The following is a 112,087-nucleotide window of genomic DNA, read 5'->3' on the forward strand; positions in this document are numbered from 1 at the left end:
GAGATAATCTTAAAGTCGTGCTGCTTTCTACCTTGTGTCGTGGTAATAGTGAAATCCTGTTGTAAAAAATCTGAGTAAATCCTGATGCCTGAACACCGCGCTGAACCGGCGCTAAGCGGATTGCGCCTCAATCTGCGGATTTTGTCCGTCGTGATTTTTAACTTCGCCAGCTATCTCACCATTGGTCTCCCGCTGGCGGTGTTGCCCGGGTTTGTCCATGACGTGATGGGCTACAGCGCCTTCTGGGCGGGGCTGGTGATAAGTCTTCAGTACTTCGCCACGCTGCTCAGCCGCCCGCACGCCGGGCGCTATGCCGATCTGCTGGGGCCAAAAAAAGTGGTGATTTTCGGCCTCTGCGGCGCGTTTCTCAGCGGGCTGTGCTATCTGCTGGCGGAAATGCAGTCTGGCGTGATGAGCCTGGTGCTGCTCTGCCTTGGGCGGGTGATTTTAGGCATCGGTCAGAGCTTTGCCGGCACCGGCGCGACGCTGTGGGGCGTTGGCGTGGTCGGTAATGTTCATATTGGACGCGTGATCTCGTGGAATGGTATTGCTACTTACGGGGCGATGGCGCTTGGCGCACCGCTCGGCGTGCTCTGCTATCACTATGGCGGCCTGCACGGGCTGGCGCTGACGATTATGGCCGTCGCGCTGTTGGCGGTGCTGCTTGCGCTACCGCGCGCGGCGGTGAAAGCCAGCAAAGGCAAACCGCTGCCGTTTCGCGCCGTGCTCGGACGTGTCTGGCTCTACGGGATGGCGCTGGCGCTCGGTTCGGCCGGTTTTGGCGTCATCGCCACCTTTATTACCCTCTATTACGATGCCAGAGGCTGGGATGGGGCGGCGTTCGCTCTGACGCTCTTTAGCGTGGCGTTTGTTGGCGCACGGCTGCTGTTTCCCAATGGTATCAACCGCTTTGGCGGGCTTAACGTGGCGCTAATCTGCTTTGCGGTGGAGACCTGCGGGCTGCTGCTGGTGGGCCTGGCGGTCGATCCGTGGATGGTGAAACTGGGCGTTTTCCTGACCGGGGCCGGTTTCTCGCTGGTCTTCCCGGCGCTGGGCGTGGTGGCGGTAAAAGCGGTGCCGCAGCACAATCAGGGCTCGGCGCTGGCGACCTATACGGTGTTTATGGATCTCTCGTTAGGCGTGACTGGCCCGCTGGCAGGGCTGCTGATGGCCTGGGCGGGCGTCTCATCTATTTATCTTGCTGCCGCCGGGCTGGTGGCGGTTGCGCTACTGTTGGCGTGGCGGTTAAAGCAGAGAGTGCCCGATAGCGCGTAAACGCTTATCCGACCGGGCATAAAAAAAGGGAACCCGCAGGTTCCCTTTCTCTTTTCGATTGTTGCGGCGTTATTTCACCACGATGGTGTTGATAATGTTCTCGGCAGCGGTCTGCGCCTGCTGCTGATTTTCCGCCGGCAGCGTCACCTGAAGGGTAACCAGGTGGTTATCAATTTTCCCCAGCACCACGGAGGACCATGCGGTCTGGCCTTTGGCGGAGATCACGCTGTCGAGCTGTTGCAGGGTCTGCCCTTTCAGCTCAATCGAACGGTTGGTCACAACCTGCAACTGCGGGTCGCGGCTGCGCTGCTGATCTTCCAGACGTTTCGCCAGCACGCTCAGATCTTCCTGCGTGTTGTCGCCAACGATCACGATCACCGCTTTCTGGCCGGTGGCGTCAGAGTAGACGTGCATGTTGTTGGATTGCGTGCCCAGCTTGCCGCTCTGATCGGTCATATCCGCAGGCAGCGAGAAGCTGAGTTTACCGTCGAGCAGGGTCACCGGCTGGCCGGAGGCGTTACTCTCTGCGGCGGCACCCTGTGCGGGCTTCTTGCTGTCGCTGTTATCACAGGCAGCCAGCCCCATCACCAGCAGGCCAATACCGACATATTTCACCAGATTGCGCATTGACTTCATCCTTTCAATAAACAGCCATAATGGCTTGTTGTTCCATATTATCACAACTGATAAGTCGTACCTTTAACCCGCCTGTAATGCCGAGATTTCAGATTTGTCTGCCAGTCTTTTCAGCAACATATTCAACAGCACACCATACATCGGCAGGAAGAAGGCGATGCTGATAAGCACCTTGAAGCTGTAATCCACCAGCGCGATTTCGGTCCAGTGCTGTGCCATAAAGGGATCCGGGCTGCGCCAGAAGGCGATAAAGAAGAAGGCCACCGTATCGCTGGCGTTACCAAAAATGGTCGAGGCCGTTGGCGCAAGCCACCAGCGGCGGCTCTGGCGCAGGCGGTTAAAGACGTGCACATCAAGGATCTGCCCCAGCGCATAGGCCATAAAGCTGGCGGCGGCGATACGCGCGACAAACAGGTTAAAGTGGGCGAGCGCGCCGAAACCTTGCCAACTGCCCATATAAAACAGCGACGAGATAACGTAAGAGGCAAGCAGGGCGGGCACCATCACGGCAAAAATAATCCGTCGTGCCAGAGGCGCGCCGAAAATGCGTACGGTGAGATCCGTTGCCAGGAAGATAAACGGAAAACTGAATGCGCCCCAGGTGGTGTGGAAGCCGAAAATGGCGACCGGGAGCTGCACCAGGTAGTTACTGGAGATAATCACCAGCAGGTGGAAAAGCGATAGCCAGACCAGCGCCTTCATGCGCTGTGCGTTGGAAAAGTGCGTCATATTGTGACCTTTTTGGTAAATGGGGTGAGGGAACCCAGTTCAATTTATGCTCTGCCAGGCAGAAGCCGCCGCATGATACTGCAATCATCGCGCGATGCAACGGCTAATTTTAACGCAATCGTTAACCTCCCTTGCGCCCTGAAAATGGCAGCGTAAACTAGGGCGGTTTTTTCACTTGTGAGATGAAGATGAGCGATCCGTTTTCTACCGCCGACCACACTCTTGATGCCCTTGGCCTGCGCTGCCCGGAGCCTGTAATGATGGTGCGCAAAACCGTGCGTAACATGCAGGTTGGCGAAACTGTACTGATTATCGCCGACGATCCGGCAACCACCCGCGATATTCCCGGCTTCTGCCGTTTTATGGAACATGAGCTGGTTGCCGACCAGACCGAAACGCTGCCCTACCGCTATTTAGTGCGTAAAAGCCACTAATCTTTGCGACGTAACAGGCGCAGCGCGTTGGCTGTCACCAGCACCGTTGCGCCGGTATCCGCCAGCACCGCCAGCCATAATCCGGTGATCCCCAAAAGCGTGGTGACCAGGAAGATCCCCTTCAGCCCGAGCGCAATGGCGATGTTCTGACGAATATTGCGATGCGTGGCGCGCGCCAGACGGATCATCTGCCCAAGGCCGGAGAGCCGGTTATGGGTTAACGCCGCATCGGCGCTCTCCAGCGCGACATCGGTGCCGCTGCCCATCGCAATGCCGAGGGTTGCCGCTTTCATCGCCGGAGCATCGTTGATGCCGTCGCCGACCATCGCCAGCGGGGCCTCTTCATTCAGCGCGCGCACGGCGCTGACTTTATCCTCCGGCAGCAGCCCGGCGCGAAACTCCAGCCCTAACTCACCGGCAATCGCTGCCGCTGCCCGTGGATTGTCGCCGGTGAGGATCACCCCCGTGATGCCAAGGGCATGCAGCTCCGCCACCGCGGCTTTTGCATCGTCGCGCAGGGTGTCCTGTAGCGCCAGCGTGCCGATAATGGTGTTATCGCGCAGAACCACTACTACCGTTTGCCCCCGCGCTTCCTGCTGCTCAATCTGCTTGCGCTCTGCGTTGTTTAGCAGGCCCGCTGGCACCTTTTCCGGTGCGCAGATGTGAATGTTATGCGCGCCGATGCGCGCTTCAATGCCTTTCCCGGCCAGCGCCCGTTGCCCGTCGGCCTGCGGAATAGCGATGCCACGACGCTGCGCCTCCTGCACAATCGCCAGCGCCAGCGGGTGCGTCGAGCCCTGCTCCACCCCGGCGCTGAGCGCCAGCAGCTCCTGCTCCTCTGTAGCCGAAAATGCCTGAATGGCGACCAGTTGCGGTTTGCCGAGAGTCAGGGTGCCGGTCTTATCAAACGCTACCTGACGCAGGGTGCCGAGCTGCTCCAGCGCCGCGCCGCCTTTGATCAGCGCCCCGCGACGTGCGGCGGCTGCCAGCCCGGAGGTAATGGCCGCAGGCGTGGAGATCACCAGCGCGCAGGGGCAGCCAATCAGCAGCAGCGCCAGCCCTTTATAGACCCACTCCAGCCACGGAGCGGAAAAGAGCAGGGGGGGAACCACCGCTACCAGCAGCGCCACGGCCATAATTGTCGGCGTATAAATACGGCTGAAGCGATCGATAAAGCGCTCAATGGGCGCGCGGCGCTCTTCCGCCTCCTCAATCAGTTTCAGGATGCGGTCGATGGCGCTTTCGCCCGCTTTTGACACGACTTCGAGGGTAATCAGCCGATCGACGCTGGTAGCACCTGCGGGCACGCTTTCGCCCGCGCTGCGCTCGACGGGCAGTGACTCGCCGGTTAAGGCACTCTCATCAAAACTGGCGAAGGGGGAGATAAGGTGGCCATCTGCCGGTAAACGCCCGCCCGCCGGGACTTCAATAGTATCGCCGGGTTGCAGCTGGCTGGCTGGGATGGTTTCACGCACGCCGTTACGCACGCGAATGGCGCTGTCGGGTTTTAACGCCATCAGTGCGCTTACGCCTCTGCGCGCGCGGCTGGCGGCCCAGCCTTCAAGCCGTTCGCCAATTAAAAACAGCAGCAGTACCATCGCCGCTTCGGCGGTCGCGCCGATAAACAGCGCGCCAATCGCCGCCACGCTCATTAAGGTTTCGATGGCGAACCAACTGCCGCTTCTTATCAGGCGCAAGGCCTGACGGGCAATTGGCCATAAGCCGACCAGCGTGGTAAGCACAAAGGCCGCCTGGCCGAAGGGGTGATTGAACTGCTCCAGCCCCCAGCTTAGAGCCATCATCACGATGAGCAGGAGCAGCGGCAGGTTTTCGCGCAGAGGTGAAGATGCAGGCGCGGGAGCACTGTTTTCGCTGCGAAGCTGGTAGCCCGCGTTTTGAACGGCTTTTTCGACGCGCTCGCGCACATCACTCTGTGCAATGACAATCAGCTTTTCGGTGGCAAAAGCGACCTGCACCTGGGTGATGCCCTCGACCTGGCGCACCGCATTTTCCACCTTACGGGCGCAGGCGGCACAATCCATGCCGCTCACCTGCCAGCTAAAGCGATCGCCTGCGGCGGTTATTTCCGGCGCGGAACGGCTTTCACAGCTTGTATCGCCGCAGCAGGGGGCATTGCTTTCAGCAACGGGGCGCAGTTTGAGCGCGGCAAAGTGAGGCGTTTTCTTGAGTTCGGGAGCAGCCATCGCATCCTCCGGTGAATGATAATTTTCTCATTAACCGGAGGATACACTCTGGAGTCGACTCCAGAGTCAAGCGCTTTAGATATAGAGCGAACGGACGATCAGGAAGTGACCGGCAAAATAGCAGGCGGAGGAGATGGCGTTATCCGCGCTAAAGCGTTTACGGTAGTGGCTGCCGAGCCAGACAATATTGCCGATAAGCAGCAGCGATGCGCCGATAAACGCCGACAGCGCCTGGCTGGTCGGACGGAAGAACCACAGCTCACCGGCCAGCCATACCATTACCAGCGTCATGGCGACAAAAGTGGATACGGCCATGCGCAACTCTTCGAGACGCGTCCAGATCACCGCCAGCAGCAGGGCACCAATCACCAGCAGCACCAGCGGCAGCGGCCAGAAGAAGGTCAGCGTCATCTGGCTGGCGAAGTAGATGGTATAGAGCAGATGGGCCAGGAAGAAAGCGCCGATGGCGTAAAGTAACTTTTGGCGCGGCAGCAGCGTCAGAGCATCGCCCACCAGCGAGGCGCACAGACCCGCCAGCACCAGATAGCTGATGGCATCGAACATGGGCGCTTGCCAGGCGAGCAGAAGTAACAGCAGAAGGGTTACGGGTTTGAACACCCAGCGTTGCCACACCGGGCCACGATAGGAAGCGTCGACGTACAACCAGCCGGAAAAGCAGACAGCAATAAATGACCACAGCATAATTAAGTCCCTGTAACTGTTATTGTTGCGTAAAACTCTCCCCTCAAGTGTAGTGGCGTAAAAAGGGGGATGACAATGCGAACTTCCCCCAATGTCCTGCAATTCCGCTTAATCTGACAGAGTTATCTCTTTGCTTTCAGCTTCTTCTGCCAGACCAGCAGTTCAAAGACGCCGAAAAGAAAAATGCGCAGCTGCTCCAGTTTGGTCATCTGCGGCCCCTCTTTCGGCAGCGCGGTCTTCATCATCGTCGCCTGCAAAGCATGCATAAAGAAAGTAAAAACTAGCGCGACGTTGACGAAAATATTCAACGGGCGCGGAAAGGGGTGGATCAGGTTGAAAATCAGAAAGGCCCAGATGCAGAGCATCATCAGACGGCCCAGATTAATCAGCAACGGCATGCTTCTCTCCTTGTGCTTCGCGGTGATACAAACGGTAAGCCACCTGGCCCGCGACTTTTTCCCGGTGTAAATGCCAGTGCGCAGGCACTGACGGTAAGCCATTTTCCACTTCGCTCTCGATATAAATGAGTGCGTCATCCGCCAGCCAGCCGTTGTTCTCCAGCAAACGCACGGTGTCATCCAGCATCCCTTTGCGGAACGGTGGATCGATAAACACTATGGTGTGCGGTGTGCCCGCTGCGGCTAAAAAGTTCAGCGTGTTGCTGTTAACGACTTTCGCGTTAGTGGCTTTAAGCGTAGCGAGATTTTGCTGGAGCTGCTGGGCGACGCTGCCCTCCATCTCGACCAGCGTCGCGCTGGCGGCGTAGCGGGAGAGCGCTTCCAGCCCGAGCGCACCGCTGCCGGCGAAGCAGTCGAGACAGCGGGCGTCAACCATTGACGGTGCCAGCCAGTTAAAAAGGGTTTCGCGCACGCGATCGGTGGTCGGGCGCAGGCCTGGGCTGTCGGGAACCGGTAATTTACGGCCCCGCCACTGCCCGCCAATAATACGAATTTGTCCGCTGGCGGCACGGTTGGGTTTCTTCATGGTCTTCGCTTTGCTCATCATTTCGGCCTGCTATTCTAGCGGGCGGATGAATTGCGTTAAACCCTAATCCTCAGGCCGTGATGAGAGATAAGGAAAGTGTTAGACTATCCGACTAATTCACCAATGATTTCAGTCCTGGTCGAGCAGACAGGCTGCGCTATAGAATCAACAGCGAGGAGTGTAGTCGCCAATGGCAAATGAAAAGAAACGTGGCTTTTTTTCCTGGCTGGGCTTTGGGCAGAAAGAGCGTGCCGATGAGGCGCAAGCAGAAGAGCAGAAAACAGCGGAACAACCGGTAGAAGAGACACCGGTTGCCGAGCCTGCCGCCGACAGTGAAAAGTTCGCCGAAGAGGTTGTCGAAGTTAGCGAGCAGCTTGCGCATGAAGAGGCACCGCAGCCGGTTGCTGAAGAGCGCGTTGTAGCAGAACCGGTTGCCGAAGAACAGGTTATAGAAGAAGCGGCTGTTGAAGAGCCTGTCGAAGAGATTATCGAAGCCGCACCTGTTGCCGCCGTTGAGCATGAAGCGCTGCCGCTGCCGGAAGAGCTTAGCGAACAGAGCATTGACGCTGAAGAGTGGCAGGCCGAAGCCGAGCCGCTGGTTACGGCGGACGTTGAAGTTGACGAGCCAGAAGTTGAAGAGATAGAAGACGAGACGCTGCCGAGCGACGAAGAGCTGGACGCGCTGGCGGCTGAAGCGGCGGAAGAAGCGGTGGTGGTCGTGCCGGTCGACGAGCAGGTTCAGGAGCAGGAGAAGCCAACCAAAGAGGGTTTCTTCGCGCGATTGAAGCGCAGCCTTCTGAAAACAAAAGAGAATCTCGGTTCCGGATTTATCAGTCTGTTCCGCGGCAAAAAAATCGATGATGATCTCTTCGAAGAGCTGGAAGAGCAGCTGTTGATTGCCGATGTTGGCGTTGAGACCACGCGGAAAATCATCACCAACCTGACGGAAGGGGCCAGCCGCAAGCAGTTACGCGACGCGGAAGCGCTGTATGGCCTGCTGAAAGAGGAGATGAGCGAGATCCTCGCGAAGGTGGACGAGCCGCTGAATGTCGAAGGCAAAACGCCGTTCGTTATTCTGATGGTCGGCGTTAACGGCGTCGGTAAAACCACCACCATCGGCAAGCTGGCGCGCCAGTTTGAGCAGCAGGGTAAATCGGTGATGCTGGCGGCGGGCGATACCTTCCGCGCAGCGGCCGTTGAGCAGTTGCAGGTGTGGGGCCAGCGCAACGATATTCCGGTGATTGCCCAGCATACCGGCGCAGATTCCGCTTCGGTTATCTTTGATGCTATTCAGGCTGCGAAGGCGCGTAATGTCGATGTGCTGATTGCGGATACCGCCGGCCGTCTGCAGAATAAATCGCACCTGATGGAAGAGCTGAAAAAGATTGTGCGCGTGATGAAGAAGCTTGATGAAAACGCGCCGCACGAAGTGATGCTCACGATTGATGCCAGCACCGGGCAGAATGCGGTAAGCCAGGCCAAACTGTTCCACGAAGCGGTCGGTTTAACCGGCATCACACTGACCAAGCTTGACGGCACCGCGAAAGGCGGGGTGATCTTCTCGGTTGCGGATCAGTTCGGTATCCCAATCCGCTATATCGGTGTTGGCGAACGTATTGAAGATTTGCGTCCGTTTAATGCGGGCGATTTTATTGAGGCGCTTTTTGCCCGAGAGGATTAACAATGATTCGCTTTGAACATGTCAGCAAAGCCTATCTCGGTGGGAGACAAGCGCTGCAGGGGGTAACTTTTCACCTGCAGCAGGGCGAGATGGCGTTTCTGACCGGGCACTCCGGCGCGGGGAAAAGTACCCTGCTGAAGCTGATCTGTGGGATTGAACGGCCAAGCGCCGGGAAAATCTTTTTCAGCGGTCACGATATTTCCCGGCTGAAAAGCCGCGAAGTGCCGTTTTTGCGCCGCCAGATCGGCATGATTTTCCAGGATCACCATCTGCTGATGGATCGCACGGTGTTTGATAACGTCGCGATCCCGCTGATTATCGCCGGTGCCAGCGGGGATGATATTCGCCGTCGCGTATCGGCGGCGCTGGATAAAGTCGGGCTGCTCGACAAAGCGAAAAGCTTCCCGATCCAGCTCTCCGGCGGTGAACAGCAGCGTGTGGGCATCGCCCGCGCGGTGGTGAATAAACCTGCCGTCTTGCTGGCGGATGAACCGACCGGGAACCTGGATGAAGCCCTGTCTGAAGGGATTTTACGTCTGTTTGAAGAGTTTAACCGCGTTGGGGTGACGGTACTGATGGCGACGCACGACATGGGGCTAATTTCCCGGCGTTCGTACCGCATGCTGAGCCTGAGCGACGGCCATTTGCATGGAGGCCTGGCGGGTGAATAAGCGCGACGCAATCAATCATATTCGGCAATTCGGCAGCAAGCTCGACCGTTTTCGCAAATCCTCCTCAGCGGCGGGCGAAGGGAGCCGCAGCGCACCGAGGCGCAGCAAACCGGCCTCCCGGCCGCCTTCGCGTAAAACCAATGTCTTCAACGAGCAGATGCGCTACGCCTGGCACGGTGCGCTGCAGGATCTGAAGAGTAAACCGCTGGCAACGTTCCTGACGGTGATGGTGATTGCCATCTCGCTGACGCTGCCGAGCGTCTGCTATATGGTCTACAAAAACGTCAGCCATGCGGCGTCGCAGTACTACCCTTCGCCGCAGATCACCGTCTACTTCGATAAATCGCTGGATGATAACGCCGCGCAGCAGGTGGTCGGGCAGCTTCAGTCCGAACCGGGCGTTGAAAAGGTGAACTATCTCTCCCGCGAAGATGCGCTCGGCGAGTTTCGTAACTGGTCCGGTTTTGGCGGCGCATTAGATATGCTGGAAGAGAACCCGCTGCCGGCAGTGGCGGTAGTGGTGCCGAAAATTGATTTCCAGAGCACCGAGGCGCTGAACACGCTGCGCGATCGCATTACGCGCGTGCAGGGCATCGACGAAGTGCGCATGGACGATAGCTGGTTTGCACGTCTGTCGGCGCTGACCGGGCTGGTTGGGCGCGTTTCGGCGATGATTGGCGTGTTGATGATCGCCGCTGTCTTCCTGGTGATCGGCAACAGCGTGCGTCTTAGCATCTTTGCCCGTCGCGACACTATTAATGTGCAAAAGTTGATTGGCGCAACCGATGGATTTATTCTGCGTCCGTTCCTTTATGGCGGCGCGCTTCTTGGCTTCTCCGGCGCGTTTTTATCGCTCATTTTGTCTGAAATTTTGGTGATGCGACTCTCGTCGGCGGTGACGGATGTGGCGAAGGTCTTCGGCACGCAGTTTGAGTTAAGTGGCTTATCTTTCGATGAATGTTTGCTGCTATTGCTGGTCTGTTCGATGATTGGCTGGATTGCCGCCTGGCTGGCGACGGTGCAACATTTACGTCACTTTACTCCGGACTAACGATTCTCTGGTATACTCCTCCCCTGCAATGACGAATACCGTTGCAGGGAGAGCGTATCCAACTGTCTTGCTGTTCCCCGCTTCGGCTGTTCATCCGGATGTCACAATTTGTGCGTAATTTATTCACACGCCTACAAGGAACTTGTGGATAAAATCACTGTCTGATAAAAAAGTGAATGCTATTCTCGTTGCTCAAAAATGCTGGCATGTTTGTTGCCTGATGGGGACAGACCGCCGCCAGTTGATAGTGAATTGAGAGGATTTGAATGACCAAAGAAATGCAAACTTTAGCTTTAGCCCCTGTTGGCAACCTGGAATCTTACGTCCGGGCCGCTAACGCATGGCCGATGTTGACGGCCGATGAAGAGCGGGCGCTGGCTGAAAAGCTGCATTACCAGGGCGATCTGGAAGCAGCGAAAAAGCTGATCCTGTCTCACCTGCGCTTTGTTGTTCATATTGCTCGTAATTACTCGGGCTATGGTCTGCCGCAGGCGGATCTGATCCAGGAAGGAAATATCGGCCTGATGAAAGCGGTACGCCGCTTCAACCCTGAAGTCGGTGTGCGTCTGGTCTCTTTCGCCGTGCACTGGATCAAAGCTGAGATCCACGAGTATGTGCTGCGCAACTGGCGTATCGTGAAAGTCGCGACCACCAAAGCACAGCGTAAGCTGTTCTTTAACCTGCGCAAGGCCAAACAGCGTCTCGGCTGGTTTAACCAGGACGAAGTCGAAATGGTCGCCCGCGAACTGGGTGTGACCAGCAAAGACGTGCGTGAAATGGAGTCGCGTATGGCGGCCCAGGACATGACGTTTGATATGTCTTCCGATGACGATGCGCAGGACGGCCAGCCGATGGCACCGGTGCTCTACTTACAGGACAAAACATCTAACTTTGCTGATGGCATTGAAGATGATAACTGGGAAGAGCAGGCAGCCAACAAGCTGACCGATGCGATGCAGGGTCTCGACGAACGTAGTCAGCAGATCATCCGCGCCCGCTGGCTGGACGAAGATAACAAGTCCACGCTGCAGGAGCTGGCCGACCGTTACGGGGTTTCCGCCGAACGCGTTCGACAGCTTGAAAAGAACGCGATGAAAAAACTGCGCGCCGCTATCGAAGCGTAAGCGCCAGCCGCAAACAGACCGGGTCAGCGAAAGCTCACCCGGTTTTTTATTATCTGAATTTCCTCTCACTCCCGGTGCTGGTTAAAACGTCGTCTTAACGAAGGCGCTATATACTTACTCTGTGGGTTGGCACAGAGAGGGGTAAAAGGTGAAGAATAGTGAATTACATCAGCGGCGTGTAGACGCGACGCCGCGCGGGGTTGGCGTGATGTGCGGCTTCTACGCCGAGAAAGCAGAAAACGCCACGCTGTGGGATGTGGAAGGCAACGAGGTGATTGATTTTGCCGCCGGGATCGCGGTGTTAAACACCGGTCATCGACATCCGAAAGTAATGGCGGCAGTCGAAAAACAGCTCCAGGCCTTCACGCACACCGCGTATCAAATTGTTCCTTACGAAAGCTATATCGCGCTTGCCGAGCGCATCAACGCGCGCGTCCCCATTGATGGCCCGGCGAAAACCGCCTTCTTCTCTACCGGTGCCGAAGCGGTTGAAAACGCGGTGAAAATCGCCCGCGCTTACACTAAACGTCCGGGCATTATCGCCTTTGGCGGCGGCTTCCACGGACGCACCTTTATGACCATGGCGCTGACGGGAAAAGTTGCGCCTTACAAAATCGGCTTCGGGCCGTTTCCCGGTTCGGTTTATCACGCCCACTATCCAAATGAGCTGCACGGCATCAGCACTGAACAGGCGCTGCAAAGCCTGACGCATCTCTTCAAAGCCGATATCGCCCCCGATCAGGTTGCCGCGATCCTGTTAGAGCCGGTGCAGGGCGAAGGGGGCTTTAATATCGCTCCGCCAGAGTTTATGCAGGCGCTGCGTACGCTGTGCGACAGCCACGGCATTCTGCTGATCATTGACGAGGTGCAGAGCGGTTTTGCCCGTACCGGCAAACTCTTTGCCAGCGAGCATTACGCCATCAAACCCGATCTCATCACTATGGCGAAAAGCCTGGCGGGTGGTTTACCGCTCTCGGCGGTCGCCGGGCGTGCCGAGGTAATGGATGCCCCTGCGCCTGGCGGCCTGGGCGGAACCTATGCCGGTAATCCGCTGGCGGTGGCGGCAGCGCATGCGGTGCTTGATGTGATTGAAGAGGAGAAGCTGTGTGAACGCGCGAACCAGCTGGGCAAAGATCTGGTCGAAGTGCTGACCCATGCGAAAGCGCGCTGCCCGCATATTGCCGATATCCGTGCACAGGGCTCGATGGTGGCGGTCGAATTTCAGAACCCGCAAACCGGTGCGCCATCACCGGAATTTACTAAACAGGTGCAGGATAAAGCGCTTCAGGCCGGGTTGCTGCTGCTGAGCTGCGGCGTCTATGGCAACGTTATCCGCTTCCTCTATCCGCTGACCATTCCTGATGAGCAGTTCCGAAAAGCGCTGGATATTATCCAGCGGTCGCTGACGCGTTAATTATTCAGCCGCCTTATGGGCGGCTTTGTCACGTTCTCGCATCGCTCTGCCGCATAACCTGCAAAATTGCTATTCCTTATTCCATAAAATGGGGTATGTTTTAGCAGAGTATGCTGCTTACAGGGCACTATTCTGCACAATAACAAATATCATATTCTTTGCTTAGGGTAATAAGCGAAGCAATATTCCAGATAACAACATCACAACAATTGCAAAAACCATAACAATGGGGAAACTCAGGATGAAAATGAAGGGCAAAGCGTTACTGGCAGGATGTATTGCGTTAGCAATGAGCAACGTGGCATTCGCCAAAGATATCAAAGTTGCCGTTGTCGGTGCGATGTCCGGTCCGGTTGCGCAGTATGGCGATCAGGAATTTACCGGTGCTGAGCAGGCTGTTGCCGATATCAACGCAAAAGGTGGCGTCAAAGGCGACAAACTGGTCGTGGTGAAATATGACGATGCCTGCGACCCGAAACAAGCGGTAGCGGTAGCCAACAAAGTGGTTAACGACGGCATCAAATATGTTATCGGCCACCTCTGCTCCTCTTCCACTCAGCCCGCGTCCGACATTTATGAAGACGAAGGCATCCTGATGATCACGCCTGCGGCCACTGCCCCTGAGCTGACCGCGCGCGGTTACAAACTGACGCTGCGTACTACCGGCCTCGACTCTGACCAGGGCCCGACCGCGGCGAAATACATTCTCGATAAGGTGAAGCCGAAGCGCATCGCCATCATTCATGATAAGCAGCAGTATGGCGAAGGTCTGGCGCGCGCCGTGCAGGATGGCCTGAAAAAAGGCAATGCCAACGTGGTCTTCTTTGACGGCATCACCGCCGGTGAAAAAGATTTCTCCACGCTGGTTGCGCGTCTGAAGAAAGAGAATATCGACTTTGTTTACTACGGCGGTTATCACCCGGAGATGGGCCAGATCCTGCGCCAGGCGCGTGCGGCCGGTCTGAAAACCCAGTTTATGGGACCGGAAGGCGTGGCGAACGTGTCACTCTCTAACATTGCCGGTGAGTCTGCCGAAGGGATGTTAGTCACCAAGCCGAAGAACTACGATCAGGTACCGGCGAACAAACCGATTGTGGATGCCATCAAAGGCAAGAAACAGGATCCGAGCGGCGCGTTTGTCTGGACCACCTACGCCGCGCTGCAGTCGCTGGCTGCGGGCCTGAACCAGTCTGACGATCCGGCTGAAATCGCCACCTACCTGAAAGGTCACTCCGTTGAAACCGTGATGGGGCCGCTGACGTGGGATGAGAAGGGCGATCTGAAGGGCTTTGAGTTCGGCGTCTTTACCTGGCATGCGAACGGTACCGCGACCGACGCGAAGTGATGAATACCTGATAGTCGCCTTTCGCGCCGCAGGTGCGTTGGCTGCATTCGCCCCGGTCGCTTACGCCTGTAAGCTTCCGGGGATTAACGACTTCCTGCGATGCGAAACTCCGCTCAGGCATGGCTCACGCTGCCCGCTATTTTTAGTGCTTTTCCCAGCCATCTGGCTGCGCGGTAAAGCCGAGCGCTTGTGCAAAAGCGGCCATCACGGCGCGATCTTCAACGCCGATATCTGCGATCCACCAACTGCTCATCGCCGGGTTATCGCGGATCACCTCTTCCACCAGGTATTGCCCGACGCCGCGACGGCGAGTGACATCCCGTACACGCAGCGAATCCAGCACGCCTTCGGTGCCGCGCAACGTCACCCGCACGGCGGCCAGCAGGCGGTCATTAAACCGCGCGGCGTAAATGCGGTGCGTATCGTCAATATCCAGAGAGGCGGGGGCGTATTCCGGCCAGATTTTCGCTAAATCAATATGATCCTGCTCGCTGAAACTGGTCAGCCGGATAATGGTTAATTTCATCTACCGTTTGTCCAAAACGTGAAACAGGGAGTGAGTGTAAACAATTTCACCCGCCGGGGCTGGAGACTTTTTTATATTTAATACAACAGGTGAATAGTTTTAGCGCAGCGACTGGCATAGCCGGAAACGTCAGAGATCGAAAAAGAGACAGGATTTTAACCTGAGTGATGGCGCTTTTTGCCGCGTATGCTGCCGTTATTTTATGCTGGAAGCCGGGTTTTTAGATGTTTATCTCGCGCTGAATACAGAATATTATCTCTGCTTAATCGCCTGAAAAATAGAGTATTTAGTATGGTTTATGCCAGAAAACCACGCTAAGCCATTAAAGGCGCTGGTAAAAATAGCATTGTGCATTAAAAGTACAGAATGCTTTTTAACCACATAAAAACAAAATTTTCACACAACATCACGAACGGGGTAGCAGGCATGAAATGGCACGCGAAAACATTTGTCGCGGGAATGATTGAAAGCCGGTCATGGCAACGCGGTCTTGTTTAAAGGTATTACCGTCAGGGAAGTAGTTTTTTCTGCGCTTAACGCTCATCTAAAAAAAGAAAATATCGTCTTTGTCTACTACGGTGGTTATTAACCGGATAGTGGAGAGATGCTGCGCCGGGCGCGCTGAAACAAGCCGCTGACCTGATTAACGCGTTAAAAGCCAACGGGGCTAAAACCGAAACAGGGCCGCCGAACTGGGATGAAAAAGGCGATCTGAAGGGATTTGAGTTGAGTGTCTTCTAACGACACGCCGATGGTTCGTCCTGTGTGGCGAAGTCACAGTCATCCCTCTCTTTGGACGAAAATCTTGAGAGATTTAAGAAGGTTAAGTTATGTCTGAGCAGTTTCTCTATTTCTTGCAGCAGATGTTCAACGGCGTCACGCTGGGCAGCACTTACGCCCTGATCGCCATTGGCTACACCATGGTGTACGGCATTATCGGCATGATTAACTTCGCCCATGGCGAGGTCTACATGATCGGCAGCTACGTCTCCTTTATGATTATCGCCGCGCTGATGATGATGGGCATCGACTCAAGCTGGCTGCTGGTCGGGGCCGGTTTCGTCGGCGCGATTATTATCGCCAGTGCCTACGGCTGGAGCATCGAGCGCGTCGCTTACCGCCCGGTGCGCAGCTCCAAGCGTCTGATTGCGCTTATCTCCGCCATCGGCATGTCCATCTTCCTGCAAAACTACGTCAGCCTGACGGAAGGCTCACGCGACGTAGCGTTGCCAAGCCTGTTCAACGGCCAGTGGACTATCGGCAGCAGTGAAAACTTTGCCGCCTCCATCACTACAATGCAGCTGGTTATCTGGATCGTCACCTTTGTCGCCATGCTTGCGCTGACGCTCTTTATCCGCTATTCGCGCATGGGACGCGCCTGCCGCGCCTGTGCTGAAGACCTGAAAATGGCGAGCCTGCTCGGCATCAACACCGATCGGGTTATCGCGCTGACCTTTGTGATTGGCGCGGCGATGGCGGCGGTGGCTGGCGTGCTGCTCGGCCAGTTCTATGGCGTGATCAACCCCTATATCGGCTTTATGGCGGGTATGAAGGCATTTACCGCTGCGGTGCTGGGCGGTATCGGCAGTATTCCTGGCGCGATGATTGGGGGGCTGATCCTCGGTGTGGCGGAAGCGCTCTCTTCAGCCTACCTGAGCACAGAGTATAAAGATGTGGTCTCCTTCGCGCTGCTGATTGGCGTCCTGCTGGTGATGCCGACCGGTATCCTCGGTCGCCCGGAGGTAGAGAAAGTATGAAACCGATGCATTTTGCGATGGCGCTGCTCTCTGCCGCCATGTTCTTCATTCTTGCAGGCGTCTTTATGGGCGTACAGCTGGAGCTGAATGGCACCAAACTGGTGGTCGATAACGCGGCGGATATCCGCTGGCAGTGGATCTTTATCGGCACCGCGGTGGTCTTTTTCTTCCAGTTACTGCGCCCTGTTTTCCAGAAGAGCCTGAAAGGCGTTTCCGGGCCGAAATTTGTTCTGCCCGCTATCGATGGATCTACCGCTAAGCAGAAGCTGTTCCTGCTGGCGCTGTTGGTGATTGCCGTGGTGTGGCCGTTTATGGTGTCGCGCGGCACCATCGATATCGCCACCATGACGATGATCTACATCATCCTTGGTCTTGGGCTGAACGTGGTGGTTGGCCTTTCCGGCCTGCTGGTGCTGGGTTATGGCGGTTTTTATGCTATCGGTGCCTACACCTTTGCGCTGCTGAACCACTATTACGGGCTTGGCTTCTGGACCTGCCTGCCGCTGGCGGGGCTGGTCTCTGCCGCTGCCGGTTTCCTGCTCGGCTTCCCGGTGCTGCGCCTGCGCGGCGACTACCTGGCGATTGTGACGCTGGGCTTCGGTGAGATTGTGCGCATTCTGCTGCTTAATAACACCGAAGTGACCGGCGGGCCAAACGGCATCAGCCAGATCCCGAAACCGACGCTGTTTGGCCTTGAGTTCAGCCGCACAGCGCGCGAAGGGGGCTGGGATACCTTCAGCAACTTCTTCAATGTGAAATACGATCCGAGCGACCGCGTGGTGTTCCTCTATCTGGTGGCGCTGCTGCTGGTGGTGCTGACGCTGTTCGTTATCAACCGCCTGCTGCGGATGCCGCTGGGCCGTGCCTGGGAAGCACTGCGTGAAGATGAGATTGCCTGCCGCTCGCTGGGACTCAACCCGACGCGCATCAAGCTGACGGCATTTACCATCAGCGCCGCGTTCGCCGGTTTTGCTGGCACGCTGTTTGCCGCGCGCCAGGGCTTTGTCAGCCCGGAGTCATTCACCTTTGCCGAATCGGCCTTTGTACTGGCGATTGTCGTACTGGGCGGGATGGGCTCGCAGTTCGCGGTGATCCTCGCCGCTATTCTACTGGTGGTCTCGCGCGAACTGATGCGTGATTTCAATGAGTACAGCATGTTAATGCTGGGTGGTTTGATGGTGCTGATGATGATCTGGCGTCCACAGGGCTTGCTGCCGATGACGCGGCCGCAGCTGAAACTGAAAAACGGCCAGGCAAAAGGAGAGCAGGCATGAGTCAGCCACTGTTATCGGTAAATGGCCTGATGATGCGCTTCGGCGGTTTGCTGGCGGTCAACAACGTCTCGCTGGAGCTGCGACCGCAGGAGATTGTCTCGCTGATTGGCCCGAACGGTGCGGGGAAAACCACCGTCTTCAACTGCCTGACCGGGTTTTATAAACCCACCGGCGGCACCATCATGCTGCGGGACCAGCATCTCGAAGGGCTGCCGGGCCAGCAAATCGCGCGTATGGGCGTGGTGCGTACCTTCCAGCATGTGCGTCTGTTCCGTGAGATGACGGTGATTGAGAACTTACTGGTGGCGCAGCATCAGCAGTTAAAAACCGGGCTCTTCTCTGGCCTGTTGAAGACGCCCGCATTTCGCCGCACGCAGAGCGAAGCGCTCGATCGCGCCGCGACCTGGCTTGAGAGGATCGGTTTGTTAGCCCACGCCAACCGGCAGGCCAGCAACCTGGCCTACGGCGATCAGCGCCGTCTGGAGATTATCCGCTGCATGGTGACGCAGCCGGAGATCCTGATGCTGGATGAACCAGCGGCAGGGTTAAACCCGAAAGAGACCAAAGAGCTGGATGAGCTGATCGTCGAGCTGCGTAACCATCACAACACCACAATCCTGCTGATTGAGCATGATATGAAGCTGGTGATGGGCATTTCCGACCGGATTTATGTCGTCAACCAGGGAACACCGCTGGCCAACGGAACGCCGGAAGAGATTCGTAATAACCCGGACGTGATCCGCGCTTATCTGGGTGAGGCATAAGATGGAAAACGCAATGTTATCTTTCGACAAAGTTAGCGCTCACTACGGCAAAATCCAGGCGCTGCACGAGGTCAGTCTGCATATTAATCAGGGGGAAATTGTGACCCTGATTGGTGCCAACGGCGCGGGGAAAACCACTTTGCTCGGCACGCTGTGCGGCGATCCGCGCGCTACCAGTGGCCGCGTGGTATTCGACGGCAAAGATATTACCGACTGGCAAACGGCGAAGATTATGCGCGAAGCGGTGGCGATCGTGCCGGAAGGCCGCCGCGTGTTTTCGCGTATGACCGTGGAAGAGAACCTGGCAATGGGCGGCTTTTTCGCCCACCGCGATCAATACCAGACGCGTATTAAATGGGTGTATGAACTCTTCCCGCGCCTGCATGAACGCCGCATACAGCGCGCCGGTACCATGTCCGGTGGTGAACAGCAGATGCTGGCGATAGGCCGCGCGCTGATGAGCCAGCCGCGCCTGCTACTGCTGGATGAGCCGTCCCTCGGGCTGGCACCGATTATCATCCAACAGATCTTCGACACCATTGAGCAGTTGCGTAAAGAGGGAATGACTATCTTCCTCGTGGAGCAAAACGCTAACCAGGCGCTGAAGCTCGCCGATCGCGGCTATGTGCTGGAGAACGGGCATGTGGTGCTCGAAGATACCGGCGATGCGCTACTGGCGAATGAAGCGGTGAGAAGTGCTTACCTTGGCGGCTAACACGTTGAAATAAAAACATAAAAACCGGCCTCGCAAGGGCCGGTTTTTTTCTGAAAAATGCACTTTAGCCATACGCAGCGAGAGGGTTCGCAACAGGATGCGGGCGGCGCTTGAGGCTTTTTGCCTCATGGCTGTGCTTCAGGAAGTTATGCAGAAATGGTGTGAGGCAGAAAGATGAAAGCCCCGAGTCAATTTTTCAATTAACCCGAGGCTACACCGACGCCCAAACAACGTCAGCGTAGCCTCTTACCTGCTGAAAGGCAAGGAAGTGAAGCTGCGCAAATAAGGGGCTTCCTGGTTCGCCGGGAAGCCCTTTTTTATTAGCGAAAACAGTAACATCAGCGATCGGGTTTAAATCTGAAAAATATATTTCAGCCATGAAGTATGGCGTGTGGCCGGGATATTATGCGGGCGGCGCTTGAGGCTTTTTGCCTCATGGCTGTGCTTTAAGACGTTATGCAGAAATGATGTGAGGCAGAAAGATGAAAGCCCCGAGTCAATTTTTCAATTAACCCGAGGCTACACCGACGCCTAAGCAACGTCAGCGTAGCCTCTTACCTGCTGAAAGGCAAGGAGTTATAGGCGATGAAAATCCCGCAAACTTTTATCTGCTGCGTGTTTATTCTCTGCTTCACGCTGCTGATATTCACCTATCTGACCCGCAAATCCCTGTGCGAGCTTCGCTACCGGGATAAGGAGAGAGAGGTGGCGGCTTTGATGGCTTACGAATCCGGTAAGTAGCGACCTGGGGCAGGGAGCAATCCCTGCCTTTCAGGTGCGATGATGTTGTTGCAGCGTTGCCTTCGAGCGCCGCTTAAAGGGCTTCCTGGTTCGCCGGGAAGCCCTTTGTCTGAACCGCCATTTTTCCTTCATCTTTCTATCACTTGCGTGACATCTCCCTGACGCCTGGTTGTCATTTTTTTGTAATTAAAAAGTTATTTTTCTGTCATTCGAGCGTGTCATGTTACCTCGCGAGCACAAAACGCGTGATATCGCGCATCCCGTATAACAAGAGAGAGCACAATGACGACGTTACGACATACAGCTTTGGGTCTGGCGCTGGGATTTGTTTTTGCTGGCAATGCCATGGCCGTAACCACTATCCCGTTCTGGCACTCCATGGAGGGCGAGTTAGGCAAAGAGGTCGACTCCCTGGCGCAACGTTTTAATGATACCCATCCCGACTACAAAATCGTGCCGGTCTATAAAGGCAACTACGAGCAGAACCTGAGCGCGGGCATTGCCGCCTTCCGCACCGGTAATGCGCCAGCGCTATTGCAGGTTTACGAAGTGGGCACCGCGACGATGATGGCCTCCAAAGCGATCAAGCCGGTTTACGAGGTCTTTAAAGATGCGGGCATCACCTTTGACGAAAGCCAGTTTGTGCCGACCGTTGCGGGTTACTACACCGATTCAAAAACCGGGCATCTGCTCTCTCAACCCTTTAACAGCTCCACACCGGTGCTTTATTACAATAAAGATGCCTTCAAAAAAGCGGGCCTGAACCCGGATCAGCCACCGAAAACCTGGCAGGATCTGGCGGCCTACACCGCGAAGCTAAAAGCGGCGGGCATGAAGTGCGGTTACGCCAGCGGCTGGCAGGGTTGGATCCAGATTGAGAACTTTAGCGCCTGGCACGGTCTGCCGGTCGCTACTAAAAACAACGGTTTTGACGGTACCGATGCGGTGCTGGAGTTCAATAAGCCGGAGCAGGTGAAACATATCGCCATGCTGGAAGAGCTGAACAAGAAAGGCGAATTCAGCTACTTTGGCCGTAAAGATGAATCCACCGAGAAGTTCTACAACGGCGATTGCGCCATCACCACCGCCTCATCCGGTTCGCTGGCGGATATTCGTCACTATGCGAAATTTAACTACGGTGTCGGCATGATGCCTTACGACGCCGATGTGAAAGGCGCGCCGCAAAACGCCATTATCGGCGGTGCCAGCCTGTGGGTAATGAAGGGCAAAGATGACGCGACCTACAAAGGCGTGGCGCAGTTCCTCGACTTCCTGACTAAGCCGGAAATCGCTGCCGAGTGGCATCAGAAAACCGGTTATCTGCCTGTCACCAAGGCCGCGTACGATCTGACGCGCCAGCAGGGTTTCTATGACAAAAACCCGGGGGCGGATATCGCCACGCGCCAGATGCTGAACAAGCCGCCGTTGGCCTTCACCAAAGGGCTGCGTCTGGGCAATATGCCGCAGATCCGTACCGTGCTTGATGAAGAGCTGGAGAGCGTGTGGACCGGTAAGAAGACCCCGCAACAGGCGCTGGACTCAGCGGTTGAGCGCGGTAACCAGTTGCTGCGCCGCTTCCAGCAGTCGACCAAGTCTTAATGAGTTAAAGGCCGGATAAGCGCAGCGCTTGTCCGGCCTGTAAATCGGTCCATGTATCGCGTCGCCGCCCTCCGGCATATTTAAAAAGAGCCTTGCTATGTCCTCATCCCGTCCGGTGTTTCGTTCACGCTGGCTACCCTATCTGCTCGTCGCGCCGCAGTTGGCGATCACGGTGATTTTCTTTCTCTGGCCTGCGGGCGAAGCGCTGTGGTACTCCGTGCAGAGCGTCGATCCCTTTGGTCTCTCCAGCCAGTTTGTCGGGCTGGATAACTTTACCGCGCTGTTTCATGACAGCTACTACCTCGACGCCTTCTGGACGACGATCCGCTTTAGCGCGATGGTCACCTTTAGCGGTCTGCTGGTTTCGCTGTTCTTTGCCGCGCTGGTGGATAACGTGGTGCGCGGTAGCCGTATCTACCAGACGTTGATGCTGCTGCCCTATGCCGTGGCACCAGCCGTTGCCGCCGTATTGTGGATCTTTCTTTTCAATCCCGGACGCGGATTGATTACGCACTTCCTTGAGCAGTTCGGGTATCACTGGAACCATGCGCAGAACAGCGGTCAGGCGATGTTTTTAGTGGTGTTCGCCTCGGTGTGGAAGCAGATTAGCTACAACTTCCTCTTCTTCTTCGCCGCGTTGCAGTCTATTCCCCGCTCGCTGGTGGAAGCCGCCGCCATTGATGGCGCGGGACCCATTCGCCGTTTCTTCAAACTTTCGCTGCCGTTGATAGCACCAGTCAGCTTCTTCCTGTTGGTGGTCAACCTGGTCTATGCCTTCTTCGATACGTTCCCGGTTATCGATGCGGCGACTGCCGGCGGCCCGGTACAGGCGACCACTACGCTGATTTATAAGATCTATCGCGAAGGGTTTGTCGGCCTGGATCTCTCTTCCTCTGCGGCGCAGTCGGTGATCCTGATGGTGCTGGTGATTGTGCTGACGGTGGTGCAGTTCCGCTATGTCGAAAGTAAGGTGCGCTACCAATGATTGAGAATCGCCCAGGGCTGACACTGTTCAGCCATATCATGCTTATCGCAGGCGTTGCGGTGGTGCTCTTCCCGCTCTACGTCGCGTTTGTCACCGCCACGCTTGATATCAACGCGGTGTACGACACACCGATGACGCTTATTCCCGGCGGCCATCTTTGGGAGAACCTGCGCGCGATTTGGGTTAACGGCGTCGGCTCCAATAGCGCGCCATTCTGGCTGATGCTGACCAACAGCTTCATCATGGCACTGGTGATAACCGTAGGGAAAATTGCCGTTTCTATCCTTTCGGCCTTCGCTATCGTCTGGTTCCGTTTTCCGCTGCGAAATCTCTTCTTCTGGATGATTTTCAGTACCTTGATGCTGCCGGTAGAGGTACGCATCTTCCCGACGGTGGAAGTGATCGCCAACCTCAAGATGCTCGACAGCTACACCGGCCTGACCTTGCCACTGATGGCCTCTGCCACTGCGACTTTTCTCTTCCGCCAGTTCTTTATGACGTTGCCGGATGAACTCATAGAAGCCGCGCGCATTGATGGCGCTTCGCCGATGCGCTTTTTCCGCGACATTGTGCTGCCGCTGTCGCGCACCAATCTTGCGGCGCTGTTCGTCATCACCTTTATCTACGGCTGGAATCAGTACTTATGGCCGTTGTTGATTATCAACGACGTCAACCTTGGCACCGCCGTGGCGGGCGTTAAAGGGATGATGTCGAGCGGCGAGGGCACGACGCAGTGGAACCAGGTGATGGCCGCGATGCTGCTGACGCTGATCCCCCCGGTTGTTATCGTTTTAACCATGCAGCGCGCCTTTGTGCGCGGTCTGGTCGACAGTGAGAAATAAGATGTCATCTCTAAAATTACAGGCAGTGACAAAAAGTTGGGACGGCGGCAAAACTCAGGTGATTGAGCCGCTGACGCTGGATGTGGCCGACGGTGAATTTATTGTCATGGTTGGCCCGTCGGGCTGCGGAAAGTCGACGCTGCTGCGCATGGTTGCCGGGCTGGAGCGCGTCTCCGGCGGCGATATCTGGATTGACCGCCAGCGCGTCACGGAGAAAGAGCCAAAAGATCGCGGTATCGCGATGGTGTTCCAGAACTATGCCCTCTATCCGCACATGAGCGTGGAAGAGAACATGGCCTGGGGGCTGAAAATCCGCGGCATGGGCAAGGCGCATATTGCCGGACGCGTGTCGGAAGCGGCGCGTATTCTGGAGCTTGAAGGCCTGCTGAAACGCCGCCCGCGCGAGCTTTCAGGCGGTCAGCGCCAGCGCGTGGCGATGGGCCGCGCCATTGTGCGCGATCCGGCGGTTTTTCTGTTTGATGAACCGCTCTCCAACCTTGATGCCAAGCTGCGCGTGCAGATGCGCCTTGAGTTGCAGCAGTTGCATCGCCGCCTCAACACCACTTCGCTCTATGTGACTCACGATCAGGTGGAAGCGATGACGCTGGCGCAGCGTGTGATGGTGATGAACAAAGGCGTTGCTGAGCAGATCGGTACGCCGGTTGAGGTGTATGAAAAGCCCGCCAGCCGCTTTGTCGCGAGCTTCATTGGCAGCCCGGCAATGAATTTACTCGATGGGCACATCAGCCAGACCGGCACTCACTTTGAGCTGGCTAGCGGCATGGCATTGCCGATTAACTGGAACTATCGCGGTTATGCCGGACGGAAAATGACGCTGGGTATCCGCCCGGAACATATTGCGCTAAGCTCACAAGCCGCAGGCGGCGTACCGCTGGTGATGGATACGCTGGAGATGCTCGGCGCGGATAATCTGGCCCATGGCCGCTGGGGTGAGCAGAAACTGGTGGCGCGTCTGTCGCATCAGGAGCGCCCGGCACCCGGCAGCACGCTGTGGCTGCATCTGGCGGAACATCACCTGCACTTATTCGATGGTGAAACAGGACAACGCGTATGAATAACTGGCCCTATCCCCGCATCGTCGCCCATCGCGGCGGTGGAAAACTGGCTCCGGAAAACACCCTGGCAGCGATCGATGTCGGCGCCAGATATGGCCATACAATGATCGAATTTGACGCCAAATTATCAAAAGATGGGCAGATCTTTCTGCTGCATGATGACAACCTGGAGCGTACCAGCAATGGCTGGGGCGTGGCGGGCGAGCTGGCGTGGAGCGATCTGCTGAAAGTCGATGCCGGGAGCTGGTACAGCGGCGAATTTAAAGGCGAGCCGCTGCCGCTGTTGTCGGAGGTGGCGCAGCGCTGCCAGCAGCATGGCATGATGGCGAATATTGAAATCAAACCGACGACCGGAACCGGCCCGCTGACGGGCAAAATCATCGCACTTGCTGCCCGCGAGCTGTGGTCAGAGATGACTCCGCCGCTGCTCTCCTCGTTTGAGATCGATGCGCTGGAAGCGGCGCAACAGGCTGCGCCGGAACTGCCGCGCGGTCTGCTGCTGGATGCCTGGCGCGATGACTGGCAGGAAGTGACCGATCGCCTGGCCTGCACCTCTATTCATCTCAATCATAAACTGCTTGATGAAGCGCGCGTTCGCATGCTGCGCGACGCCGGGCTGCGTATTCTGGTTTACACGGTGAATCAGCCGGCGCGCGCGGCGGAGTTGCTGGCGTGGGGCGTCGATTGCATCTGTACGGACAATATCGAAACTATCGGGCCCCACTTTGGCGCTTAAGGCGTAGTGGTTTGCGGCGTGCTGTGCAGCATGCCGCCACTTTGCGTTTGGGTCTGCGGCAGCATATGCGGCTGCTGTAGGGTCGAATCGCTGGCGCTGTTTTGCGGATGAAGCATCCCGCCGCCGTTGCCGCTTTCCTGGCTTAGCATTTCGCCCCCGTTACTGCTGCTCTGGTTCAACGCTCCTGCGTTGTTACTACTCTGTTGGCTGAGCATCCCGCCACCGCTACTGCTGCCCTGGCTTAACATCCCGCCGTTGCTGTTGGGGAGCACTTGCTGGTGGGCGGGGTCGAGCTCCCCCGGCTGAGCCTGCCTTATTCGCTGTGAATTATCGTTCATCTGCATTTGCAGGTTCTGCTGCTGCTGGCGGCTCTGCGTCTGCTGCTGCTGTTTCAGTAACCCTTGCTGCTGCTGTTGCTGGTTGAGCATTTGCGTCTGCATACGCTGCTGGCTTGGCACGACATACCCCGGTTGATTCGGGTTATTTGTCGGGTTAAGTGGCTGTGCGAAAGCGGTAAAAGGCAGCAGGGCTGCCACAATCACAAGGCGTTTCATTCTCATCTCCTCCCGTTGAGGCCTGCCCCTAAGTTTAGTCGCATTCCTGCATGACCATGATTTTTTGCGCATTGTGAACCAGACTTAAGCGGGAACTGTAGCCCTTCTTTGTGGAGAACGACGATGATCAAACAGCAGTTTGCGCGTTGGGCGGCAATCGCCGCGCTGACGGCGGGAGCATGTTTCAGTGTCGGCGCTGCGCCGCCGCCTGCTCAGGCACCCGCGCCAGCCCCCGTTTCGTATGGGGTAGAAGCCGATGTCTTTCATCCGGTTGTGGCCCATCAGGGGATGGTGGCCTCGGTGGATGAGGCCGCGACCCGTGTGGGTGTGGAGATCCTCAAAGAGGGCGGTAATGCGGTCGATGCGGCGGTCGCGGTCGGTTATGCGCTGGCGGTAACCCATCCGCAGGCGGGCAACCTCGGCGGTGGCGGGTTTATGATGATCCGCACCAAAGAGGGCAAGGTCACGGCGATCGATTTCCGCGAAATGGCACCCGCAGCCGCCACGCGCGATATGTTTCTTGATGAGCAGGGCAACCCGGACAGTAAAAAATCCCTGACCTCCCATCTCGCTTCCGGCACGCCCGGCACGGTCGCTGGTTTCTCGCTGGCGCTGGAGAAGTACGGCTCGCTGCCGCTGAAAAAGGTGGTTCAGCCTGCCATCAAACTGGCGAAGCAGGGCTTCACGGTTAACGATGCGCTGGCGGACGATCTCAAAACCTACGGCAGTGAAGTGCTGCCGAACCACGACACCAGCAAGGCGATCTTCTGGAAAGAGGGCCAGCCGCTGAAGAAGGGCGACAAGCTGGTTCAAACGAATCTCGCGAAGAGTCTTGAGCTGATTGCTGAAAAGGGGCCGGATGGTTTCTATAAAGGCACAACGGCAGAGCAGATCGCCCAGGAGATGAGCAAAAACGGCGGGCTGATCACCAAAGAGGATCTGGCGAACTATAAAGCCGTTGAGCGTACGCCGGTGAGCGGCGACTACCGCGGTTATCAGGTCTACTCCATGCCGCCGCCTTCCTCTGGCGGGATCCATATCATTCAGATCCTCAACATTCTGGAAAATTTCGATCTGGCAAAATTTGGCTTTGGCAGCGCCGATGCCATGCAGGTGATGGCGGAAGCGGAAAAATATGCCTATGCCGACCGCTCTGAATATCTCGGTGACCCCGATTTTGTGAAAGTGCCGTGGCAGGCGCTGACCAGCAAAGCGTACGCCAAATCGATTGCTGAACAGATTGATGTCAATAAAGCGCGCCCCTCCAGCCAGATCCGCCCTGGCAAGCTGGAACCTTACGAGAGCAACCAGACCACACACTTCTCAGTGGTGGATAAAGAGGGGAATGCCGTTGCGGTAACCTACACGCTGAACACCGTGTTTGGCAGCGGTATTGTTGCCGGTAATACCGGCATTCTGATGAACAACCAGATGGATGATTTCTCAGCCAAACCGGGCGTACCAAATGTTTATGGCCTGGTAGGCGGCGATGCGAATGCTATCGGGCCGGGCAAGCGTCCGCTCTCCTCCATGTCGCCGACCATTGTGTTGAAAGATGGCAAAACCTGGCTGGTCACCGGTAGCCCGGGCGGTAGCCGGATTATTACTACCGTGCTGCAAATGGTAGTGAACACCATCGATTATGGAATGAACGTTGCCGAAGCGACCAATGCGCCGCGCTTCCATCATCAATGGTTGCCGGACGAACTGCGCGTGGAGAAGGGCTTCAGCCCTGACACCCTGAAACTGCTGGAGCAGAAGGGGCAGAAAGTTGCCGTGAAAGCGTCGATGGGCAGTACGCAGAGCATTATGGTTGGGCCGGATGGCACGCTGTATGGTGCGTCCGATCCGCGTTCGGTAGATGATTTAACCGCAGGATATTAAAGCAATTTCCCTCTCCCGCCCGGGAGAGGGATCGTTTTAGCCCTTCATGCGCGCCATATAGTACGAATCGACATACTCGCCGTTACGCAGCGCGTGGCGTTTCGCCGTGCCTTCCACTTCAAAACCAAACTTACGGTAGACCGCCAGCGCGGGTGCGTTATCGGCATACACCGACAGCTCAATGCGGTCGATGCGCAGCCAGTTATCGCACAGGTGCACCATCTCGTTGATTAACGCGCTGGCGACGCCGCGGTTTTGAAACTGAGGCGCAACCATAATGCCAAAGCTGGCGACGTGGCTGCGACGCGGGTTCTGCTCGACCATTAAACCAAGATGGCCCGCTACTCGCTCATCAAGCGTGGCAATCAGATCCCGGCGGCCCGGCTGCGGCGTCAGGCGTTTATGCCAGTGATCGGAAGAGGGATGAGGTAGCTGGAGTAGGTTTTGATACACCTCGGGCTGCGCGTAAATCTGTCGTAACGGTTCGACATCGTGCATTTCAGCGTGGCGTATCACTATCTCGCTCATCCTGCTTCTCCTGTTGGTTGGGTTAGCTTTCACATTCCGGTCTTTCAGGCGAAGCGTCAACTGCCATTTTTTGCCACAGGGGGTAGACAAGTGCGAATGATAATGATTATTATTGCCATGCGTTCAGGGAAACCGTACGGTAATCCTGAAAGCACGACATTGCTCACATTGCTTCCAGTATTTCTTAGCCAGCCGGGTGCTGGCTTTTTTTTATCTGCTATTCACCGACGCGCTTCTTCTCTTTCTCAACGCTGAGTTTTGCTACTGGCGCGGTGAGTTTCGCCTGGCCTGAGAAGGTGCCGCCTTTCTTGATGGTCAATGCGCTGTAGGTCAGCGTGCCGTTGATGTTGCCATTCTCTTCGATATTCAGCGTTTCACTGCTGCACTCGCCGTTCACCGTGCCATCAATAAACAGCTCGCGACAGGAGAGGTTTCCTTCCACCACGCCGTTGCGCATGATGCGGATAATATTGTCTTTCGCTTCGATATTGCCGGTAAGGGTGCCGTAAATATGCACTTGCCCGTTCGAGGTAATATTACCGACAAAGTTGGTGCCGCTGGCGACAACCGTATTCTGCTTCTCATCGCGCAGCGTCTCTTTTTCGTTAATCAGTGAGGCTGCAATCGGTTGTAGCGGAGGCGTTTTTGGGGTTTTCTCTTTACCAAACATAGCGTTAACCTGATGTTGTACAAAGTGTAAGAAGAAGCCGAGAAGCGTTAGCGATGCCGCAACCTGTGCCCAGAGCCGTGCGTCAACGCACCAGCTCCCCAGCGCGAAGGCCCAAAAAGCAAGAGCGAGATTTAAATACCAGTAGTGCTTATCCATGCTGTATTGCGCGCAACTCCCTGCGTGGTGGGTGCTTCTGACTCATGAAAGGGGCAAACGGATATTGCCGCGTGTTTTATGCGCGAATTAGGGGAGGCGATCAAGAGCGCGGAAGAAAAATCGGAATTTATAAATGGCTTAAAAATATAACAATAATCGATAAATAGAAGCTTCTGGTTTTAGCTCTCGCCGCGCCTGGTCTAAGGTAAAGAGAGATATTCTGCAAAGGACGACACGATGACTCTACATTGCGCATTTATTGGATTTGGTAAAAGCACCACCCGTTATCACCTGCCTTATGTTCTCAACCGTAAAGCCAGCTGGCACGTGGCGCACATCTTCCGCCGCCATCCGAAGCCAGAGGAGCAACATCCCGATTATCAGCACATCCACTTCACCAGCGATCTGGACGAAGTGCTTAACGATCCGCAGGTCAAACTGGTGATCGTCTGCACCCATGCCGATAGCCATTTTGACTATGCGAAACGCGCGCTGGAAGCGGGTAAAAACGTGCTGGTCGAGAAGCCTTTCACGCCGACCATGGCTGAAGCGATCACGCTATTTGAGCTGGCGAAAAGCAAAGGGCTGACGGTGACGCCGTATCAGAATCGCCGTTTCGACTCCTGCTTCCTCACCACCAAAAAGGTGATTGAGAGCGGCAAACTGGGTGAAATTGTCGAGATCGAAAGCCATTTTGACTACTACCGCCCACAAGCGGAAAGCAAGCCGGGTCTGCCGCAGGATGGCTCGTTTTACGGCCTCGGCGTGCACACCATGGATCAGATTATCTCGCTGTTTGGCCGCCCGGATCACGCCGCGTATGATATTCGCAGCCTGCGCAACAAAGCCAACCCTGACGATACGTTCGAAGCGCAGCTCTTCTATGGCGATCTGAAAGCGATTGTGAAAACCAGCCACCTGGTGAAAATCGATTACCCGAAATTTATCGTCCATGGCCGTAAAGGCTCGTTCGTTAAATATGGCGTCGATCAGCAGGAGACCAGCCTGAAAGCCAATATCATGCCGGGCGATGCGGGCTTTGCCGCAGATGACAGCGTGGGCATTCTGGAGTACGTCAACGAGGCGGGCGAAACGGTGCGTGAAGAGATTGCGCCTGAGCCAGGCGACTACGGGCGCGTCTACGATGCGCTCTATGAAACGCTGACAAACGGCGCGGAAAATTACGTCAAGGAAACTGACGTTCTTACCAACCTCGAGCTGCTGGAACGCGCGTTTGAGCAGGCATCACCTGCCACGATAACCCTCGCCAAATAAGGGAATAGGGCTCCTCTGCGCTTGTTCACTTTTTTTGAACAGAGGAGTCAATTTTCACCCTCTATGATTGAGCAATGATTGCGTCCACACTTACTCCATCGAAAACAGACGGGGTAAACAAGATGATCTTCTTACGCAAAGCAAATGACCGCGGACACGCTAACCATGGCTGGCTGGACTCCTGGCACACCTTCTCGTTTGCTAACTATTACGATCCGAACTTCATGGGTTTTTCAGCGCTGCGCGTGATTAACGATGATGTTATCGATGCGGGGCAGGGTTTCGGTACCCATCCGCATAAAGACATGGAAATCCTGACTTATGTGCTGGAAGGCGCGGTAGAGCATCAGGACAGCATGGGTAACAAAGAGCAGGTTCCGGCGGGCGAATTCCAGATCATGAGCGCCGGTACCGGGGTGCGTCACTCTGAGTACAACCCGAGCAAAACCGATCGTCTGCGCCTGTACCAAATCTGGATCATCCCGGAAACTAACGGTATTGAGCCGCGCTACGAGCAGCGCCGCTTTGACGCCACGCAGGGCAAACAGTTGGTGCTTTCGCCGGATGCGCGCGACGGTTCGCTGAAAGTGCATCAGGATATGGAGCTTTACCGCTGGGCGCTGCTGAAAGATGAGCAGTCTGTACATCAGATCGCCGCCGAGCGCCGCGTCTGGATCCAGGTGGTAAAAGGTGAAGTCACCATCAATGGCACCAAAGCGACCACCAGCGATGGTCTTGCGATCTGGGATGAGCAGGCAATCTCGGTGCATGCCGACAGCGACAGCGAAATCCTGCTCTTCGATCTGCCGCCGGTGTGATGTGGCGTAAATAAATCGCGCAATCCTGGGGTTTTTGACCGCAGGATTGCGCATTGTCCGTGATAAACTGCGCACCCCTCTCTTTTGCGTAAATTATCAGGGCGATGAAAAAGAAAAGACCCGTACTACAGGATGTGGCCGATCGCGTAGGCGTGACCAAAATGACGGTCAGCCGTTTTTTGCGTAACCCGGAACAGGTTTCCATCGCTTTACGCGGCAAAATTGCCGCCGCCCTTGATGAACTGGGTTATATCCCCAACCGCGCGCCCGATATTCTCTCCAACGCCACCAGCCGCGCCATTGGCGTGCTTCTCCCCTCTCTGACAAACCAGGTCTTCGCTGAAGTGCTTCGCGGCATTGAAAGCGTCACCGACGCGCACGGTTATCAAACCATGCTGGCGCACTACGGCTACAAAGCGGAAATGGAGGAGGAGCGGCTGGAGTCGATGCTCTCCTGGAACATTGACGGCTTAGTTCTTACCGAACGCACCCACACGCCGCGCACGCTGAAGATGATCGAAGTGGCGGGCATCCCTGTTGTGGAATTGATGGACAGCAAATCTCCCTGCCTCGATATCGCCGTCGGCTTTGATAACTTTGAGGCCGCCCGGCAGATCACCGCCGCCATTCTTGCGCGCGGCCATCGTCGCGTTGCCTATCTTGGTGCACGTCTGGATGAACGTACTATCATCAAACAGAAGGGGTACGAGCAGGCGATGCTGGATGCGGGGCTGACGCCGTACAGTGTGATGGTGGAACAATCCTCCTCTTATACCGCCGGCATTGAGTTAATGCGTCAGGCACGCCGCGAGTATCCGCAGCTTGATGGGATTTTCTGTACTAATGATGACCTTGCCGTTGGTGCCGCGTTTGAGTGCCAGCGTCTGGGGCTGAAGATCCCACAAGATATGGCGATTGCCGGGTTCCACGGGCATGACATTGGTCAGGTGATGGAGCCGCGTCTGGCAAGCGTGCTGACGCCGCGTGAACGTATGGGGCGCATCGGTGCGGAACGGCTGCTGGCGCGTATCCGTGGTGAAGCAGTTACGCCAAAGATGTTAGATTTAGGTTTCACTTTGTCACCGGGTGGATCTATTTAGTCTGACAAATTTGAAGTAGCTCACACTTATTTATCTCTGACCGCTGTGGATATTGCTTCTCTGGGATCGCGGCAGGACAATGTTACCGATAACAGTTACCCGTAACAATCACTCTTGCACCCGTGGGGGCTACCCTTTGAGCACAACAAACCTTGATCACCATGTTTTCGTTCTGATGGGCGTTTCAGGCAGCGGCAAATCAGCGGTTGCCAGCGAAGTCGCGTATCAGCTTAAAGCCGCATTTCTCGACGGCGACTTTCTCCATCCGCGGAGCAACATCAACAAGATGGCCTCCGGCGAGCCGCTGAATGACGACGACCGTAAACCGTGGTTGCAGGCACTGAACGATGCCGCCTTCGCCATGCAGCGCACCAACAAAGTGTCACTGATCGTCTGCTCGGCGCTGAAAAAGCACTACCGCGACCAGCTGCGCGCCGGTAATCCTAACCTCTCCTTTATCTACCTGAAGGGCGAATTCGATGTTATCGAAAGCCGCCTGAAAGCGCGTAAAGGCCACTTCTTCAAAACGCAGATGCTGGTCACCCAGTTCGAAACGCTGCAGGAGCCGGGCGAAGATGAACGCGATGTGCTGGTGGTGAACATTGACCAACCGCTTGATGGCGTGGTCGCCAGCACCATTGAAGTGATAACCAAAGGCCATGAGCAGTGAGTACATTAACGCTGGTATTAACCGCCGTCGGTTCTGTTTTACTGCTGCTGTTTTTAGTGATGAAAGCGCGAATGCACGCTTTCGTTGCGCTGATGGTGGTCTCGATTGGTGCCGGGCTCTTCTCCGGCATGCCGCTGACAAAAATCGCGCAAACCATGGAAAAAGGGATGGGCGGTACGCTCGGGTTCCTCGCCATTGTGGTAGCACTCGGCGCGATGTTCGGCAAAATTCTGCATGAGACCGGCGCGGTGGATCAAATCGCCGTCAAAATGCTTAACTCCTTCGGACACAGCCGCGCGCACTATGCGATTGGCCTCGCCGGGCTGATTTGCGCCCTGCCGCTCTTCTTTGAAGTGGCGATTGTCCTGCTGATTAGCGTCGCCTTCTCGATGGCGCGCCACACCGGCACTAACCTGGTCAAACTGGTTATCCCGTTGTTCGCAGGCGTTGCGGCAGCGGCGGCATTTCTGCTACCGGGGCCTGCGCCCATGCTGCTTGCCTCGCAGATGCATGCTGACTTTGGCTGGATGATCTTGATTGGCCTCTGCGCTGCGATCCCGGGCATGCTGGTCGCCGGGCCACTGTGGGGCAACTTTATTAGCCGCCACGTTGAGCTGCATATTCCGGACGATGTCAGCGAGCCGCACCTCGGCGAAGGCAAAATGCCGTCGTTTGGCTTCAGCCTCGCGCTGATCCTGCTGCCGCTGGTGCTGGTGGGGATGAAAACCATCGCTGCGCGTTTCGTAGCGCAAGACAGCACGCTCTATCAATGGCTGGAGTTTATCGGTCACCCCTTCACCGCCATTCTGGTTGCCTGTCTGGTAGCGATTTATGGTCTGGCAGTGCGTCAGGGAATGGCAAAAGATCGCGTAATGGAGATTTGCGGCCAGGCGCTACAGCCGGCGGGTATTATTCTGCTGGTGATTGGTGCGGGCGGCGTCTTCAAACAGGTGCTGGTCGACTCCGGCGTTGGCCCGGCGCTCGGTGAAGCGTTAACCGGCATGGGCTTACCTATCGCCCTGACCTGCTTTGTGCTGGCGGCGGCGGTGCGTATTATCCAGGGTTCCGCGACGGTCGCCTGTCTGACCGCGGTTGGTCTGGTGATGCCGGTCATTGAACAGCTGCACTTCAACGGCGCGCAGATGGCGGCACTCTCCATCTGTATCGCGGGCGGTTCGATTGTGGTGAGCCATGTGAATGATGCTGGTTTCTGGCTCTATGGCCGCTTTACCGGCGCGACAGAAGCGCAAACCCTGAAGACCTGGACAATGATGGAAACCATCCTCGGCACCACCGGTGCGATTATCGGGATGATCGCCTTTACGCTGCTGAGCTAAAGGCAAAAGAAAACCCGGTGGTTTCAGGCCACCGGGTTTTTATCTTAACGCTTAAGAAGCTAAAGAGAGTTCCGCTTTGTTATTGCGCGTCAGCCACTGAGCCACACGCGCCTGCTCCTCTTCACTCAGCCACATGCCAAGTTTCGTACGACGCCAGATAGCATCGTCGAGGCGACGCACCCACTCATGCTCCACCAGGTAACGCAGTTCGGCTTCATACAGTTCATGACCGAAGTGCTCGCCCATACCCTCAAGGCTGGTGATACCGGACAGAATCAGTTCACTGTTGCTGCCATATGTACGGGCATAGTGGCGCGCCAGCGATTCGCTGATGAACGGATACTTACGGCGCAGTTTCGCTGCATAATCCTCACGATCGCCGTTGATATCGCCGCCGGGCAGCACACACTCTTTGGTCCACGCCGGGCCAATACCTTTGTAGTACGGTGTCAGTTTTTCCAGCGCATGTTCCGCCAGCTTGCGGTAGGTAGTGAGTTTCCCGCCGAAGACCGACAGCAGCGGCGCCTGGCCGTTTTCGTCATGAATATCGAGCGTGTAATCACGGGTGATTGCCTGCGGTGAATCGGATTCGTCATCGCAGAGCGGGCGCACGCCGGAGTAGGTCCAGGCAATATCCTCACGCGTCAGCTGTTTCTTAAAGTGATCGTTGTAGACATTGAGCAGGTAATTGATCTCGTCTTCGTCGATCTTCACGTTTTTCGGGTCGCCGTGATACTCAACGTCGGTAGTACCGATAATGGAGAACTCATCCATCCACGGAATGACAAAGACAATACGTTTATCTTCGTTTTGCAGGATGTAGGCCTGCTTCTGCGCATGGGCACGCGGCACCACGATGTGGCTGCCCTTAATCAGGCGAATGCCGTATGGCGAAGGCAATTTCATGCCGTCATCGAAGAACTCTTTCACCCACGGGCCGGTGGCATTCACCAGACCGCGCGCTTTCCAGCTAAATTTTTCGCCGGTATCGATATCTTCCGCTTCTACCACCCACAGGCCATTTTCACGGCGCGCGCTGGTAGCGCGGGTGCGGGTCATCACTTTCCCGCCTTTACGCTCAACCATCTGCGCGTTTGCCAGCACCATGCGCGCATCATCGACCCAGCAGTCGGAATATTCGAATCCGCGCACGATTTCCGGTTTCAGTACCGATTCTGAGCCAAATCGCAACCCTTTCGACGCCGGCAGGCTGGTGCGTTTACCGAGGTGATCGTACATAAACAGACCAATACGAATCATCCACGCCGGACGCAGGTGAGGGCGGTGCGGCAGGCGAAAACGCATCGGGAAAGCGATATGCGGTGCCATTTTCAGCAGCACTTCGCGTTCGGCGAGCGCTTCGCTCACCAGGCGGAATTCGTAGTGTTCAAGGTAGCGCAGGCCACCGTGAATCAATTTAGAGCTGTTGCTGGATGTCGCGCAGGCGAGATCCTGAGCCTCAAGCATGAGCACGGATAAACCACGCCCTGCGGCGTCAACCGCGATACCGGCACCGTTAATGCCCCCGCCTATCACAATCAGATCTTTGGTTTCCATGCTATCCTCACGCACTTTCGTAAAAGCTCAAAAATGTTCGATATCGCTCATAATAGCAAAGGAACGCGCTTTTGGTAACATCAAAAAAACAATTTAGAGTGATATGCATAACATAATGGCGCATCACCGGGGTCACGACGTACACTTGTCGCAGCCTAGCCATAATTCGTGTCAATAAAGAGAACGCCATGGATCAGTTTGAATGTATTAATGTCGAAGAGACCCACCAGAAATTGCAGCAGCAGCAGGCCGTGCTGGTCGATATCCGCGATCCGCAGAGTTTCGCGATGGGCCATACGCCGGGCGCGTTTCACCTCACTAACGACACGCTGGGCGCGTTTATGCGCGACAACGATTTCGACACGCCAGTGATGGTGATGTGCTATCACGGCAACAGCAGTAAAGGTGCCGCGCAATATCTGTTGCAGCAGGGCTTTGAAGAGGTCTACAGCGTCGACGGTGGTTTCGATGCATGGCATCGCCACTTCCCGGCAGAAGTCGAGCACGGCACGCTTTAGGCGAAGCGCGACTCTCCGCTATACTGTCTCTCTTTGTATGGACTAAGCGACGCCCGTCATGTTGATGATTACCTCTTTTGCTAACCCCCGCGTCGCCCAGGCGTTTGTCGACTATATGCAGACTCAGGGCGTTATCCTGACGATCCAGCACCATGAGCAGACTGACATCTGGCTGGCGGACGAAAGCCAGGCCGAACGCGTGCGCACAGAACTGGCGCGCTTTCTGGAAAACCCTGCCGATCCGCGCTATCTGGCGGCAAGCTGGCAATCCGGCCAGACCGACAGCGGTTTGCACTACCGCCGTTTCCCTCTTTCAGCCGCCCTGCGCGAGCGCGGCGGACCGCTGACTATCGCCATCTCCGTGCTCTGCATTATCGTCTTCCTGCTGATGAACGTGATGGGCGATGAAGTGGTGATGGCGTGGCTCGCCTGGCCCTGGGATGAGAGCCTGCGCTTTGAAGCCTGGCGCTATTTCACTCACGCGATCATGCACTTTTCGCTGCTGCACATCCTCTTTAACCTCTTCTGGTGGTGGTATCTTGGCGGCGCGGTGGAGAAGCGGCTCGGCAGCGGTAAGCTGGTAGTGATTACGCTGATTAGCGCGCTGTTAAGCGGCTTTGTGCAGCACCAGCTTACCGGCCCCTGGTTCGGCGGTCTCTCCGGCGTGGTCTATGCGCTGATCGGTTATGTCTGGCTGCGCGGCGTGCGCGATCCGGAACCGAAGGTAGCGCTGCCGAACGGCCTATTTATCTTTACGGTGTTACTGATGGTGGCGGAATGGTTCGGCTTAACCGGCTTCGCCATTGCCAGCGGCGCGCATACGGCAGGGATAGTGATTGGCCTGGCGATGGCGCTGGTGGACTCGCAGAATGTGCGAAAACGAACATAATTATCCAGGGACACATGATGAAACAGACACAGCGTCACGACGCGATTATCGAGCTGGTTAAACAACAGGGATATGTCAGCACCGAAGAGCTGGTTGAACAGTTCTCCGTCAGCCCGCAGACAATTCGCCGCGATCTGAACGATCTGGCCGATCAGAACAAAATCTTGCGTCACCACGGCGGTGCGGCGCTGCCTTCCAGCTCGGAAAACACCTCGTGGCACGACCGGAAAACGACGCTGGCGGCGGAAAAAGAGCGTATTGCCCGCCGCGTGGCCGAGCAGATCCCCAACGGCGCGACGCTGTTTATCGATATCGGCACCACGCCGGAAGCGGTCGCCCATGCGCTGCTCGACCACAGCGAACTGCGGGTTGTCACCAACAACCTTAACGTCGCTAATACCTTGATGAAAAAGTCAGATTTCCGCGTCATTCTGGCGGGCGGCGAACTGCGCAGCCGCGACGGCGGTATTGTCGGCGAAGCGACTCTCGATTTTATCTCCCAGTTCCGCCTCGATTTCGGCATCCTGGGTATCAGCGGCATCGATGCAGACGGCTCGCTGCTGGAGTTTGACTACCATGAAGTGCGCACCAAGCGCGCGATCATTGAGAACTCGCGCCATGTGATGCTGGTGGTGGATCACTCGAAGTTTGGCCGCAATGCGATGGTCAATATGGGCAGTATCAGCCTTGTCGATGCGGTCTACACCGATGTGATGCCGCCCGCAGGCGTGATGCAGGTGATCAGCCACAACAATGTGCAGCTGGAACTCTGCTAGCCGTTATACCCCATAACCCATAATTTTCAGCAGCCGCTGGGCGTGCTGCACCGCATCCTGACGGTGGGCAACGCCCAGCTTCTGATAGAGGTTGCGGATATGGGTTTTGATGGTCGTCGCGGCGACAGCCAGTTCACCGGCGATCTGCTCATTGCTGTACCCCGAATAGATAAGCCCCAGCACCTGCCACTCGCGCTGCGTCAGCGGGCTGGTGCGGATCAGCTCCGGCACTTCCGGGTGTGTCAGTAAGCGCTCGACAAAGCTCTCATCAAAGTGGGCGAACTTATGCCGGTGATGCTGGTTGATTTCGCGCAGAATGCGCTGGGCGCGGTGCTGATCTAACTCCGGCAGCGTGTTGAGCTGAATGAGCTGGCGCAGCTGCTGCGCCATCGGTTCACCCTCAATCACAAAGTGGCTGATAAACCCGGTGCGGTTGGCGAGTTGTAGCGCTTCAAGCAGCACGCGCTGGGCATCGTTTTTGCGCCCGGCGTGCCAGTAAAGCTGGTTGAGCAGCAGCAGGTTGCGGTTGATATCGCTCATCAGGCGCAGGCTGCGCGCGTTTTCGTTTAACTCCTCCAGCACCATCTCCGCCGGGTCAAAATCCCCCAGCAGGATCTGCGCGCGGGCAATGTTGCGCCACTGGCTTTGCAGGAAGTGGTTATTGGCAAAGGCCGGTTTTGGCGTCTGGCGCAGCCACTGCGCGGCGGCGTTTTTGTCCCCGGTCATTTGCCAGTAGATCATCCGCACTTTATCGGCGTTCGACACCCAGTCGCTGTGGTACTGACCGTTGCCGAGCAGGTTCTCCAGCCGGTGCAGGTGGCTGCGGGCGTTATCCAGATCGCCACGTGCCAGCGAGACCTGCACAATCAGCGCCAGGCACTGCAACTGCTGCTGCGGTTGCAGCGCAGAGAGCACCTCCATCCCCTGACGCGCGGCGGCTTCCGCTTCGTCGAGCCGCGCCCACGCCCACAGAAGCTGGGCGCGGATGCGGAGTAAAAACTCATGCATCGGCAGCTGTTCAAGGTGCTGCTCGCGGATAAGGGCGAAGGCTTTCTCCTGCATCTCCCACGCTGCCTGCAAAAAGCCCTGCGCGAAGAGGATTTCGCTCTGCTGGATCAGGCTCCACAGCGCGTAGTGCCAGACATCGTGACGGCGCGCCATCTGCTCGGTTTGCTGCATCACCGCCAGTGAATTGGCCAGCTCGCCTTTGCAGTGCAGCACTTCGCCATGTACCGACGTGGCGACAATCCGGCTGTAGTAGTTAGCCAGTGGCAGTTCGTCGAGCGCCACCATTGCCAGCCGCTCTGCTTCCACCGGATCGCCATCGTTAATCGCCACCTGGGCGCGCAGGGCGTTGAAATCGCCGTGCAGCGAGGCATCCATCTGGGTCGTCATCTCCTGCTCGGCGCGTGCCAGCAGGGTGTTCACTTCGCTATACCGGTGCTGACTTTGCATCAGCCACGCCTGCAGCAGCACCAGCCGCGGGTTCTCCAGCAGGCTCTCCCACGGCAGGGCTTTCAGCGACTCCTCCAGCAGGCTCAGCTCGCTGTGGTTAAACAACCCCCACGCGTGATTGAGCAGAATATCGCGCAGCATCACGCCGTCGCCCGCTGCCAGCGCGTGGTGGATCGCTTCGCTCGGGAAGCCTTGCGCCATCCAGCTCTCTGCTGCTGCGCGGTGAATATTGGGTAGCTCCGTCGCCAGCTCCCACTGGCAGCGCTGGCGCAGGAAATTGCCGAACAGTGGGTGGTAGCTAAACCACTCGCCGGAATCATCCATGCGCTGTAAAAAAAGCCCCTGACGCTCAATCTCCTCCAGCCGCATCTGCCCGTTCTCCTCGCCGGTGACGCGCACAATCAGCGCATCGTTCATCGAGCGCAGCAGGGCACTTTTCAGCAGGAACTGGCGGGTGGCGGGATCGACATTATCCAGCACCTCATCGACCAGATAATCGGAGAGGTGGCTGGCGTTAATGCCCGCCAGGCGGCGCGCGGAGTGGTGTGGCGCGCTGTGGTTTTGCCGGGCGGAGAGGGCGATCAGTTGCAGCGCCGTGGCCCAGCCGGCGACATCATCACACAGCCTGCTGCTCTCAGCCGCTTCGATCGGCGCATTCAGGCGGCAGTCAAAAAACTGCTTCGCCTCCTGGTGGGTAAAGGCCAGCTGTTGGCTGCCCACTTCAAGCAGCTGTTCGCGCACGCGCAGGTTGGCAATCCCCAGCTGCGGCAGGTTACGCGAGAGCACAATCAGGGTCAGGTTTTCCGGCTGATGGCGCAGGAAGAAGCGCATCGCATCGTGGATCACCGGGTTGGTAATCAGATGGTAATCATCAATCACCAGGTAGAGCGGGCGCTGCCATTCGGTCAGTTCGACAAACAGCTGGGAGAAGAGTGAAGGCAGGCTGGCGTACTGGCGTTTTTGCGCCATCACTTCGCTGCTGACGCAATGACCGCCGGTGGCCTGCTGCACCGCGGCGATAAAGTAGCTGGCGAAGCGCTCCTGCTGATTATCCCCCTCATCGAGCGAGAACCAGCCGACGTCGCTTTTCCCCGCCGCCCATTGCGAGACGAGGGTGGTCTTGCCGTAGCCCGCAGGGCTGGTTACCAGCGCAAGCCGATAATTGTTGGCGCCGGAAAGTTTCGCCAGCAGACGTTCGCGCACCACCGTATGGTCGAGACGAACCGGGCGACTTAATTTGGACGGAATCAACATAGTTATCACTTCACTGTGAGGGAGAACTGAGATGCGATTTTTTTTGTGCTTCGTAATTAATCTCAATAAGTTCGGACAGATGAGGAAATATTGCAAGTTATGTCCGGATCTGACGATTGTGAATTTGCACTATGTCACAGTTCTATTTTAGTAACGAATAAATCGACCCCAGACGCAGCGGGCGGCCGGGCGAAAGCGGGCAAATTTTCCGCAGAAAAAATCGGTCATATTAATAGGTCGCGTAAAAGCAACGCGCAATTAGCGAAACGGTAACGTCGGCGCGTATAAAATATTATTTCGCCGCGTGCTCTGCGCGCGTAAAACAATTTATTACCGAAACGGCATTTCATTATCGGCTCACCGTAGGATAAAAATTTTAGGTGGCGGCGATCACATTTTTTCGCTCATCCCCGCTACTCCTCCCTGTCTAATCCCCGCCAGGATGAGGAAGTGCTACCCGTAGATCTGCACACTAGCGCTAATGTCGATTATCTTCACACAGGACCCGGATTTTTATGACAAAGCCAACGTTTGATAAAGCGCAATTTGAAGCGGCCCTGACGCGCCAGTGGCAGCGTTTTGGGGTTCACTCTGCAACGGAAATGACAACTCGCCAGTGGTGGCATGCCGTAAGCGGCGCGCTGGCGGAACTGTTGGCAGCGCAACCAGCGCCAAAAGCGGCGAAGGAACAGCGCCACGTTAACTACATCTCAATGGAGTTTTTAATTGGTCGCCTGACGGGCAACAACCTGCTGAACCTCGGCTGGTATGAGGCGGTCGGCGAAGTATTGCAGGCGCACGATATCCAACTGACCGATCTGCTGGAAGAGGAGATCGATCCGGCGCTTGGCAACGGTGGTCTGGGGCGTCTGGCGGCCTGCTTCCTCGACTCGATGGCGACCGTCGGCCAGCCTGCCACCGGTTATGGTCTCAACTATCAGTACGGGCTGTTTCGCCAGTCCTTTGTCGACGGCCAGCAGCATGAAGCGCCGGATGACTGGCATCGCCGCAGCTACCCGTGGTTCCGCCACAACGAACAGCTGGATGTGCAGGTCAACATTGGCGGCAAAGTGAGTAAAGAGGGGCAGTGGCAACCGGCCTTTACCCTCGTGGGCGAAGCCTGGGATCTGCCGGTGATTGGCTACCGCAACGGCATTACCCAGCCGCTGCGCCTGTGGCAGGCCACCCACGCGCATCCGTTTAACCTCACCAAATTCAACGACGGCGATTTCCTGCGCGCGGAGCAAACGGGTATCGACGCTGAAAAGCTGACCAAAGTGCTCTACCCGAACGACAACCATCAGGCCGGTAAGAAGCTGCGTCTGATGCAGCAATATTTCCAGTGCGCCTGCTCGGTGGCAGATATTCTGCGCCGTCATCACCTGGCCGGACGCAAGCTGGCGCAACTGCCGGATTACGAAGTGATCCAGTTGAACGATACCCACCCGACCATCGCCATTCCTGAACTGCTGCGCGTACTGCTTGATGAGCATCAGCTGAACTGGGATGACGCCTGGGCGATCACCAGCCGTACTTTTGCTTACACCAACCATACGCTGATGCCGGAAGCGCTCGAGCGCTGGGATGAGTCGCTGGTGAAAGCGCTGCTGCCGCGCCATATGCAGATCATCAAACGCATCAACGAGCGTTTTAAAGCACAGGTTGAGCAGACCTGGCCGGGCAATAAAGCGGTGTGGGCAAAACTGGCGGTGGTGCATGACAAGCAGGTGCGCATGGCCAACCTCTGCGTAGTCGGCGGCTTTGCCGTTAACGGCGTGGCCGCGCTGCACTCGGACCTGGTGGTGAAAGATCTCTTCCCGGAATACCACCAGCTGTGGCCGGGCAAATTCCATAACGTCACCAATGGCATCACGCCGCGCCGCTGGATCAAACAGTGCAACCCGCTGCTGGCCGCGCTGCTCGATAAGACGCTGAAAAAAGAGTGGGCCAACGATCTCGATCAATTAATCAATCTTGAGAAGTACGCCGACGATGCGGCATTTCGCCAGCACTATCGCGACATTAAGCGGCAAAATAAAGTGCGGCTAGCGGAATTTGTCAAAGCGCGCACCGGGATTGTGATCAACCCTGAAGCGATTTTCGATATTCAGATCAAGCGTTTGCATGAGTACAAACGCCAGCATCTTGGCCTGCTGCATATCATTGCGCTCTATAAGGAGATTCGCGAAAACCCGCAGGCGAACCGCGTGCCGCGCGTCTTCCTGTTTGGTGCAAAAGCGGCGCCGGGTTACTACCTGGCGAAGAATATCATCTACGCTATCAACAAAGTGGCAGACGTAATTAACAACGATGCGTCGATTGGCGACCAGCTGAAAGTGGTGTTCCTGCCGGATTATTGCGTCTCGGCGGCGGAAAAATTGATCCCGGCGGCGGATGTCTCCGAGCAGATCTCAACCGCGGGCAAAGAGGCTTCCGGCACCGGCAACATGAAGCTGGCGCTCAACGGTGCATTAACGGTCGGCACACTGGATGGCGCTAACGTTGAAATCGCTGAGCAGGTGGGCGAAGAGAATATCTTTATCTTCGGTAACACCGTTGAGCAGGTGAAGGCGTTAAAAGCGAAAGGTTACGACCCGGTCAAGTGGCGTAAAAAAGATAAGCTGCTGGATGCGGTGCTGAAAGAGCTGGAGAGCGGGAAATATAGCGGCGGCGACAAGCATGCCTTCGACCAGATGCTGCACAGCATCGGCAAACAGGGCGGCGATCCCTACCTGGTGATGGCGGATTTCGCCGCCTATGTCGAGGCGCAAAAGCAGGTTGATGTGCTCTATCGCGACCAGGAGGCCTGGACGCGTGCGGCGATCCTCAATACCGCGCGCTGCGGCATGTTTAGCTCTGACCGCTCGATCCGCGATTACCAGATCCGCATCTGGCAGGCAAAACGTTAAGGAAGCGCAATGCAGAGTAAACGTCTGGAACAGGCCGCGCTGACGGCAGGAATCAGCCCAAATTACATCAATGCGCACGGTAAACCGCAGTCCATCAGTGCGCAGACCAAACAGCGGTTACTGGATGCAATGCACCCTGTCCCGGCGACGGTAAATGCTGCGCCTGTGCCAGCGGTACAGGTGTTTATTCACGGTAAAAAGAAGCGGCTGGTGGTCTCCGGCAAGGGGCAATATCAGTGGCAACTGACGACCGAAGCGGGAAAAACCTACCAGGGCGAGGTAAGCGGCGGTGACGATCTGCCGCTCCCAGGCGGCCTGGCGCTGGGCTACCACGCTCTGACACTGACGCAGAAAAAGCAGCAGTGGGCGTGCCGGGTGATTATCGCGCCCGCCCGCTGTTATGAGCCGCAGGCGCTGCGTGACGGTAAAAAATTGTGGGGTGCCTGCGTGCAGCTCTACACGCTGCGCTCCGAAAACAACTGGGGGATCGGCGATTTCGGCGATCTGAAACAGATGCTCACAGGCGTCGGCGAGCGCGGCGGCGCGTTTATCGGGCTCAACCCGATTCATGCCCTCTATCCCGCTTACCCTGAGAGCGCCAGCCCTTACAGCCCGTCCTCTCGCCGCTGGCTGAACATTATCTATATCGACGTTAACGCGGTAGAGGATTTTGCCCAGAGCAAAGCGGCGCAGGCGTGGTGGAAAAAAGCCGCCACCCAGAAGGCGCTGCGCGCTGCCCGCGAGAGCGAGTGGGTCGACTATTCGGCGGTCACTGCGCTCAAGCTGACGGCACTGCGCATGGCGTGGCAAGGTTTCAGCCAGCGTGGCGAGGGGGATGAGCAGTTCGCCGCCTTCCGCGCATTCGTTGAGCAGGAGGGCGACAGCCTCTACTGGCAGGCGGCGTTCGATGCGCTGCACGCGTTCCAGGTGCAGGAAGATCCGCTGCGCTGGGGCTGGCCAGCCTGGCCGCAGGGCTATCAATCCATCGACAGCCCGGAAGTTAAAGCCTTTTGCCAGCAGCATGCCGATGAGGTCAATTTCTACCTCTGGTTACAGTGGCTGGCATTTACGCAGTTCGCCGAGTGCTGGCAAACCAGCCAGGGTTACCAGATGCCGATTGGCCTCTATCGCGACCTCGCGGTTGGCGTGGCGGAAGGCGGCGCAGAGACCTGGTGCGACCGTGAGCTTTACTGCCTGAAAGCTTCCGTTGGCGCACCGCCGGATATTCTCGGGCCGCTGGGGCAAAACTGGGGCTTACCGCCGATGGATCCGCACGTCATGCAGGCGCGCGGCTATGCGCCGTTTGTCGATCTGCTGCGCGCGAATATGAAAAATTGCGGCGCGCTGCGTATCGATCATGTGATGTCGATGCTGCGCCTGTGGTGGATCCCCTACGGTGAAACGGCGGATCAGGGGGCCTATGTTCACTATCCGGTTGACGATCTGCTGGCGATCCTCGCCCTTGAGAGTCACCGTCACCAGTGCATGGTGATTGGCGAAGATCTCGGTACTGTTCCGCAGGAGATCGTCGGCAAGCTACGGCGCAGCGGCGTTTACTCCTACAAAGTGCTCTATTTCGAAAACGACGATAAGGTGTTCCATGCTCCCGAAGCGTGGCCGGCGCAGTCAATGGCGGTTGCCACCACTCACGATCTGCCGACCCTGCGCGGCTACTGGGAGAGCGGCGATTTAACCCTCGGCAAAACGTTGGGCCTCTATCCGGATGAGGAGCTGCTGAGCGGTTTATATGACGATCGTGAGCAGGCCAAACAGGGGCTGCTAACGGCGCTGCATCAGCATGGCTGCTTGCCGCAGCGCGCGGGCAAAAAAGCGTTACGCATGCCGATGTCGTCGATCCTCAGTCGCGCTTTGCAACGCTATATTGCGGACAGCAACAGCGCTCTGCTGGGGCTGCAACCGGAGGATTGGCTGGATATGTCGTCGCCGGTTAACGTGCCCGGTACCAGCGATCAGTATCAAAACTGGCGGCGCAAGCTTGCGGTTTCGCTGGAGGAGATGTTTGCCGATGAGACGGTAAACAGGCTGATTAAGGATCTCGATCGTCGCCGTAAGGCCGCCGGAAAACGGTAATAAAAATGCCCGGTCGCGTAATGCGCTCGGGCATGTTGCCGGATGGCGGCTGCGCCTTATCCGGCCTACGCCGTTTCAGTAACACCAGGCCTGTAGGCCGGATAAGCGAAGCGCCATCCGGCACGTGGTTTCAGCCACACCGAATCATATTCGTAGGCCGGATAAGCGAAGCGCCATCCGGCATATGGTTTCAGCCACACCGAATCATATTCGTAGGCCGGATAAGCGAATCGCCATCCGGCATATGGTTTCAGCAGCACCGAATCACCTTCGTAGGCCGGATAAGCGAAGCGCCATCCGGCAATCCCTGCCTCAGACCACCATTCCCAACAGCAAGCAACCCACCAGGCCACATACCGAAATAATGGTTTCCAGCGCGGACCACGAACGCATGGTTTCACCGATGGTGAGGTTAAAATACTCCTTAAACAGCCAGAAACCCGGATCGTTAACGTGCGAGAAGATCACGCTTCCGGAGCCAACGGCAATCACCATCAACTCCGGGCTGACGCCGGTTGTAGCGATCAGCGGCGCTGCAATACCACCTGCGGTAATCGCCGCGACGGTTGCGGAACCGAGCGCAATACGCAGCACGGCGGCAATCGACCAGGCCATAAACAGCGGAGAGAGGTTGGTGGCATGCATCATTGAGGCGATGTACTTATCCACGCCGCTGTCGACCAGCACCTGCTTAAACGCGCCGCCGCCGCCAATGATCAGCAGCATCATGGCGATGATTTTGATCGAGCTGGTCAGCGTGTCGTTGATATCGTCCATCGAACGGCCGCGATTGAGGCCAAAGGTGAAGACCGCAATCAGCACCGCAATCATTGTCGCCATCACCGGATCGCCGAAGAACTCAGCGTAGGGCAGCAGCGCGTGGCCTTTCGGCAGCACCATCTCCGCTACGGCACGCAGCGCCATCAGGATCACCGGTACCAGCGAGGTCCAGACGCTGACGCCGAAGCCCGGCATCTCTTCTTCGCTAAAGGTTTTTGAGTTGTAGAGCCCTTCCGGGATCGGTTTATCGATGTTTTTCAGGAAACGAGCGTAAACCGGGCCAGCGAGGATCACTGTCGGAATGCCGAGCAGCGTACCGTAGAGCAGGGTTTTACCCATATCAGCATGGAAAATGGTGGCAATAGCGGTTGGACCCGGGTGCGGCGGCAGGAAGCCGTGCGTCACGGAAAGGGCCGCGGCCATCGGCACGCCGACATAGAGCAGGGGAATGCGCGCAGAAGCCGCGACGGTAAAGACCAGCGGCAGCAGCAGCACGAAACCCACTTCATAGAAGAGGGCGAAACCGACGGTAAAACCGGTTAACACGATCGCCCACTGGATATGTTTGCGACCAAACTTTTCAATCAGCGTGGTGGCAATACGCTGCGCACCGCCGCAGTCCGCCAGCAACTTACCCAGCATGGCACCAAAGCCCATGATCAGCGCAAGACTGCCCAGCGTTCCGCCAACACCGGCTTTGATCGACTTAATCACCGCATCCAGCGGCATGCCCTGCATCATCCCCACCGCAAGCGCGACGAGGATCAGAGCGATAAACCCGTTCATTTTGAAACGGATCATGAGTAACAGTAGGAGAGCAACACCGATAGCAACGATGACTAATGGCATGATTTACCTGGCCTTTAATTTGTTATGGGTAACGTCAGTGTTTTCGGGCAGCCGCTTTCAAAAGGTGAAATCGCGCTGCGGCACCGTTTCGGCTTACATCCATTGCTGAAAATTGTAGTCGGATGTTTTTTATCTTGTCGGTGCCGGTCGGGATGATACGGGTAACATCCCGATAAAGAGAATCACCCGGCGGATCAAAATGTAAGAAGTGAGAGCTTCGTCATACTAACGGCTGAGCAAAAGCAGGGGGGTATTTGCCGGATGGCGGCTGCGCCTTATCCGGCCTACGGGACGGAGGAAAAGGCTCATGAGATGGAGCTGTTGGATTGCCCGATAGAGATTGAACCGTCAGGGCTTACATAAAGGAGTAGGCCCGGTAAGCGAAGCGCCACCGGGCAATATACTCAAAGCGCAGAGAGGCTTAGTAGTAAGAGTGCTCGCCGCGCTGGTGCTCGGTGAGGTCGCGCACGCCGGCGAGTTCCGGGAACTCGTTCAGCAGCTGCTTCTCAATGCCTTCTTTCAGCGTTACGTCAACCATGGAGCACCCGTTACAGCCGCCGCCGAATTGCAGAATGGCGTAGCCTTCATCGGTGATCTCCATCAGCGTAACGCGACCGCCGTGGCCTGCGAGCTGTGGGTTGATCTGCGATTGCAGTAAATACTCCACGCGCTCCATCAGCGGGGCGTCATCGGAGACTTTACGCATTTTGGCGTTCGGAGCTTTCAGCGTCAGCTGAGAACCCAACTGGTCGGTGACAAAATCGATTTCCGCATCTTCCAGATACGGCGCGCTCAGCTCATCGACATAGGCAACCAGTTGTTCAAATTTCAGTGCGGTATCGGTGGCTTCGACCGCATCCGGCGGACAGTATGAGACACCACACTCTGCGTTTGGCGTGCCTGGGTTGATCACAAATACGCGGATTTGTGTCCCTTCTTCCTGATTCGCCAGCAGTTTGACAAAGTGCGCTTGGGCAGCGTCGGAAATACGGATCATAGCAATGGCCTAATAGTTGACTATTTTACTCGGTTATAATACGCCCATCATCGAGGGTCTACAAGGTTCGACACAGGCACCAGACCTGAACAGTGGCTGCGCCGCTGCGTAAAAGCAGCTGGCTGATCTCTGCGACCGTGCTGCCGGTGGTGACGACATCATCCACAATAACGATATGGAGACCCGCCACCGGCAATTCAAGACGGAAGGCGTTTTTCACGTTCCTTTTACGTAGCCGTGCCGCCAGCTGATGCTGAACCGGCGTCGCCCGCTGTCGCCTGAGCGCCGCGCGCGGGTAAGGGCAGCGCAGCCAGCGCGAAAGGCTTCTGCACAGCAGATCGCTCTGATTGAACCCTCTTCGCCACTGTCGACGACCGTGCAGCGGCACGCTCACCAGCATATCCGGCGGCGGCAGAGCGTTGATGCGCCGCGCACTGTGGACCGCCAGCAGCAGCAGGCGCGCCAGCGCGGGGGCCATCTCCGGGCGCGGATGGAATTTAAACTGATGCACCAGCAGGCTGAGCGGCGGCGCATAACGGCTGACGGCAATCAGCCGCTGCCAGGGCGGCGCACGGCGTAAACAGCGCCCGCAGGGAAGGCGTTCACAGGCGGCGGATAAACCGCACAAAGGGCAAACTTTTTCTCGCCTTTGCAGGCTTCGCGTACAGCGCGAACAGACCCCCCAGTGGCTGAGCATTAATGGCATCAGGCATAGCCAGCACAATCCCGGCACTGTTAGCATGTGGCACCTCCTTGTGTGAAAGAAGAGAACGATAACTGATGAGTGACATCTGGTGGCAAACCAAAGGCGAAGGAGATGCGCATCTTGTGCTGCTGCACGGCTGGGGGCTGAATGCACAAGTATGGGATTGCATTACGGCGGAACTCAGCTCGCATTTTACGCTGCACCTGGTCGATCTTCCGGGGTATGGCCGCAGCCGCGGTTTTGGCGCGCAGACCCTGGCGCAGATGGCACAGTGCGTTTTAGCGCAGGCGCCGGAAAAAGCGATGTGGCTCGGCTGGAGCCTCGGCGGTCTGGTGGCAAGCCAGATTGCGCTGCAGGCACCGGAACGGGTAAGCGCGCTGGTTACCGTCGCCTCCTCGCCCTGTTTCAGCGCGCGTGACGCGTGGCCGGGAATTAAACCTGAAGTGCTGGCCGGTTTTCAGCACCAGCTTAGCGAGGATTTTCAGCGCACGGTTGAGCGCTTTCTGGCGTTGCAAACCATGGGCAGCGATACCGCGCGTCAGGATGCGCGCCTGCTGAAAAGCGCCGTTTTATCGCTGGATATGCCGTCGACGGAGGTGCTGAACGGCGGGCTGGAGATTTTGAAGACGGTCGATCTGCGAGAGGAATTACAGAACCTGTCGCTGCCGTTTTTGCGCCTCTATGGTCATCTTGATGGATTAGTGCCGCGTAAGATTGTGCCGCTGCTGGATGAGATGTGGCCCGCAAGCGAGTCATTTATCTTCCCGAAAGCGGCCCATGCGCCGTTTGTGTCGCACCCTCAAGCCTTTTGCGAGGCGCTGCTGGCGCTGAAAGCGAAGTTGTAGAAAGGAAAAGCGCTTTGCCAGCCGGGCAAAGCGCTACAGGTTTACACCTCTTTGAGCTGTCCGTTCTGGCGAACGACAGGGATCGGCAGCCAGGCGCGGATACAGAGCCCGCCGCGCTCGCTGGTGCCCAACTCCAGCAGCCCGTTATGGTTATCAACAATACGCTGGACAATCGCCAGGCCTAAACCGGTGCCGCTGGTGCTACGGGCGCTGTCGCCGCGCACAAACGGCTGGAAAAGGTGCTCGCGCTGCTCCGGCTTAATGCCCGGACCATCATCTTCCACCTGGAACCAGGCGCGGTTCAGCTCCGTGCCGCTGCTGACTTTGATCCAGCCATTGCCGTAGCGCGCTGCGTTGACCACCATATTGGCGACCGCGCGTTTAATCGATAGCGGATGCATGCGCACGATGATTTCACCCTCTTGCAGACCGGTGTCGATTTCACGTTCGTAGCCGCTCTCCGCCGCAATCACTTCCCCGAGCACGGCGTTAAGATCCGCCGCTTCCATCGGCATCTCCTGGCCGGTGCGCAGGTAGTCGATAAACTGCTCGATAATCGCGTTGCACTCTTCGATATCTTTGTTGATGGATTCAGCCAGATAGCCATCCTCTTCACCCATCATCTCGGTTGCCAGGCGGATACGCGTTAACGGCGTGCGCAGATCGTGGCTGACGCCCGCCATCAGCAGCGTACGGTCATCCGCCAGCTGTTTGACGCCCGCTGCCATCTGGTTAAAGGCGCGGGTCACCGAGCGCACCTCCGATGCGCCATACTCCCGCAGCGGCGGCGGGATCTGCCCTTTCCCCACTTTCAGGGCGGCATGTTCAAGGTCAACAAGAGGTCGGTTCTGAATACGGATAAAGAGCCACGCGCCGCCGATAGCCAACAGCATAATCGCCAGCGTATAGCGAAAGAGCGGGGAGAAATCGCCCTGATGAATTTCCGTGAGCGGTACGCGCACCCAAATATTGGGCGACAGCCAGGTTTTCAGCCACACCACCGGCGAGCTTTTGTTCACCTCAACGCGGACTTCAGTCGGGCCGCCGAGCTGCTGCGCCATCTGCTGGCTCAGAAACTCATAGTGCTGCGCCCAACGCAGGCCGGCATCTTCCGCCGCCTCGTTGGAGTAGAGAGAAATGCCTAATTCGCGATAGATCTCGCGGCGAAATGCCGGGGGCACCACCAGCTGCGTGCCATCCTCCAGCTGCAGTTTATCGGTCATCAGCATACGAACTTCGTAAGCGAGAACCTTATTGAACTGCTGAAGGCTTGGCAAAATGGCGAAATTCAGTACCACCAGGTACGTCGTCACCAGGCTGACGAACAGCAAAGTGACGATGAGCAGCAGCGTGCGGGCAAAGGAACTTCGCGGCGAGAAACGCACTCGCATCATGCTTTAGCGCCGTCCGGCACAAATACGTAGCCCAGACCCCAGACGGTCTGAATATAACGCGGATGCGCCGGATCCTCTTCCACCATGCGGCGCAGGCGGGAGATCTGCACGTCGATGGAGCGCTCCATCGCCGAGTATTCACGACCGCGCGCCAGGTTCATCAGCTTATCGCGCGACAGCGGCTCGCGCGGATGGCTGACCAGCGCTTTCAGCACCGCAAACTCACCGCTGGTTAGCGGCATCGGCTCATCTTCGCGGAACATTTCACGGGTGCCGAGGTTCAGTTTGAACTTACCAAAGGCGATAACTGCTTCTTCCTGAGAGGGGGCACCCGGCAGCTCATTGGCCTGGCGACGCAGCACCGCACGGATACGCGCCAGCAGCTCACGCGGGTTGAAGGGTTTGGGAATATAGTCGTCGGCACCGATCTCCAGCCCGACAATGCGGTCAACCTCTTCGCCTTTTGCCGTCACCATAATGATCGGCATCGGGTTGCTCTGGCTGCGCAGACGGCGGCAGATAGAGAGACCATCTTCGCCCGGCAGCATCAGATCCAGCACCATCAGATGGAAGGATTCGCGGGTTAACAAACGATCCATTTGTTCCGCGTTAGCCACGCTACGAACCTGGAAGCCCTGCTCAGTAAGGTAACGCTCGAGCAATGCGCGCAGACGCATATCGTCATCCACGACCAGAATCTTATAATTCTCTTGCATTGTTTTTACTCCCAAAGGTTCCGACAATAATGTTTCCGTATTCTAAAAAAGTGCGCGTTAACGACCAGCGAAATCTGGTATACATTCTAGTCGAAATTGTTACAAAGCATATTTAACAGCAGCTTATATGCATATTGCATCACATAAAGCATGATTAATCCGCACCTTACCGCGTTCCGTTTGTAAAGTGCAGCGAAGACATTAATAAGGCCCATCAATGAAAACGCCCCTGATTACCCGTGAAGGTTACGACAAACTGAAGCAGGAACTCGATTTTCTCTGGCGTCAGGAGCGCCCGGAAGTGACAAAAAAGGTCACCTGGGCGGCAAGCCTCGGCGACCGCAGTGAAAACGCTGATTATCAATACAACAAAAAACGCCTGCGCGAAATCGATCGTCGCGTGCGCTACCTGACAAAATGCCTCGAAAATTTAAAAATCGTCGATTATTCGCCGCAACAGGAAGGAAAGGTCTTTTTTGGTGCCTGGGTGGAGATTGAAAACGACGATGGCGACACCCTGCGTTTTCGCATTGTCGGCTACGACGAAATTTTCGGCCGCAAAGATTACATCTCTATCGATTCACCGATGGCCCGCGCGCTGCTGAAAAAAGAGGTCGGCGATGTGGCGGTGGTGCAGACACCGGGCGGTGAAGCGACCTGGTACGTCAACGAGATCGTCTATGTGAAATAAGTGCCCGGATGAGTCTGAGAGCGCCCGCCGACGGCTGGCATTTTGCTGTGTCAGTCCGTATAACTGTCCCCTGATTTTTTGTTCAGAAGATGATGAAAGACATGATGAATGATTCGCTCTGCCGCATTATTGCGGGTGAACTTAAGGCACGAACCGAACAGGTGGAATCCGCCGTTCGCCTGCTTGATGAAGGCAACACTGTCCCGTTTATCGCGCGTTACCGTAAAGAGGTGACCGGCGGTCTGGACGATACGCAGCTGCGTCAACTTGAAACCCGTCTCGGCTACCTGCGCGAGCTTGAAGAGCGCCGCCAGGCGATCCTGAAATCGATCGGCGAGCAGGGCAAACTGAGCGATGAGCTGGCGCAGGCGATTAACGGCACCCTGAGCAAAACTGAACTCGAAGATCTCTATCTTCCCTACAAACCGAAACGCCGCACGCGCGGGCAGATCGCTATTGAAGCCGGTCTCGAGCCGCTGGCGGATTCGCTGTGGAACGATCCGTCGCAGGATCCTGAAGCGCTGGCTGCCACCTTTGTGGATGCCGACAAAGGCGTTGCCGACAGCAAAGCGGCTCTCGACGGCGCGCGTTACATCCTGATGGAGCGCTTCGCGGAAGATGCAGCGCTGCTGGCGAAAGTGCGTAACTACTTGTGGAAAAACGCCCATCTCGTCTCAACGGTTGTTGCCGGGAAAGAGGAGGAGGGAGCCAAGTTCCGCGACTATTTCGATCATCATGAACCGCTCTCCACCGTCCCTTCTCACCGCGCGCTGGCGATGTTCCGCGGGCGTAACGAAGGCATTCTGCAACTTTCGCTGAACGCCGATCCGCAGTTCGATGAGCCGCCAAAAGAGAGCCATGGCGAGCAGATTATTATCGACCACCTTGGCCTGCGCCTGAATAACGCTCCGGCGGACAGCTGGCGTAAAGGCGTAGTGAGCTGGACCTGGCGCATCAAAGTGCTGATGCATCTGGAAACCGAGCTGATGGGCACGGTGCGTGAGCGTGCGGAAGATGAGGCGATCAACGTTTTCGCCCGCAACCTGCACGATCTGCTGATGGCGGCACCGGCTGGCCTGCGCGCTACCATGGGGCTCGATCCCGGTTTGCGTACCGGCGTGAAAGTGGCGGTAGTCGATGCCACCGGCAAACTGGTCGCTACCGACACCATCTACCCACACACCGGGCAGGCGGCAAAAGCGGCGGTGGCCGTGGCGGCGCTGTGCGAAAAGCATAACGTTGAGCTGGTGGCGATTGGTAACGGCACCGCCTCACGCGAAACCGAGCGCTTCTTCCTCGATGTGCAGAAACAGTTCCCGAAAGTGACGGCGCAGAAGGTGATAGTCAGCGAAGCGGGGGCGTCGGTTTACTCCGCCTCTGAGCTGGCGGCGCTGGAGTTCCCGGATCTGGATGTCTCCCTGCGCGGCGCGGTGTCGATTGCCCGTCGCTTACAGGATCCGCTGGCTGAGCTGGTGAAGATCGATCCGAAATCTATCGGCGTCGGCCAGTATCAGCATGACGTCAGCCAGAGCCAGCTGGCGCGTAAACTCGATGCGGTGGTGGAAGATTGCGTGAACGCCGTCGGTGTCGATCTCAATACCGCCTCCGTGCCGCTGCTGACGCGCGTGGCCGGGTTAACCCGCATGATGGCGCAGAACATTGTTGCCTGGCGCGATGAAAACGGTCAGTTCCAGAACCGCCAGCAGCTGTTGAAAGTGAGCCGCCTCGGGCCGAAAGCCTTTGAGCAGTGCGCGGGCTTTTTGCGTATCAACCACGGCGATAACCCGCTTGATGCCTCTACCGTTCACCCGGAAACCTACCCGGTGGTGGAGCGCATTCTGGCAGCGACTGAGCAATCTCTGCGCGATCTGATGGGCAATAGCACCGAGCTGCGCAAGCTGAAAGCGTCCGAGTTTACCGATGAGCAGTTCGGCGTGCCGACGGTGACCGACATCATCAAAGAGCTGGAGAAGCCGGGCCGCGATCCGCGTCCGGAGTTCAAAACCGCGACCTTTGCAGAAGGCGTTGAAACCCTTAACGATCTCCAGCCGGGTATGGTGCTGGAAGGTGCGGTGACAAACGTCACCAACTTCGGCGCGTTCGTTGATATCGGCGTCCATCAGGATGGGCTGGTGCATATCTCTTCGCTGGCGGATAAATTCGTTGAAGATCCGCACACGGTAGTGAAAGCGGGCGATATCGTGAAGGTGAAAGTGCTGGAAGTGGATCTGCCACGCAAGCGTATCGCGCTGACTATGCGTCTCAATGAACAGCCGGGCGAAAGCGCGCCGCGCCGCGGTGGCAATGGCAATGAGCGTGATAACGGCAACCGCAACGCCGCCCGTCCGGCGAAAGCGCCGCGCGGTCGCGACACGCAGCCAGCCGGCAACAGCGCGATGATGGATGCGCTGGCAGCGGCGATGGGTAAGAAACGCTAATAGAAAAGCCCTCTTCTCCCGAAGAGGGCTTTTTTTCTCCCGCCCGTTATTTTGCCCGTTGCGCTTAGGGTTTTATTTTTCGCTGAATAAAATAGTGAGGAAATTTAAGCTATTCCGTGCGCCATTAGCGGGTGAGCTAATATTGATGACATTTATTATATTTCGATGTGTTATTAAACTCGATTGCCAAATATAAATTTATTCTTATTATTCCCACTCTCTATTTGCTATTTACTCCTGAAAATTCCGATATAGCAAATATTGCGCTACATCAAAAAGAGCGTAACTTTTTAATTATCCTCGCCGGAAGCGCACGCTTTGGATTGCTGATAGAAACCATTCTCATTATCATCGCACCCACAGGCTCACTCCTCCTCTCTTTGATGACCAAACGTACGTCTCAACGACGCATGAGTGATATTGACTCGCAGAAAAGATAAGTAGGCTCTATGCAATTCTCTCCTGATAGCGCGTGGAAAATTCTCGGTTTCTCACCAGAAATAAGCCCGGCATGGCGGCAGAAACTTTTATCCCTCGGCATGTTGCCCGGCTCCTCTTTTAATGTTGTTCGCGTTGCCCCTTTGGGCGATCCGGTGCATATCGAAACGCGCCGCGTTAATTTAGTGTTAAGAAAAAAAGATCTCGCCTTTCTTAAATTAGAAGTGGTTTCACGTTAATCGCAACGTTTTCGCGGGGTGCGAAATAAAATGAAAAAAATGACCATTGGCTTAATTGGCAACCCCAATTCAGGCAAGACGACATTATTCAATCAGTTAACCGGTGCCCGCCAGCGCGTCGGCAACTGGGCCGGGGTCACCGTTGAACGCAAAGAGGGGCTCTTTACCACTACCGACCACCAGGTCACGCTGGTTGATCTGCCCGGCACTTACTCGCTAACCACCATCTCCGCGCAAACCTCTCTCGATGAGCAGATTGCCTGCCACTACATTCTGAACGGCGATGCCGATCTGCTGATAAACGTAGTGGATGCCTCCAACCTCGAGCGTAACCTCTACCTGACGTTACAGCTGCTGGAGCTTGGCGTGCCGTGCATTATTGCCCTCAACATGCTGGATATCGCCGAAAAGCAGAAGTTGCGCATTGATATCGATGCGCTCGCCAGCCGCCTTGGCTGCCCGGTGATCCCGCTGGTCTCCACGCGCGGTCGCGGGATTGAGGCGCTGAAACTCGCCATCGATCGCCACCGTGCTAATGACAATGTCGAACTGGTGCATTACGCGCTGCCGCTGGCGCGCGAGGCGGATACGCTGGCCGGGCAGATGCGCGACGCGCTTCCCTGGCAGCAGCGCCGCTGGATGGGGCTGCAAATGCTGGAAGGGGATATCTATAGCCGCGCTAACGCCGATATTTCCGACACTCAGCTCAGCGCCGCGCTCTCCCGCTTGCAGGCGGAGATGGACGATCCGGCGCTGCATATCGCCGATGCGCGTTACCAGGCCATCGCCGCGATTTGCGATACCGTCAGCAATACGTTGACCGCCGAGCCAAGCCGTTTCACCGCCGCCGTCGACCGCATCATTCTCAACCGCTTTCTCGGCTTGCCGATCTTCCTGTTTGTCATGTACCTGATGTTCCTCTTCGCCATCAATATTGGCGGGGCGTTCTCACCCATTTTTGATGCCGGTTCGGTGGCGATCTTTATCCACGGCATTCAGTGGCTCGGCTATACGCTGCACTTTCCGGAGTGGCTAACGGTCTTTCTCGCGCAGGGGCTGGGCGGCGGTGTGAATACCGTGCTGCCGCTGGTGCCGCAACTGGGGATGATGTACCTGTTTATGTCCTTTCTTGAGGACTCCGGTTATATGGCGCGCGCCGCGTTTGTGATGGACCGCCTGATGCAGTCGCTCGGTCTGCCGGGCAAATCCTTTGTACCGCTGATTGTCGGCTTCGGTTGTAACGTGCCGTCGGTGATGGGCGCGCGTACGCTTGATGCGCCGCGTGAACGGCTGATTACCATCATGATGGCGCCGTTTATGTCCTGCGGCGCGCGGCTGGCGATTTTTGCCGTCTTTGCCGCCGCCTTTTTCGGCCAGCAGGGTGCGGTGGCGGTCTTCTCGCTCTATCTGCTGGGCGTGGTGATGGCAATCCTCACCGGGCTGATGCTGAAATACACGCTGCTGCGCGGTGAAGCGTCGCCGTTTGTGATGGAGCTGCCGGTCTACCATGTTCCGCATCTGAAAAGCCTGCTGCTGCAAACCTGGCAGCGGCTGAAAGGCTTTGTTATCCGCGCCGGGAAAGTGATCATCATCGTCAGCATTTTCCTCAGCGCGATGAACAGCTTCTCGCTGAATGGCCGCACGGTGCACAACATCAACGACTCGGCGCTGGCCTCCATCAGCCGCATCTTTACCCCGCTGTTAGAGCCGATTGGCGTGCAGGGCGATCACTGGCAAGCGACGGTCGGGCTGGTTACCGGCGCGATGGCAAAAGAGGTGGTGGTCGGCACGCTCAACACGCTCTACACCGCGGACAATATTGCGCAGGAGGCTTTTAATCCGGCGACATTCAGCCTGAGCGATGAACTGATCGCCGCGCTGGAAGAGACCGGCAGTTCCATCAAAGAGACCTTCAGCCTGAGCGTGCTTGCTAACCCGATCGAAGCCAGCAAGGGCGACGGCGAAATGGCGACCGGCACCATGGGGGTGATGAGCCAGAAGTTCGGCAGCGCGGCTGCGGCCTACAGCTACCTGATTTTTGTCCTGCTCTATGTACCATGCATTACCGCAATGGGCGCGATTGCCCGCGAAGCCAGCCGCGGCTGGATGGGCTTCTCGGTGCTGTGGGGGCTGAATATTGCCTACTCGCTCTCCACGCTCTTTTATCAAACCGTCACCTTCCATCAGCATCCGCTCTACAGCCTGACCTGCATCCTGGCGGTAGTGGTGTTTAACGTGCTGGTGATTAGCGTATTGCGCCGGGCGCGCAGCCGCGTGAATGTTAATCTGTTGGCTACGCGCAGAACGGTGGCCAGCTGCTGCGACAGCCCGGCAAGCGACTGTCATTAAGGAGAAGCGTAATGGCATCGCTTATTGAGGTACGCGATCTGCTGGCGTTGCAGGGGCGGATGGAGGCAAGCCAGCTCAGCCTCGCCCTGCACACGCCCAAAGCGTTGATCGACGCCATGCTGGCGCGGCTGGAAGCCATGGGGCGCGCGGTGCGTGTTGAAGAGGAGGCGAGTGGTTGTCTGACCGGCAGTTGCAAAGCGTGCCCGGAAGGCAAATCTGCCTGCTCGCGTGAGTGGTGGATGCTGCGCTAACCGATTCATCGCCATAAAAAAACCCGCCAACCGGCGGGTTTTGTCTCTCTTGCGTAAGCGGATTACAGTTTCGGCCCGGCGCTGACCAGCGCGGCACCCGCAGGCGTATCGGTATACTTCTCGAAGTTCTCGATAAAGAGTTTCGCCAGCTGCGTGGCTTTCTCCTGCCACTGCTCTGGCGACGCGTAAGTTCCGCGCGGATCGAGAATACGGCTCTCAACGCCCGGCAGTGAGGTCGGGATCGCCAGGTCAAACATCGGCAGGGTAAAGGTTTCGGCATCGTCCAGCGAACCATTAAGAATGGCGTCGATGATCGCGCGCGTATCCTTAATGGAGATACGTTTGCCGGTGCCGTTCCAGCCGGTATTCACCAGGTAAGCCTGCGCCCCGGAAGCCTGCATGCGTTTTACCAGCACTTCGGCATACTGCGTCGGGTGCAGCGACAGGAAGGCTGCGCCGAAGCAGGCGGAGAAGGTTGGCGTCGGCTCGGTGACACCGCGCTCGGTGCCGGCGAGTTTAGCGGTAAAGCCGGAGAGGAAGTGATACTGCGTCTGGCTGGCAGTCAGGCGCGATACCGGTGGCAGCACACCGAACGCATCCGCCGTCAGGAAGATCACTTTGGTGGCGTGACCCGCTTTCGAGACCGGTTTAACAATATTCTGGATATGGTAAATCGGGTAGGAGACGCGGGTGTTCTCGGTTTTCGACGCATCGTCAAAGTCGATGCTGCCATCGGCGCGTACGCTGACGTTTTCCAGCAGCGCATCGCGGCGAATAGCATGGAAAATATCGGGCTCCGCCTCTTCAGAGAGACGAATGGTTTTCGCGTAGCAGCCGCCTTCAAAGTTGAAGACGCCGTCGTCGTCCCAGCCGTGCTCATCATCGCCAATCAGACGGCGCTTCGGATCGGTGGAGAGGGTAGTTTTACCGGTGCCGGAGAGGCCAAAGAAGACGGCAACATCGCCTTTCTCGCCAACGTTTGCCGAGCAGTGCATCGAGGCAATGCCCTGCAGCGGCAGCAGGTAGTTCATGATTGAGAACATCCCTTTCTTCATCTCACCGCCGTACCACGTCCCGCCAATCAGCTGGATACGTTCGGTCAGGTTGAAGGCAACAAAGTTCTCTGAGTTGAGGCCCTGCTCTTTCCACTGCGGGTTGGTGCACTTCGCGCCGTTCATCACGATAAAGTCCGGCGTGAACTCTGCCAGCTCTTCGTCGCTCGGGCGAATAAACATGTTTTTGACGAAATGTGCCTGCCAGGCCACTTCTGTAATAAAGCGCACCGCGAGGCGGGTGTCCGGGTTGGCGCCGCAGAAGGCGTCGACAATAAAGAGACGCTTGCCGGAGAGCTGTTCGGTGACGAGGCCTTTCAGATGCTGCCACACTTCCGGCGAGAGCGGTTTGTTGTCGTTCTTGCCTTTGCCTTTATCAGACCACCAGACGGTGTCGCGCGTGGTGTCATCGCGAACAATGTACTTATCCTTCGGCGAGCGGCCGGTAAAGATGCCGGTATCGACGGCAACCGCGCCTGAGGTGGTCAATACGCCGCGCTCATACCCTTCCAGGTCCGGACGAAGTTCCTCTTGATACAGCGTTTCGTAATCGGGGTTGTAAACGACATCCTGAACATCGTTGATTCCATAAGCCTTGAGATCTTGCGGGGTTAAACTCTTAACACGCATGTCACTGCTCCTTAGCCAAAATGTACTGCCTGAAAGTGTAGGGGTGATTCTTTGCCGCAACCGGGACGAGGTTCATAGATTTACCTGGCTCAAAGCCCAGTCTGACGAAAACGCTGTGATTGAGGTCACTTAACGGCACGGATTATGCCAAAATTTATTACATTCATCGGGGAAATGTTCTTAAAACGGCGCGGGACGGCATTTTTAACCTTTGCTTTGTGACTGTAATCGCTTTCATGAAAGAGAATTACGTAACACTTACAGGCAGGATTTTAACGGAAACGTGATCGGCGAGACAAAAACGCCGCCCGGAGGCGGCGATTAATAACTGCTATCAATGAACCTGGGGGTCAGCAGGGGAGGCGTTATTGCGGATCTCCGCAATATCCATCGCATTGAAGAGGTAGTGGTTGCCGCAATAATCGCAGTGCATATCGATTTCGCCCTCTTCGGCGAGGATGCTGTCCACTTCTTCATCCGGCAGGGTTTTCAGCGCGCCAGCGCAACGCTCGCGCGAGCAGGTGCACTTAAACTCAACATCCTGCGGATCGTAAAGGGTGACCTCTTCTTCATGATAGAGACGCCACAGCACTTCATTCGCCGGCAGGGTAAAGAGCTCTTCCGCTTTGACGGTTTCCGTCAGCACGGCCAGGTGCTCAAAGTCTTCCGCCTGGGTATCCTGCGCGGGCAGCACCTGTAACAGCATACCGCCTGCCGCTGGCTGGCCTTCGACATCACCGGTGCGGATAAACAAGCGCGTCGGCAGCTGTTCAGAGCGCTGGAAGTAATCCTCCAGGCATTCGGCCAGCGTTTCGCCTTCAAGGCCAACCACGCCCTGGTAGCGCTCGCCCTCTTCCGGCGTAATGGTAATCACCAGATAACCGTTACCCACCAGCGTTTTCAGGCTTGCATCGTCCGCGATCTCGCCCTGTACGCGCGCGACGCCGCGCATCTGCTGACGGTTGTTGCCGTTGATCACCGCAAGGCTCATCGGGCCATCGCCCTGCACCTGCACGGTAATATCACCGGCAAACTTCAGCGTTGCGGTCAGCAGGCTGGTGGCGACCAGCAACTCGCCGAGCAGGTTCTTCACCGGCAGGGGATAGTTGTGGTTTTCCAGCACCTCTTTCCAGGTGTTGGAGACGGTTACCAGCTCGCCGCGCACGGCATAGTTTTCAAAAAGGTAGCGGTGTAATTGGTCTTGATTGGCCATGTTTTTCTCTCTTGCGGGTGCGCGTTACTCGCTGCCACCGGATTTAAATTTCATCAGATCGCGGCGCTCCTTCTTATCCGGGCGGCGATCGGGGTGCGGCATGGTCAGCGCATTGAGCTTGCGGGCCTGGGCCATTTTTTCGCGTTTCTCAATGCTCTCTGCCGTCTCTTCATACAGTTCAACGGCTTCGCTTGCCGGACGGCGCTGATCGGTAATCCTTTTTACGATCACGGTTCGCTCATCATTGCCCTGACGCAGGGTCAGGGTAGCGTTCAGCTCGACGATTTTACTCGGCTTGCTGCGTTGCCCGTTGTAGTGCACCTTTCCGCCGTCGATCATCTCGCGGGCAAAGGCGCGGGTTTTATAAAAACGCGCTGCCCAGAGCCATTTATCCAGGCGGACCTCTTGCGCAGGCTGCTGTTTCATTACATCTCCTTTAGAAGCGAGGGAAGTAAGCGGCGGTAGTCGTTCATGGCCGGATGGCGCAAATAGCGCTTATCCGCCAACCCGGAGTCTGGATTGGCGACGCCGAGACAGTAGCGAATACCAAATGTCGCGGCGGCATCGAGAATCGGCTCGCTGTCATCAATGAACAGCGTCCGCGCGGGATCAAGGCCGGTATGAGTGGCGACAGCCTGCCACAAGCGCTGATCCTCTTTCGGATAACCAAATGTATGGGTGGAAAGTAATAAATCAAGGTGCGCCGCCAGACCCGTGTGTTCAAGCTTAACCGCCAGGTTATGCGGGTGCGCGTTGGTCAGCAAAATGCGGCGCTTGCCGCTTTCTTTCAACGCTTCAAGAAACGGAACCGTATCTTCACGCAGTACGGCGCGCGCCCCTTGTTGGGTAGTCATGGCGCAAATATCCAGCCCAAGCCGTTCGCTCCAGTAGTCCAGACAGTACCAGTTTAGCGTATGCTGCACGTCGTGATAGGCCTGGCTGATGGCGCTTTGCGCCTCTTGCGGCGTTAAACCCGTTTTCTCACCGTAGGTTTGTGGCACCAGCTGTTGCCAGAAATAGTTATCGAAGGCGAGATCGAGCAGCGTGCCGTCCATGTCCAGCAGAACGGTATCAACGTCCTGCCAGGCAATATCAATGTGCATGAGAAGGGCTCCAGCCAGAGAAAAATCTGCGCGAAAGGTTAACACAGCTCGCGCAGCAGATCGTTATCAGCCGAGGCTATCTTCGCTGGGGATGAGGCGGGGGTTCAGGCAGCTTTCGTAGTACTGCTGGATCTCTTCAATACGCGTGCGGTTACGCTGGTAGCGGCGCAGTGCCAGCACGCCATTGTAGATGCTGGATATGAGCATTGCTGCCAGCAGCAGGGTTGTCGCGGCATAGCGCCACAAACCGGCGGCATCCGGCATGCGGTGCAGGCTGATATGTTTGGTGCCGTTGGCATCGGTCACAAGGCTGGTGATGATCCCCTCAGCGTGGAACGGCGTCTGCATCAGCATCTGCGCCAGGCGCTGGAACTCGGCCCACTGCTCCTGCGCCGGGTAGTCGTAGAGCGCCATCGGCGGCCACGGCTGATCGACCAGTTCATTACCCTCTTCGCTAACAATCAAAAAGCCGCCCGGTGCCGGGCTGTTCAGCGCCTGCGCCGCGCGTGTGGTTTCACGCATAATAAACGGCGCGGTTGAAGTGGTGACCAGGTTGTCGAGGGACTCTGCGCTCACCGGGCGCAGCAGAACGTTCACCCCGGTAAGCTTACCTTCGCTGGCGCGTTTGGTCAGCGTCTCCCAATCCTTGCTGTTGCCGAGGTTTACCAGCGCATTCTTCAGGCGCAGACACTCATCTTCAGCCGAGCAGAGCTCCTGTGTTTTCAGCACGATATCAGCGAAATCATCCAGCAGAACCATGCCGGATTTTTGAATGGCGGAGCGTAACACCGGGCTGACGCGGGAATCCTCTTCCGTGGTCGGATGCAGCTGCTGGCTGACTGCCTGCGCCAGCGCGGTGGCTTTGGTCACAATATCCGATTCCGGCAACGGCAGGGGAGGGGCGTTATTCCAGATAATCTGCGAGCAGTCGAACGGCGTGAACGGCGACGTCTGGCGCGAGGCCCAGTTGCTCTGCGTGTGGATGTTACACATCCCGGTACCGCTGATGCGCAGCGTATCGCCAATGCGCAGCCCAGCGGCTTCAAGCTGATTGACGCTGCTGGCTTCAACGGTCTGCGCGCCTTTGATCCATGAAACGGTGAATTTGATCGGCATATCCAGCGGCACCCAGATGAGCAGCATTGCCAGCACCACCAGCGAGCCGAGCGCGATCACCGCGCTGCGCACCCAGTGCTGAAGCGGGAAATTTTTTACCTCGTCATGCAGTGACAAAAAGCGCCCCTGACGCACGACGTGACGATCAAGATAGATATCGATATCGGTTTGCTGGCCCAGATCGCGGGTGATAAAGGGCTGCCAGTGTTTTGGATAAATCAGATCGATAATACCGAGCGAGATGTTGTTCATCTGCTCCTGATTATTTTCACCGAACAGCCCCCAGCGCTTTGGCGTCCCGCGCAGACAGTGGATTTCTCGCAGCGTGTTTTTTGCTGGCGGCGCATAAAGCCCCCATAGCCCGGCCGCCAGCAGCAACACGCCGCCGCCCGCCATCCACGGAACAAAGACTTCCGGCGACGCGAGGCAGAAGAAGAACATCAGGAATGAGGCGCAGATCAGCAGCGCTTCGCGCATGCCATCCGGGCGGTTCAGCGTATGTTCATAGGGGCTTTCGCGGCGAATATTGAGCAGCTCAATCTGCTCACTCTCTTCACCGCGGATCGCCGAATGGGTTGAGCCAATATGCTGCAGTTCGCTGCCGCGCTCTTCATACATATATTCGCTAAGCGTGTGCCCATTAAGAGCAATCACCAGCGGCATGGAGTCGGTGCGAATCAGCTCAACATTATTCTCATCATTAATATATTGCTCCCATGATGGCGGGAGATGGACCTCGACGGAGTCCAGGTAGTAGCGCCATTTATTCGGCGCGTCGGTTGTGATGCCGTAGCGCGTGATGGGATGAGCGACAAACAGCACCGTATTACTGTGTGCTGTAAGTTTAATTGGGACAGGAGCGGCAGTCGCACCAGTCGGGCCAGGGGTATTTTGGGTACGGGAAAGCGATTCCAGGTAGCGTTCGACGGCGTCGCGCTCTTCTGGAGTCAATTTGCGAGCCGTCGCGCCGGAGAATGCCGGTAAATAAGGCAGTCGGTATCGACGTTGCGACCTGTACCTGTAAATCCATCCGGCGAGGAATGCGCAGGCCAGCATAGCAGCTAAAAAAATCAAAATGGTGCTCATGCTTTCCCCATCTTACTTTTTCAAACAGGTGTAGTCAGTTGCACCCTTCCCGTAAATATCTAATGTGGTTGGCCGCGATAAGCAAGAAATTAACTTGAGTATTTTTAAGCGCATACCATCGTTGGGAAGAATAGCAAAAGCACCCTGGCGGGAATATCAGCAAATTCTTAGTTTTATTTCAAGCTATTGACTTTTTAGTGAAAATGCGAATTGATTTCAGATAGGTTGCAAGAATGTAAATAAGCGGCAAAGGAGATTGCCCAGGGCGTGCGTAGTGTCGCACAATAACGAAAGTTTCTCTGCAAAGACCGATAATAATGAGCAAATCATTGCAAAAACCCACCATTCTCAACGTCGAAACCGTGGCTTCGTCACGACTTTTTAACGTCGAAAGCGTGGATCTGGAATTTAGCAACGGTGTGCGTCGGGTCTATGAACGCATGCGTCCCTCTAATCGTGAAGCGGTGATGATTGTGCCGATCATCGACGATCACCTGATTCTGATCCGCGAATATGCGGTCGGCACAGAATCCTACGAGCTGGGCTTCTCCAAAGGCCTGATCGACGAGGGTGAAAATATATATGAAGCGGCCAACCGCGAGCTAAAGGAAGAGGTTGGATTTGGCGCGAACGAGCTCACTTTTCTGAAGAAACTGAGCATGGCGCCCTCCTACTTCTCCAGCAAAATGAATATCCTGGTGGCGGAAAATCTCTATCCTGAATCCCTCCCGGGCGATGAGCCTGAGCCGCTGCCGCAGGTGCGCTGGCCGTTAAAGCATTTAATGGACCTGCTTGAAGACCCCGACTTCCATGAAGCCCGCAATGTCAGCGCGCTCTTCTTAGTGCGTGAGTGGCTCAAAGGGCAGGGGCGGCTTTAACCGCAGCAATCAATAAAAGAAAAGGGCGCGAAAGCGCCCTTTTTACATCTCTGTCCAGCGGCTGCGTTAAAACAGCTCGTGCGTCTCGCCATTATCGATAAGCGTGGTGCCCGCTTCATGAACCGCCTGCTGAGTCGGCTGTGTTCCTTCGATAAAGTACTCCTGACGGCTGCTACCGCCGTTGGCTAACTGCCCGGTACTGCGGTCAATATTGACCGTCACCACGCCCGGCGGCGGCGTAAGCGGATCTTCCGGAACGCCTTCCAGCACGGCTTTCATATAAGCATCCCATGCCGGCTGCGCACTCTTCGCGCCGCCTTCATAGCCGGAGATCTGATCCTTAATCGCGCCGGAAGCACTGGTGCGGCCGAGGTTGCGGCGGTGATCGTCAAAACCAATCCACACCGATGTCACCACGCCCGGACCATAACCTGAGAACCAGGCATCTTTCGAGCTGTTGGTGGTGCCGGTTTTGCCGCCGATATCATTGCGCTTTAGATCGCGACCCGCGCGCCAGCCGGTACCTTGCCAGCCCGGTTCACCGAAGACGTTACTGTTCAGCGCGCTCTTGATCAGGAAGGAGAGCGGCGTACTGATGACGTGCGGCGCATACTCTTCCGCGCCGGTGCGTTCAACCAGCGCCTGGTTTGCCTGCTCCAGCTGCGGCATCGGGACGGCAGGGTTTTGCTGCTCCTGCGAGGTCGCGACGTTCTCCATATCCTTGTTTTCCAGCACGTTCGACTTCGGCGTTTCGCCGTAAATCACCGGAATATCGCAACTGGCGCAGGCGACTTTCGGACGCGCTTCAAACAGCTTATCACCCTGAACATTCTCGATTTTGCTGATGAAATAGGGATCAACCAGGAAGCCGCCGTTGGCCATCACCGCATAACCGCGAGCCACCTGCAGCGGAGTAAAGGAGGCAGAGCCGAGCGCTAAAGATTCGGTATGCACAATGTTCTGCGCCGGGAAACCAAAACGCTGCAGATACTCCGCCGCGTAATCAACGCCCATCGCACGCATCGCGCGTACCATCACCACGTTTTTCGATTGCCCCAGACCCTGGCGCAGACGGATCGGCCCGGCATACTCATCCGGCGAGTTCTTCGGCCGCCAGTCGGAGCCCGCACCCGCATCCCAGCGCGAAATCGGCGCATCGTTAAGGATGCTCGCCAGCGTCAGGCCTTTATCCATCGCAGCGGTATAAAGGAACGGTTTGATGTTCGAACCCACCTGGCGCAGCGCTTGTGTGGCGCGGTTGAACTTGCTCTGGTTGAAATCGAAACCACCCACCAGCGCCATTACTGCGCCGTTATGCGGGTTGATCGACACAAGCGCTGAGTTGACGTCCGGCACCTGTCCCAGCCACCAGCTGTCGCCAACCTGGCGAACCCAAATCTGCTGACCCACCTGAACGGCATCGGTCACTTTGCGCGGCGTCGGGCCCTGTTGCGTATCCGAGCGGTAAGGGCGCGCCCAGCGCACACCTTCCATCTTCAGCGAGACCGTTGAACCGTCCGCCAGCATTGCGGTCGCTTCCTGCGGGTTTGCACTGGTAACAACGGCAGGCGAGAGCGGTCCGTAAGTTGGCAGCGCTTTCAGAGAGTCCGTGATCTTTTTACTCTCCCACGCCGCTTCGCCCACTTTCCACAACACGTTCGACGGCCCGCGATAGCCGTGACGCATGTCGTAATCCATCACGTTATTACGTACCGCATCCTGCGCGGCCTGCTGCACTTTACGTGTGACGGTGGTGTAAACGCGGTAACCATCTTCGTAGGCTTTATCACCGTAGCGGCTCACCATCTCCTGGCGCACCATCTCAGAGAGATAAGGGGCAGAGAAGGCGATTTCCGGCGCATGGTAATTGGCATCGATAGCTTCGCTACGGGCTTCATCAGCCTGCTGCTCGCTGATATACCCTTCGCTCTGCATACGCGCCAGCACTACGTTACGTCGCGCGGTAGCACGTTCGAGAGAGTAGAGCGGGTTAAAGGTAGAGGGTGCTTTCGGCAGCCCGGCAATCACTGCGATTTCGCTTAAGGTGAGCTGGTCAACGCTTTTACCAAAGTAGACCTGCGCCGCCGCACCCACGCCGTAAGCGCGGTAGCCGAGATAAATTTTATTGAGGTAGAGCTCGAGAATTTCGTCTTTGCTCAGCAGCTGCTCAATGCGGATCGCCAGGAACACCTCTTTGATTTTACGCATCATCGTGCGTTCCGGGCTTAAGAAGAAGTTACGCGCCAGCTGCTGCGTAATGGTACTTGCGCCCTGAGAGGCGTGGCCGGAGAAGAGCGCCACGCTGGCCGCACGGAAGATCCCGACCGGGTCGACGCCGTGATGCTCATAAAAGCGGCTGTCTTCCGTAGCGATAAAGGCTTTCACCATTACCGGCGGAATGTGATCCAGCGTCAACGGGATACGGCGCTTTTCACCGTACTGCGCGATCAGCTCGCCGTCGGCGCTATAGACCTGCATTGGAATCTGCAGCCGGACATCCTTCAGCGTGGCGACGTCAGGTAACTGCGGCTCAATATATTTGTACAGACCGTAAATCGAGCCTGCTCCCAACAGAATGCAAAAGACTGCAAGGATGAATAAATACTTTACGAACTTCACTGGAGATTTCCCATTTAGAGTCACTTGGGCAGTTTATAAACAACCGCGCGGTAGTATAAAGGCAAGCCTTGAGCATTGATATAGCGTCCGCCAGCGAGACGATAAGGAGATCGTAATTTATGACATTCAGGCATTGGCAAATTGGTGTGCATATTCAACAGGATGGCGTCTTTATCGTGGCGCTTTCCGCCGGGCGTTACGGGCGGGCGCTGCGCCGCTGGTGGCACCTTCCGCTGCCCAGTGGCGCGGTGGTTCAGGGGCGGATTAAGGCACCGGAGCAGTTGCTTGATGCTCTGCGCCCCTGGCGTCATGCTTTGCCGCAGCGCCACTGCGCGCGTATCGCTTTTCCTGCCGGACAAACCCTACAGCGAAGATTGCCGCGCCCGGCGGTGACGCTGCGTGAACCTGCGCTGACCAGCTGGGTTTCACAGGCGATGGCGCGCGAGCTGGAGATGGCGCAAAGCGATCTCTGCTTCGACTTCACTGAGGATGAGCCCGTCAGAAGCTACGGCGTGACCGCGGCGCAGAACCGGGATATCGCCGCGCTGCTGGAGATCGCGCAGCAGCTTTCACTCCATCTCTCCTCCATCACGCCCGATGCCTGTGCCCTTCAGCCGCTGCTGCCCTCGTTAGCGGCACCGGCGCGCTGTCTTGCCTGGTGCGATGAGCGCCAGTGGCTCTGGGCGACCAAAGAGAGCTGGGGGCGGCGAGCACGTGAAGAGGCGCAAGATGTCACGGAGCTTGGCGCACTGCTCGCGCTTCCCCCGGATGAAATTATCCAATGTGGCGAAGGCGCGGGTGAGTTTGACTGCTGGGGCGCAGTGCCGTCGCGCCAGCCGCCGCTACCGGATGCAAGCCAGCGCTATGCCGTTGCGTTGGGGCTGGCGATCGCCAGGGGGTACTAATGCGCCCTATGGTCAATTTTATGCCGTGGCGGCAGCTGCAGCGGCGGCGCTGTTTGCGCTTCTGGATGGCGATAGCGGCGTTAAGCGTGGTGAGCCTGTCGTTGGGCTGTACGCTGTGGCATGCGCAGCGCGCTCAGGCCGGGCGTAGCGGTACACTCTGGCTCGCGGCGGATAGGGCACTGCTGGCGGCGCTGCATGCACAAGAAGAGCCGCTCCGTCTGCGGCAACAGCTGTGGCAGCAGGCGCAGGAGAAAGCACGTCGGCGGCAGATAACAACCGCCTGGCGGCAAACGCTGCTCACCCTTGCGGCTGCGCTACCGGAAAACGCCTGGCTGACAGAGCTGCGCTGGCGGCAGAACCAGCTTGAAATCCACGGGCTGGCGCGCGCCGTCAGCGCGCTGCGCGAGTTCGAGCCGCGGCTGCAAAAGGTGGCGGGGTTTCATCTTCTGCCGATGGGAAGCGCCTCGCGCGATGGGCAGGGGCTGTGGCAATTCACCTATCAGCTGAGCCGGGAGCAGGTCGATGGCGCTAAACCCTGACGTGTGGCTCGCACTTTCGCCCCGTATGCGGGCGATCTGCTGGCTGGCCGTAACGCTTAGCGGCGTGCTGCTTATTGGGTGGTTCGCCATCCGACCGCTCAATCAGGCGCAACGCCTTACGCTCCGCCAGCAGAGCGTGCTCCAGCCGGAATTACAGGCCGAGTGGCGAAAGCTCCGCGCGCTGGCGCCGCCTGAAGAGCAAAACGGTCCCACAGAGGTACGCCGTTTTAGCCCGCTCGACTTTCACGGCCAGTCGCGGCAACTGTTGCGCTGGCAGCCGATGCAGGGCGGCGGTGAACTGGTGCTGGAAAGCCGCTGGCCGCAGGCCGTGGAGACCTTTTCACTGCTGGCGGAGCGCGGTATGCAGATCCCGGCATTTTCCCTCTCCGCCAGCGAAAACGGGCTGCGTTTTACACTGCAACTGGAGCATGACGATGATGGTTAAACGCCTGCTTTTTACCTTTGGGATCGTCACTGTGCTGTGCGGTATGCGCGATCCTTTTCAGCCCCCACCGGATCGCTGCCAGATTGGGCAACTCCGCGCCTGGCAGCTGTACGGTGTTATTGAAAGCGGGCAGCGGCTGGCCATCATCCGCGATGCGGCGGGGCGCTGGCACCGGGTGCGCGTGGGCGACACGCTGTCACCCGGCTGGCGTGTTATCGCCATCGAAACAGATGAGACAGAGATAGCAACAGGGAAGGCGTGCGCCCCCTCAACATGGCGCTGGAAACGAAAAGGAACTCAGGATGAGAAAATGGATAGCGAGCGTCGTGCTCTTTAGTCTGCCGCTGGCCTTTGTCAGAGCTACGCCTCTGGTGACGATGAGCGTTGACGAGGTGCCGGTCGCGCAGGTGCTGCAGGCGCTGGCGACGCTGGAAAAACAGAATATTGTTATCCCGCCGGAGGTGAGCGGTGTCGTCTCTCTTAGCCTGACGGAAGTACCCTGGTTACAGGCGATGCAGACCGTCGCGGCCAGCGCAGGGTTAACTCTGAACCAACAGGGCGCTATCTGGCAGGTGCATACCGCATCGTGGCAGCAGCAGAAGCAGGCGGAGCGCGAGGCGGAGCAGGCGCGGCGTAAAAAGAGTGCACCAACGCTGACGCGCGGCATTGTGTTACGCCACGCGAATGCCGCCGAGCTGGCAAAAGCCGCAGAGAAGCTTATCAGTGCCCAGGGGAGCATCACCGTCGATGCGCGCCTTAACCGCTTACTGGTACGTGATAATAAAGAGAGCCTCGCCGCGCTGGAAAAGTGGGTCGCGCAGATGGATCTGCCCGTTGAGCAGGTCGAACTGGCGGCCTGGATCGTCACTATTAATGAAAAAAGCCTGCGCGAGCTTGGCGTGAAGTGGGGGCTCGGGCAAGAGCCAGCGGCCATGCGCGGGCAGGTGAGTACTCTGGCGGCAGATCACAGCGTCGCCAGCGCCACGACGCGCATCGGCTTTAATATCGGCAGCATCAATGCGCGTCTTCTCGAGCTTGAGCTTTCCGCGCTGGAACAAAAGCAGCAACTGGAGATTATCGCCAGCCCGCGCCTGCTGGCCTCACATTTGCAGCCCGCAAGCATCAAGCAGGGGAGTGAAATTCCTTACCAGGTGGCAAATGGGGAGAGCGGCAATACGGCGGTTGAGTTTAAAGAAGCGGTGCTGGGCATGGAAGTGACCCCAACGGTGCTGCCCGATGGGCGGGTACGCCTGAAGTTACGCATTAGCCAGAATATGCCCGGCCAGGTACTGCAACAGGCCGGAGGCGAAGCGCTGGCGATTGATAAGCAGGAGATTGAAACCGTGGTAGAGGTGAAAAGCGGCGAAACGCTGGCATTGGGTGGTATCTTCTCGCAAAAGAAGCGTAACGGCAGAGCCCAGGTTCCGGGTCTTGGCGCTATTCCCGGCTTTGGTCGTCTGTTTCGTCAGGAGGCAAAAGAGGGAGATCGCCGCGAACTGGTGGTCTTTATTACCCCCAGGCTGGCAGCGGTACATTAAATCTGCCGTAACGCCCCTTTTTCGCCGTAACTTGGCCCAGGTGTTTGACGTGGGAGATGATTTAGCTTACAAGGAGTACCGATTTGAGTGTCAGCGGTCTCCGTATAATAAAGGGCGGTAAGAGGGATAACGTGTTTATTCAGTTGCCAAACAAGCCGGAGTACTGAGATAATTTTCGATCTGACTCTCGCACTATCGCATATGAGGTTTCAGTTCATGTCCTGCTACGCCGTACGTTTGCGAAGCGGGTTTATCATCAACGAATAGTCTTAGTAGTACCGAAAAAATGGCAGAGAAACGCAATATCTTTCTGGTTGGGCCTATGGGTGCCGGCAAAAGCACTATTGGGCGTCAGTTAGCTCAACAACTCAATATGGAATTTTACGATTCTGATCAAGAGATTGAGAAACGAACCGGAGCTGATGTGGGCTGGGTCTTCGATGTTGAAGGTGAAGAAGGTTTCCGCGATCGCGAGGAAAAGATCATCAATGAGCTGACGGAGAAGCAGGGCATCGTTCTGGCGACCGGCGGCGGCTCTGTGAAATCCCGCGAAACCCGTAATCGTCTCTCCGCCCGCGGTGTAGTGGTGTATCTGGAAACCACTATCGAGAAGCAACTGGCACGTACTCAACGTGATAAAAAACGTCCCCTGCTGCAGGTGGACGCGCCGCCGCGTGAAGTGTTGGAAGCGCTGGCCGACGAACGCAATCCGCTCTATGAAGAGATTGCCGACGTGACCATTCGTACTGACGATCAGAGCGCGAAAGTGGTGGCGAACCAGATTATTCATATGCTGGAAAGCAACTAAATCAGGCTTAATAGACGGCCTGTAGGTTTAAGCAACTAAGGTGGATGTCGCGTCATGGAGAGGATCACCGTTACTCTCGGGGAACGTAGTTACCCTATCACCATCGCGGCTGGTTTGTTTAACGACCCAGCTTCCTTCGCGCCCCTGAAGTCTGGTGATCAGGTTATGCTGGTCACCAACGAAACCCTGGCACCGCTCTACCTTGATAAGGTGCGTAGCGTGCTGGAACAGGCCGGCGTTAATGTCGATAGCGTGATCCTGCCTGACGGCGAGCAGTACAAAAGCCTGGCGGTGATGGACACGGTGTTCACCGCACTGTTGCAAAAACCTCATGGGCGCGATACCACACTGGTCGCGCTCGGCGGCGGCGTAATCGGCGATTTGACCGGTTTTGCTGCGGCCAGCTATCAGCGCGGCGTGCGCTTTATCCAGGTGCCGACCACGCTCCTTTCTCAGGTTGACTCCTCCGTTGGCGGTAAAACGGCGGTAAACCACCCCCTTGGCAAAAACATGATTGGCGCGTTCTATCAGCCCGCGTCCGTTGTGGTCGATCTCGACTGCCTGGCAACCCTACCTGCCCGTGAACTCTCCTCCGGTCTTGCGGAAGTGATCAAATACGGCATTATTCTCGACGGCGCGTTCTTTAGCTGGCTGGAAGAGAATATGGACGCTCTGCTGCGCCTTGATGGCGCGGCGCTGGCTTACTGTATCCGTCGCTGCTGCGAACTGAAAGCGGATGTCGTTGCCGCCGATGAGCGCGAAAACGGCTTACGTGCTTTACTCAATCTTGGACATACTTTCGGCCATGCGATTGAGGCGGAGATGGGCTACGGTAACTGGCTTCACGGCGAAGCCGTCGCTGCCGGAATGGTGATGGCGGCACACGCGTCAGAACGCCTCGGGCAGTTTAGCGCAGCAGATACGCAGCGCATCAAAGCGTTGTTAAAACGCGCCGGTTTACCCGTTGAGGGTCCGCGTGAAATGGCGGCGCAGGCTTACCTGCCGCACATGATGCGCGATAAAAAAGTGTTAGCGGGAGAGCTGCGTTTAGTGCTTCCGCTGGCCATAGGGAAGAGTGAAGTTCGCGGCGGAGTGTCGCACGACGTAGTACTTAGCGCTATTGCTGATTGCCAGCAGGCGTAACGATAAGAAAGGTCTGTTCACGCGCTGCGTGGCGTTTAACTTCGGGCGATATGCATCAGTGGCATACGCCTTTGTGTGGGGTGTTAAATGGATGAATTCAAACCAGAAGACGAGCTGAAACCCGATCCCAGCGATCGTCGTACTGGTCGTTCTCGTCAATCTTCCGAGCGTGTCGATGAGCCGCAGATCAACTTTGATGAGGTTGATGTTGATGCCGACGATCGCCGTCCTGCGCGTTCGCGCCGGGTGCGTGATGAGCGCGAAGAGGAGAGCTATCAAGAAGATGAAGCCGCTCTGGACGAGGAGCCGCAGGAGCGTCGCCCGCGTAAGCGTAAGAAAGCCGCTGCCGCTGCGAAGCCAGCGTCCCGCCAGTATGTGATGATGGGCGTCGGTATTCTGGTGTTACTGCTGCTGATTATTGGCATCGGCTCTGCGCTGAAATCCCCCGCGCCTGCAAACAACGAACAAAACACGTCGGGCGAGAAAAATATCGATCTCGGCGCGACGAACAACACTGCCGGTAACAGCGGCAACGCCGCCGATCAGGCAAATGGCGCACAGCCCGCACCGGGCGCGTCGCCGTCTCAGGCACAGAACGCAGGCAGCGCACCGGCTCAGCAGGATGTGACGCTGCCGCCGATCTCCTCGACGCCGTCGCAAGGCCAGCCATCCGCTACGCCGGAAGGGCAAAATCGTGTAGAAGTGCAGGGCGATCTTAACAGCGCACTGTCGCAACCGCAGGGCCAGACACAGCTTGATAGCGCGGCCAGTTCGACGCTGCCGACCGAACCAGCAACGGTTGCACCGATTCATAACGGCAATGGCAACAGCAATTCCAACGCCGCGCGTAATCAGCAGCAGCCAGCGTCCGGTGAAAGCCGGACTACGGCACCGCGTAACGAACGCAAGCAGATGGTGATTGAGCCGAAGCCAGCCGCCAAAACGCCGGTAGCGAAAAGCGAGCCGAAAGCGGAATCCCGCCCGGTTGCTCAACCGCCGAAGCGCACGGAAAGCACCGCTTCTGCGCCAGTGAAAGCGCCTGCGACAACGTCGACAGCAGCACCGTCAACGTCAACGGCCGCATCCACACCGGCTCAGCCGAAAACCACGGCTCCGGCGGCGAGCGCAAGCAGCGCACCTGCTGCCAGCGGCACGGCTTCTACCGGCAATGTCGGTGCGCTGAAGTCGGCTCCGGGTAACCACTACACCCTGCAGCTGAGCAGTTCATCGAACTACAACAACCTCAATGCGTGGGCGAAGAAAGAGAACCTGAAAAACTTCGTGGTCTACCAGACAACGCGTAACGGTCAGCCGTGGTATGTGCTGGTGAGCGGCGTCTATGCCTCGAAAGATGATGCTAAACGCGCCGTTTCCGCGCTGCCAGCGGATGTGCAGGCGAAAAACCCGTGGGCGAAGCCGCTGCATCAGGTTCAGGCCGATCTGAAGTAATGTGTAAAGCGCAGGATGCTGTCGGAGCTTTCTCCACAGCCGGAGAGAGTGTAAGTAATCAGTCAGCATGAAAAAGAATCGCGCTTTTCTAAAATGGGCAGGGGGGAAATACCCCCTGCTCGACGATATCGGTAGGCACTTGCCCAAGGGAGAGTGCCTCATCGAGCCTTTCGTTGGCGCGGGCTCGGTGTTTCTCAACACCTCCTACTCCCGCTATATCCTTGCAGATATCAACAGCGACTTAATCAGCCTCTATAACATCGTTAAAGAGCGCCCTGATGAGTATGTTCACCACGCGCGCGCGCTGTTTGTGCCCGCGGTGAACCAGTCCGAAGTCTATTACCAGCTGCGTCAGGAGTTTAACCAGTGCCAGGAGCCGTTCCGGCGCGCGCTGCTGTTTTTATACCTTAACCGGCATGGCTACAATGGTCTGTGTCGTTACAACCTGCGCGGGGAGTTTAACGTGCCGTTCGGGCGCTATAAAAAGCCCTACTTCCCGGAAGCGGAGTTGTACCACTTTGCAGAAAAAGCGCAGAATGCCTTCTTTTACTGCGAATCTTACGCCGAGAGTATGGCGCGCGCGGATGCGAACTCGGTGGTCTATTGCGATCCGCCCTATGCGCCGCTCTCTGCGACAGCCAACTTTACGGCGTACCATACCAATAGCTTTACCCTTGAGCAGCAGGCTCATCTTGCCGCGATTGCGGAGAGCCTGGTGCAGAACCGAATCCCGGTATTGATTTCCAACCATGACACGCTGCTGACGCGTGAATGGTACAGTCAGGCGAAATTGCACGTGGTGAAAGTGCGACGCAGTATCAGCAGTAATGGCGGGACGCGTAAAAAAGTGGATGAGCTACTGGCGCTCTATCGCCCGGCTCCCGCGCCTCGCTAACCCTGCGTTCACCGCGCCGCCGCCTGCCGAAACCTACTTTCTCAAGGAGATGCGGATGAAACAGTATTTAATTGCCCCTTCGATTCTGTCGGCTGACTTTGCTCGCCTGGGCGAAGACACCGCCAGCGTACTGGCCGCGGGCGGCGACGTTGTCCATTTCGACGTGATGGACAACCACTACGTACCGAACCTGACCATCGGCCCGATGGTGCTGAAAGCGCTGCGCAACTACGGCATCACCGCGCCTATCGATGTGCACCTGATGGTGAAACCGGTCGACCGCCTGGTGCCGGACTTCGCCGAAGCCGGGGCAAGCATTATCACCTTTCATCCTGAAGCTTCTGAACATATCGACCGCACGCTACAACTGATCAAAGAGCACGGCTGCAAAGCGGGGCTGGTATTTAACCCGGCGACGCCGCTCAGCTATCTCGATCATGTTATGGACAAGCTGGATGTGATCCTGCTGATGTCCGTTAACCCCGGTTTTGGTGGTCAATCCTTCATTCCCCATACGCTCGACAAGCTGCGCGAAGTGCGTCGTCGCATCGACGCGTCCGGCCTTGATATCCGTCTCGAAGTGGATGGCGGCGTGAAAGCGAGCAATATCGGCGAGATCGCGGCAGCCGGCGCAGATATGTTTGTGGCGGGCTCGGCGATCTTCAATCAGCCGGATTACAAACAGGTTATTGATGAAATGCGTAGCGAACTGGCGAAGGTAAGTCATGGATAAATTGCAGTCGATTCGGGGTGTCGCGTTCGATCTCGACGGCACATTAGTGGACAGCGCGCCGGGGCTAACGGCCGCCGTAGATAGCGCGCTGTATGCCCTTGAGCTGCCGCAGGCTGGCGAAGCGCGCGTGATTACCTGGATTGGTAACGGTGCCGATGTATTGATGGAGCGCGCCTTCAACTGGGCTCGCCAGGAGCGTGCTATTCAGCGCGCCTCGCAGGGCAAGCCCGATATTGATACCGGCGATGTGCCGCAGGCCGAGCAGATCGCTATGCTGCGTAAGCTCTTCAATCGCTACTACGAAGAGACCGTGGAGGAGGGCAGTTTCCTGTTCCCGGACGTGGCGCAAACTCTCGCGGCGCTGCACGAAAAAGGGCTGCCGCTGGCGCTGGTGACCAACAAGCCGACGCCGTTTGTCGCGCCGCTGCTGGACGCGCTGGAGATCGCCCACTACTTCACTTTTGTTGTCGGTGGCGATGATGTAGTGAATAAGAAGCCGCACCCGGAGCCGCTGCTGCTGGTGTGCGACAAGCTATCGATTCAGCCCCATGAGTTACTCTTCGTTGGCGATTCCCGCAACGATATCCGCGCCGCGCAGGCGGCAGGCAGCGTCTCCGTTGGCCTGACCTACGGCTATAACTATGGTGAAGCGATTACCCTAAGCGAGCCGGACTACGTCTTCGACCGCTTTAACGATTTACTGCCCGCGCTCGGGCTCCCGCTCAGTGAACATCAGGAAATGAAAAATGACTAAGCCCATCGTTTTTAGTGGCGCACAGCCCTCAGGTGAATTGACCATTGGCAACTACATGGGTGCGCTGCGTCAGTGGGTGAACATGCAGGACGACTATCACTGTATCTACTGCATCGTTGACCTGCATGCCATTACCGCGCGTCAGGATCCGGAGAAGCTGCGCAAAGCGACGCTGGATACGCTGGCGCTCTACCTGGCGTGCGGCATTGACCCGCAGAAAAGCACGATCTTTGTGCAGTCCCACGTTCCTGAGCATGCCCAGCTGGGTTGGGCGCTGAACTGCTACACCTACTTCGGCGAGCTGAGCCGTATGACGCAGTTCAAAGATAAATCCGCACGCTATTCAGAAAACATCAACGCCGGCCTGTTTGACTACCCGGTGCTGATGGCGGCAGACATTCTGCTTTACCAGACCAACCAGGTGCCGGTCGGCGAAGACCAGAAGCAGCATCTGGAGCTGAGCCGCGATATCGCCCAGCGCTTCAACGCCATTTATGGCGATGTGTTTAAAGTGCCTGAGCCGTTTATTCCGAAGTCCGGTGCGCGCGTGATGTCGCTGCTGGAGCCGACGAAAAAGATGTCCAAGTCGGACGATAACCGCAACAACGTGATTGGCCTGCTGGAAGATCCGAAGTCGGTGGTGAAGAAGATCAAACGCGCCGTGACTGACTCCGACGAGCCGCCGGTGGTGCGTTACGATGTGGCGAACAAAGCGGGCGTCTCTAACCTGCTCGATATCCTCTCCGCCGTGAACGGCCAGAGCATCGCCGAGCTGGAGCAGCACTTTGAAGGCAAGATGTATGGCCATTTGAAGGGCGAAGTGGCGGACGCGGTTTCCGGCATGCTGACAGAGTTGCAGGAGCGTTACCATCGCTATCGTAATGATGAAGCTTTCCTGCAGCAGATCATGCGCGAAGGTGCGGAAAAAGCGAGCGCGCACGCTTCAGAAACCCTGAAGAAGGTGTACGAAGCGATTGGTTTTGTCGCGAAGCCGTAAGCGGAATAAGCTCGGTTTTGTAGGCCTGATAAGCGCAGCGCCATCAGGCATTGTGCCGGGCGCTGATTGCCGGATGGCGGCATAAATGCCTTATCCGGCCTACGTTTAGCGCGTTTTGTAGGCCTGATAAGCGCAGCGTCATCAGGCATTATGCCGGGCGTTGATTGCCGGATGGCGGCATAAATGCCTTATCCGGCCTACGGATTAGCATGGTTTTGTAGGCCTGATAAGCGCAGCGCCATCAGGCATTATGCCGGGCGTTGATTGCCGGATGGCGGCATAACGCCTTATCCGGCCTACGTTTAGCGCGTTTTGTAGGCCTGATAAGCGCAGCGCCATCAGGCATTGTCTCTTAAAACCACTTCAACTTATCGCGTAACGCGACAACCCTGCCGACGATAATCAACGACGGGCTTTTCACCTGCTGCGCCAGCTCGCCAAGCTGCGACAACGCGCCGCTCACCACCCGCTGCTGCACCGATGTGCCATTTTCCACCAGCGCTACCGGCATATCCGCCTGCATACCGTGCGCGATCAACTGCTCCTGAATCGCCGCCGCCTGATTCAATCCCATATAGAACACCAGCGTCTGCTTCTCTGCCGCCAGGTTAGCCCAGTCCAGCTCGCCGCCGGTTTTCAGGTGGCCCGTGACCAGCCGCACGCTCTGAGCGTAATCCCGGTGAGTCAACGGAATGCCCGAGTAAGCCGAACAGCCGGAAGCCGCTGTAATCCCTGGCACAACCGAGAAGGGAATGCCCGCATGGCAGAGCGTTTCCAGCTCTTCGCCGCCGCGCCCAAAAATAAAGGGATCGCCGCCTTTTAACCGCACCACGCGCTTCCCGCTTTGCGCCTCGCGCAGCAGGATCTGATTGATCTCCTCCTGCGGCACGCAGTGATAGCCCGCACGTTTACCGACAAACACGCGGTCGGCGTCGCGGCGCACCAGATTCATGATCTCATCGGAGACCAGACGGTCATACACCACCACATCCGCCTGCTGGATTTGCTGTAAGCCTTTCAGCGTCAACAGCCCGGCATCGCCAGGCCCCGCGCCCACCAGCACCACTTCACCGCGGTTATCCAGCGGCTCGTTCAGCATCTGCTCGGTGATGCTCTCCACGGCGGTCATATTTTGATTGGCCAGCGATTGTGCCAGCCGATCGTTAACGAACAGCTTTTCCCAGAAACGACGGCGCTCGCTCATGGTGGCGAAATGGCGCTTCACGCGGCTGCGCAGTTGCCCGGCAAACTTCGCCACGTGCCCAAGATGTTGCGGCAGCAGTGACTCCAGCTTCTCGCGCAGCAAACGCGCCAGCACCGGCGATGTGCCGCCGGAGGAGATCGCCACCATCAGCGGCGAACGGTCGATGATCGACGGCATGATAAAGCTCGCTTCTTTCGGCGCATCAACCACATTGCAGAAGATGCGGCGAGCTTCTGCCGCGTCGCTGACCCGCTGGTTCACCGCGTCGTTATCTGTGGCGGCAATCGCCAGCCAGCACTCATCCAGCAGCGTTTCGCTAAACTCGCCTTCGACCAGCGTCAGCATGCCTTCGGCGGCCCAGGCGGTAAATTGAGGAATAAAGGAGAGGGCATTGACGGTGAGCTGCGCGCCCGCATCCAACAACAGACGCGCTTTGCGCTCCGCGACGTCGCCGCCGCCGACCAGCAGACAGGCGCGTCCCCGTAATTGACAGAAAATTGGCAGGTGATCCACGACATTACCCCGGAATTGTAGTTATAGGCTGAAGCGGGCGCCGCGCGGCGAGAACCGCGGGCGCTGAGCATGAGCCGTAGCATAACAGCAAGCTGTCGCTACGGCCGTTGAGAGGGCAGGGGATTATGCTTTGATCTGCACCTCACCATCCTTCACTCGTGCTTCAAAATGGGCAACTGAACGGCTTTCATCTTCCATGCAGAGGCCATCGCGTAGACGGAAGCGCTGTTTTTTTAACGGACTGGCAACCCACAGTTCGCCCTGATGTTCGGCGATAATGCCGCGAGAGAGCACGCTCGACTGAAAAAAGGGATCGATATTGCTGATGGCGTAAACCTGGTCATCGTGACGCGGGCGGAAAATTGCCACCTGCTCACCATTGACCAGCGCGCAGACGCCGGTTGCCGGGACGATATCATCGATATTGCAAACGCTGTTCCACTGGCTCATGCGTTCTCCTCCACTAACATCACCGGAATACGTTCATAGGGTGTCGCCGGGCGATGCTGAGCGCGCTCCGGAACCACCTGCACGTTCGGGTCGCGGCGATCGCTGTTGATAAAGTGTTTGAAGCGCGTTTGCGCCGCCGGGTTGTTGACGGTTTCCGTCCACTCGCAAATCACCGCTTCGCGCAGGCGGGTCATCTCTGCTTCCAGCTGTGCATCAAAGCCCAGTTTGTCGTCGATGATAACGCTGCGCAGATAGTTGATGCCGCCTTCCATCCCCTCAAGCCACGAGGCGGTACGGGTCAGTTTGTCGGCAGTGCGAATGTAGAACATCATAAAGCGGTCGAGGTAACGCAGCAGGGTCTCGCGATCGAGGTCCGCCGCCAGCAGATCCGCATGGCGCGGTTTCATGCCGCCGTTACCGCACACATAGAGGTTCCAGCCTTTTTCCGTGGCGATGATCCCCACGTCTTTCCCCTGCGCTTCCGCACATTCACGGGTACAGCCGGAGACGCCGAACTTCATTTTGTGCGGAGTACGGATGCCTTTGTAACGGTTTTCCAGCTCGACGCCGAACCCGACGCTATCGCCGACGCCATAGCGGCACCAGGTCGAGCCGACGCAGGTTTTCGCCATACGCAGCGCTTTGGCGTAGGCGTGACCGGTTTCGAACCCGGCATTGATTAACTGACGCCAGATTTCCGGCAGATCGTCTTTTTGCGCGCCGAACAGGCCGATACGCTGCGAGCCGGTAATTTTGGTATAGAGATTGAACTCCCGCGCGATGCGGCCCACTTCCATCAGCCCTTCCGGCGTGATTTCACCGCCTGCAGAGCGCGGAATAACGGAGTAGGTGCCATCTTTCTGGATATTGGCGAGGAAGTTGTCGTTGGTATCCTGCAACGGCGTGTGCTGCGGTTTCAGGATGTACTCGTTCCAGCAGGAGGCAAGCAGCGAGCCAACGGTCGGTTTACACACTTCACAGCCGTAGCCGGTCCCGTATTTCGCCAGCAGTTCGTCGAAGGTTTTAATCCCTTCCACCTGGATGAGGTGGAACAGCTCCTGGCGGGAGTAGGCAAAATGTTCACACAGGTTATTGGTGATTTCGATACCCTGTTTCGCCAGCTCGGCGTTCAGCACCTGCGTAACCAGCGGAATACAGCCGCCGCAGCCGGTTCCGGCTTTGGTTTCCGCTTTCAGTGCGGCCACGGTGTGGCAGCCTTTATTGATAGCGGTAATCAGGTCGCCTTTGGTGACGTCGAAGCAGGAGCAGATTTGCGCGCTGTCCGGCAACTTATCGACGCCAATTGAAGGTTTACCGCCGCTGGCATGCGCCGGCAGGATCAGCGCGTCGGGGTTTTCCGGCAGTTCGATGGCGTTGAGCACCAGTTGCAGCAGGTTGCCGTAATCGCTGGTGTCGCCAACCAGTACGGCGCCGAGCAGAGTTTTGTTATCCGGGCTGACAATCAGGCGTTTATAGACTTCTTTGCTTTCGTCGAGGTAGACATAGCTGCGAGCGCCCGGTGTGCGGCCGTGTGCATCGCCGATACCGCCGACATCCACGCCGAGCAGTTTCAGCTTGGCGCTAAGATCTGCGCCTTCAAAGGCGTTTTGTGTGCCGAGAATATGGTCAACCGTCACCTGCGCCATTTTGTAGCCTGGCGCGACCAGACCATAAACGCGGTTGTTCCAGCTGGCGCACTCGCCGATAGCATAAATATTGGGATCGGAGGTCTGGCAGCAGTCGTTGATCATGATGCCGCCGCGCGGGGCAACTTCAAGCCCGCACTGGGTCGCCAGTTTATCGCGTGGACGGATGCCGGTCGAGAATACGATAAAGTCCACTTCCAGCTCGCTGCCGTCGGCGAAGCGCATGGTTTTGCGCGCCTCAACGCCCTCCTGCACGATCTCTTTGGTGTTTTTGCTGGTGTGCACGCGCACGCCCATGCTTTCGATTTTACGTCTTAACTGCTCGCCACCCATCTGATCGAGCTGTTCTGCCATCAGCATCGGGGCGAATTCGATAACGTGGGTTTCGACGCCTAAGTTTTTCAGCGCGCCTGCGGCTTCCAGACCCAGCAGGCCGCCGCCAACCACCGCGCCACGGCGGCTACGACGCGCGCATGACTCAATGGCATTCAAATCTTCAATGGTGCGATAAACAAAACAGTCCTGGGTTTCAGACCCTTTGATCGGCGGGATCCACGGGTAGGAGCCGGTGGCCATGATCAGCTTATCGTAATAGACCGTGCGGCCCGCGCTGGAGTGGATCACTTTTTCCTGGCGGTTGATGGTGATGGCGCGTTCGCCGACCAGCACTTTGACGCCATGTTTTTCGTAGAAGCCTTCGCGTACCAGCGACAGCTCTTCGGCTGTATGGTGGGAGAAATAGGATGACAGGTGGACGCGGTCGTAGGCTTTACGCGGCTCTTCACAGAATACGGTAATGTCGAACTGGCTGGCGTCGGCTTTGTCGAGAAGGTCCTCGATAAAGCGGTGGCCGACCATGCCGTTACCGATGATAGCGAGTTTGACTTTGCTCATTTTTGCCTCGATTTCTTTTTTACTACCTCCTACCTTAACGATTCAGCTTGCACGGTTATTGATGTATATCAATTACACCTTAGCCTACTCCCTAATGAGTATATTGCTGATTTTTCATGGTTTTTATAAGTATTGGATATCATTCATATTTATATGTTGAGGAATTTCTATACTGAAAGTGACGTTTTTTAGCACGAGGTTAGCTACGACATATCTGAGGGAGAAAGAGGAGGTAATGCGATGTCAGCAACACCACTATGGTTAGTGCAGAATGTGCACTTACCCGATCGCGAAGGAGTCTGGCAAATTGCCATTGAGAATGGGCGATTTGGCGAGATTACGCCGATGGGCGACGCCCAGAGCGAGACACTTGATGTGCTTGATGCCGGTGGCGGTTTAGCGCTGCCGCCGTTCGTCGAACCGCATATTCACCTGGACACCACGCAAACGGCTGGCGATCCCCGCTGGAACGAGTCCGGTACGCTGTTCGAAGGGATAGAGTGCTGGGCCGAACGTAAAGCGCAGCTCTGCCATCAGGACGTGAAAAAGCGCGCCTGGCAGACGTTGAAATGGCAAATGGCCAACGGTGTGCAGCATGTGCGCACCCACGTTGATGTTTCCGATCCGCTATTAACGGCGCTGAAAGCGATGCTGGAGGTCAAAGAGGAGGTCGCGCCGTGGATCGATCTACAAATTGTCGCCTTTCCACAGGAGGGCATTCTCTCCTACCCGAACGGTGCGGCGCTGTTAGAAAAAGCGCTTCAGCTGGGTGCCGATGTGGTCGGTGCGATTCCGCATTTTGAGTACACGCGTGAATATGGCATTGAATCACTCAATATTGCTTTCGACCTGGCGCGTGAGTATGAGCGCCCGCTGGATATCCACTGCGATGAGATTGATGATGAGCAGTCGCGCTTTGTTGAGACCGTCGCCGCGCTGGCGCTAGAAATGGAGATGGGCTCGCGCGTCACCGCCAGCCACACCACCGCCATGCACTCCTACAATGGCGCGTATACATCCCGTCTTTTCCGCCTGCTGCAACGTTCCGGCATCAATTTCGTGGCCAACCCGCTGGTCAATATTCATCTTCAAGGGCGGTTTGATGACTACCCGAAACGGCGGGGCGTGACGCGGGTGAAAGAGTTGATGGCGGCAGGGATGAATGTCTGTTTCGGTCACGATGATGTGTTCGATCCCTGGTATCCGCTTGGCACCGGCAATATGTTGCAGGTGCTGCATATGGGTCTGCATGTTTGTCAGCTGATGGGCTATTCGCAGATTGAGCAGGGGCTGCAACTCATCACTCATAACAGCGCGAAAACGCTGGGATTAAAAGAGTATAGCATTGCGCCAGGTCTGCCTGCCAATATGATCATTTTGCCGGTTGAAAATGGCTTTGAAGCGGTGCGTTGCCAGTCTCCGGTGCGCTGGTCAATTCGTCACGGACGCATTATTGCCAGTACGCAACCTGCGCAGAGCTGGGTACGGATGGAGGAGGGATGCGAAGAGGTGCATTTTAATCGGATGCCGCAAGCGTAGCGGCGTGCCAGGCCGTTAAGACGCACGAATTTGGCGGTCTGGCGTTACATCTGTTACCAAATACGTAAAATTAAGTAAAAGGCTGGCCTGCTGGCTGACTGCTCTTTAGAATCAAGCCACTCGCTTTCGTTACTGCACTTCGTTAAGGAAACCTTATGGTTAAATCGACTCTGGCGGCTATGGCGGCTCTGCTCGCCCTTTCTGCTCTCTCTCCTGCTGCGCTGGCCGCAAAAGGCGACCCGCATGTTCTGCTCACTACCTCCGCCGGTAATATCGAACTGGAGCTGAACAATCAGAAAGCCCCTGTGTCGGTGAAAAACTTCCTTGATTACGTGAATAACGGTTTTTATAACAACACCACTTTCCATCGCGTTATTCCTGGTTTTATGGTTCAGGGCGGCGGCTTTAACGAGCAGATGCAGCAGAAACAGCCTAACCCGCCTATCAAGAACGAAGCGGATAACGGCCTGCGCAACACGCGCGGTACCATTGCTATGGCGCGGACTGCGGATAAAGACAGCGCGACCAGCCAGTTCTTTATCAACGTTGCGGATAACGCTTTCCTGGATCATGGCCAGCGTGACTTTGGCTACGCGGTATTTGGCAAAGTGGTAAAAGGCATGGACGTTGCCGATAAGATCTCCCAGGTACCGACGCACGATGTTGGCCCGTATCAGAATGTCCCGTCAAAACCGGTTGTTATCCTCTCCGCGAAAGTGCTGCCATAAGTTTCCTCCACACGGGCTTTGCGGCCCGTGTTTTACCGCTTCCCTGCGTAACCCGAAATTACTGCTTATAATTTTTTGGGCATGTACATCATTTGGGTATGTATATCGCTTAACTGGGAGGCGCTATGCCGAAAAAACTCACCGACAGGCAAAAATCCCGACTCTGGGAGCAGCAGCGCAACATCAATTTTCAGGCCAGCCGTCGGCTGGAGGGCGTTGATAGCGAGCTTGTTACGCTGAATGCGGAAGAGGCCACTTTACGTCTTGAAGAGCTGCGGAGGCAAAATGAGCGATAAATTCGGCGACGGGCGCGACCCGTATCTTTTCCCGGGCCTGAAAGTGATGCGCAATCGCCTCGGCATTCGCAATGCTAAGGGGCTGGAGAAGGAGGCGTATCAGTTCACCGCGCTGCGTGCTGCAACCCTGGAACTGGGGCCGATTGCCCGCGGGCTGCCGCATCTTTGCGCCATTCACCGCCATCTTTACCAGGATGTGTTCGACTGGGCCGGGCAGATCCGCGAAGTCGATATCTACGAGGGCGATACCCGCTTCTGCCACTTCGAGTATATCGAGAAAGAGGGCAATACCCTGATGCAGCAGCTCGAAGATGAGGAGTGGCTCGTCGGGCTTGAAAAAGAGGAGTTTATCGCACGCCTGGCGCATTACTACTGCGAAATTAACGTCCTGCACCCGTTCCGCCTGGGTAATGGTATTGCGCAGCGTATCTTCTTCGAACAGCTGGCGCTGCATGCGGGCTTCTCGCTCGACTGGCGAGATATCGATCCCGACGACTGGCGCAACGCCAACCAGGCGGGTGCGATGGGCGATCTTGAACCGTTAACTGCAATTTTCAGCCAGGTGGTGAGCGAGGCGCGCGAGGGCGAGTAAACCGAAGGTCTTGCTCCAGTCAGAGCAAGACCTTAAGCCCATGTTTCTGCACTACAGAGAGTAACTTGAGAGAGACACCACTTGGTCGCTTCATACCGTTTTCCCACTTTTGTATCGTGGAAACGCTGGTGTTGAGATAGCGGGCAAAGACCGACTGACTAACGTTAAATCGTTCACGTAGCCCTTTGATCTCTTCAGGTTTAAGAGCATCAACGGGGCTCAGGCAACGCTCATCAAAGTTACGCATTGTTTCCTGAGTCATCGCCCCAGCATCAAACAAACCCTTTGCCGCGCTATGGATTGCCTCAAAAGCGAGGCTTTTACTTTTTCGTGTCGATGTCATGAGTAATCTCAACCAACTCTCTGTTACTGATTAGCACCAAAAGGACGCTTTCGGAAAGGCCAGCGTAATGTTTTGCCAGCTCACGAAACGCGGCTAACTCACCGTCATCAATATTTGCCATATCCTGCTTTGCATAGATAAAGGTGTAAAACGCATGTGCGCCGCCTTTCGTCAGGATAATGGCACGATCGCGGTTTTGATTTAGCCGTTTCTTGTAGACCCCTCCGCCTAAATTATCCGCCTGGCCCTGCATCAACTCATCGATTGCCTGACGTAATTCGCTGTCGCGGATGCCCATTTTTTTGGCCGCTTTGGCAAACCATTTGGTTTTAAAAATCCGTTTAAAAGATACCATTACTTCCGTCCACACTGTAGCACTAAGTGCAATGGTATTCCTTTGTATGTGGAAAGGAAGATTTCCGCAAACCCGTTTTTTATCTTTGCGAAGTACCGTATAGTTTCGCGCAAACTGCATGAAACGCGGCACATCCATTGGTTGAATTCACATGATCCTGCTTATCGACAATTACGACTCCTTTACCTGGAACCTCTACCAATATTTTTGTGAGCTGGGCGCACACGTAGAGGTGAGGCGTAACGATGAGCTGACGCTGGCGGAGATTGAGATGCTAGCGCCGCAGAAAATTGTTATTTCGCCAGGCCCTTGCACGCCGGATGAGTCGGGCATTTCGCTTGAGGTTATTGCGCACTACTCGGGCAAGCTGCCGATCCTCGGCGTTTGCCTCGGCCATCAGGCGATTGCCCAGGCATTTGGTGCCACCATTGTGCGCGCGGCGAAGGTGATGCACGGCAAAACTTCCCCTATTACGCACTCTGGCAGCGGCGTGTTTAGCGGCTTAAATAATCCGTTAACTGTTACGCGTTATCACTCTTTGGTCATCGATCCGCCTACCTTACCTGACTGCTTCGAGGTCACTGCCCGGAGTGAAAACGGTGAGATTATGGGCATTCGCCATAAGGCGTGGGATCTGGAAGGGGTGCAGTTCCACCCGGAAAGTATTCTCAGTGAGCAGGGCCATCAATTGCTGGAAAACTTCCTCACGCGGTGATTTGTGGTTGCCATCTAGTGATTTTTTATGCATATTTCGTGATTATATTTTCACTATGAATGCAACATAACACGGGATGGGCAACCTATGGCAACTCAGCAAGACGCGGTGACACGTGCAAACTTCGATGACGTTATTCTGCCAATTTACGCACCGGCCGAGTTTATCCCGGTAAAGGGAAAGGGCAGCCGCGTCTGGGATCAGCAGGGTAAAGAGTACGTTGATTTTGCTGGCGGCATTGCGGTAACTGCTTTAGGCCACTGCCATCCGGCACTGGTGGAGACGCTGAAAGCGCAGGGCGAGACGCTCTGGCACCTGAGTAACGTCTTCACTAACGAGCCGGCGCTGCGTCTGGCGCGCAAGCTGGTAGATGCCACCTTTGCCGAGCGCGTCGTGTTTATGAACTCCGGTACCGAAGCCAACGAGACCGCCTTTAAGCTGGCGCGTTTTTATGCAACCACGCGCCACAGCCCGCACAAAACCAAAATCATCGCTTTCCACCACGCTTTTCACGGGCGTTCCCTCTTTACCGTGACCGTCGGCGGTCAGCCGAAATACTCCGACGGCTTTGGCCCGAAACCGGCCGATATCGTGCATGTTCCTTTTAACGATCTGCACGCGGTTAAAGCGGTGATGGACGATCACACCTGCGCCGTGGTGGTAGAGCCGATTCAGGGCGAAGGCGGAGTTACCGCCGCAACCCCTGAGTTCCTCAAAGGCCTGCGTGAACTGTGCGATGCGCACAACGCACTGCTAGTGTTTGATGAGGTGCAGTGCGGCATGGGGCGCAGCGGTGAATTGTTCGCTTACATGCACTACGGCGTGACGCCGGACATTCTGACCAGTGCTAAAGCTCTTGGCGGCGGTTTCCCGGTCAGCGCCATGTTGACGACCCATGAAATCGCCAGCGTCTTCCACGCCGGTTCCCACGGATCCACCTACGGCGGCAACCCGCTGGCCTGCGCGGTGGCCGGTACCGCATTCGATATCATCAACACCCCTGAAGTGCTGAATGGCGTCAGTGCCAAACGTCAGCACTTTGTTGGGCATCTGCAAAAAATTAATGAGCAGTACGACCTGTTCAGCGATATTCGCGGTATGGGCCTGTTGATTGGTGCCGAGCTGAAACCGCAATACAAAGGCCGTGCACGCGATTTCCTGCATGCGGCTGCCGCAGCGGGCGTGATGGTGCTGAATGCCGGTCCGGATGTGATGCGTTTCGCGCCGTCGCTGATTATCGAGGAGCAGGATATTGATGAAGGGATGCAGCGCTTTGCGCAGGCCGTCGCAAGCGTGGTTAACGCGTAAGGCGTCGGCGTAGCCAGATGCCGTGATGCGGGCGCTGACGCCATGCCACCGACGAGATGGTGTGCATGGTGCTCAGATGCCCGATAATGCGCTGCAGATGCTGCTCCAGCGTGCTCATTGGGCCGTGGGTCAGCGTCTCAGGTCCTTCCATAACATTCACATCCCCGGACTCTCCCGGCCCGTCATACTCCAGCCGCTGCTGACAACGTTGCAGCGCAATTTCACATGACTCGAGATAGCGCTGCGCCAGATCCGGCGTCAGCATGGTGTGCTCGCGCGCTAGCGTCGTCATGGCGTTGATATGTTCGACAATAAACTGGCTATGCGTCACCCACAGTTTCATATCGCTCAGATAGCGGCTGTTAAAGCCGGGCTCCTGCATCGCCTGGTTGAGGGAGTTGAACAGGGCGTTGTGCGCCTGGTTAACCTGCATGCGCTGCCAGGCCAGCGGCGTTGCTTCCGGGTTGTTGCTGAGGATCAGGCGAATCGCATCCTGATAGGCCTCCAGCGCATCGTGCGCATTCTGGCGCAGCAGGCCGCTCTGCCACTGCGGCCACAGCCACACCATCCCGCCAAAGGCAATCAGGCAGCCAATCAGCGTATCGACCAGCCGGGCGAGAATAAACTGGTCGCCGTTAAGCGTCAGGATTTGCAAGGTATAGACCGCCGTAATCGTGAAACCGACCGTCGCCCAGCCGTAACTTTTGCGGATAATCAGATAGCTACTCAAGGTGATCATCAGCATCGCGGCGAGGGTAAAACCGAGCGGCACATGAAAGTGCAGCGTCATACCCGCCACCACCAGCCCCGCCAGCGTACCGGCGGCACGGTTAACAATGCGTACGCGGGTCGCGCCATAACCGTTCTGCGTCACCACCATCACCGTCATCATGATCCAGTAAGGTTTCGGCAGATTTAATGCGCTGCCCATCAGGCTGGCGATGCTGAGCATCACGCTGATACGCGCCGCATTGCGCAGGGCGGTCGATTTCAGCGACAGATAGCTTTTTAGCGCCGGGATCAGCGGCAGGCGCTCCTGCTTATCCTCCATCAAATCGCGAATGTAGAGCGGGCGCTGGGTGCGCAGCACGCGGGCGATGCGGCTGAAGTGCCAGGCGCAAAACTGCCCGACCGGATTATCAGGGTGCTGGCGGGCAATTTTTTCCAGCGCACCAACCTGCTTCTCCATGGTGAATCGGGTCGGGTAGCGGTGATAGAGGATGTCATCCGCCAGCACGCGCAGGCGAGCCGCGACGGTTTGCGCATTCCAGCGAATCACCTGCTCGGCGTGGGTGCGCTCGACCAGCTTCTGCACCTTTTCCGGCTGATGCAGGCTGACAGAGATATGCTCCTGCAGATCCAACGCGACTTGAAAGACGCGCAGCAGGCGCTTGTAATCGTTGTTCTGATTGGCCGCCAGCATATGCAACTGCTGGTAACACTGGCTAATCAGATCTACCGCTTTCTGCTGGCGGTCGAGCAGCGGCGGCAGCGCGGTTTCCGGATCGATGTGTTGGGTTAACAGGCTATATTTCGCTTCGCAATAGTCCGCCAGCTGCCGGTAGAGCAAACTAAGGGATTCGCGCAGCGGCTGTTCGCGCCACAGCCAGAACCAAAACCAGTTAAACAACCCGTACCACAAGGTGCCGAGTGTGTAGATCAGCAGCGGCTCCCACACCGGCATGTTCCCGGCGAGGCTGAGAGTAAAAATGGCGGCAATGAGAGACGCGGGAAGTAAACGGCCATGCAGCGCGCTGATTTCACCCGTCACGCCCAGCAGCAGCGTTAGCACCGTCATGATCACCGGTAGCGGAAGATTTTCCGCCAGCAGAAGTTGTACCGCCAGGCTACAGCCGGCAAACAGCGAGCCGCCGATAATCAGGCGTTTAAAGAAGCGTTTATGCGGGGTATCGAGGCCAGCAATGTTGCAGCAGGCGGGAACCAGCGAGAAGAGAAGACCCTGTTGCAGATGGCCGAGCAGCAGCCCAACCGCCACAGGCAGGCATAACACCAGCGTTTGTCGCAGTGCGTAGTTGATTTCGGGGTGATAAATCAGCCTGCGCCACATGGGAAAACAAAAATGGCGCACCGCATGAGCGATGCGCCATTTCGCAGATTAACGCGTACCGTAGACGACGATAGTTTTACCGTGGGCGGAGATCAGGTTTTGATCTTCGAGCATTTTCAGAATGCGGCCAACCGTTTCGCGGGAGCAACCGACGATCTGACCGATCTCCTGACGGGTAATTTTAATTTGCATACCGTCCGGGTGGGTCATGGCGTCCGGCTGTTTTGCCAGGTTCAGCAGAGTCTGTGCAATGCGGCCGGTCACGTCGAGGAACGCCAGGTTACCGACTTTCTCCGAGGTCACCTGCAGGCGACGCGCCATCTGCGAGGAGAGGCGCATCAGAATATCCGGATTCACCTGGATAAGCTGACGGAATTTTTTGTAGGAGATCTCCGCCACTTCACAGGCGGTCTTGGCGCGAACCCAGGCGCTGCGCTCCTGACCTTCTTCAAACAGGCCCAGTTCACCAATAAAATCGCCCTGGTTGAGGTAAGAGAGGATCATCTCTTTACCCTCTTCATCCTTGATGAGCACTGCCACTGAGCCTTTAACGATGTAATACAGCGTTTCCGCTTTTTCACCCTGGTGAATCAGCGTGCTCTTCGACGGGTACTTATGAATATGGCAATGAGACAAGAACCATTCGAGAGTCGGGTCTGTTTGCGGTTTGCCAAGCACCATGCGCGATTATCCTCTGTTATAAGCTGGCTCCAGAAACGGCGTGAATCATTCAGCTTCTGGGGTTGCAATCAAAGCTTCCCAAATCCCGGGAAGTGGACCGTCAGCGACATCTGCGGTCTCTAATGTATGATATCCCTTGCGTACATTCGTAACGTCAATGTTTCTCTGTAGCATGTAGACTGTTTTAGCATAGCTTTTGGCGCCTGTCTCCTGGTGTCTCGCTTCAGCATGACGCAGGTCGCCTTCCGTTGCGCGTTTTGTTATGTACGCGTAATCTGTGAAAAAATTTGCCATACCGGAGTGATGAACATGCAGGCACGAGTGAAATGGGTTGAAGGGTTAACGTTCCTTGGTGAGTCCGCTTCCGGCCACCAAATCCTGATGGATGGCAACTCCGGGGACAAAGCTCCCAGCCCGATGGAGATGGTCTTAATGGCCGCTGGCGGTTGCAGCGCTATCGACGTGGTGTCGATCCTGCAAAAAGGGCGTCACGACGTGACCGACTGCGAAGTGAAGCTGACCTCCGAGCGCCGGGAAGAAGCGCCGCGCTACTTTACCCATATCAACCTGCACTTCATCGTCACCGGCAAAGCGCTGAAAGAGGCTGCCGTCTCCCGCGCGGTCGATCTCTCAGCTGAGAAGTACTGCTCCGTGGCGCTGATGCTGGAAAAAGCCGTCAAGATTACCCACTCCTTTGAGGTGGTCGAAGCCTGATAAGCCCGCCCGGCGGCGCTTCCCGCCGGGTTATTTAATCTTTTTGCCTTCCATCAGCCGCTGCACCAGCGGCGTCATAATCAGCTCCATCGCCAGCCCCATTTTGCCGCCCGGCACCACCAGCGTATCCATATGCGAGATAAACGATCCCTGTAACATCGCCAGCAGCCACGGATAATCGATCCCCTCCAGATTGCGGAAATGGATGACGACAAAGCTCTCATCCAGAGAAGGAATGCCTTTGGCGGCGAAGGGATTGGAAGTGTCGACGGTGGGAACGCGCTGGAAGTTGAGATGGGTGCGGGAAAACTGCGGCGTGATGTAGTTGATGTAATCTTCCATTGAGCGCACCACCGAATCCATCACCGCTTCACGGGAGTGGCCGCGCTCGCTGGTATCGCGGATCATCTTCTGGATCCACTCGAGGTTAACGATCGGTACTACCCCCACCAGCAGATCAACATGGCGCGCCACATCATGCTGCGGCGTCACCACTCCGCCGTGCAGCCCTTCGTAGAACAACACATCGGTCGGTTCCGGCAGCGGCTGCCAGGGGGTAAAGGTTCCCGGCACCTGATTCCACGGCACGGCTTCATCATAGGTGTGGAGATATTTTCGCGCCTGGCCCTGGCCGCTCTGGCCATACTCGCTGAAGGTCTGCTCCAGCAGGCCGAAGTCATTCGCTTCCGGGCCAAAATAGCTGATATGCCGCCCGAGATCGCGGGCTTTACGGATCGCCATATCCATTTCCGGACGGGTATAACGATGAAAGCTGTCGCCTTCCACTTCCGCCGCATGCATGTTGAGCTGGGCGAAAATCTTACGGAAGGCGAGGCTGGTGGTGGTGGTTCCCGCGCCGCTGGAACCAGTGACGGCGATGACCGGATGTTTGGCGGACATAGCAACTCCCTGAAGAAAAGCTGTTGTTCAGTATCAAGGCCGCCCGGCGTCCGGTTATTCGTGGAACTGCCCGCGCGGCATAATATTCACCGTTTCGTGCAGTTCTGACCACACCAGCACGGCCTCGCCGCGCTGCAATTGCCGTTTTACGTCGGCGACCTTTTGTTCAAGCGAACGCTCATGTTCACCATAATCGGTACCTTCGCGCAAGACAAAGCTCTCAATCAGATTGTCGAGCGTGTCGGCGTCGAGTTCTTGCCACGGAATAATCATGATGCTCCCAGATAAGCGGATAACCAGTCCGGAATGCGCGTTTCAAGCCACATCTCCGGGCGACGCAGCGTGCCGCCGACAAAGCCGACGTGCCCGCCATGTTCCGTCAATTGATACTCAATATTAGCGGGTAATTGCGCAAGATCGGGGATGACGTGATGATCCATAAACGGATCATCCTTGGCGTGAATGATAAGCGTCGGTTTACGAATCTGCGGCAGCAGCGGCATGGCGCTACAGCGGCGATAGTAATCAAGCGCATCGTCAAAGCCGTGGATTTTCGAGGTAATCAGATCATCAAAATCGCGGATGCGCCGCATTTTACGCAGCACTTCCATAGTCGTCGGCAACGAGCCGGGATAGGCGCGCAGTTTCCGCGCGGCATTCGCCTTCAGCAGGTTGAGCAAATAACGCTGATAGACGCGCGTGAAGCCCTTATCCATATGATAGCTGCACGCTTCCAGCACCAGCGGGGCCGAGACAATCACCGCCGCATCGATCGGCAGATCGTCGTCCGCTTTCGCCAGCAGGCAACCGAGCATATTCCCGCCGAGCGAATATCCCACCGCGGCTGTCGGCGCCTCGCCAAGCTCCTGACGCAGCCAGGTGAGAAACCAGGTGCCATCTTCGGTTTCACCGGAGTGATAGATGCGGTTCAGGCGATTCGGAATCCCACTACAGCCGCGAAAATGCATCACCACGCCCAGCCAGCCGCGCTGTTTCGCCGCATTAATCAGGCCGTGCGCATAGGGGCTGTGCAGGCTGCCTTCCAGGCCATGAAACACCACCAGCCGCGGTTTATGTCGCGCCTGGTTCGGCTCTTCGCTCCACGCAAGATCGACAAAATCCCCGTCCGGCAGTTCAAGGCGCTGCCACCAGGGTTCAAACGCGACGCGACGGCGAATAAGACGCGGCAGCATGGTCTGAAGATGTGGGTTGCTTGCGCCACGCATCGGTTGGAAGGTGGAGGCAACGCGTTGATCTGCATCGAGAAGTGCAGGTGTAATTTCTGCCATTTCATCAAAATAGGTAGGTAAATAGGCGGTTATTATACTTGCTAATAATTGGCCTGTTTAATACTTTGCTGCTGTTGTACCGTATTGACCCACTAAGGCAGCGGCAAAAAGACGTATTACAACCCACGCTGACACTGCGCCTGCCTGCTATTTCACCTTCAAGGACACTTATTATGACGGACATTACCTCGTCTGGCCTGACGGCAGCGCAGCCATTAAATGATTTGCCGCAGACGGATAATTTAACCCCCGAGCAGCAGACGCAAGTCCAGGCGATTGTTAAAGAGATCGATATTTACGATCCGGCCTATTCGCTCGGTTTTGGTGCGCAAACCATGCAAACGATGTCTCAATTCTCTGACTCATTAATGCAGCAAGTGCGGGCAAAAGATGCGGGCATCATCGGTTCTCAACTGACCGATCTCCTGCAAAAAATTAAGCAGGTCGATATCAGCGCCTTTGAGCAAAAGCCGGGTTTTCTGGCTTCGCTGCCGCTTGTGGGATCACTCTTTAACCGCATTGAGCGCACCATGCTGGAGTACAAAACGCTTTCGGCTCAGGTAGAGGATATTACGCAGAAGCTGAATGACGCGATGGTCGATCTGCTGCGTAATATCTCGACGCTGGAGATTATGTTTGAGCGCAACCGCGATGTTTTCCAGCAAATTACCCTGCACGTTATCGCCGGTAAGCAACGACTGGAGCAGATAAAACAGGAAGAGTTGCCCGCGCTGCAAGCACAGGCGGCCTCCGATCCGATGATTGCTCAGCGCGTGCGCGACCTGCTCGACGGTATTTCGCGTTTTGAGCGTCGCCTGCATGACTTGATGCTGTCGCGCACCATTGCTATGCAGAGCGCGCCGCAAATTCGCTTGATGCAGAGCAACAGCCAGTCGCTGGCGGAAAAGATCCAGAGCAGCATTCTCTCCACCATTCCGGTGTGGAAAAATCAGATTGCCTTATCGCTCTCTTTGCAGACTCAGCGCCAGGCCGCGAAGCTGCAAAAAGATGTTGCTGATACCACTAACGACCTGCTGCGCCGCAACGCCGAGATGCTGCAGACCGGGACGATTGAGACCGCCCGCGAAGTCGAGCGCTCGGTTGTGGATATCGAGACGCTGCGCGAGGTGCAGTCACGCCTGCTTAACACCATCGAAGAGTCCGTGAAGATCGCAGCCGATGCGCGCCAGCGCCGTCAGGAAGTGGAAAAAGAGCTCGGCACGATGGAAACCGATCTCCGCGCGCGCCTGGCCGCTATCGCCAGCGGTAATCAGGCTCAGGCCTGAGTCAGGGAATAGAGAATGGGCAATAAAATTACCGACACGCTGGATAAAATCTACAGCAACCGCCTGAACCGGGTGACGATACAGATCGTCCTCTGTTTCCTGGGATTCATTTACGGGAGCCTGAAGGCGAAAGAGGTGATCAGCCAGTCTGACATTCCTGTGCTATTACAGCTTTTGGCATGGTTCAGTTTTGTTTTGCTGGCTCGCACGCTCTTTTATGACCGCATTGCGTTGGGAATCGGCGCTTTTGCTGGCTTTATCTGGCTGATGTTTAATGATGCGGCAACAATGCCGTTCGGTGCGGGAACGGCAGCGATGTTGGTGCACGCTTACCGAAGCCGGTACTCGCTGGGACGCATTCATGTCTGGTATCTGTTTGTATGGCTATTTGCGGCAACGGCGTACGCCAACGTCAATGAAGCCTTTTCAACGGTATTGGGCTTGTTGTTCTGGTTTATCCTGATCGGCGGCATAGTGTTTCGCAAAATACACCTCAAGCGCCAGGCGCGCGAAGCACACGAACTTGAGCTGCACATTGCGCATATGGAAAAGCTTAAGCAAGCCAGCCAAAACCCCGTTGAGGAGCCATCAGCGCTTGAGCAGCAAGTCTATAATCTGCAAAACAAGTACGCTTTACCCGATGCGCTGGATAATCATCTGACGGGCATCGCCACGCTGGCAGATAAGATCCTGCAGTGCATGATGACCGATCCCAGAGACGTTGGGCCGGGGAGACGTTTCCTCGAGCGCTATTTGCCGCTTGTGGAAAAGATTGCCGCCAGGGGGCAGATACTTTCCGACCAACTCAGTGACGAGGCGCAACGGCAAAAGGCGATAACAGAGCTGGCAGTTGTGCTTGAACGCGTTGAGCGCGCGTTTAAGCAGCAGCATCAGGCTCTGCTGGAGAATGACTCCCTTGATTTCGAAGCGGAGTTACTTACCCTGGACAAGTTACTGAAAACGGATGGTTTCGGTAAATAGTGCGCTCAGCACCCGTTGTTCAGCGGGTGCTGTTTTAGCTGTCAGCCAGCAGGTTGCGCGAAAAGAGGTGGATATCGACATCCGCTTTACGTCGCCACAATCGCGCTTTTCGCGCCCCGGTCGCCACGCTCTCCCCGGTCTCTTCAAACATGCCGGAGGCTTCAAAACGGCGGATCAGGCTTTTGCGCTGGATCGGCTGGCCGAGAATTATCTCCGTCGCTTCCTGCAGCTGGCTCTGGGTAAAGGTCTCAGGCAAACAGTAAACGGGCAGTAACGAATACATCGTTTTCTGCCGCAGGCGGCGCAGCGCAGCGTGGATTATTTCGCCGTGATCGAAAGCCAGTTCGCGCTCATCAAGTTCGGCAACGGGTACCCATTTGGCATCGCTGACGCTTGTGATATGCGGCGCGCAGGCGACCCACGAGATAAGCGCATACCACGCAACGGTCAGACTCCAGCCGCGCGGATCGCGCTGTGGGCCGGAGAAAGTATCCAGCTGTTCAAGCCACGAGGGCGAGACGCCGGTTTTTTCCGTCAGCTTGCGCAGCGCCGTGGCCCGGGTAGAGCTATCCTGCGCCATATCAATAAAGCCGCCGGGCAATCCCCAGCGCCCTTGTTGCGGCTGGCTGGCGCGCTCAACCAACAGCACGCAGAGCGTCTGCTGATGCAGACTAAACAGCACGCTATCGACCGTCACCAGCGGCGAGGGAAAACGACTCGGATCGTAAGAATCCAGATATTCTGCTTCGCTGATCATCACTGACTCACCTCATTTCACACGCAGCAAGTTTATCAGCCTACCCTGGTGCGGCAAGCGAACTTTTATTTTATGTATTTTCAGTATCTTATATATTCAGTATAAAAATAATCCAGACAGGGGCTTGCTTAATAGTGTCTTATGGACAATATTAAATGTGTCCAAGGGACATTAACTAATGCAGGTGAGGTGAATGATGGCGAGCAGAATCGAACTCTTTATCGATAATCAAAACGTTGAAATCGAAAACGGCGTATTTCCCGATGGTGCAGTGTGGCTGAAAGTGACGGGCGAACTGCCTGCTTTCGCCCAGCTGATGCGCATCCGTGTCGCCGCCATGCGCGATATGAATGATTTTATGCTGCTGGCGCAGCTGGTAGACGCGGTACGCCACGTTACTGATGTTGCGGTTAGCCATCTGCAGCTCGCCTGGCTGCCGTGGGCACGTCAGGATCGCCATATGGTGGCGGGCGACAGCTTCGCGCTGAAAGTCTTCGCTAACCAGCTCAACACCCTGAACTTCGACAAAATCTTTATTCTCGATCCCCACAGCGATGCCGCCGCAGCCGCCATCAATAACTGCGTCGCCATTCCTCAGGAAACCTGTCTGTTGCAGAGCGAGACGCTGCGCCGCGCCATTGCGCAGGGCGAACTGATGCTGGTAGCACCGGATGCGGGTGCGCTGAAAAAAATTCACAACGTGGCGAAAGCCACCGGCGCGAAAAATTACGCCATTCTCACCAAAGAGCGCGATGTTGCCAGCGGCAATCTGACCGGCTTTGCGCTGGTGGCCGGCGAGGTGGCGGGGAAAGATCTGCTGATCGTCGACGACCTCTGCGATGCGGGCGGCACCTTTATCGGCTCGGCGCAGGTTCTGCGTGAAGCAGGTGCGCGCAGCGTCAGCTTGTATGTTACGCACGGTATCTTCTCGAAAGGCGTTGAAAACCTGCTGAATAACGGGATCGACGCTATCTACACCACCACTTCGTTTACTTCGCCGACGCTGGCTTCACCGCGCGTTGAACTGATCGATATCGCCACGTTATTTCGCGCTTAAGGGGACCACACCATGAAACTGAATCCGATTCTCGCCATCGACGGCTATAAAGTGTCGCACCGAGTACAGTATCCGCAGGGCACGACAAAGGTTTACTCCAACTTCACGCCGCGCAGCGACCGCTTTTTCCAGTCGCCGGTGGCCGACGGCAAGCTGGTCTTCTTTGGCCTGCAGGGCTTTCTGAAGTGGTTTATGGTCGATCTCTTTAACGATGCCTTCTTTGCCCGCCCGGAAGAGGAAGTGGTGAATGAGTACAAAGAGGTGATGGACAGCTATCTCGGCAAAGATAGCGTGGCGGTCGATCATATCCGTGACCTGCACCGTTTAGGCTACCTGCCGCTGCACATCAAATCGCTGGATGAGGGGAGCAAAGTGCCGATGAAGGTGCCGGTGCTGACCATCACCAACACCCGTGAGGAGTTCTTCTGGCTGGTGAACTACCTGGAAACAGTGCTCTCCGCCGAGTTGTGGAAAGCCTCGACCAACGCCACCATCGCGCACCACTACCGCAAAATTTGTGAGCAGTGGGCAGCGAAAACCTGTAGCGATCTCTCGCACCTGGATTTCCAGTGCCACGATTTCTCATTCCGCGGCATGGCCGGTCTGCACGATACCGCGCAGGCGGGCGCGGGTCACCTGCTGAGCTTTAAAGGCACCGACAGCATCCCTTCGCTGCTCTATGCCCGCGATTTCTACACCGGGGGCGAGGAGTACTTTATCGGCGCCAGCATTCCGGCGACCGAGCACAGCGTGATGTGTATGGGCGAGCATGAGCATGAAATTGAGACTTTCCGCCGCTTGATTGCTGATATCTATCCGCAGGGCTTTGTCTCTATCGTCTCCGATACCTGGGATTACTGGCGCGTGATTACTGAATACACCCGCGAGCTGAAGTCGTTGATTCTGGGGCGTGAAGGACGCGTTGTTTTCCGCCCGGACAGCGGTGACCCGGTTGAAATCCTCTGCGGCACCGGCGCGGATGACGACACGCGCGCCGATCGCAGCCCGGAGGAGAAAGGTTCAGTCGAAGTGCTGTGGGAGATTTTCGGCGGCACGATTAACGAGAAGGGTTACAAGGTGCTGGATCCGCATGTCGGCCTGATTTATGGCGACTCAATTACGCTGGCGCGCGCCAATCAAATTCTCGCGCGGCTGGAAGCCAAAGGTTTCGCCAGCTCCAACGTGGTATTCGGCGTCGGCTCTTTTACCTACCAGTACAACACCCGTGACACCTTCGGCTTTGCGATGAAGGCGACATGGGGGGCGGTGAATGGCGAAGGGCGGATGATCTTTAAAGAGCCGAAAACGGATAACGGCCTGAAACGCTCAGCGCGCGGTCTGTTACGGGTTGAGCGCGATGCGCAGGGTGAACTGCAACTGCACGATGAGCAAAGCTGGGAGCAGGAGCAGGGTGGTGAGCTGAAAACCCGTTTCCTCGACGGCAAGCTGTATGACACCGAGCACTTTGAGACCATTCGCCAGCGCCTGGCTAACCAGCGTTAAACCCTGAATGGCGGTACGGCTGTACCGCCATCAACTTTACCGCTTACGGCGAAGGGTGTTACTCCGCTGTAAGCATCGCCTCCAGTTGCTCCTGCGCTTCGAGCCACGCCATTTCACACTCTTCAAGACCCGCTTTCGCCGACGCCTGCTGTTGCAGACAGGTGGTCAACTCCGCTTTACGGCTCTGATCGTACAGACCGCTGTCGCTAAGCTTCTCTTCCGCGTTGGCCAGTTGCGCATTGAACTTCTCCATCTCTTTTTCCAGACGGGCAATCTCTTTACGCAGCGGCTGCGTTTGCGTGCGCAGCTCCGCTTCACGACGCTTCTGATCTTTACGCGCCTGAGCGCTGTTGGCGTTCTCTTTTGCCGCGTCCGTCGGCTGGCTCTCCTGCTTTTGCACGTCGCTCAGCCACTGCTGGTAATCATCCAGATCGCCGTCGAACGGCTCCACTTTGCCATCGTGCACCAGGTAGAGATCGTCGGTGGTGGAGCGCAACAGGTGACGGTCGTGCGATACCACCACCAGCGCGCCTTCAAACTCAATCAGCGCGTCGGTCAGTGCCTGGCGCATATCGAGATCGAGGTGGTTGGTCGGTTCATCAAGCAGCAGCAGGTTCGGGCGCTGCCAGACGATTAACGCCAGCACCAGCCGCGCTTTTTCGCCGCCGGAGAAGCGCTCTGTTGCTTCGGTGACCTTATCGCCCTGGAAGCCGAAGCCGCCCAGGTAATCACGCAGCTTCTGCTCCAGCTCTTGCGGGGCCAGGCGGGCCAGATGCTGTAATGGTGATTCGTCGGCGCGTAAAAACTCCAGCTGATGCTGGGCGAAGTAACCAAGTTTGATCCCCTTTGCCAGGCCGATTTCGCCGCTCTGCGCCGCCAGCTCGCCCGCCAGCAGTTTAATCAGCGTCGATTTACCGGCACCGTTACGTCCCAGCAGACCGATGCGCGAGCCGGGCACCAGGTTGAGTTTGATGGCGTTCAGAATGGTGCGATCGCCATAGCCAGCGCTCACCTTCTCCATCTTCAGGATCGGGTTGGGCAGGCTTTCCGGCGCGCGGAAGCTGAAGTGGAACGGGTTATCAACATGCGCGGGGGCAATCAGCTCCATACGCTCCAGCATCTTGATGCGGCTTTGTGCCTGCTTCGCTTTACTCGCTTTCGCTTTAAAGCGATCGATAAAGCTTTGCAGATGGGCAACGCGCTGCTGCTGGCCTTCATAGGTGGCCTGTTGCTGCGCAAGGCGCGTGGCGCGCTGGCGCTCAAACGAGCTGTAGTTGCCGGTGTATTCAAACATTGATTGCTGCTCAATGTGCAGGATCTTATCAACTACCGGATCGAGAAAATCGCGGTCGTGCGAGATAAGGATCAGCGTGCCCGGATAGTTCTTCAGCCACTTCTCCAGCCAGATAACGGCATCGAGATCGAGGTGGTTAGTCGGTTCATCAAGCAGCAGTAAATCGGAGCGGCAAATCAGCGCCTGCGCGAGGTTTAAACGCATGCGCCAGCCGCCGGAGAAGGCGCTGACCGGGCGGTCGAGCTGCTCGTTAGAGAAGCCTAAACCGTGCAGCAGGCTGGCGGCGCGGGAGCGCACCGTCCAGGCATCGATAGCGTCGAGCTTGCCGTGAACCGTGGCGATGGCATTGCCGTCATTGCGTTCGTTGGCAGCATTAAGCGCCGCTTCCAGTTGGCGATATTCGCGATCGCCGTCTATCACATAATCTATCGCCGCTTCGTCCAGCGCCGGTGTTTCCTGGTTGACCCACGCCAGCTGCCAGGTGCTGGGGAAAGTGGCACTGCCGCCATCAGCGCTTATCTCGTTTTTCAACAGCGCGAGCAGGGTCGATTTGCCGCAGCCGTTTTTACCCACCAGGCCCACTTTCTGGCCCGGATTGATGGTGGCTGTGGCGTTGTCCAACAGGACACGCACGCCGCGACGAATTTGTAACGAGGAGAAAACAATCATAAGACGCCGTATGTTCAGACTATGTTAATTTGTCTTTATGGTAATGTAAGGCCACGGCGAAATGCCGCACCGGGGCCGCAATGTTAGCCCAAAATGAAGACGATAGACAAAAGCATTCTGGCCACGCCGCAGGGCGCTGGTTTGCAGAGAAGAGAGAATTTAGACCCGGGAGGGGAGTGATGTCGCAGACAGCAAAAGTGTTGCTGATCTATGCCCATCCGGAATCACAGGACTCGGTGGCGAACCGGGTTTTGCTTAAGCCGGCCACGCAACTGGAGAATGTAACGGTGCACGATCTTTACGCCCGTTACCCCGATTTTTTTATTGATATTCCCTATGAACAGGCGTTATTGCGCGAGCATGACGTTATCGTTTTTCAACATCCCCTTTATACCTACAGTTGTCCGGCACTGCTGAAAGAGTGGCTTGATCGTGTATTGAGCCGCGGCTTTGCCAGCGGAGCAGGCGGGAATGAACTGGCGGGAAAGTACTGGCGTAGCGTGATCACCACCGGTGAGCCGGAGGCGGCTTATCGTCATGATGGTCTCAACCGCTACTCTCTCAACGATGTTTTACGTCCCTTTGAGTTGACTGCCGCGATGTGTCGCATGCACTGGCTCAGCCCAATTATCATCTACTGGGCACGTCGGCAGACGCCGCAGGAGCTGGCGCACCACGCCAAAGCCTACGGTGACTGGCTGGCTTCGCCGCTGCCGCCGGGAGGCCGTTAATGGAAGGTTCCGCACTTTTACTGGCTGGCGTCCTGTTCCTCTTCGCAGCCGTGGTCGCTGTGCCGCTGGCCGCGCGTTTAGGGATAGGCGCCGTGCTCGGCTACCTGTTAGCGGGTATTGCCATCGGCCCATGGGGACTCGGGTTTATCAGCGATGTTGATGAGATCCTCCACTTCTCAGAGCTGGGCGTGGTGTTCCTGATGTTCATCATTGGGCTCGAACTTAACCCCTCGAAATTGTGGGAGCTGCGTCGCTCTATTTTTGGTGTCGGTGCGGCGCAGGTGCTGTTAAGTGCGGCGATCCTCGCAGGCCTGTTAATGCTGACGCAATTCTCCTGGCAGGCGGCGTTAATTGGCGGTATTGGTCTTGCAATGTCATCCACCGCGATGGCGCTGCAACTGATGCGCGACAAAGGGATGAACCGCAGCGAGTCCGGCCAACTCGGTTTTTCGGTGCTGCTGTTCCAGGATCTGGCGGTGATCCCGGCGCTCGCGCTGGTACCGCTGCTGGCGGGCAATGGCGATGATCATCTCGACTGGATGAAGGTGGGCATGAAGGTGCTGGCCTTTGCCGGGATGCTGATTGGCGGGCGTTACCTGCTGCGCCCGGTGTTTCGTTTTATCGCCGCTTCCGGGGTGCGCGAGGTCTTTACCGCCGCGACTTTGCTGCTGGTGCTTGGGTCGGCGCTGTTTATGGATGCCCTCGGCCTGTCGATGGCGCTCGGCACCTTTATTGCTGGCATTCTGCTGGCAGAGAGTGAATATCGCCACGAGCTTGAGATTGCCATTGAGCCGTTTAAAGGGCTGCTGCTGGGGCTGTTCTTTATTTCGGTCGGCATGGCGCTGAATCTCGGTGTGCTCTATACCCATCTATTGTGGGTGGTAATGAGCGTTGCGGTGCTGGTGGCTGTAAAATCGCTGGTGCTGTACGGGCTGGCGCGCATTTATGGTTTGCGTAGCTCAGAGCGGATGCAGTTTGCCGGGGTGTTGAGCCAGGGCGGCGAGTTCGCTTTTGTGCTCTTTTCCACCGCCTCATCGCAGCGGCTGTTTAAAGACGATCAGATGGCTCTGCTGCTGGTGACCGTCACGCTGTCGATGATGACCACGCCGCTGCTGATGCGCGCTATTGATAAGCTGCTCTCCCGGCGTTTCAACAAGCCGGAGGATGAAGATGAAGCGCCGTGGGTTGATGATGACAAGCCGCAGGTGATTGTCGTTGGCTTTGGTCGCTTCGGACAGGTGATTGGCCGCCTGCTGATGGCGAACGAAATGCGCATCACCGTGCTGGAGCGCGATATCAGCGCCGTGAATCTGATGCGTAAATATGGCTACAAAGTCTATTACGGTGATGCGACGCAGCTGGAGCTATTGCGTTCGGCAGGGGCGGAGGCCGCACAATCGATCGTCATTACCTGTAACGATCCGGTCGATACCATGAAGCTGGTGGAACTTTGCCAGCAGCACTTTCCCCATCTGGCGATTCTGGCGCGGGCGCGGGGACGTGTCGAAGCGCATGAACTGTTGCAGGCGGGCGTGACGCAGTTCTCGCGCGAAACCTTCTCCAGTGCGCTGGAGCTAGGGCGTAAGGCGCTAATTTCGCTGGGTATGCATCCGCATCAGGCGCAGCGAGCGCAGTTGCACTTCAGGCGGCTCGATATGCGCATGCTGCGTGAGCTGATGCCGGTGCATACCGATACGGTACAAATTTCCCGCGTACGTGAAGCGCGCCGCGAACTGGAAGAGATTTTCCAGCGTGAAATGCAGCAAGAGCGGCGTCAGCTCGACGGCTGGGATGAGTTTGAATAAGGGGAGTCGAATGGCTGTTCGTAAACGTTTTATCGCTGGCGCAACCTGTCCGTCGTGCCAGGCGAAAGACTCAATGGCGATGTGGCGCGAAAATAACGTCGACATTGTTGAGTGTGTTAAGTGCGGGCATCAGATGCGCGAAGCGGATAAAGAAGCGCGCGATCATGTTCGCAAAGATGAGCAAGTTATCGGGATTTTTCATCCGGACTAGCGATATCAGGCAGGATTTTTTAAGCTTAAGGGTACACGGGTGCAGAATTCCGTTACAATCTGCGCCAGTAATTTTCCCACGCTCAGGAGATATCATGAAAGTAGCAAAAGACCTGGTGGTCAGCCTGGCCTATCAGGTACGTACAGAAGACGGTGTATTGGTTGATGAGTCTCCGGTGAGTGCACCGCTGGACTACCTGCACGGTCACGGCTCCCTGATCTCCGGTCTGGAAAACGCGCTGGACGGTCATGAAGTCGGCGACAAATTCGATGTGGCTGTTGGCGCGAACGACGCTTACGGTCAGTATGACGAGAACCTGGTGCAGCGCGTACCGAAAGACGTCTTCATGGGCGTTGACGAACTGCAGGTTGGCATGCGCTTCCTGGCGGAAACTGACCAGGGCCCGGTACCGGTTGAGATCACCGAAGTGGAAGATGACCACGTAGTGGTTGATGGCAACCACATGCTGGCGGGTCAGAACCTGAAGTTCAACGTCGAAGTTGTCGCGATTCGCGAAGCAACTGAAGAAGAGCTGGCGCACGGTCACGTTCATGGCCCGCACGGTCACGATCATGACCACGACCACGGTCACGACGGTTGCTGCGGCGGCCATGGCCACGATCACGACCATGGTCACGACCACGGCGGGAAAGGTGGTTGCGGTAACGGCGGTTGCGGCTGCCACTAATCATATCCGTCGTCTTTCGCGCCGCAGGTGCGTTGGCTAAAGGATAGATAAGCCCGGTAAGCGTAAGCCCACCGGGCACAAAAAGCGGGGAGACCCGCTTTTTTTACGTCTTAATAATGGGGCGGGGGTGTCTCTTCCGACGGGGACGCCAGATGTGAAGGCTGGCTGGCTTTCACTTTCTCCACCAGCAAACGCAGATGTTCGCGCAGCTTCGCCATTTCCAGCTCATGAGCCACCACCGTCTGGTTTAGCTCTTCAATGGTCATCTCCTGAAAAGCCAGTCGACTCTCCAGTTCAGCCAGTCGCGCTTCTATCGATAACTCTTGCATCATTTCACCTCCGGGTAACATCCGGGTCGATTGGGGTAATCGGGCGGATTTTACTTAACTTTGCGCGAAGGTACAGCCTTCAGGCAGAAACTTATTTAAACAAAAATAGTCACAGATAGGGTGAATTCGGGCAGAGTCCTTATGTTGATTTCCGCCGCAACACTTTATAGTACGCTTCTTACTTTATGTTTAACCCTGGGGCGAGATGCCCCGGTCCCTGGAGAAATGGATGAAATCACTGTTTAAAGTCACGCTGCTGGCGACCACCATGGCTGTAGCCCTTCATGCACCGCTCACCTTAGCTGCAGATGCCGCAACCAAAGATACTGCTGCAACTGACAGCAAATCGGCATTCAAAAACGACGACCAGAAATCAGCTTACGCGCTGGGCGCGTCCCTGGGCCGTTACATGGAAAACTCCCTGAAAGAGCAGGAAAAGCTGGGCATCAAACTGGATAAAGACCAGCTGATTGCAGGTGTTCAGGACGCCTTTGCTGATAAGAGCAAGCTGAGTGACCAGGAGATTGAGCAGACCCTGCAGGCGTTCGAAACGCGTGTGAAAACTGCCGCTCAGGATCGCATGGAAAAAGACGCGACTGAAAACGAAACCAAAGGCAAAGCCTTCCGTGACGCTTTTGCGAAAGAGAAAGGCGTGAAAACCTCCAGCACCGGTCTGCTCTACAAAGTAGAGAAAGCGGGTACCGGCGATGCGCCGAAAGACAGCGACACCGTAGTTGTAAACTACAAAGGTACGCTGATTGATGGTAAAGAGTTCGATAACTCTTACACTCGTGGCGAACCGCTCTCCTTCCGTCTTGATGGCGTAATTCCGGGCTGGACCGAAGGCCTGAAAAACATCAAGAAAGGCGGCAAAATCAAGCTGGTGATCCCGCCGGCGCTGGCTTACGGCAAAACGGGCGTACCGGGTATTCCGGCTAACTCCACCTTGGTGTTCGACGTTGAGCTGCTGGATATCAAACCGGCACCGAAAGCGGACGCCGCAGCGCCTGAAGCGGCTCCAGCCGCGGGCGATAAAGCGGATGATGCGAAAGACGCCCCCGCTGCGAAGAAGTAAAAGTGTGAAACGCGCCGCCTCAGAGCGGCGTTTTTTTTTGCATCGGGGATATAATTCTGGAAAGCATAACCTACGATGTATTAATTTATATCCCCCTGCAAATACTGAGCCTGCCCTGAAAACTTAACGACAGGCTCCTGAAAAGGAGTGTTTTTTTTCATGTCCAGGTCGCTATTAACCAACGAAACCAGTGAGCTTGACCTCCTGGATCAACGTCCTTTCGATCAGACCGACTTCGATATCCTTAAATCCTACGAAGCGGTAGTGGACGGGTTAGCGATGCTCATTGGTTCGCACTGCGAAATCGTGTTGCACTCCTTACAGGATCTCAAATGCTCTGCCATCCGCATCGCTAACGGCGAGCACACCGGGCGTAAAATCGGCTCGCCGATTACCGATCTGGCGCTGCGTATGCTGCACGATATGACCGGTGCCGACAGTAGCGTGTCGAAGTGCTACTTCACCCGCGCGAAAAGCGGCGTGCTGATGAAGTCGGTGACGATTGCTATCCGCAATCGCGATCACCGGGTGATTGGCCTGCTCTGTATCAACATGAATCTGGATGTTCCTTTCTCGCAGATCATGAGCACCTTTGTTCCGCCGGAAACGCCGGATGTTGGCTCTTCGGTTAACTTCGCCTCGTCTGTTGAAGACCTGGTGATGCAAACCCTCGAGTTCACCATTGAAGAGGTGAACGCCGACCGCAACGTCTCTAACAACGCAAAAAATCGCCAGATCGTCCTTAACCTCTACGAGAAGGGCATCTTTGATATCAAAGACGCCATTAACCAGGTGGCTGACCGCCTGAATATCTCCAAGCACACGGTCTACCTCTACATTCGCCAGTTCAAAAGTGGCGATTTCTCGGGGCAAGGTCATTAATGCGTTTTGCGCTGATGGTCACCGGCCCTGCCTATGGCACGCAGCAGGCAAGCAGCGCGTATCAGTTCGCGCTGGCGCTGCTGGAGGCGGGGCATACGCTCGTGAGCGTCTTTTTCTACCGGGAAGGGGTGAGTAACGCGAATGCGTTGACTGCGCCCGCCAGCGACGAGTTTGATCTTGTGCGCGCCTGGCAGCGTATGCATGCTGAGCAGCAGGTTGAGTTGCACATCTGCGTGGCGGCGGCGCTGCGCCGTGGCGTGGTTGATGAGAGTGAAGCCGCGCGGCTGGAATTAACGGGCGCTAATCTGCAGGCGGGGTTTTCACTTACCGGTCTGGGCGCACTGGCGGAAGCGGCGCTGACCTGCGACAGAGTGGTGCAGTTCTGATGAAGCGAATCGCCTTTGTTTTCTCCTCCGCCTCGCACGGCTCCTCCGCCGGGCGCGAAGGGCTGGACGCGGTACTGGCTACCTCTGCGTTAACAGAAGAGATAGGCCTCTTTTTTATCGGCGACGGTGTGATGCAACTACTGGCTAATCAGCAGCCCGGCAAAATTCTGGCGCGCGACTATATTGCGACCTTTAAAGTGTTGCCGCTGTACGATATTGAAGACGTTTGGCTCTGCGCCGCTTCCCTGCGTGAACGAGGCCTGGACGAGGAGGCTGCGTTTGTCATACCTGCTCAGCGTCTGGAGCCGGACGCACTGCGCGAGCAGCTCGAGCAGTACACCGTCGTGCTCAATTTTTGAGGCCTTTATGCTGCTGACTCTATCCCGCTCACCCTGGCAGTGCGATATGACGGCGCTGCTGCGCCTCCTGCGCCCCGGTGACGATCTGCTACTGCTTTCGGACGGGGTGCTTGCTGCTCTTAACGGTTCGCCGTTCGTTGAATTACTGCTTAATGCCCCCATAACTCTGCATGTACTGAAAGACGATGTTGACGCGCGTGGTCTCGCTGCTCAAATTTCGAGCAGCGCCGTCAGCGTTAGCTATACTGATTTCGTTAGCCTGGCGGTGAAAAACGCCGTTCAGCTGAATTGGTAATGCAGGGATCGCTGTATATTTCTTGACACCTTTTAAGCACAGCCATAAAATTCTGCGTCCTCATATTATATGAGGCCGTTTTATTACGTGTTTACGAAGCAAAAGCTAAAACCAGGAGCTATTTAATGGCAACAGTTAACCAGCTGGTACGCAAACCACGCTCCCGCAAAGTTGCAAAAAGCAACGTGCCGGCGCTGGAAGCATGCCCGCAAAAACGTGGCGTATGTACTCGTGTATATACCACCACTCCTAAAAAACCGAACTCCGCACTGCGTAAAGTTTGCCGTGTTCGTTTAACCAACGGTTTCGAAGTGACTTCCTACATCGGTGGTGAAGGTCACAACCTGCAGGAGCACTCCGTGATCCTGATCCGTGGCGGTCGTGTTAAAGACCTTCCGGGTGTTCGTTACCATACCGTTCGTGGCGCGCTTGACTGCTCTGGTGTTAAAGACCGTAAGCAATCTCGCTCCAAGTACGGCGTGAAACGTCCTAAGGCTTAATGGTTCTCCGTTAAGTAAGGCCAAACTGTTTTAACTTAATGTCACACTAAACTCTTAGAGTTTTGGACAATCCTGAATTAACAACGGAGTATTTCCATGCCACGTCGTCGTGTTATTGGTCAGCGTAAAATTCTGCCGGATCCTAAGTTCGGATCAGAACTGCTGGCTAAATTTGTAAATATCCTGATGGTAGACGGTAAAAAATCTACTGCAGAAGCAATCGTATACAGCGCGCTGGAGACCCTGGCTCAGCGCTCTGGTAAAAATGAACTGGAAGCTTTCGAAGTAGCTCTCGAAAACGTGCGCCCGACTGTCGAAGTTAAGTCCCGCCGCGTTGGTGGTTCTACTTATCAGGTTCCGGTTGAAGTTCGTCCGGTTCGTCGTAATGCCCTGGCAATGCGTTGGATCGTTGAAGCTGCTCGTAAACGCGGTGATAAATCCATGGCTCTGCGCCTGGCGAACGAACTTTCCGATGCTGCAGACAACAAAGGTACTGCAGTTAAGAAACGTGAAGACGTTCACCGTATGGCCGAAGCCAACAAGGCGTTCGCACACTACCGTTGGTAATCCCTTCGGAGTTCTAGTCAACTGGCGGGCGCTTCAAGTAAGTCGCCCGCCGTTTGGCAACTTAATTCTGAACGCCTAAAAGACACAAACGAGGAATCAAATGGCTCGTACAACACCCATCGCACGCTACCGCAACATTGGTATCAGTGCGCACATCGACGCCGGTAAAACCACCACTACCGAACGTATTCTGTTCTACACCGGTGTAAACCACAAAATCGGTGAAGTTCACGACGGCGCCGCAACCATGGACTGGATGGAGCAGGAGCAGGAGCGTGGTATCACCATCACCTCTGCAGCGACTACTGCATTCTGGTCTGGTATGGCGAAGCAGTATGAACCGCATCGCGTAAACATCATCGACACCCCGGGGCACGTTGACTTCACCATCGAAGTAGAACGTTCCATGCGTGTACTGGATGGTGCGGTAATGGTTTACTGTGCCGTTGGTGGTGTTCAGCCACAGTCTGAAACCGTATGGCGTCAGGCTAACAAATATAAAGTTCCGCGCATCGCGTTCGTTAACAAAATGGACCGCATGGGCGCTAACTTCCTGAAAGTTGTTGATCAGATCAAAACCCGTCTGGGCGCGAACCCGGTTCCGCTGCAGCTGGCAATTGGCGCTGAAGAAGGTTTCACCGGTGTTGTTGACCTGGTGAAAATGAAAGCGATCAACTGGAACGATGCTGACCAGGGCGTTACCTTCGTTTACGAAGATATCCCGGCTGAGATGCAGGACCTGGCTGACGAATGGCACCAGAACCTGATCGAATCTGCGGCGGAAGCTTCAGAAGAGCTGATGGAGAAATACCTGGGTGGTGAAGACCTGACTGAAGAAGAGATCAAAACTGCTCTTCGTCAGCGCGTTCTGAACAACGAAATCATCCTGGTAACCTGTGGTTCTGCGTTTAAGAACAAAGGCGTTCAGGCGATGCTGGATGCGGTAATTGATTACCTGCCGTCCCCGACTGACGTTCCTGCGATCAACGGTATGCTGGACGATGGTAAGGATACCCCGGCTGAGCGTCACGCAAGCGACGAAGAGCCGTTCTCTGCACTGGCGTTCAAAATCGCAACCGACCCGTTCGTTGGTAACCTGACCTTCTTCCGCGTTTACTCCGGTGTGGTTAACTCTGGTGACACCGTACTGAACTCCGTGAAATCTGCACGTGAGCGTTTCGGTCGTATCGTTCAGATGCACGCTAACAAACGTGAAGAGATCAAAGAAGTTCGCGCGGGCGATATCGCTGCAGCGATCGGTCTGAAAGACGTGATCACCGGTGACACCCTGTGTGATCCGGATAACCCGATCATTCTGGAACGTATGGAATTCCCGGAGCCGGTAATCTCCATCGCTGTAGAACCGAAAACCAAAGCTGACCAGGAAAAAATGGGTCTGGCTCTGGGCCGTCTGGCTAAAGAAGACCCGTCTTTCCGCGTATGGACTGACGAAGAATCTAACCAGACCATCATCGCTGGTATGGGCGAACTGCACCTCGACATCATCGTTGACCGTATGAAGCGTGAGTTCAACGTTGAAGCTAACGTGGGTAAACCTCAGGTTGCTTACCGCGAAGCGATTCGCGCGAAAGTTACCGATATCGAAGGTAAACACGCTAAGCAGTCTGGTGGTCGCGGTCAGTACGGTCATGTTGTTATCGACATGTACCCGCTGGAGCCGGGCTCTAACCCGAAAGGTTACGAGTTCATCAACGACATCAAAGGTGGTGTAATTCCTGGCGAATACATCCCGGCCGTTGATAAAGGCATCCAGGAGCAGCTGAAGTCTGGTCCGCTGGCTGGTTACCCGGTAGTTGATCTGGGCGTGCGTCTGCACTTCGGTTCTTACCACGACGTTGACTCCTCTGAACTGGCGTTTAAACTGGCTGCGTCTATTGCCTTTAAAGATGGCTTTAAGAAAGCGAAACCAGTTCTGCTTGAGCCGATCATGAAGGTTGAAGTAGAGACTCCGGAAGAGAATACCGGTGACGTTATCGGTGACTTGAGCCGTCGTCGCGGCATGCTGCGCGGTCAGGAATCTGAAGTTACTGGCGTTAAGATCCACGCTGAAGTTCCGCTGTCTGAAATGTTCGGATATGCAACTCAGCTGCGTTCTCTGACCAAAGGTCGTGCATCATACACCATGGAATTCCTGAAGTATGATGATGCGCCGAA

The 112,087-nt window shown here is 56.5% G+C and carries 106 protein-coding genes and 4 pseudogenes (1 of these 110 running past the window's edge); 73 read left to right on the forward strand and 37 right to left on the reverse strand.

All coding sequences use genetic code 11. From position 1 onward, the window contains the following. Positions 1–84: 84 nt before the first annotated feature. Positions 85–1,275 (forward strand): MFS transporter, encoded by a 1,191-nt coding sequence (locus EH164_RS01310; protein WP_124967094.1) that lies wholly within the window; start codon positions 85–87, stop codon positions 1,273–1,275. Positions 1,276–1,344: 69 nt separating this feature from the next. On the opposite strand, the gene EH164_RS01315 is transcribed toward EH164_RS01310, so the two are convergent. Together EH164_RS01315 and EH164_RS01320 are read right to left on the reverse strand one after the other, a co-directional pair. After that, entirely contained in the window at positions 1,345–1,902 is a 558-nt protein-coding gene (locus tag EH164_RS01315) for a DcrB family lipoprotein (protein ID WP_023482047.1), read from the reverse strand. Between the two features lie 72 nt (positions 1,903–1,974). Beyond that, a complete protein-coding gene (locus EH164_RS01320) occupies positions 1,975–2,640 on the reverse strand; it encodes a 7-cyano-7-deazaguanine/7-aminomethyl-7-deazaguanine transporter (RefSeq protein ID WP_042713185.1) in 666 nt (221 codons plus the stop codon). 188 nt (positions 2,641–2,828) lie between these two features. Here EH164_RS01320 and tusA point away from each other — a divergent pair, with 188 nt between their 5' ends. After that, positions 2,829–3,074 carry a sulfurtransferase TusA gene (gene tusA, locus EH164_RS01325; protein WP_023481988.1) on the forward strand — a complete coding sequence of 82 codons (246 nt, stop codon included), beginning with the start codon at positions 2,829–2,831 and terminating at the stop codon, positions 3,072–3,074. On the opposite strand, the gene zntA is transcribed toward tusA, so the two are convergent. The 4 genes from zntA to rsmD form a co-directional block, all read right to left on the reverse strand. Beyond that, positions 3,071–5,278 carry a Zn(II)/Cd(II)/Pb(II) translocating P-type ATPase ZntA gene (zntA, locus tag EH164_RS01330; RefSeq protein ID WP_124967095.1) on the reverse strand — a complete coding sequence of 736 codons (2,208 nt, stop codon included), beginning with the start codon at positions 5,276–5,278 and terminating at the stop codon, positions 3,071–3,073. The two genes, tusA and zntA, sit on opposite strands and share 4 nt — an antisense overlap. Positions 5,279–5,353: 75 nt before the next feature. Then, positions 5,354–5,980, reverse strand: coding sequence for a lysoplasmalogenase (locus EH164_RS01335; protein ID WP_023482129.1), 627 nt, complete (start codon positions 5,978–5,980; stop codon positions 5,354–5,356). A 122-nt stretch (positions 5,981–6,102) separates the two neighbouring features. Next, positions 6,103–6,372, reverse strand: a complete 270-nt coding sequence (locus EH164_RS01340; protein ID WP_023482020.1) for a DUF1145 family protein — start codon at positions 6,370–6,372, stop codon at positions 6,103–6,105. Beyond that, on the reverse strand, positions 6,362–6,964 hold the full coding sequence (gene rsmD / locus EH164_RS01345) for a 16S rRNA (guanine(966)-N(2))-methyltransferase (RefSeq protein ID WP_124967096.1): 603 nt from the start codon (positions 6,962–6,964) through the stop codon (positions 6,362–6,364). The genes EH164_RS01340 and rsmD overlap by 11 nt, the downstream gene beginning before the upstream one ends. Positions 6,965–7,154: 190 nt before the next feature. On the opposite strand from rsmD, the gene ftsY reads away from it, so the two are divergent. The 6 genes from ftsY (at position 7,155) to EH164_RS01375 (ending at position 14,250) form a co-directional block, all read left to right on the forward strand. Further along, the gene (gene ftsY, locus EH164_RS01350; protein WP_124967097.1) at positions 7,155–8,645 is read left to right on the forward strand and encodes a signal recognition particle-docking protein FtsY; all 1,491 of its coding nucleotides are present in this window, start codon (positions 7,155–7,157) and stop codon (positions 8,643–8,645) included. 2 nt (positions 8,646–8,647) lie between these two features. Then, complete coding sequence (gene ftsE / locus EH164_RS01355; protein WP_023482101.1) at positions 8,648–9,316, forward strand: cell division ATP-binding protein FtsE; 669 nt, start codon at positions 8,648–8,650, stop codon at positions 9,314–9,316. Beyond that, positions 9,309–10,367, forward strand: a complete 1,059-nt coding sequence (gene ftsX, locus EH164_RS01360) for a permease-like cell division protein FtsX (protein WP_023482126.1) — start codon at positions 9,309–9,311, stop codon at positions 10,365–10,367. The genes ftsE and ftsX overlap by 8 nt, the downstream gene beginning before the upstream one ends. A gap of 266 nt (positions 10,368–10,633) precedes the next feature. Then, positions 10,634–11,491 carry an RNA polymerase sigma factor RpoH gene (gene rpoH / locus EH164_RS01365; protein ID WP_023482062.1) on the forward strand — a complete coding sequence of 286 codons (858 nt, stop codon included), beginning with the start codon at positions 10,634–10,636 and terminating at the stop codon, positions 11,489–11,491. Between the two features lie 148 nt (positions 11,492–11,639). After that, the gene (locus EH164_RS01370; protein WP_124967098.1) at positions 11,640–12,905 is read left to right on the forward strand and encodes a 4-aminobutyrate--2-oxoglutarate transaminase; all 1,266 of its coding nucleotides are present in this window, start codon (positions 11,640–11,642) and stop codon (positions 12,903–12,905) included. 241 nt (positions 12,906–13,146) lie between these two features. Beyond that, positions 13,147–14,250, forward strand: a complete 1,104-nt coding sequence (locus tag EH164_RS01375) for a branched-chain amino acid ABC transporter substrate-binding protein (RefSeq protein WP_139569052.1) — start codon at positions 13,147–13,149, stop codon at positions 14,248–14,250. A gap of 142 nt (positions 14,251–14,392) precedes the next feature. Here EH164_RS01375 and panM read toward each other — a convergent pair whose 3' ends face one another. Next, positions 14,393–14,776, reverse strand: coding sequence for an aspartate 1-decarboxylase autocleavage activator PanM (panM, locus tag EH164_RS01380; RefSeq protein ID WP_124967099.1), 384 nt, complete (start codon positions 14,774–14,776; stop codon positions 14,393–14,395). Between the two features lie 463 nt (positions 14,777–15,239). Here panM and EH164_RS22675 point away from each other — a divergent pair. From EH164_RS22675 to ugpQ, 12 genes and pseudogenes are all read left to right on the forward strand, one after another. Continuing rightward, positions 15,240–15,517 (forward strand): annotated as a pseudogene (locus EH164_RS22675) (hypothetical protein); the annotation flags it as partial. An 89-nt stretch (positions 15,518–15,606) separates the two neighbouring features. Next, positions 15,607–16,533 (forward strand): high-affinity branched-chain amino acid ABC transporter permease LivH, encoded by a 927-nt coding sequence (livH, locus tag EH164_RS01385; RefSeq protein ID WP_023482039.1) that lies wholly within the window; start codon positions 15,607–15,609, stop codon positions 16,531–16,533. Continuing rightward, a complete protein-coding gene (locus tag EH164_RS01390; RefSeq protein ID WP_023482077.1) occupies positions 16,530–17,807 on the forward strand; it encodes a high-affinity branched-chain amino acid ABC transporter permease LivM in 1,278 nt (425 codons plus the stop codon). The genes livH and EH164_RS01390 overlap by 4 nt, the downstream gene beginning before the upstream one ends. Then, positions 17,804–18,571: a high-affinity branched-chain amino acid ABC transporter ATP-binding protein LivG gene (gene livG / locus EH164_RS01395; protein WP_023482112.1), complete on the forward strand. Its 768-nt coding sequence runs from the start codon at positions 17,804–17,806 to the stop codon at positions 18,569–18,571. Before EH164_RS01390 ends, livG begins: the two co-directional genes overlap by 4 nt. Position 18,572: 1 nt before the next feature. Then, on the forward strand, positions 18,573–19,286 hold the full coding sequence (livF, locus tag EH164_RS01400; RefSeq protein WP_023482055.1) for a high-affinity branched-chain amino acid ABC transporter ATP-binding protein LivF: 714 nt from the start codon (positions 18,573–18,575) through the stop codon (positions 19,284–19,286). Between the two features lie 578 nt (positions 19,287–19,864). Further along, positions 19,865–19,912 (forward strand): annotated as a pseudogene (locus tag EH164_RS22875) (hypothetical protein); the annotation flags it as partial. Continuing rightward, a complete protein-coding gene (locus EH164_RS01405; protein ID WP_367165592.1) occupies positions 19,902–20,027 on the forward strand; it encodes a type I toxin-antitoxin system Hok family toxin in 126 nt (41 codons plus the stop codon). The pseudogene EH164_RS22875 and the gene EH164_RS01405, both read left to right, overlap by 11 nt. A gap of 282 nt (positions 20,028–20,309) precedes the next feature. Next, complete coding sequence (ugpB, locus tag EH164_RS01410; protein ID WP_023481967.1) at positions 20,310–21,626, forward strand: sn-glycerol-3-phosphate ABC transporter substrate-binding protein UgpB; 1,317 nt, start codon at positions 20,310–20,312, stop codon at positions 21,624–21,626. A gap of 97 nt (positions 21,627–21,723) precedes the next feature. Next, positions 21,724–22,611: a sn-glycerol-3-phosphate ABC transporter permease UgpA gene (gene ugpA / locus EH164_RS01415; RefSeq protein WP_124967100.1), complete on the forward strand. Its 888-nt coding sequence runs from the start codon at positions 21,724–21,726 to the stop codon at positions 22,609–22,611. After that, complete coding sequence (ugpE, locus tag EH164_RS01420; RefSeq protein ID WP_023482001.1) at positions 22,608–23,453, forward strand: sn-glycerol-3-phosphate ABC transporter permease UgpE; 846 nt, start codon at positions 22,608–22,610, stop codon at positions 23,451–23,453. Before ugpA ends, ugpE begins: the two co-directional genes overlap by 4 nt. 1 nt (position 23,454) lies before the next feature. Further along, positions 23,455–24,528: a sn-glycerol-3-phosphate import ATP-binding protein UgpC gene (locus EH164_RS01425; RefSeq protein WP_124967101.1), complete on the forward strand. Its 1,074-nt coding sequence runs from the start codon at positions 23,455–23,457 to the stop codon at positions 24,526–24,528. After that, positions 24,525–25,265 (forward strand): glycerophosphodiester phosphodiesterase, encoded by a 741-nt coding sequence (gene ugpQ, locus EH164_RS01430; protein ID WP_023482061.1) that lies wholly within the window; start codon positions 24,525–24,527, stop codon positions 25,263–25,265. The genes EH164_RS01425 and ugpQ overlap by 4 nt, the downstream gene beginning before the upstream one ends. Positions 25,266–25,426: 161 nt before the next feature. Here the strand turns inward: ugpQ and EH164_RS01435 are convergent. Further along, positions 25,427–25,819 (reverse strand): annotated as a pseudogene (locus EH164_RS01435) (DUF2756 family protein); the annotation flags it as partial. 123 nt (positions 25,820–25,942) lie between these two features. On the opposite strand from EH164_RS01435, the gene ggt reads away from it, so the two are divergent. Further along, positions 25,943–27,703, forward strand: coding sequence for a gamma-glutamyltransferase (gene ggt, locus EH164_RS01440; protein ID WP_124967103.1), 1,761 nt, complete (start codon positions 25,943–25,945; stop codon positions 27,701–27,703). A 36-nt stretch (positions 27,704–27,739) separates the two neighbouring features. On the opposite strand, the gene yhhY is transcribed toward ggt, so the two are convergent. Further along, positions 27,740–28,231 carry an N-acetyltransferase gene (gene yhhY / locus EH164_RS01445; RefSeq protein WP_124967104.1) on the reverse strand — a complete coding sequence of 164 codons (492 nt, stop codon included), beginning with the start codon at positions 28,229–28,231 and terminating at the stop codon, positions 27,740–27,742. A 217-nt stretch (positions 28,232–28,448) separates the two neighbouring features. Then, the gene (locus EH164_RS01450) at positions 28,449–29,057 is read right to left on the reverse strand and encodes a polymer-forming cytoskeletal protein (RefSeq protein ID WP_023482013.1); all 609 of its coding nucleotides are present in this window, start codon (positions 29,055–29,057) and stop codon (positions 28,449–28,451) included. Positions 29,058–29,294: 237 nt separating this feature from the next. Here EH164_RS01450 and EH164_RS01455 point away from each other — a divergent pair, with 237 nt between their 5' ends. The 5 genes from EH164_RS01455 (at position 29,295) to gntU (ending at position 34,257) form a co-directional block, all read left to right on the forward strand. Continuing rightward, positions 29,295–30,332: an oxidoreductase gene (locus EH164_RS01455; RefSeq protein ID WP_124967105.1), complete on the forward strand. Its 1,038-nt coding sequence runs from the start codon at positions 29,295–29,297 to the stop codon at positions 30,330–30,332. A 122-nt stretch (positions 30,333–30,454) separates the two neighbouring features. After that, positions 30,455–31,150, forward strand: a complete 696-nt coding sequence (locus EH164_RS01460; RefSeq protein WP_023482050.1) for a pirin family protein — start codon at positions 30,455–30,457, stop codon at positions 31,148–31,150. A 104-nt stretch (positions 31,151–31,254) separates the two neighbouring features. Beyond that, the gene (gntR, locus tag EH164_RS01465; RefSeq protein ID WP_023482014.1) at positions 31,255–32,250 is read left to right on the forward strand and encodes a gluconate operon transcriptional repressor GntR; all 996 of its coding nucleotides are present in this window, start codon (positions 31,255–31,257) and stop codon (positions 32,248–32,250) included. A 136-nt stretch (positions 32,251–32,386) separates the two neighbouring features. Then, complete coding sequence (gene gntK / locus EH164_RS01470) at positions 32,387–32,920, forward strand: gluconokinase (RefSeq protein WP_124967106.1); 534 nt, start codon at positions 32,387–32,389, stop codon at positions 32,918–32,920. Further along, on the forward strand, positions 32,917–34,257 hold the full coding sequence (gntU, locus tag EH164_RS01475; protein WP_023481953.1) for a gluconate transporter: 1,341 nt from the start codon (positions 32,917–32,919) through the stop codon (positions 34,255–34,257). The genes gntK and gntU overlap by 4 nt, the downstream gene beginning before the upstream one ends. A gap of 51 nt (positions 34,258–34,308) precedes the next feature. Here gntU and glpD read toward each other — a convergent pair whose 3' ends face one another. Beyond that, on the reverse strand, positions 34,309–35,814 hold the full coding sequence (glpD, locus tag EH164_RS01480; protein WP_124967107.1) for a glycerol-3-phosphate dehydrogenase: 1,506 nt from the start codon (positions 35,812–35,814) through the stop codon (positions 34,309–34,311). 188 nt (positions 35,815–36,002) lie between these two features. On the opposite strand from glpD, the gene glpE reads away from it, so the two are divergent. The 3 genes from glpE to EH164_RS01495 are packed head-to-tail and all read left to right on the forward strand — an operon-like array spanning position 36,003 to position 37,997. After that, entirely contained in the window at positions 36,003–36,332 is a 330-nt protein-coding gene (glpE, locus tag EH164_RS01485) for a thiosulfate sulfurtransferase GlpE (RefSeq protein WP_023482002.1), read from the forward strand. A 58-nt stretch (positions 36,333–36,390) separates the two neighbouring features. Next, the gene (gene glpG / locus EH164_RS01490; RefSeq protein WP_124967108.1) at positions 36,391–37,221 is read left to right on the forward strand and encodes a rhomboid family intramembrane serine protease GlpG; all 831 of its coding nucleotides are present in this window, start codon (positions 36,391–36,393) and stop codon (positions 37,219–37,221) included. A 17-nt stretch (positions 37,222–37,238) separates the two neighbouring features. Then, complete coding sequence (locus tag EH164_RS01495) at positions 37,239–37,997, forward strand: DeoR/GlpR family transcriptional regulator (RefSeq protein ID WP_023482097.1); 759 nt, start codon at positions 37,239–37,241, stop codon at positions 37,995–37,997. A 3-nt stretch (positions 37,998–38,000) separates the two neighbouring features. Here EH164_RS01495 and malT read toward each other — a convergent pair whose 3' ends face one another. Beyond that, positions 38,001–40,706: an HTH-type transcriptional regulator MalT gene (gene malT / locus EH164_RS01500; protein ID WP_124967109.1), complete on the reverse strand. Its 2,706-nt coding sequence runs from the start codon at positions 40,704–40,706 to the stop codon at positions 38,001–38,003. A 515-nt stretch (positions 40,707–41,221) separates the two neighbouring features. On the opposite strand from malT, the gene malP reads away from it, so the two are divergent. Together malP and malQ are read left to right on the forward strand one after the other, a co-directional pair. Then, the gene (gene malP / locus EH164_RS01505) at positions 41,222–43,615 is read left to right on the forward strand and encodes a maltodextrin phosphorylase (protein WP_124967110.1); all 2,394 of its coding nucleotides are present in this window, start codon (positions 41,222–41,224) and stop codon (positions 43,613–43,615) included. Positions 43,616–43,624: 9 nt separating this feature from the next. Further along, positions 43,625–45,706, forward strand: coding sequence for a 4-alpha-glucanotransferase (gene malQ, locus EH164_RS01510; RefSeq protein ID WP_124967111.1), 2,082 nt, complete (start codon positions 43,625–43,627; stop codon positions 45,704–45,706). A 312-nt stretch (positions 45,707–46,018) separates the two neighbouring features. On the opposite strand, the gene gntT is transcribed toward malQ, so the two are convergent. The 3 genes from gntT to gntX form a co-directional block, all read right to left on the reverse strand. Next, positions 46,019–47,335: a gluconate transporter gene (gene gntT, locus EH164_RS01515; protein WP_042712874.1), complete on the reverse strand. Its 1,317-nt coding sequence runs from the start codon at positions 47,333–47,335 to the stop codon at positions 46,019–46,021. Positions 47,336–47,756: 421 nt separating this feature from the next. Next, positions 47,757–48,332 (reverse strand): Fe-S biogenesis protein NfuA, encoded by a 576-nt coding sequence (gene nfuA, locus EH164_RS01520; RefSeq protein ID WP_023481993.1) that lies wholly within the window; start codon positions 48,330–48,332, stop codon positions 47,757–47,759. A gap of 58 nt (positions 48,333–48,390) precedes the next feature. Next, positions 48,391–49,074, reverse strand: coding sequence for a DNA utilization protein GntX (gene gntX / locus EH164_RS01525; protein ID WP_124967112.1), 684 nt, complete (start codon positions 49,072–49,074; stop codon positions 48,391–48,393). Positions 49,075–49,112: 38 nt separating this feature from the next. On the opposite strand from gntX, the gene bioH reads away from it, so the two are divergent. Then, positions 49,113–49,883 carry a pimeloyl-ACP methyl ester esterase BioH gene (bioH, locus tag EH164_RS01530; protein ID WP_124967113.1) on the forward strand — a complete coding sequence of 257 codons (771 nt, stop codon included), beginning with the start codon at positions 49,113–49,115 and terminating at the stop codon, positions 49,881–49,883. Positions 49,884–49,924: 41 nt separating this feature from the next. Here bioH and envZ read toward each other — a convergent pair whose 3' ends face one another. Both envZ and ompR read right to left on the reverse strand, forming a co-directional pair. Continuing rightward, positions 49,925–51,277, reverse strand: coding sequence for a two-component system sensor histidine kinase EnvZ (gene envZ, locus EH164_RS01535; protein ID WP_094422385.1), 1,353 nt, complete (start codon positions 51,275–51,277; stop codon positions 49,925–49,927). Further along, positions 51,274–51,993 (reverse strand): two-component system response regulator OmpR, encoded by a 720-nt coding sequence (gene ompR / locus EH164_RS01540; RefSeq protein ID WP_006177890.1) that lies wholly within the window; start codon positions 51,991–51,993, stop codon positions 51,274–51,276. Before ompR ends, envZ begins: the two co-directional genes overlap by 4 nt. A gap of 217 nt (positions 51,994–52,210) precedes the next feature. Between ompR and greB the strand changes: the two genes are divergently transcribed. The 5 genes from greB (at position 52,211) to feoC (ending at position 58,399) form a co-directional block, all read left to right on the forward strand. Further along, positions 52,211–52,684 carry a transcription elongation factor GreB gene (gene greB / locus EH164_RS01545; protein ID WP_023482054.1) on the forward strand — a complete coding sequence of 158 codons (474 nt, stop codon included), beginning with the start codon at positions 52,211–52,213 and terminating at the stop codon, positions 52,682–52,684. Between the two features lie 101 nt (positions 52,685–52,785). After that, positions 52,786–55,122 (forward strand): Tex family protein, encoded by a 2,337-nt coding sequence (locus tag EH164_RS01550; protein ID WP_124971214.1) that lies wholly within the window; start codon positions 52,786–52,788, stop codon positions 55,120–55,122. 449 nt (positions 55,123–55,571) lie between these two features. Beyond that, positions 55,572–55,799: a ferrous iron transporter A gene (gene feoA / locus EH164_RS01555; RefSeq protein WP_023482091.1), complete on the forward strand. Its 228-nt coding sequence runs from the start codon at positions 55,572–55,574 to the stop codon at positions 55,797–55,799. Positions 55,800–55,829: 30 nt separating this feature from the next. After that, a complete protein-coding gene (gene feoB, locus EH164_RS01560; protein ID WP_124967114.1) occupies positions 55,830–58,148 on the forward strand; it encodes a Fe(2+) transporter permease subunit FeoB in 2,319 nt (772 codons plus the stop codon). An 11-nt stretch (positions 58,149–58,159) separates the two neighbouring features. Then, positions 58,160–58,399, forward strand: coding sequence for a [Fe-S]-dependent transcriptional repressor FeoC (feoC, locus tag EH164_RS01565; RefSeq protein WP_124967115.1), 240 nt, complete (start codon positions 58,160–58,162; stop codon positions 58,397–58,399). A gap of 62 nt (positions 58,400–58,461) precedes the next feature. Here the strand turns inward: feoC and pckA are convergent, their stop codons facing one another. The 5 genes from pckA to EH164_RS01590 form a co-directional block, all read right to left on the reverse strand. Further along, the gene (pckA, locus tag EH164_RS01570) at positions 58,462–60,081 is read right to left on the reverse strand and encodes a phosphoenolpyruvate carboxykinase (ATP) (protein WP_124967116.1); all 1,620 of its coding nucleotides are present in this window, start codon (positions 60,079–60,081) and stop codon (positions 58,462–58,464) included. A 334-nt stretch (positions 60,082–60,415) separates the two neighbouring features. Continuing rightward, a complete protein-coding gene (hslO, locus tag EH164_RS01575; protein ID WP_054802627.1) occupies positions 60,416–61,294 on the reverse strand; it encodes an Hsp33 family molecular chaperone HslO in 879 nt (292 codons plus the stop codon). A 24-nt stretch (positions 61,295–61,318) separates the two neighbouring features. After that, positions 61,319–61,720, reverse strand: coding sequence for a ribosome-associated heat shock protein Hsp15 (gene hslR / locus EH164_RS01580; protein ID WP_023481974.1), 402 nt, complete (start codon positions 61,718–61,720; stop codon positions 61,319–61,321). Further along, positions 61,720–62,397, reverse strand: a complete 678-nt coding sequence (yrfG, locus tag EH164_RS01585; RefSeq protein WP_124967117.1) for a GMP/IMP nucleotidase — start codon at positions 62,395–62,397, stop codon at positions 61,720–61,722. The genes hslR and yrfG overlap by 1 nt, the downstream gene beginning before the upstream one ends. Before the next feature lie 66 nt (positions 62,398–62,463). After that, on the reverse strand, positions 62,464–64,599 hold the full coding sequence (locus EH164_RS01590) for an intracellular growth attenuator family protein (protein ID WP_124967118.1): 2,136 nt from the start codon (positions 64,597–64,599) through the stop codon (positions 62,464–62,466). A gap of 317 nt (positions 64,600–64,916) precedes the next feature. On the opposite strand from EH164_RS01590, the gene nudE reads away from it, so the two are divergent. After that, positions 64,917–65,477: an ADP compounds hydrolase NudE gene (gene nudE / locus EH164_RS01595; RefSeq protein ID WP_124967119.1), complete on the forward strand. Its 561-nt coding sequence runs from the start codon at positions 64,917–64,919 to the stop codon at positions 65,475–65,477. A 66-nt stretch (positions 65,478–65,543) separates the two neighbouring features. On the opposite strand, the gene mrcA is transcribed toward nudE, so the two are convergent. Then, positions 65,544–68,096 (reverse strand): peptidoglycan glycosyltransferase/peptidoglycan DD-transpeptidase MrcA, encoded by a 2,553-nt coding sequence (mrcA, locus tag EH164_RS01600; protein ID WP_124967120.1) that lies wholly within the window; start codon positions 68,094–68,096, stop codon positions 65,544–65,546. 119 nt (positions 68,097–68,215) lie between these two features. Here mrcA and EH164_RS01605 point away from each other — a divergent pair, with 119 nt between their 5' ends. The 12 genes from EH164_RS01605 (at position 68,216) to trpS (ending at position 78,302) form a co-directional block, all read left to right on the forward strand. Beyond that, entirely contained in the window at positions 68,216–69,001 is a 786-nt protein-coding gene (locus tag EH164_RS01605) for a DNA utilization protein HofM (RefSeq protein WP_124967121.1), read from the forward strand. Further along, positions 69,001–69,540, forward strand: a complete 540-nt coding sequence (locus EH164_RS01610; protein ID WP_124967122.1) for a PilN domain-containing protein — start codon at positions 69,001–69,003, stop codon at positions 69,538–69,540. Before EH164_RS01605 ends, EH164_RS01610 begins: the two co-directional genes overlap by 1 nt. Next, on the forward strand, positions 69,524–69,985 hold the full coding sequence (locus EH164_RS01615) for a hypothetical protein (RefSeq protein ID WP_241174997.1): 462 nt from the start codon (positions 69,524–69,526) through the stop codon (positions 69,983–69,985). The genes EH164_RS01610 and EH164_RS01615 overlap by 17 nt, the downstream gene beginning before the upstream one ends. Next, entirely contained in the window at positions 69,975–70,322 is a 348-nt protein-coding gene (locus EH164_RS01620; RefSeq protein WP_124967123.1) for a HofP DNA utilization family protein, read from the forward strand. Before EH164_RS01615 ends, EH164_RS01620 begins: the two co-directional genes overlap by 11 nt. Beyond that, the gene (gene hofQ, locus EH164_RS01625) at positions 70,288–71,523 is read left to right on the forward strand and encodes a DNA uptake porin HofQ (RefSeq protein WP_124967124.1); all 1,236 of its coding nucleotides are present in this window, start codon (positions 70,288–70,290) and stop codon (positions 71,521–71,523) included. The genes EH164_RS01620 and hofQ overlap by 35 nt, the downstream gene beginning before the upstream one ends. A gap of 286 nt (positions 71,524–71,809) precedes the next feature. Next, complete coding sequence (aroK, locus tag EH164_RS01635) at positions 71,810–72,331, forward strand: shikimate kinase AroK (RefSeq protein WP_002920267.1); 522 nt, start codon at positions 71,810–71,812, stop codon at positions 72,329–72,331. Between the two features lie 54 nt (positions 72,332–72,385). Then, a complete protein-coding gene (gene aroB, locus EH164_RS01640; protein ID WP_124967125.1) occupies positions 72,386–73,474 on the forward strand; it encodes a 3-dehydroquinate synthase in 1,089 nt (362 codons plus the stop codon). Between the two features lie 87 nt (positions 73,475–73,561). Then, positions 73,562–74,923: a cell division protein DamX gene (damX, locus tag EH164_RS01645; protein WP_124967126.1), complete on the forward strand. Its 1,362-nt coding sequence runs from the start codon at positions 73,562–73,564 to the stop codon at positions 74,921–74,923. A gap of 67 nt (positions 74,924–74,990) precedes the next feature. Continuing rightward, on the forward strand, positions 74,991–75,818 hold the full coding sequence (gene dam / locus EH164_RS01650) for an adenine-specific DNA-methyltransferase (RefSeq protein WP_023482009.1): 828 nt from the start codon (positions 74,991–74,993) through the stop codon (positions 75,816–75,818). 55 nt (positions 75,819–75,873) lie between these two features. Next, positions 75,874–76,551 carry a ribulose-phosphate 3-epimerase gene (gene rpe, locus EH164_RS01655; protein WP_023482084.1) on the forward strand — a complete coding sequence of 226 codons (678 nt, stop codon included), beginning with the start codon at positions 75,874–75,876 and terminating at the stop codon, positions 76,549–76,551. Next, on the forward strand, positions 76,544–77,305 hold the full coding sequence (gph, locus tag EH164_RS01660) for a phosphoglycolate phosphatase (protein ID WP_023482033.1): 762 nt from the start codon (positions 76,544–76,546) through the stop codon (positions 77,303–77,305). Before rpe ends, gph begins: the two co-directional genes overlap by 8 nt. Further along, the gene (trpS, locus tag EH164_RS01665; RefSeq protein ID WP_042717438.1) at positions 77,298–78,302 is read left to right on the forward strand and encodes a tryptophan--tRNA ligase; all 1,005 of its coding nucleotides are present in this window, start codon (positions 77,298–77,300) and stop codon (positions 78,300–78,302) included. Before gph ends, trpS begins: the two co-directional genes overlap by 8 nt. A gap of 148 nt (positions 78,303–78,450) precedes the next feature. Here trpS and EH164_RS22880 read toward each other — a convergent pair. From EH164_RS22880 to nirB, 4 genes and pseudogenes are all read right to left on the reverse strand, one after another. Then, positions 78,451–78,560, reverse strand: a pseudogene (locus tag EH164_RS22880) (hypothetical protein); the annotation flags it as partial. Between the two features lie 94 nt (positions 78,561–78,654). Then, positions 78,655–80,019, reverse strand: coding sequence for a siroheme synthase CysG (gene cysG, locus EH164_RS01670; protein ID WP_124967127.1), 1,365 nt, complete (start codon positions 80,017–80,019; stop codon positions 78,655–78,657). 123 nt (positions 80,020–80,142) lie between these two features. Beyond that, positions 80,143–80,469: a nitrite reductase small subunit NirD gene (gene nirD, locus EH164_RS01675; protein WP_042717441.1), complete on the reverse strand. Its 327-nt coding sequence runs from the start codon at positions 80,467–80,469 to the stop codon at positions 80,143–80,145. Then, positions 80,466–83,009: a nitrite reductase large subunit NirB gene (gene nirB / locus EH164_RS01680; RefSeq protein ID WP_124967128.1), complete on the reverse strand. Its 2,544-nt coding sequence runs from the start codon at positions 83,007–83,009 to the stop codon at positions 80,466–80,468. Before nirB ends, nirD begins: the two co-directional genes overlap by 4 nt. A gap of 240 nt (positions 83,010–83,249) precedes the next feature. Here nirB and EH164_RS01685 point away from each other — a divergent pair, with 240 nt between their 5' ends. The 4 genes from EH164_RS01685 (at position 83,250) to EH164_RS01700 (ending at position 86,164) form a co-directional block, all read left to right on the forward strand. Continuing rightward, positions 83,250–84,548 (forward strand): cytosine deaminase, encoded by a 1,299-nt coding sequence (locus EH164_RS01685; protein WP_124967129.1) that lies wholly within the window; start codon positions 83,250–83,252, stop codon positions 84,546–84,548. A 155-nt stretch (positions 84,549–84,703) separates the two neighbouring features. Beyond that, positions 84,704–85,276: a peptidylprolyl isomerase A gene (gene ppiA, locus EH164_RS01690; protein ID WP_023482023.1), complete on the forward strand. Its 573-nt coding sequence runs from the start codon at positions 84,704–84,706 to the stop codon at positions 85,274–85,276. Between the two features lie 125 nt (positions 85,277–85,401). After that, positions 85,402–85,572 carry a YhfG family protein gene (locus EH164_RS01695; protein WP_023482040.1) on the forward strand — a complete coding sequence of 57 codons (171 nt, stop codon included), beginning with the start codon at positions 85,402–85,404 and terminating at the stop codon, positions 85,570–85,572. Next, positions 85,562–86,164, forward strand: a complete 603-nt coding sequence (locus EH164_RS01700; RefSeq protein WP_124967130.1) for a putative adenosine monophosphate-protein transferase Fic — start codon at positions 85,562–85,564, stop codon at positions 86,162–86,164. The genes EH164_RS01695 and EH164_RS01700 overlap by 11 nt, the downstream gene beginning before the upstream one ends. Positions 86,165–86,183: 19 nt before the next feature. On the opposite strand, the gene EH164_RS01705 is transcribed toward EH164_RS01700, so the two are convergent. Then, positions 86,184–86,507, reverse strand: a complete 324-nt coding sequence (locus EH164_RS01705; protein WP_124967131.1) for a DNA-binding transcriptional regulator — start codon at positions 86,505–86,507, stop codon at positions 86,184–86,186. Further along, entirely contained in the window at positions 86,485–86,862 is a 378-nt protein-coding gene (locus EH164_RS01710; protein ID WP_124971220.1) for a type II toxin-antitoxin system RelE/ParE family toxin, read from the reverse strand. The genes EH164_RS01705 and EH164_RS01710 overlap by 23 nt, the downstream gene beginning before the upstream one ends. 151 nt (positions 86,863–87,013) lie before the next feature. Between EH164_RS01710 and pabA the strand changes: the two genes are divergently transcribed. Together pabA and EH164_RS01720 are read left to right on the forward strand one after the other, a co-directional pair. Beyond that, positions 87,014–87,577 carry an aminodeoxychorismate synthase component 2 gene (gene pabA / locus EH164_RS01715; RefSeq protein ID WP_124967132.1) on the forward strand — a complete coding sequence of 188 codons (564 nt, stop codon included), beginning with the start codon at positions 87,014–87,016 and terminating at the stop codon, positions 87,575–87,577. A gap of 87 nt (positions 87,578–87,664) precedes the next feature. Further along, entirely contained in the window at positions 87,665–88,885 is a 1,221-nt protein-coding gene (locus tag EH164_RS01720) for an aspartate aminotransferase family protein (RefSeq protein ID WP_124967133.1), read from the forward strand. Here EH164_RS01720 and EH164_RS01725 read toward each other — a convergent pair. Both EH164_RS01725 and crp read right to left on the reverse strand, forming a co-directional pair. After that, a complete protein-coding gene (locus EH164_RS01725) occupies positions 88,875–90,953 on the reverse strand; it encodes a YccS/YhfK family putative transporter (RefSeq protein ID WP_124967134.1) in 2,079 nt (692 codons plus the stop codon). The two genes, EH164_RS01720 and EH164_RS01725, sit on opposite strands and share 11 nt — an antisense overlap. Before the next feature lie 48 nt (positions 90,954–91,001). After that, positions 91,002–91,634 (reverse strand): cAMP-activated global transcriptional regulator CRP, encoded by a 633-nt coding sequence (crp, locus tag EH164_RS01730; protein ID WP_000242758.1) that lies wholly within the window; start codon positions 91,632–91,634, stop codon positions 91,002–91,004. A 309-nt stretch (positions 91,635–91,943) separates the two neighbouring features. Between crp and EH164_RS01735 the strand changes: the two genes are divergently transcribed. Next, positions 91,944–92,348 (forward strand): OsmC family protein, encoded by a 405-nt coding sequence (locus EH164_RS01735; protein WP_124967135.1) that lies wholly within the window; start codon positions 91,944–91,946, stop codon positions 92,346–92,348. A 30-nt stretch (positions 92,349–92,378) separates the two neighbouring features. On the opposite strand, the gene EH164_RS01740 is transcribed toward EH164_RS01735, so the two are convergent. From EH164_RS01740 to EH164_RS01750, 3 genes are read right to left on the reverse strand one after another with little or no spacing between them, the layout of a single operon-like run. Continuing rightward, complete coding sequence (locus EH164_RS01740) at positions 92,379–93,248, reverse strand: phosphoribulokinase (RefSeq protein ID WP_023482098.1); 870 nt, start codon at positions 93,246–93,248, stop codon at positions 92,379–92,381. 54 nt (positions 93,249–93,302) lie between these two features. Beyond that, a complete protein-coding gene (locus tag EH164_RS01745) occupies positions 93,303–93,521 on the reverse strand; it encodes a YheU family protein (RefSeq protein ID WP_023481955.1) in 219 nt (72 codons plus the stop codon). Further along, positions 93,518–94,537 (reverse strand): hydrolase, encoded by a 1,020-nt coding sequence (locus EH164_RS01750; protein WP_124967136.1) that lies wholly within the window; start codon positions 94,535–94,537, stop codon positions 93,518–93,520. The genes EH164_RS01745 and EH164_RS01750 overlap by 4 nt, the downstream gene beginning before the upstream one ends. Before the next feature lie 173 nt (positions 94,538–94,710). On the opposite strand from EH164_RS01750, the gene EH164_RS01755 reads away from it, so the two are divergent. Continuing rightward, positions 94,711–95,823, forward strand: coding sequence for a toxic anion resistance protein (locus EH164_RS01755; RefSeq protein WP_124967137.1), 1,113 nt, complete (start codon positions 94,711–94,713; stop codon positions 95,821–95,823). 15 nt (positions 95,824–95,838) lie between these two features. Next, the gene (locus EH164_RS01760; RefSeq protein ID WP_124967138.1) at positions 95,839–96,804 is read left to right on the forward strand and encodes a 5-bromo-4-chloroindolyl phosphate hydrolysis family protein; all 966 of its coding nucleotides are present in this window, start codon (positions 95,839–95,841) and stop codon (positions 96,802–96,804) included. A 34-nt stretch (positions 96,805–96,838) separates the two neighbouring features. Here EH164_RS01760 and EH164_RS01765 read toward each other — a convergent pair whose 3' ends face one another. After that, positions 96,839–97,561 carry an NUDIX domain-containing protein gene (locus EH164_RS01765; RefSeq protein ID WP_124971223.1) on the reverse strand — a complete coding sequence of 241 codons (723 nt, stop codon included), beginning with the start codon at positions 97,559–97,561 and terminating at the stop codon, positions 96,839–96,841. 196 nt (positions 97,562–97,757) lie between these two features. On the opposite strand from EH164_RS01765, the gene prs reads away from it, so the two are divergent. Both prs and EH164_RS01775 read left to right on the forward strand, forming a co-directional pair. Beyond that, positions 97,758–98,618: a ribose-phosphate diphosphokinase gene (gene prs / locus EH164_RS01770; protein WP_124971226.1), complete on the forward strand. Its 861-nt coding sequence runs from the start codon at positions 97,758–97,760 to the stop codon at positions 98,616–98,618. Between the two features lie 12 nt (positions 98,619–98,630). Next, the gene (locus EH164_RS01775) at positions 98,631–100,121 is read left to right on the forward strand and encodes a nicotinate phosphoribosyltransferase (RefSeq protein WP_124967139.1); all 1,491 of its coding nucleotides are present in this window, start codon (positions 98,631–98,633) and stop codon (positions 100,119–100,121) included. Positions 100,122–100,179: 58 nt separating this feature from the next. Here EH164_RS01775 and EH164_RS01780 read toward each other — a convergent pair whose 3' ends face one another. After that, complete coding sequence (locus EH164_RS01780) at positions 100,180–102,084, reverse strand: ABC transporter ATP-binding protein (RefSeq protein WP_124967140.1); 1,905 nt, start codon at positions 102,082–102,084, stop codon at positions 100,180–100,182. A 179-nt stretch (positions 102,085–102,263) separates the two neighbouring features. Here EH164_RS01780 and kefG point away from each other — a divergent pair, with 179 nt between their 5' ends. The 4 genes from kefG (at position 102,264) to slyD (ending at position 105,519) form a co-directional block, all read left to right on the forward strand. Continuing rightward, positions 102,264–102,815 carry a glutathione-regulated potassium-efflux system ancillary protein KefG gene (gene kefG / locus EH164_RS01785; RefSeq protein ID WP_042716144.1) on the forward strand — a complete coding sequence of 184 codons (552 nt, stop codon included), beginning with the start codon at positions 102,264–102,266 and terminating at the stop codon, positions 102,813–102,815. Next, entirely contained in the window at positions 102,815–104,620 is a 1,806-nt protein-coding gene (gene kefB / locus EH164_RS01790; protein WP_054804337.1) for a glutathione-regulated potassium-efflux system protein KefB, read from the forward strand. Before kefG ends, kefB begins: the two co-directional genes overlap by 1 nt. 10 nt (positions 104,621–104,630) lie before the next feature. Next, a complete protein-coding gene (locus EH164_RS01795; protein WP_023482007.1) occupies positions 104,631–104,831 on the forward strand; it encodes a YheV family putative zinc ribbon protein in 201 nt (66 codons plus the stop codon). Positions 104,832–104,925: 94 nt separating this feature from the next. Further along, the gene (gene slyD, locus EH164_RS01800; protein WP_023482004.1) at positions 104,926–105,519 is read left to right on the forward strand and encodes a peptidylprolyl isomerase; all 594 of its coding nucleotides are present in this window, start codon (positions 104,926–104,928) and stop codon (positions 105,517–105,519) included. 110 nt (positions 105,520–105,629) lie between these two features. Here the strand turns inward: slyD and EH164_RS01805 are convergent, their stop codons facing one another. After that, positions 105,630–105,848 (reverse strand): protein SlyX, encoded by a 219-nt coding sequence (locus tag EH164_RS01805; RefSeq protein ID WP_023482131.1) that lies wholly within the window; start codon positions 105,846–105,848, stop codon positions 105,630–105,632. A 229-nt stretch (positions 105,849–106,077) separates the two neighbouring features. On the opposite strand from EH164_RS01805, the gene fkpA reads away from it, so the two are divergent. The 8 genes from fkpA to fusA all read left to right on the forward strand — a co-directional run. Beyond that, positions 106,078–106,923, forward strand: a complete 846-nt coding sequence (fkpA, locus tag EH164_RS01810; protein ID WP_124967141.1) for an FKBP-type peptidyl-prolyl cis-trans isomerase — start codon at positions 106,078–106,080, stop codon at positions 106,921–106,923. 159 nt (positions 106,924–107,082) lie between these two features. Further along, positions 107,083–107,805 (forward strand): transcriptional regulator, encoded by a 723-nt coding sequence (locus EH164_RS01815; protein WP_023482043.1) that lies wholly within the window; start codon positions 107,083–107,085, stop codon positions 107,803–107,805. After that, a complete protein-coding gene (gene tusD, locus EH164_RS01820) occupies positions 107,805–108,191 on the forward strand; it encodes a sulfurtransferase complex subunit TusD (RefSeq protein ID WP_124967142.1) in 387 nt (128 codons plus the stop codon). Before EH164_RS01815 ends, tusD begins: the two co-directional genes overlap by 1 nt. Beyond that, on the forward strand, positions 108,191–108,550 hold the full coding sequence (tusC, locus tag EH164_RS01825) for a sulfurtransferase complex subunit TusC (RefSeq protein WP_124967143.1): 360 nt from the start codon (positions 108,191–108,193) through the stop codon (positions 108,548–108,550). The genes tusD and tusC overlap by 1 nt, the downstream gene beginning before the upstream one ends. Before the next feature lie 7 nt (positions 108,551–108,557). Continuing rightward, a complete protein-coding gene (gene tusB, locus EH164_RS01830; protein ID WP_124967144.1) occupies positions 108,558–108,845 on the forward strand; it encodes a sulfurtransferase complex subunit TusB in 288 nt (95 codons plus the stop codon). Positions 108,846–108,970: 125 nt separating this feature from the next. Further along, the gene (gene rpsL, locus EH164_RS01835) at positions 108,971–109,345 is read left to right on the forward strand and encodes a 30S ribosomal protein S12 (protein ID WP_023482011.1); all 375 of its coding nucleotides are present in this window, start codon (positions 108,971–108,973) and stop codon (positions 109,343–109,345) included. Positions 109,346–109,441: 96 nt separating this feature from the next. Then, a complete protein-coding gene (gene rpsG / locus EH164_RS01840) occupies positions 109,442–109,912 on the forward strand; it encodes a 30S ribosomal protein S7 (protein WP_007369802.1) in 471 nt (156 codons plus the stop codon). 100 nt (positions 109,913–110,012) lie between these two features. Beyond that, positions 110,013–112,087, forward strand: partial view of an elongation factor G gene (gene fusA, locus EH164_RS01845; protein ID WP_023481958.1) — the 5' portion only. The gene runs 40 nt beyond the window's last position; 2,075 of the gene's 2,115 nt are visible here — the first part of the coding sequence; its start codon is at positions 110,013–110,015; its stop codon lies off the right edge, out of view.

This window comes from Kosakonia sp. CCTCC M2018092 (assembly GCF_003864115.1).
Lineage (GTDB): Bacteria > Pseudomonadota > Gammaproteobacteria > Enterobacterales > Enterobacteriaceae > Kosakonia > Kosakonia cowanii.

What these genes read in the sequence shown, in the direction of transcription:
- EH164_RS01310 (WP_124967094.1), top strand. Translation starts at nt 85, where the DNA reads ATGCCTGAACACCGCGCTGAACCGGCGCTAAGCGGATTGCGCCTCAAT.
- EH164_RS01315 (WP_023482047.1), bottom strand. Translation starts at nt 1,902, where the DNA reads ATGCGCAATCTGGTGAAATATGTCGGTATTGGCCTGCTGGTGATGGGG.
- EH164_RS01320 (WP_042713185.1), bottom strand. Translation starts at nt 2,640, where the DNA reads ATGACGCACTTTTCCAACGCACAGCGCATGAAGGCGCTGGTCTGGCTA.
- tusA (WP_023481988.1), top strand. Translation starts at nt 2,829, where the DNA reads ATGAGCGATCCGTTTTCTACCGCCGACCACACTCTTGATGCCCTTGGC.
- zntA (WP_124967095.1), bottom strand. Translation starts at nt 5,278, where the DNA reads ATGGCTGCTCCCGAACTCAAGAAAACGCCTCACTTTGCCGCGCTCAAA.
- EH164_RS01335 (WP_023482129.1), bottom strand. Translation starts at nt 5,980, where the DNA reads ATGCTGTGGTCATTTATTGCTGTCTGCTTTTCCGGCTGGTTGTACGTC.
- rsmD (WP_124967096.1), bottom strand. Translation starts at nt 6,964, where the DNA reads ATGAAGAAACCCAACCGTGCCGCCAGCGGACAAATTCGTATTATTGGC.
- ftsY (WP_124967097.1), top strand. Translation starts at nt 7,155, where the DNA reads ATGGCAAATGAAAAGAAACGTGGCTTTTTTTCCTGGCTGGGCTTTGGG.
- ftsE (WP_023482101.1), top strand. Translation starts at nt 8,648, where the DNA reads ATGATTCGCTTTGAACATGTCAGCAAAGCCTATCTCGGTGGGAGACAA.
- rpoH (WP_023482062.1), top strand. Translation starts at nt 10,634, where the DNA reads ATGACCAAAGAAATGCAAACTTTAGCTTTAGCCCCTGTTGGCAACCTG.
- EH164_RS01375 (WP_139569052.1), top strand. Translation starts at nt 13,147, where the DNA reads ATGAAAATGAAGGGCAAAGCGTTACTGGCAGGATGTATTGCGTTAGCA.
- panM (WP_124967099.1), bottom strand. Translation starts at nt 14,776, where the DNA reads ATGAAATTAACCATTATCCGGCTGACCAGTTTCAGCGAGCAGGATCAT.
- livH (WP_023482039.1), top strand. Translation starts at nt 15,607, where the DNA reads ATGTCTGAGCAGTTTCTCTATTTCTTGCAGCAGATGTTCAACGGCGTC.
- EH164_RS01390 (WP_023482077.1), top strand. Translation starts at nt 16,530, where the DNA reads ATGAAACCGATGCATTTTGCGATGGCGCTGCTCTCTGCCGCCATGTTC.
- livG (WP_023482112.1), top strand. Translation starts at nt 17,804, where the DNA reads ATGAGTCAGCCACTGTTATCGGTAAATGGCCTGATGATGCGCTTCGGC.
- livF (WP_023482055.1), top strand. Translation starts at nt 18,573, where the DNA reads ATGGAAAACGCAATGTTATCTTTCGACAAAGTTAGCGCTCACTACGGC.
- ugpB (WP_023481967.1), top strand. Translation starts at nt 20,310, where the DNA reads ATGACGACGTTACGACATACAGCTTTGGGTCTGGCGCTGGGATTTGTT.
- ugpA (WP_124967100.1), top strand. Translation starts at nt 21,724, where the DNA reads ATGTCCTCATCCCGTCCGGTGTTTCGTTCACGCTGGCTACCCTATCTG.
- ugpE (WP_023482001.1), top strand. Translation starts at nt 22,608, where the DNA reads ATGATTGAGAATCGCCCAGGGCTGACACTGTTCAGCCATATCATGCTT.
- EH164_RS01425 (WP_124967101.1), top strand. Translation starts at nt 23,455, where the DNA reads ATGTCATCTCTAAAATTACAGGCAGTGACAAAAAGTTGGGACGGCGGC.
- ugpQ (WP_023482061.1), top strand. Translation starts at nt 24,525, where the DNA reads ATGAATAACTGGCCCTATCCCCGCATCGTCGCCCATCGCGGCGGTGGA.
- ggt (WP_124967103.1), top strand. Translation starts at nt 25,943, where the DNA reads ATGATCAAACAGCAGTTTGCGCGTTGGGCGGCAATCGCCGCGCTGACG.
- yhhY (WP_124967104.1), bottom strand. Translation starts at nt 28,231, where the DNA reads ATGAGCGAGATAGTGATACGCCACGCTGAAATGCACGATGTCGAACCG.
- EH164_RS01450 (WP_023482013.1), bottom strand. Translation starts at nt 29,057, where the DNA reads ATGGATAAGCACTACTGGTATTTAAATCTCGCTCTTGCTTTTTGGGCC.
- EH164_RS01455 (WP_124967105.1), top strand. Translation starts at nt 29,295, where the DNA reads ATGACTCTACATTGCGCATTTATTGGATTTGGTAAAAGCACCACCCGT.
- EH164_RS01460 (WP_023482050.1), top strand. Translation starts at nt 30,455, where the DNA reads ATGATCTTCTTACGCAAAGCAAATGACCGCGGACACGCTAACCATGGC.
- gntR (WP_023482014.1), top strand. Translation starts at nt 31,255, where the DNA reads ATGAAAAAGAAAAGACCCGTACTACAGGATGTGGCCGATCGCGTAGGC.
- glpD (WP_124967107.1), bottom strand. Translation starts at nt 35,814, where the DNA reads ATGGAAACCAAAGATCTGATTGTGATAGGCGGGGGCATTAACGGTGCC.
- glpE (WP_023482002.1), top strand. Translation starts at nt 36,003, where the DNA reads ATGGATCAGTTTGAATGTATTAATGTCGAAGAGACCCACCAGAAATTG.
- glpG (WP_124967108.1), top strand. Translation starts at nt 36,391, where the DNA reads ATGTTGATGATTACCTCTTTTGCTAACCCCCGCGTCGCCCAGGCGTTT.
- EH164_RS01495 (WP_023482097.1), top strand. Translation starts at nt 37,239, where the DNA reads ATGAAACAGACACAGCGTCACGACGCGATTATCGAGCTGGTTAAACAA.
- malT (WP_124967109.1), bottom strand. Translation starts at nt 40,706, where the DNA reads ATGTTGATTCCGTCCAAATTAAGTCGCCCGGTTCGTCTCGACCATACG.
- malP (WP_124967110.1), top strand. Translation starts at nt 41,222, where the DNA reads ATGACAAAGCCAACGTTTGATAAAGCGCAATTTGAAGCGGCCCTGACG.
- malQ (WP_124967111.1), top strand. Translation starts at nt 43,625, where the DNA reads ATGCAGAGTAAACGTCTGGAACAGGCCGCGCTGACGGCAGGAATCAGC.
- gntT (WP_042712874.1), bottom strand. Translation starts at nt 47,335, where the DNA reads ATGCCATTAGTCATCGTTGCTATCGGTGTTGCTCTCCTACTGTTACTC.
- nfuA (WP_023481993.1), bottom strand. Translation starts at nt 48,332, where the DNA reads ATGATCCGTATTTCCGACGCTGCCCAAGCGCACTTTGTCAAACTGCTG.
- gntX (WP_124967112.1), bottom strand. Translation starts at nt 49,074, where the DNA reads ATGCTAACAGTGCCGGGATTGTGCTGGCTATGCCTGATGCCATTAATG.
- bioH (WP_124967113.1), top strand. Translation starts at nt 49,113, where the DNA reads ATGAGTGACATCTGGTGGCAAACCAAAGGCGAAGGAGATGCGCATCTT.
- envZ (WP_094422385.1), bottom strand. Translation starts at nt 51,277, where the DNA reads ATGATGCGAGTGCGTTTCTCGCCGCGAAGTTCCTTTGCCCGCACGCTG.
- ompR (WP_006177890.1), bottom strand. Translation starts at nt 51,993, where the DNA reads ATGCAAGAGAATTATAAGATTCTGGTCGTGGATGACGATATGCGTCTG.
- greB (WP_023482054.1), top strand. Translation starts at nt 52,211, where the DNA reads ATGAAAACGCCCCTGATTACCCGTGAAGGTTACGACAAACTGAAGCAG.
- EH164_RS01550 (WP_124971214.1), top strand. Translation starts at nt 52,786, where the DNA reads ATGATGAATGATTCGCTCTGCCGCATTATTGCGGGTGAACTTAAGGCA.
- feoA (WP_023482091.1), top strand. Translation starts at nt 55,572, where the DNA reads ATGCAATTCTCTCCTGATAGCGCGTGGAAAATTCTCGGTTTCTCACCA.
- feoB (WP_124967114.1), top strand. Translation starts at nt 55,830, where the DNA reads ATGAAAAAAATGACCATTGGCTTAATTGGCAACCCCAATTCAGGCAAG.
- feoC (WP_124967115.1), top strand. Translation starts at nt 58,160, where the DNA reads ATGGCATCGCTTATTGAGGTACGCGATCTGCTGGCGTTGCAGGGGCGG.
- pckA (WP_124967116.1), bottom strand. Translation starts at nt 60,081, where the DNA reads ATGCGTGTTAAGAGTTTAACCCCGCAAGATCTCAAGGCTTATGGAATC.
- hslO (WP_054802627.1), bottom strand. Translation starts at nt 61,294, where the DNA reads ATGGCCAATCAAGACCAATTACACCGCTACCTTTTTGAAAACTATGCC.
- hslR (WP_023481974.1), bottom strand. Translation starts at nt 61,720, where the DNA reads ATGAAACAGCAGCCTGCGCAAGAGGTCCGCCTGGATAAATGGCTCTGG.
- yrfG (WP_124967117.1), bottom strand. Translation starts at nt 62,397, where the DNA reads ATGCACATTGATATTGCCTGGCAGGACGTTGATACCGTTCTGCTGGAC.
- EH164_RS01590 (WP_124967118.1), bottom strand. Translation starts at nt 64,599, where the DNA reads ATGAGCACCATTTTGATTTTTTTAGCTGCTATGCTGGCCTGCGCATTC.
- nudE (WP_124967119.1), top strand. Translation starts at nt 64,917, where the DNA reads ATGAGCAAATCATTGCAAAAACCCACCATTCTCAACGTCGAAACCGTG.
- EH164_RS01605 (WP_124967121.1), top strand. Translation starts at nt 68,216, where the DNA reads ATGACATTCAGGCATTGGCAAATTGGTGTGCATATTCAACAGGATGGC.
- EH164_RS01610 (WP_124967122.1), top strand. Translation starts at nt 69,001, where the DNA reads ATGCGCCCTATGGTCAATTTTATGCCGTGGCGGCAGCTGCAGCGGCGG.
- EH164_RS01615 (WP_241174997.1), top strand. Translation starts at nt 69,524, where the DNA reads ATGGCGCTAAACCCTGACGTGTGGCTCGCACTTTCGCCCCGTATGCGG.
- EH164_RS01620 (WP_124967123.1), top strand. Translation starts at nt 69,975, where the DNA reads ATGATGGTTAAACGCCTGCTTTTTACCTTTGGGATCGTCACTGTGCTG.
- hofQ (WP_124967124.1), top strand. Translation starts at nt 70,288, where the DNA reads ATGAGAAAATGGATAGCGAGCGTCGTGCTCTTTAGTCTGCCGCTGGCC.
- aroK (WP_002920267.1), top strand. Translation starts at nt 71,810, where the DNA reads ATGGCAGAGAAACGCAATATCTTTCTGGTTGGGCCTATGGGTGCCGGC.
- aroB (WP_124967125.1), top strand. Translation starts at nt 72,386, where the DNA reads ATGGAGAGGATCACCGTTACTCTCGGGGAACGTAGTTACCCTATCACC.
- damX (WP_124967126.1), top strand. Translation starts at nt 73,562, where the DNA reads ATGGATGAATTCAAACCAGAAGACGAGCTGAAACCCGATCCCAGCGAT.
- dam (WP_023482009.1), top strand. Translation starts at nt 74,991, where the DNA reads ATGAAAAAGAATCGCGCTTTTCTAAAATGGGCAGGGGGGAAATACCCC.
- rpe (WP_023482084.1), top strand. Translation starts at nt 75,874, where the DNA reads ATGAAACAGTATTTAATTGCCCCTTCGATTCTGTCGGCTGACTTTGCT.
- gph (WP_023482033.1), top strand. Translation starts at nt 76,544, where the DNA reads ATGGATAAATTGCAGTCGATTCGGGGTGTCGCGTTCGATCTCGACGGC.
- trpS (WP_042717438.1), top strand. Translation starts at nt 77,298, where the DNA reads ATGACTAAGCCCATCGTTTTTAGTGGCGCACAGCCCTCAGGTGAATTG.
- nirD (WP_042717441.1), bottom strand. Translation starts at nt 80,469, where the DNA reads ATGAGCCAGTGGAACAGCGTTTGCAATATCGATGATATCGTCCCGGCA.
- nirB (WP_124967128.1), bottom strand. Translation starts at nt 83,009, where the DNA reads ATGAGCAAAGTCAAACTCGCTATCATCGGTAACGGCATGGTCGGCCAC.
- EH164_RS01685 (WP_124967129.1), top strand. Translation starts at nt 83,250, where the DNA reads ATGTCAGCAACACCACTATGGTTAGTGCAGAATGTGCACTTACCCGAT.
- ppiA (WP_023482023.1), top strand. Translation starts at nt 84,704, where the DNA reads ATGGTTAAATCGACTCTGGCGGCTATGGCGGCTCTGCTCGCCCTTTCT.
- EH164_RS01695 (WP_023482040.1), top strand. Translation starts at nt 85,402, where the DNA reads ATGCCGAAAAAACTCACCGACAGGCAAAAATCCCGACTCTGGGAGCAG.
- EH164_RS01700 (WP_124967130.1), top strand. Translation starts at nt 85,562, where the DNA reads ATGAGCGATAAATTCGGCGACGGGCGCGACCCGTATCTTTTCCCGGGC.
- EH164_RS01705 (WP_124967131.1), bottom strand. Translation starts at nt 86,507, where the DNA reads ATGACATCGACACGAAAAAGTAAAAGCCTCGCTTTTGAGGCAATCCAT.
- EH164_RS01710 (WP_124971220.1), bottom strand. Translation starts at nt 86,862, where the DNA reads ATGGTATCTTTTAAACGGATTTTTAAAACCAAATGGTTTGCCAAAGCG.
- pabA (WP_124967132.1), top strand. Translation starts at nt 87,014, where the DNA reads ATGATCCTGCTTATCGACAATTACGACTCCTTTACCTGGAACCTCTAC.
- EH164_RS01720 (WP_124967133.1), top strand. Translation starts at nt 87,665, where the DNA reads ATGGCAACTCAGCAAGACGCGGTGACACGTGCAAACTTCGATGACGTT.
- EH164_RS01725 (WP_124967134.1), bottom strand. Translation starts at nt 90,953, where the DNA reads ATGTGGCGCAGGCTGATTTATCACCCCGAAATCAACTACGCACTGCGA.
- crp (WP_000242758.1), bottom strand. Translation starts at nt 91,634, where the DNA reads ATGGTGCTTGGCAAACCGCAAACAGACCCGACTCTCGAATGGTTCTTG.
- EH164_RS01735 (WP_124967135.1), top strand. Translation starts at nt 91,944, where the DNA reads ATGCAGGCACGAGTGAAATGGGTTGAAGGGTTAACGTTCCTTGGTGAG.
- EH164_RS01740 (WP_023482098.1), bottom strand. Translation starts at nt 93,248, where the DNA reads ATGTCCGCCAAACATCCGGTCATCGCCGTCACTGGTTCCAGCGGCGCG.
- EH164_RS01745 (WP_023481955.1), bottom strand. Translation starts at nt 93,521, where the DNA reads ATGATTATTCCGTGGCAAGAACTCGACGCCGACACGCTCGACAATCTG.
- EH164_RS01750 (WP_124967136.1), bottom strand. Translation starts at nt 94,537, where the DNA reads ATGGCAGAAATTACACCTGCACTTCTCGATGCAGATCAACGCGTTGCC.
- EH164_RS01755 (WP_124967137.1), top strand. Translation starts at nt 94,711, where the DNA reads ATGACGGACATTACCTCGTCTGGCCTGACGGCAGCGCAGCCATTAAAT.
- EH164_RS01760 (WP_124967138.1), top strand. Translation starts at nt 95,839, where the DNA reads ATGGGCAATAAAATTACCGACACGCTGGATAAAATCTACAGCAACCGC.
- EH164_RS01765 (WP_124971223.1), bottom strand. Translation starts at nt 97,561, where the DNA reads ATGATCAGCGAAGCAGAATATCTGGATTCTTACGATCCGAGTCGTTTT.
- prs (WP_124971226.1), top strand. Translation starts at nt 97,758, where the DNA reads ATGGCGAGCAGAATCGAACTCTTTATCGATAATCAAAACGTTGAAATC.
- EH164_RS01775 (WP_124967139.1), top strand. Translation starts at nt 98,631, where the DNA reads ATGAAACTGAATCCGATTCTCGCCATCGACGGCTATAAAGTGTCGCAC.
- EH164_RS01780 (WP_124967140.1), bottom strand. Translation starts at nt 102,084, where the DNA reads ATGATTGTTTTCTCCTCGTTACAAATTCGTCGCGGCGTGCGTGTCCTG.
- kefG (WP_042716144.1), top strand. Translation starts at nt 102,264, where the DNA reads ATGTCGCAGACAGCAAAAGTGTTGCTGATCTATGCCCATCCGGAATCA.
- kefB (WP_054804337.1), top strand. Translation starts at nt 102,815, where the DNA reads ATGGAAGGTTCCGCACTTTTACTGGCTGGCGTCCTGTTCCTCTTCGCA.
- EH164_RS01795 (WP_023482007.1), top strand. Translation starts at nt 104,631, where the DNA reads ATGGCTGTTCGTAAACGTTTTATCGCTGGCGCAACCTGTCCGTCGTGC.
- slyD (WP_023482004.1), top strand. Translation starts at nt 104,926, where the DNA reads ATGAAAGTAGCAAAAGACCTGGTGGTCAGCCTGGCCTATCAGGTACGT.
- EH164_RS01805 (WP_023482131.1), bottom strand. Translation starts at nt 105,848, where the DNA reads ATGCAAGAGTTATCGATAGAAGCGCGACTGGCTGAACTGGAGAGTCGA.
- fkpA (WP_124967141.1), top strand. Translation starts at nt 106,078, where the DNA reads ATGAAATCACTGTTTAAAGTCACGCTGCTGGCGACCACCATGGCTGTA.
- EH164_RS01815 (WP_023482043.1), top strand. Translation starts at nt 107,083, where the DNA reads ATGTCCAGGTCGCTATTAACCAACGAAACCAGTGAGCTTGACCTCCTG.
- tusD (WP_124967142.1), top strand. Translation starts at nt 107,805, where the DNA reads ATGCGTTTTGCGCTGATGGTCACCGGCCCTGCCTATGGCACGCAGCAG.
- tusC (WP_124967143.1), top strand. Translation starts at nt 108,191, where the DNA reads ATGAAGCGAATCGCCTTTGTTTTCTCCTCCGCCTCGCACGGCTCCTCC.
- tusB (WP_124967144.1), top strand. Translation starts at nt 108,558, where the DNA reads ATGCTGCTGACTCTATCCCGCTCACCCTGGCAGTGCGATATGACGGCG.
- rpsL (WP_023482011.1), top strand. Translation starts at nt 108,971, where the DNA reads ATGGCAACAGTTAACCAGCTGGTACGCAAACCACGCTCCCGCAAAGTT.
- rpsG (WP_007369802.1), top strand. Translation starts at nt 109,442, where the DNA reads ATGCCACGTCGTCGTGTTATTGGTCAGCGTAAAATTCTGCCGGATCCT.